The sequence below is a fragment of the Streptomyces sp. NPDC000404 genome, assembly GCF_040300365.1.
Taxonomy (GTDB): domain Bacteria; phylum Actinomycetota; class Actinomycetes; order Streptomycetales; family Streptomycetaceae; genus Streptomyces; species Streptomyces ramulosus.
The window spans coordinates 110665-220434 of the sequence record NZ_JBEPDN010000006.1 but is presented as its reverse complement, the minus strand read 5'-3'; the positions used below and the strand labels follow the sequence as shown (position 1 = coordinate 220434).

Sequence of the window (109770 nt, the reverse complement as noted above, 5' to 3'; positions counted from 1 at the left end):
CACGGCCGCCGAGGCCGCCGAGGCCCTTGGGTGCGATGTGGGCGCGATTGCCAACAGCCTGGTGTTCCTCTCCGACGACGAGCCCGTTCTCGTCCTGACCAGTGGTCGGCACAAGGTGGACACCACAGCGCTCGCCGCCCGTTGGGGACGCGGCAAGCTCCGGCGTGCCACCCCGGAACAGGTGCGTCAGGCCACTGGGCAGGCGATCGGCGGCGTGGCTCCGGTCGGTCACCCCCAGGCGCTTCCCACCGTGGTCGATGCGGCCCTGAGCGACTACCCCCAACTCTGGGCCGCCGCCGGGACGCCACGCACGGTTTTCCCGACCACTGCCGGTGAACTCCTCCGGCTCACGGCCGGGCTTCTGCTCCCCGTCGGCCCGTGACCAGGGGTTCCCTCGGCCAGGGATCGATCTGACCGGGCAGGTGGCACTCGTCACCGGGGGCTCGGCCGGCACTCCGGGCCTCCGGACGGTCAGTGATCAACACGACTGCCGAAGGCTCCGTCTTCACCGAAGCCCGGGTCAAAGCGGTCCCGGACGCGCGAAGCGCTTAGCGCCGGCTTTCGTTCCGATGCTCCTCAACCCCCGGGCGACGCACGGGGGCGGCGCCGGGCTTCGGTGCTCCCTGGTGCGCGGCAACCGGCGTGTTCTGTGCCATCCGGATGCGCCACTGTCCGGCGGCGTCCCGCATCAATGTCATGGTCAAGACGGCCTCCATGGGATCGCTGCCGCTCCCCGTCGGCCCGTCGGCCCCGGCACTCCTCTGACGTGCATGGACGACGGCGACCTCGGGCGTGAGGAAGGCGGTGTTCTCGATGGTGTACCGCACCGTGATGCCGGCCAGCGGGCCGCCCTCGGCGAAGACGAAGGACTGCGCCCGGTGCAGGCGGTCGGCGCCGGACACCAGGGTGCCGCTGAAGTTGACGAAGACCGTGTCCGGCGCGAAGAGGGCGTTCATGGCCCCGGCGTCGTTCCGGTTGAACGCGGCCTCGTAGCGCGCCACGACCTCGGCGACCTCTTCCTCGCGGCTCGCGGACTCCTCGATTCCTCGCACGGTCGTCATGGGGGTCCCTTCAACGGCTGACACGGCTTCGAAGGCGAGCCTCACGTCTCAACCGCACTTGAGGTCAAGGGCGTTCGGCAGGCCTCTCGCCCCGCGGACAACGCTTCCGCCGGTGGGACCGGATACCCGGCGAGCCGGCGGAGCTCCGGGCCGGAGGCACCACCCGCTGGCGACGCATCGGCGCGGCGCCCGGATTCGGTGTCTACGCGGGGCGGGCGGCGGCCGTTTCGTGCTCCTCGTGGCGGGCGGCGCGTGCGGGCAGCAGCGCGGCGGGCAGCAGGCCGAGTGCGGCGAGCGCGGCCAGGACCGGCAGCGCCGGGCTCATCGTGGCCGCGGCGGGTCCGGTGACGCCGGCCGCGACGGCGATGCCGAGGGTCGGCCCGATGTTCACGGCGGTCTGCTTGAGGCCGCCGACGACCCCGGCGTACCCCGGTGGCGCGTCGCCGACGACGGTCCCGGTGGCGGTGACCATCACCGCGGCGAACCCGGCGCCGAGGGCCGCGAAGGCGGCCGTCATGACCGCCCACGGGCTGTCCGGACCGACCCGGCCCAGCGCCGCGATGCCCGCCGTGACGAGGACCGTACCGGCGAGCGCGGTGCGGCGGGCGCCGTAGCGGCGCAGTGCGGCGCCCGCCGCCGGTGCGCCGAGGACCATGAGCGCGGTCATCGGCAGGACGCGCAGCCCGCTGGCGAGCGGATCGAGGCGGAGCGTGTCCTGGAGGTGGAAGGTGGCCCGGAACAGCGCGCCGAACAGCCCGGCGGAGATGACCAGCAGCAGCGCCATCGACGCCGTCACCGGTACGGACCGCGCCACCGCCGGCGGCACGATCGGGTGCGCGGTGCGGCGTTCGTGCCGGACGAGCACGGCGGCGACGCCGGCGGCGGCGAGGAGTTCGCCCAGCGTCGCCGCGGCCGCCCAGCCCCGGTCGGGGACGCCGGACAGGGCGTGCACCAGGACGGCGAGCACGAGCGCGAGCAGGCCCGCACCGGTCAGGTCGATCCGCGAGGAGTCGGTGCGGGGCGGCGCCGGCATCCGCAGGGCCAGGGCGAGCGCGGCGATGACGCAGGTCAAAGGCACATTGATCCAGAACACCGCGCGCCAGCCCAGCTGTGCGACGAGCAGTCCGCCCAGGATCGGGCCGGCCCCCGCCGCCACCGCGATCGCACCGGTACGGATCGCGACGGGGGTGGCGAGCCGGTCCGCGGGATACGCCAGCCGCAGCAGCGCGAGCGTCGCCGGTTGCAGCAGTGCGCCGAAGGCGCCCTGCACCGCGCGCAGGGCGATCACCCAGCCGACGGTGGGCGCGAGCGCGATCCCCGCCGAGGCGGCACCGAACCCGAGGACGCCGACGAGCAGCAGGCGCGGATGCCCGTACCGGTCCCCGAGGCGCCCGGCGACGACGAGCAGCGCGGCCACCGCGACGAGATAGCCGGTGCTGGTCCACTGGATCTGCGCCAGGCCCGCGCCGAGGTCACGCTTCAGGCCGGGCTGCGCCACGAGCAGGACGGTGCCGTCCAGCGCGACGACCGCCGCCCCGGCGACGCCGACCGGCAGCGCGAGCCGCCGCTGCACGGCCGCGGTCATGCGGGCACCGGGCCGAGATGGGCGTCCAGCACCGCCGCGAGGAGCGCGTCGCGGGGGTCGTCTCCGGGGGCGCCGCCCGGCGGCGTCTCCCCGAGGGCGAGCGGCAGGCTGCCCCAGGCCCACAGCTGGGCGAGACCGTGCAGGTTGGCCCAGAGGGCGGCGGCGGTCACGGCGGGCGGCGCCGCGTCCGGCCCGTCGGCGCGGTGCCCGGCCGCCCGCTCCGGCCGGCACCGGGCGACGAGTTCGGTGAGCTGCCCGAAGAGCGGGAGGGTCGCCTCGCGCAGCCGCGGCCGGTCCGCCGACCGCGCCGCGCCGTCGAGCAGGTCGTGCCGGAACATCAGCTCGAACATGCCGCGGCGCTCCTGCGCGTACGTCACATAGGCGCGCGCGAGGGCCGTCACCCGGCCGCGCGGGGTGCCCGCGCCGGCGGCCGCGGCCTCGAACCGGGCGCCGAGATCCTCGAAGCCGCGCCGGGCGACCGCCGAGAGCAGCGCCTGATGGGTGGGGAAGTGCCGCCGCGGCGCCCCGTGCGAGACCCCGGCCCGGCGGGCGATCTCCCGTAGCCCCACGGACCCGGAGCCCTCCGCGAGTACGAGCTCCACCCCGGCATCGACCAACCGCTCCCGTAGGGAGCCCTCTTCCGTCATGGCCTCTGTCTATCGCACCCACGTAGACAGTGTCTACTCCACTGCCGGCGCCGACTCCGCCCCGAAGCACTCCTGCGCCCGCTCCGTCAGCAGCGCGACGAAGTCCGCGACCGCCCGCGTCGGCGTGCGGGCCGTGACGCGGGTCAGGCCGACGGTGCGGTGGGCCGCGGGTTCGTCCATCGGCAGATCGACGAGGCCGGGCACGGCCACCGGGGACGGCGGCAGGACCGCGACGCCCAGGCCCGCCGCGACGAAGCCGCGGATGGTGGCGATCTCGGCGCCCTCGAACGCCACCCGGGGCGTGAAACCGGCTTCCGTACAGAGGCCGTTGACCAGGCGGCGCAGGCCGTAGCCCGAGGTGGCCATGACGAAGTCCTCGTCGGCGGCGTCGACGAGGCGCACCCGGTCGCGTCCGGCGAGCCGGTGGCCGGCGGGGACGACGAGGCGGAGCGGTTCGCGGGCGACCGGGACGGTGGTGATGCCCGCCTCGTCGGGCAGCGGCGACGTCAGGCAGAGGTCGACCTCCCCGGCGCGCAGCCGCGCGAGCAGCCCCTCGGCGTTGTCCTGCACCAGCTGGAACCGGGCCTGCGGATGGCGCTCGCGGAACCAGCTGACCAGCAGCGGCACGGGCGCGGTGCCGAGCGCGGGCAGGAAGCCGAGGGCGACGGTGCCGGGCACGTCGGTGGCGAGGCGCAGCTCCTCGCAGCCGGTGGCGATCTCCGCCAGGCCCCGCTGGACGCGGGCGAGGAACGCCCGGCCGTGCCGGGTCAGCCGCAGCCCGCGGCCCTCGCGGTCGAAGAGCGGGGTGCCGACCGCCGCCTCCAGCCGGGCGATACCGCGGCTGACCGTCGACTGCGGTGCGTCCAACTCGTCGGCGGCGGCCGAGAGATGCTCCAGCCGGGCGACGGCCGCGAACCGCACGAGGTCCGGGCAGACCGCCGCCAGCGGCCCGGGCAGGCCCCGCGACTCCCGTGCGCCACCGGCCGCCGGCCCGCCCCGCGGCTCCCGCAGGCCCCCGGCGGCCGGCGCGGACCGCGGGCCCGCCGAAGCCCCGTTACCCCGATGACCCAGCTCGCTCATCTGTTCCATATCCGGAACATACTCCGCCGATCCATGCATTGGACGCATCATTTGCCCCATGCCTACCGTCGCCGGGTGACCGACGCCGCCGCGATACCCGCCGCACACCTCCGGGGCACCCCCGGCTTCCGGCGCGCCACCGGTGCGCTCTTCGCGGCCGGGCTGACCACGTTCATGACGCTCTACTGCGTCCAGGCGCTGCTGCCCGCGCTCTCCTTCGACCTGCATCTGACGCCCGCCGCGTCCTCGCTGACCGTCTCCGTCTCGACCGCGTCGATGGCGCTCGCCGTGGTGCCGCTGACCGCCGTCTCCGACGCCTGGAGCCGGACGGGCATGATGACGCTCGCGCTGAGCTGCGCCGCCCTCCTCGGCATCGCCGCCGCCTTCGCCCCGAACTTCCCGGCGCTGCTGGTGATCCGCGTCCTCCAGGGCCTCTCGCTGGCCGGCCTCCAGGCCACCGCGATGTCGTACCTCGCCGAGGAGGTGGACCGCGCGTCGCTGGGCCAGGCGATGGGCCTGTACGTCGCGGGCAACGGCATCGGCGGCATGGCCGGGCGGCTGGTCGCCGACGGGGTGCTGGAGGTGACCGGCAGCTGGCGGTGGGCGATCGGCGCGGTCGGGGCGGCCGCGGCGGTCTGCGCGGTCCTCTTCCGGCTGACCATCCCGGCATCGGTCCGCTTCGTCCGCCGTGACCCGCGCCCGCGCGCGCTGGCCGCCGGGATCGGCCGGGCGCTGCCGGACAGCGGGCTGCTGCGGCTCTACCTCATCGGCTTCGTCGCGATGGCAGCGTTCGTCACCGTCTACAACTACCTGGGCTTCCGCCTGATCGCGGCGCCGTTCCACCTCTCCCAGACCGCCGCCGGACTGCTCTTCGTGGCGTACGCGGCCGGGTCGTTCTCGTCGGCGGCGGCCGGCCGTCTCGTGGACCGGTTCGGCCGCCCGCGGGTGCTGATCCCGGCGCTGCTGACCACCGTCGCGGGGCTGGTGGTGATGCTCGTCCCGCATCTGGGCGCGGTCGTGCCGGGGCTGGTGGTCTTCACCGTCGGGTTCTTCGCCGCGCACGCGGTGGCCAGCGGCTGGGTCGGCGGCCGGGCCACCGCCCTGGGCGCCCAGGGCGCCGCCGTCTACCTCTTCTTCTATTACATGGGCAGCGCCGTCGGCGGCACGGTCGGCGGCGTCGCCTACGCGGCCGACGCCTGGCCTGGTGTCACGCTCTACTGCCTCGGGCTGATCGCCCTGGCCCTGATCAGCGCCGTCACGCTGCGGCGGCTGCGCCCGGCCACCGGGCAGGTCGCCGCCGCGGCGGCCCCGGGGACGGCCGCGGCGGCGGAGCCGGAGGCGGAGCGGGGCGCCTGAGCGGCCGCCCGGCTCAACTCCGGCTCGCCGGGTGGACGGTGCCCGTCGCGTCGCACCGCACGGTCCACACCGTCTCGTACCCCTCCTCGTGCACCCGGACGTCCACGTCGGGGGCGTGTCCGGCGCCCGGGATGGAGGCGTTCGCGACGGTGCAGACGATCTGCTGGAGGCCGAGGCCGCCGCCGGTGATGCTCGACACCGGCAGCGGGATGTAGAGGTCCACGCCGCCGCGGGCGACCCGGGCGGTGGTGCGGCGCAGGTCCGGCGGCACCTCGGTGGTCAGCCCGCGGTTCTGCTCGGCCACGTCGGGGCCCTTGAGGAGCAGGTCGAGGGCCTGCTGCGGGGTGGCGGGCGCGGGCACCTCGCGGACCGTGGCGCGGAGCCCGTAGGGGCTGGCGAAGTAGAGGCGGGCGTGGCGGGCGGGCGCGGCCGCCGGCAGGCCGGAGGCCGGGGCGCCGACCGGGTCCGGACCGGCCGAATCGACCCCGCACCCCACCGCGCAGACCGCCAACAGCACGGCGCCGCACACGCCCCGGCGCATCACAGCGCCCCCTCCGGATCCCGCCGGACGGGCAGCACCACCGTGAACACCGCACCGCCACCGGGGAGGTTGGCGGCGGTGAGGGTCCCGTCGTGCAGACGGACGTTCTCCGCGGCGATGGCGAGCCCGAGCCCGCTGCCCTCGGAGCGGCTGCGCGCCGCGTCCGCCTTGTAGAAGCGGTCGAAGACATGCGGCAGCACGTCCTCGGGGATGCCCGGGCCGCGGTCGGCGACCTCGATCACCACCTCGTCGGCGGCGCAGACCGCCCGGACGGTGACGGGCGGCGCGCCGTGCCGCAGCGCGTTGCCGATGAGGTTGGCGAGGACGACGTCGAGGCGGCGCGGGTCGGCCCGCAGCCGCGGATCGCCCTCGGGCAGCTCGGTGACCACCTCCTCCGGCTCCCGCCAGCCGCGCAGTTGGAGGGTCTTGTGGATGACGGTGCGCAGGCTCACGTCGTCCGGGTGCAGCACGGCCGAGCCCGCGTCGAAGCGGGAGATCTCCATCAGGTCCTCCACCATGACGGCGAGTTTGCGGGTTTCGTCGCTGACGAGCAGGACCGCGTCGGCGGTGTCCGCGGGGAGCGCGCCGGAGTGGGCGTCCTCGTCGAGGGCGTCGGTGACGGCGGCCATCGCGGCGAGCGGGGTGCGCAGTTCGTGCGAGACGTCGGCGGCGAACCGGCCGGCCCTGGCCTCCATCCGCCGCAGCTCGGCGTCGTCCCGCTCCAAGGTGGCCGCCATCGTGTTGAACGTGCCGGTCAGTGCGGCGAGTTCGTCCTTGCCGACGACCTTCAGCCGGGTGTCGAGCGCGCCCGAGGTGATCCGCTCCGCCGCGGACCGCAGCCGCCGCACCGGGCGCAGCACGCCGCGCGCCGCGAACAGCGCGGGGACGACGGCGAGGGCGAGCGCGGGGACGGCGCCGGCCCAGGCGGCGGTGATCAGCGTGGCGATGTCGGCCCGTTCGCCGTCGAGCGGCAGCGCCGCGTAGACGACGAGTCCGGACGGCTTGCCCGCGTCCGCGCCCTGGTCCTCGTACCGCACCGGCATGCCGATCAGCAGCCGCGGCGTCCCGGTGGACGCGACCCGTTCGGCGAAGGCGGTGTCGCCGCCCCGGGTGGCGGCGCGCAGGGCGGTGCCGATGCCCTGCGCGGTGCCGAGGAGCGGGCCGCCGTCGCGGGAGACGGCGGTGCGGCGGCCGTCGCCCGCGGCGTGGTCGAGCTGGCTCGCGAAGATCCGCAGATCGCCGTCGGTGGGGTCGGGCGGCAGATTGGGCGCGAGCGCGTCGACCTGGCGCCGCAGTTCCTCGACGGCGGTGTCGCGGGTGCGGTCCAGGATCGCGCTGCGGGCCTGCCGGAAGGTGAGCGCGGCGGTCAGCAGCGCGCTGAGCGCGGCGACGAGGACGAACGCGACGACCAGCCGCGGGCGCAGGCCACGGGGGAGGGCGGCGCTCATGCGGGCAGCGGCCCGAAGCGGTAGCCGAAGCCACGGACGGTCTGGACGTACACCGGGTGGCGCGGGTCCTCCTCGATCTTGGCGCGCAGCCGCATCACACAGGCGTCGACGAGCCGGGCGTCCCCGTAGAAGCTGTGCTCCCAGACGTCTTCCAGCAGTTGCTGGCGGCCGAAGGTCTGCCCCGGGGAGGCGCTGAGGAAGAGCAGCAGCTTCAGCTCGGACGGGGCGAGCGGCAGCTCGGCGCCGTTCTTGCGGGCGATGATCGCCCCGCGGTCGATCTCCAGATCGCCGAAGGTGGCGAGCCGCCGGGCCGGGTCGGCGTCCGGGGCGGGCTCGATGCGGCGCAGCACCGCCCGCATCCGGGCCTCGATGACGGCGGCGCTCGCGGGTTTGACGACGTAGTCGTCGGCGCCCGCCTCCAGCCCGACGACCACGTCGATGTCGTCGCCGCGCGCGGAGAGGATCACGATCGGCACCCGGCTGACCTCACGGATCCGGCCGCACACCGCCAGACCGCTCATCCCGGGCAGCATCAGGTCGAGCAGCACCAGCTCGGGCCGGAAGGCGGCCAGCGCCTCCAGCCCGTCCTCCCCGGTGCCGACCGCCTCGGTCTCGTGCCCGTTGCGGGTCAGCCCCAGCACGACACCACGGCGCACGGCCCGGTCGTCCTCGATCAGCAGGACTCGGGTCATGAGCAGGCTCCTTTCAGGGGGCGGACGGTGCACGGGGCGCCCCGGCGCTCACAGCCGGGCGCCAGGGCAGTATCGGACAACCGCGGGGCGGCGGCCGGGTGAGCCGCGCCGTTCACCGCAGCTGCCCGATGTCGACGGTGCCCGCGCCGGACACGGGCACCGGCAGCGCCGCCCACAGGGCGGCCCCGGCGAGCGCCAGCGCCGCCACCACGAGCGGACCGCGCCGGCCGCGCGCCCAGCCGGCGCCGAACCGCACCGGGTCCTCGACCAGCCGCCGCGTCACCACGGCGGCGCCCGCCGACACCCCGATGGCCACCGCGACCGCGACCGGCCGCCCGAGCCCGTCCAGCCGCGGCAACAGCAGCAGGTACACCGGCCAGTGCCACAGATAGAGGCCGTACGAGATCTCGCCCAGACGGCGCGGCAGGGCGCCGCCCGCGATCCGCGCCGCCCGGGTGCCCGGCACCCGCGCCAGCAGCACGATCAGCGCCGCGGCGGCCAGCGAGTGCACGAAGAGCCCGCCCCGGAAGAGCAGCGGCTCCTTCTCCCCCTGGGTCACCACCCACGCGGCGGCCAGCCCGCCCGCCAGGACCAGGCACACCGGGTCGGCCACCCGGCGCGGCACCCGCCGGACGAGCGCACGCACCGGGGCGGTGGCGGCGAGCGCCCCGAGGAGCAGGGCGGCGGCGCGGGTGTCGGTGCCCTCGTAGGCGCGGGTGGTGTCCACCGCGGCGCCCAGCGGGACGGTCACGGCGAGGGAGGCCAGCGCCCCCGCCCCGGCGACCGCCGCCACGATCCGCTCGGCGTGCCGGCCCCGGGCCGCGCACCCCACCACCAGCGGCCAGAGCAGGTAGAACTGCCACTCCACGCCGATGCTCCACAGGTGGGCGAAGACCCGGGTGTCGGCGCCGTTCCAGTAGCCGATCCGCTCGGCGATGTAGTGCCAGTTGACGGCCTGGGCGCCGGCCCACGGCGCGTCGTCCAGCGCGAACCGCAGCTGGGCGGGGGTGCCCCAGGCCCAGGTCGCCGCCAAGACCGCCACCGTCACGCAGACCAGCGCGGGCAGCAGCCGGCGGGCGCGGCGGCCCCAGAACGCGACCGGCCCGATCCGCCCGCCGCGCGCCACCTGCCCGAGCAGCAGCCCGGTGATCAGGAAGCCGGACAGCACGAAGAACAGGTCGACCCCGAGGAACCCGCCGCTCAGCAGCCCGCCGTGGAAGAGCAGCACGGCCACGACCGCGAATCCCCGCAGCCCGTCGAGGGAGGCGAGATGCGGGCGGCGTTCGGCCGGGGCTTCCGTCGATGTCTCCGCCGACGTCTCCGCCGATGCGGGCGCGATCGCCGACGGCGGTCCTTCCGCCGTCGCCGGCAGCAGGCCTTCCCCGGTCGTCAGCGGCCGCCCTTCCCCAGTCACCGGCAACCCTCGCGCAGTCATCGCCGTCGCCCTCAGCGGTCGCACTTGAGGGTGGCGTACCGGTCGTTGCCGGTCCACGAGCCGCGCGCCCAGTCGTCCACCGGCGCGGGCGTGAAGCCCTCCGACTCGCCCAGCTCGGTGGCGAACCAGTCGGCGAACGCGGCGGCGCCCTGCTGGCAGTTGTGGATCCCGTCGGCCGCGCGCTGCGCCTTCTTCGCCGCGGGGTCGGTGCCCCACAGCCGCGACGCGTCGAGGTACAGCGCCGCGCCGCCGCTCTTGCGGGCGACCTCCTGCGCAACCGACGCGGCGGTGCGCATCTGCGGCGCGTGCTCCTGGTAGAAGTCGTCGATCTTTATCGGCGGCGTCGGCACGAACACCGTCCGCGCCCCCGCGTCCCTGGCCTTCGCCACGAGCTTCTCGTAGGCGGCGCGCTGCTCCTTGCGAGTGCCCCAGTCGTACGTGGTGAGCTGGTAGGCGACGACGGTGGGACGGAAGGACGCGAGGTTCCCGTCCAGCGCCTTCCAGGTGTCGGCGGAGATCATGTTGGTGATCCGGTCGCCGCCCGCGACCACCGTCCCGCCGCCGTCGGACGACGCGTCCTTGAAGTCCACGCCGCCGGCGGCCAGCGCCGCGCCCAGGGCCGGACTCTCGGCGGCGGCGATGGAATCACCCATCCACAGCACCTTCTTGCCGGTCTTCTCCGGCGCCGCCGCCGTCGTCGTCTTCTGCCCGGCGGGTCGGACCCCGGCGTCCGGCCCGGCTCCGCAGGCGGCCAGCCCGAGCCCGAGCGCCGCGAGCGCGCCCGCGGCCACGGCACGGCATACGGGCCGCCGGAACACGTTCCTGTGGTCACTGTTCATACGCCCCAGCACAACAGCCCGAAAGCGACATTCCGCCCGCCGTCATCGTTTGCTCATATGGCGAGCAAGGAACGGTCACGGGGGCGGACGAGGGCGCCGGGAGGCCGCGGTTTCACGGCTGGAGCGGACGAGGCGGCCCCACGGGAGGGCCCCTACCCCCGGCCCGCCCGCGCTTCCGCCGCCCTTCGCGCCGCCAGCCCCGCCAACGCCTCCGGGGCGCCCGCCTGGCCGCGGACGCCGGGGAAGGCGTTGATGTCGACGATGACCGGGGCGCCGCCGCCCGCGTCCAGCAGGTCGACGCCGTAGACGTCGAGGGCGAAGACCTCACCGACCCGGCGCACCAACTCCGCCCAGCCGTCCGGCAGTTGATCCAGTCCGACGGTGGTGGTGGCGCCGCGGCCGCCGGGGGCCAGTTCGGAGCGGCGGACGGCGGCGAAGAGCTGTCCGTCGATCGCCCACAGCTTGTGGTCCCAGCCGCCGTTCGGGGTGAACTCCTGGACGACGACCGGCTCATCGGGCCAGGCGGCGGCGAGCCGGCGCAGGTCGGCGGCGGTGTCGACGCGGGCGACGAGGTCACCGCGGCGGCTGCGGCGGCTCTTGACGACCAGCGGCACGGACGGCTCCCCGGCCGCCGCCAGCGGCCCGAGCCGCTCCAGCGTCCGGGTCGCCGCGAACGGCAGGCCCGCCGACCGCGCCAGCGCCGCCATCTCCGTGCGGTCCTGGCACAGCGCGGTCGCCGCCGCGGAGTTGACCACCGCGGCGCCCGTCTCCTCCAGCCGCGCGGCCAGCGCCAGCGCACGGGGCGTGTGCGCCTTGAGGAGATAGACATCGGCGACGGGAACGCCCTGCTCATCCAGGCCCTGCACCTCCAGGCCCGCCGCCTCCAGGCCCTGCGCCCCGCCGCTCCCCCGCAACGCCGCGGGCAGAGCGGCGCCTCCGCCCGGAACGCCTGCGGATACGCGTACGGGTGCGGCCTCCGCATCCGGCACGGCGACGGGCCCGGGCGCACCCACCGCCCCCCGCACGGGCACGGCCACCTCCGCCACGGCGACGGACACAGCCACATCCGCCACCTCCGGCACGGCCACGGACGCAGGCACGTCCGCCACCTCCGGCACGGCCACAGGCACGGCCGCCCGCCCCGCATCCGGGTCGTACGCCACCACCGTGCCCCGCTCGGCCAGCAGCGCCGATGCCGCCGCCAGCAGCGGATGGCCGGGCTTGTCCGTCAGCAGACAGACCCTCACCGCACCCCTCCCGCCTCTCATCCCGCCGGACCCCCGCGCCTACCGCGCCCCGGGCCCGACTCCTCGTCCGCACGCGTCCGCGCCGTATCCGCACGGCGCACGCGCCACTTCCACGACGACCGACACCACCCCGCAGTTCCCTGCCCAAAGCCCCCGCCCCCTGGATACCGTGCCCCCACCTCACCCACCGGGAGCCCCCATGGCCAGCAAGTCCCCCAGGAACGGCACGCCCCACCACACCCCCGCACGCTCCACCGCGACCGGCACCGCCGGCACCGGAAAGCCCCGCCCCGGCGCCTCCCGCACCGCCTCCTTCGACGAGCTGGACCGGAAGATCGTCGCGGCGCTCATCGACAACGCCCGGACCAGCTTCGCGGAGATCGGTACGGCCATCGGGCTCTCCGCCACCGCGGTCAAGCGCCGCGTCGACCGGCTGCGGGACGCCGAGGTGATCACCGGGTTCACCGCGACCGTGCGGCCCTCGGCGCTGGGCTGGCTGACCGAGGCGTACGTCGAGGTGTACTGCGACAGCGCCGCGCCGCCCCGGCGGCTGGCCGAGGTGGTCCGCAACCACCCGGAGATCGCCGCCGCGATGACCGTCACCGGCTCCGCCGACGCGCTGCTGCACGTCCGGGCCACCGACGTCGCGCATTTCGAGGAGGTGCTGGAGCGGATCCGCGACGAACCCTTCATCCGGAAGACGATCAGCTACCTCGTGCTGTCCCATCTGCTGCCGGACTCCGCGGAGGCGGGCGCCCGGCGGGCGGCGCCCGAGGACCCGTCGGCCGACGCAACGATCCTCCACCGAGGCGACTGATCACGCAGCGATGCTGCGTCCGCACGCAGCATGTTCGGCTTGTCCCGCGCATCGGCCGCTCTCTACCGTGGAGACATATCCGGCAGTCCCGCGGCCGTCCCGCCGCGGGCCGACCGGTCGTGCCCCGTAAGAAGCGGAGGTTCTGCCGTGCCGACGAGTCATGCGCCCGCCCCCAAGAGCCACGAGCCCGCACCGCCTGCCCCCGCCGCCGCAACGGCCGTGGCGACCCACCCCGGTGACCCCACCGGCACCACCGGCCCCCTCAGCCCGGCCGGCACCACCGGCCCCCTCGACGCCACCCACCTCGCCCCCACCGGCGACACCCCGCTGCGCGCCACCGTCGACGCGCTCCCCGCGCCCCGCCGCACCGCCCGGCCGCGCCGCTTCCTGATGTGCCCGCCGGAGCACTTCGACGTCCGCTACGCCATCAACCCCTGGATGAGCGGCGACACCCCCGTCGACACCGCGCGCGCCGCCCGGCAGTGGGAGGCGCTGGCCGCCGCCTACCGGGCGCACGGCCACACCGTCGACACCGTGGCGCCCGAACCGGACCTGCCCGACATGGTCTTCGCCGCCAACGCCGCGCTCTGCCTGCACGGCAAGGTCTTCGGCTCGTCCTTCCACGCCCCCGAGCGCCGCCCGGAGTCCGCCGCGTACGAGAAGTGGTTCGCGGCGGACGGCCACCCGGTGCGCCGCCCGGAGTCCTCGTGCGAGGGCGAGGGCGATCTGGTGCCGGTCGGCGGGCTGATCCTGGCCGGTACGGGCTTTCGTACCAGCCGGGCGGCGCACGCCGAGATCCAGGAGTTCTTCGGCGTCCCGACGGTCGCCCTCCAGCTGACCGACCCGTACTTCTACCACCTCGACACCGCGCTGTTCGCCCTCGACGACGAGAACGTCGCCTACCTCCCGGAGGCGTTCTCGGCGGGCAGCCGGCAGGTGCTGGAGCGGCTGTTCCCGCGGGCGGTGCGCGCCACCCGTGACGACGCGATGGCGTTCGGCCTGAACTCCGTCTCCGACGGCCGTCATGTCTTCGTCGCCCCGCAGGCCACCGGGCTCATCGACCGGCTGGCCCAGGAGGGCTATGTCCCCGTCCCCGTCGACCTTTCGGAGTTCCACAAGGCCGGCGGCGGCATCAAGTGCTGCACCCAGGAGATCCGCTGATGACCGCTCTCGCACAGACCGGCCCCGCGTCCGGTGCCGCCGCCTCGTCCGCGTCCGTGATCGCCGCCGAGACGCCCGTCCTCGCGCACAACTACCACCCGCTGCCGGTGGTCGTGGCGCGTGCGGAGGACGTCTGGGTCGAGGACGTCGAGGGCCGCCGCTACCTCGACATGCTGGCCGGCTACTCCGCCCTCAACTTCGGCCACCGCCACCCGGCGCTGACCGCCGCCGCCCACCGCCAGCTCGACGCGCTGACGCTGACCTCGCGCGCCTTCCACCACGACAAGCTCGCCGCCTTCGCCGCGGGCCTGGCGTCGCTGACCGGCCTGGACATGGTCCTGCCGATGAACACCGGCGCCGAGGCGGTGGAGAGCGGCATCAAGCTGGCCCGGAAGTGGGCGTACGAGGTCAAGGGCGTCCCGGCCGATCAGGCGACGATCGTGGTGGCCGCGGACAACTTCCACGGCCGCACCACCACCCTCGTCAGCTTCTCCACCGACCCGGTCGCCCGCGACGGCTTCGGCCCGTTCACCCCCGGCTTCCGCATCGTCCCGTACAACGACCTGCCCGCCCTCGAAGCGGCGATCGACGAGACCACCGCCGCGGTGCTGATCGAGCCGATCCAGGGCGAGGCGGGCGTGATGATCCCCGACGACGGCTATCTCACCGGCGTCCGCGAGGCGACCCGCCGTGCCGGGTGCCTCTTCATCGCCGACGAGATCCAGTCCGGTCTGGGCCGCACCGGCCGCACCCTCGCCGTCGACCACGAGAACGTCGTCCCGGACGTCCTGCTGCTGGGCAAGGCGCTCGGCGGCGGCATCGTCCCGGTCTCCGCCGTCGTCGCCCGGCGCGACGTGATGGAGGTGCTGCGCCCCGGCGAGCACGGCTCGACGTTCGGCGGCAACCCGCTGGCCGCCGCGGTCGGTTCGGCCGTCGTCGACCTGCTGGCCACCGGCGAGTTCCAGCGCCGCGCCGCGGAGCTGGGCGAGGTGCTGCGCGAGGGCCTTACCGCCCTGGTCGGCCGCGGCGTCGTCGCGTTCCGCTCCCGCGGCCTGTGGGCGGGCATCGACGTCGACCCGGCCCTCGGCACCGGCCGCCACATCAGCGAACTCCTCATGGCCGAAGGCATCCTCGTCAAGGACACCCACGGCTCCACCATCCGCCTCGCCCCGCCCCTGACGATCACCCGCGAGGACCTGGAGTCGGCCCTCGGCTCCCTGGCGAAGGTCCTCGGCTAGCCCCGACCTCGCACGAACGCCCGCTTCGCGCGGACGGACGCGGCCCGACGGGTAATCCCCGCCGGGCCGCGGCGCTGTGCGGCGCGGGCGGCCAGGCGATCAGGTGATCAGGCCGCGTGGGCGGTGAAGACCACGGTCGAGTTACCGCTGTCGAGCGCGATGTTGAGCGACGCGTCCAGGGCCTCGGCGAGCCGCGCCAGGAGCGGAAGGGTGGGGACCGTGCCCCCGAGTTCGAGCTTCGAGATCTGCGGCTGGGTCATCCTCGCCCGTTCGGCGAGTTCGCTCTGCGAGATCCCCAGCTCCGTCCGGCGGTCGTACACGGCCTGTCCCAGGTCGAAGGCGAGGCGGATCTCACTGCGCATCGCCTCGGCCTCGGGCGCATCGGCGCCGCCCTCGGACATCCTCCGCTCACGCGCGAGCTTCCATCGGGCGTGGTTCATCGTCCTTCTCCCCTCGACATCTCACGGGTGAACTCGTCATGAGCGGTGTGCCCCTCTGCCGCACAGCGCTCCCTCGCCTGCTGGGCCCGCTTCACCCAGACATCAGCCATGCGGCGAAACGTATACCGATCGACCGTGGCCGAGCAGCGAGGGAATTCCGGCACCGCACCGCTCCCCCCCCCCGCCCCTCCCGCGTCAAAGTCAGGTAATGCCCTTCTCCGGGGAGGCTCCGTCGCGGGTAAAGGGCCTGGCCGGGGGCTAAGGTCGGCAGCAGGACCAGCAAGGCGAGGGGGAAGCCGTCGATGGCGCGGGACGAGGCCGTGATCGGCTGCATCGGGGTGCTGCTCATCGGCACCCGGGGCGAGGCCGGGCCCGGTGAGGTCCAGGTGCGGGTCAGGGGCGGGTCCGAGACGTTTCTGGCCTGGTCGGCGCAGCCGCTGGCGACCGGCACGGAGGTGCTGGTGATCGCCTCGCGCGGCACCCGGCAGGTGGATGTCCTCGCCTGGTCCGATCCGTTGGACGCGCTGAACGGTTAGGGAGCCGCCGTTCGCGTGCGCCCCGCGCCGCGGACCGCCCCCGGGCCGGCGGCGCCGGTTGAGGAGACGAGAGATGTTCGGTTACCGCGTACCGGCCCCGGATGAGGCCATGTTGATCTCGGGCGGCCGCCGGGGGCACGGCGACGCCCCGTTCCGCGTGGTGATCGGCCACGGCAAGTTCGTGCTGCCGGTCTTCCGCAAGACCCGGTTCCTGACGCTGTCGATGTGTGAGTCGGAGGTCGCCGAGACCTGTGTGACGCGGCAGGGCATCGCGCTGACCGTGCGTGCCGTGATCGCGTTCAAGGTCGGCAACGACACCGAGTCGATCGTCAACGCCGGGCAGCGCTTCCTGTCCGATCAGGACCAGATGTCCGTGCTGACCGGCCGGATCTTCGCCGGCCATCTGCGGTCCATCATCGGCTCGATGACCGTCGAGGAGATCGTCACCGAGCGGCAGAAACTCGCCACCGAGGTGCTGGAGACCTCCAAGACGGAGATGGCCAAGATCGGCCTGATCGTCGACTCGCTGCAGATCCAGTCGATCGACGACGGCGACACCGGCTACATCGAGGCGATGTCCGCACCGCACAAGGCCGCCATCCAGCGGCAGGCGCAGATCGCGCAGGCCAAGGCCACCCAGGCATCGGCCGAGGCGCAGCAGGAGGCGGCGCGGAACCAGGCCGAGTACTCGCGGCAGACCGCGGTGGTCCAGGCGCAGTACAACGCCGAGGTCGACCGCGCCCAGGCGCAGGCCGCGCAGGCGGGCCCGCTGGCCGAGGCGCACGCCCAGCAGGAGGTGCTGGCCGCCCGTACGGAGCTGGCCGAGCGGGCCGCGTCGCTGCGCCAGCAGGAGCTGGTGGCGGAGGTCGTCAAGCCCGCCGAGGCGGAGGCCGAGCGCATCCGGCTGCTGGCGCTGGCCGATGCGGAGCGGATGAAGATCCAGGCGGAGGCGGCGGCGTCGTACGACCGGGTGGCGCTGGACCGGATGCTGATCGACCAGCTGCCGCAGATCGTCAAGGAGGCGTCGGCGGGCCTGTCGGGCGCCAACGTCAACGTCCTGAACGGCGCGGACGGCCTCGGCGAGATCGCCGCCGGTCTGGTCGGCCAGGGCCTGACCATCCTCGACTCGGTCCGCCGCAACCTGGGCGCGCCCGAGACGACCGGAGAACCGTCCGGGGACGCCGCGCCCCGCACGGGCGCCTCGGCCGACTCCCGCCGCCCCGAGGACGACGGCCGGATCGGGATCGAGTAGCCGGGAGGGCGAGTAGCCGAGTAGCCGAGAGGCGAGAGGCAAGAGGGCGAGAAGTCGCTGACCAGCCTCTTCGGTCCCGTACGGCGCTTCCCGTACGGGACCGGGCCCGGTGCGGACCCGAGCCCTCTACGAACCCGTACGGGACCGGGTCCCGCACGCCGCCGGCCCCCTACGGACCGCGCCCGCCCCGGACCTCTCCCCCACGGACGAGCCCCGCCGCCCCCGCCCGGTCGCCCTCACTCCGCCCCCGCCTCCCGCTCCCGTACATGTTCCGTGAGCCGGTTCAGCACCTCCGCCGTGATCGCCACGTCGCGGGGGTCGAAGCCGTGGAGGGCCTGGTGGAGGGAGTGCTGGCGGGCGCCCTGGAGGCGGCCCAGGACCGTGCGGCCGTGCTGGGTGATGGCGACCAGGCGGGCCCGCCGGTCGCACGGGTCCGGGGTGCGTTCGACGAGCTTCTCCGCCGCCAACCGGGCGATCTGGCGGGTGACATGGGACGGCTCGACCATCAGGTGATCGGCCAGGTCGCCGACGCGGCTGGTGCCGCCGACGCCCTCCAGGGCCATCAGCAGCCACAGGTCCGACCGCCGGGCCGAGACCCCGGCCCGCTCGGCGAGGCGTTCGTGCGCCTGTGAGCGGGTGAGCAGGTAGGACAGCATGACCAGCGCCCGTTGCAGCGCGACGACGGGGTCCTGGTCCGGCGCGGGATCCGACATGCAGGAACCCTAACCGTCCCCCGCCAACTCCCCCTCGCCACGCGGGAATCGGCCACCCTCGAACCCGGCCGGAATGCGCCCTTACACCTCTGGCGCGGGCGCGTTAGCGTGACCTCGATAGTTGCTTTAGTCAGGTAACAGTCGGCGCGGGCCCCACCGCGACCGGCCCGGGCGCACCCCGTGCCGGCCGCACGCCGCCCGCGCGCCGACGGCGTCACCCGCACCGTTCACCGCGGCGCCCCGTGCCCGAACGTGGAAGGACCCGCCATGACGACCGCACCGCACACCGACCCCGCAACCACCTCGGTCCCCTTCGCCGTCCCCGCCACCCGCGCCCCCGGCTGCCCCTTCGACCCGCCGCCCGCCGTCGACCGCGCCCGCCAGGAGGCGCCGGCCGTCCGGGCCACGCTGTGGGACGGCTCGCCCGTCTGGCTGGTCACCCGCCACCAGGACGTCCGCGACGTCCTGGGCGACCCGCGGTTCAGCGCCGACGCCAAGAGCCCCGGTTTCCCCTTCCTCACCGCCGGCACCCGGGTGCTCGCCGAGGACAGTTCGTTCAGCTTCATCCGCAAGGACGACCCCGAGCACGCCCGGCTGCGCCGGATGCTGACCGCCGACTTCATGATCAAGAAGGTGGAGGCGATGCGGCCGCAGGTGCAGGAGATCACCGACGGGCTGCTGGACCGGATGACCGACGGCCGCGACCGCGCCGACCTCGTCACCGAATTCGCCCTGCCGCTGCCGTCCCTGGTGATCTGCCTGCTGCTCGGCGTCCCGTACGAGGACCACGCCTTCTTCCAGGACCGCAGCCGCGTCCTGCTCACCCTCCGCTCCACCCCCGACGAGGTCCGCGCCTCGCAGAACGAACTCCTGCGGTACCTGACGGACCTGGCGGCGAAGAAGCGCCGTGAGCCGGACGACGGCATCATCAGCCGGCTCGTCGCGCGCGGCGAACTCTCCGACGAGGCCATCGCCGGGATGGGCCGGCTGCTGCTCATCGCCGGTCACGAGACCACCGCGAACATGACCTCGCTCGGCACCCTCGCGCTGCTGCGCAACCCGGCCCAGCTGGCGCGGCTGCGCGCCGAACCCTCCCTGATCAAGGGCGCGGTGGAAGAGTTGCTGCGCTATCTGTCGATCGTCCACAACGGCGTGCCGCGCACCGCCACCGAGGACGTCACCGTCGGCGGGGTCACCATCCGGGCGGGCGAGGGCGTGCTCTGCACCCTGAACGCCGCCAACCGCGACGAGGACGTCTTCCCCGGCGCCGACCGCCTCGACGTGACCCGCGACGCCCGCCGCCATGTCGCGTTCGGCTTCGGCATCCACCAGTGTCTGGGCCAGCCGCTGGCCCGGATCGAGATGCAGATCGCCTTCGAGACGCTGCTGCGCCGACTGCCGGACCTGCACCTCGCGATCCCCTTCGAGGAGGTCCCGTTCCGCCACGACATGGGCATCTACGGGGTGCACTCCCTGCCGGTCGGCTGGTGACCGGCAGCCTCCCGGCCCGGCCCCGCGCCCCGTCAACTCCCCTCCCACATAAGGCACTTAGACTCCCGCGCCACCGATCCGCGCGTACACCCACCGGGCGGCCCGCCGCCCGGCCCCACCCGAGGAGCAACGTCATGCGAGTCACCGTCGACCAGGACAAGTGCTGCGGCGCCGGCAGCTGCGTGCTGTCCGCACCGGACGTCTTCGACCAGCGCGACGAGGACGGCATCGTGGTCCTCCTCGACGCCCGGCCACCCGCCGAGCTGCACGAGGCGGTCCGCGAGGCCGCCGCCGTCTGCCCCGCGGCGGCCATCGCCCTGGAGGAGGCCACCGAACGCGTCTGATCCGGCGGGGCGGGCCGCACTCGCCGGCCCGCCCCGCCGCGTCCGAGAGGAGTCGCGATGACCCTGCGGCACGCCGTGCTCGCCGCCCTGCTGGACGGCGAGTGCAGCGGCTACGAGCTGGCCAAGGAGTTCGACACCCGCGTCGCCAACTTCTGGTACGCCCGCCCGCAGCAGCTCTACACCGAACTGTCCGGACTGGAGCGGGACGGCCTGGTCGCCGGCCGTCAGGTGGTGCAGGAGATGCGCCCGAACAAGCGGCTGTTCACGGTCACCGAGGCGGGCATCGGCGAACTGCACCGCTTCGCCGCCGCCACCGTCCGGCCGTCCTTCCTCCGCGACGACCTGATGGTCAAGGTGCAGGCCGTGGACCGCCTGCCGGCCGCCCCGGTGATCGCCCAGCTCACCGAGCGGGCCCGGATCGCCGCCGGGCGCACCGAGATCTTCGACCGGGTCCTGGAACGGCTCCGCGGCGACCTCGACGAGACCACCTTCCTCCTCCGCGGCGCCCGCATCGGCCCGTACCTGACCTGTCTGCGCGGCCTCACCTTCGAACGCGAGACCCGCGCCTGGTGCGAACGGATCGCGGCGATCCTGCGCAGCCGCGAGACGGCGGCGCACACGGCGACGTGACGACGCAACGGGCGCGCCCCACCACCCAGTTGGGGCACCGCCACCGGGCGCGCCGGGCCCCGCCACCGCACGGCCTTCCGCACCCGGCACTCCTTCGTGTGACCGGGCGCGCGGACGCGTCACGCCTTACGGGGCCGGACAGTTGCTCCCGGCACGCGCCCCGCCGCGGGGCGCGTCCGTCCCCGGAAGGAAACGCCCATGCGCCTTCGCCACACCGTGGCCGCCGCCCTCGGCGCCCTCGCGCTCGCCGTCGCCCTGCCCGCCTCCGCCGCCGAGGCGGCGACCGGCTCGTTCACGTACCTCATCGACGCCCAGGACGGCGCCGTGCACGAAGGGACCCTGGCGGATCCGCCGAGCGGGGTCTGCCTGACGCTGCCCGAGGCCGCACAGGACTGGGTGGCGCCCGCGCACACCCCGCGCAACGACACCGACGACTTCGTGACGGTCTTCTCCGGCGCGGGCTGCGACGGCGACTCCTTCACCCTCCGCCCGAACGGCGGCCACGCCACCGACCGGCTCAAGATCCGCTCGGTGCTCTTCCACCGCCGCTAGAAACCGCCCGCCAGGCAGCGCCCGCCACGAAGCGCCCGCCAGGGATTACGCGACAGCCCTCAGGCCGACCCCGACGGCCGCGCCTCCGCATCGTCCCCGGTCCGCGCCCCGTCCCCCTCCCCGTCCGGGCGGGGGCGGGCCGGCTCCAGCGTCCAGGAGGCGAGCAGGCGCAGGGACTGCGCGGACGGGGAGCCGGGCTCCGCGTGGTAGGTGATCAGCTGCTGGTCGGGGTCGGCGGGCAGGCTCAGCGTCTCGTACGCGAGGGTCAGCCGGCCGACCAGCGGATGCCGCAGCACCTTCGTGCCGAACCCCTTGTCCTGGACGTCGTGCGCGGCCCACAGCCGCCGGAAGTCGTCGCTCTTGAGGGACAGCTCACCGATCAGCGAGGCGAGCGCCGGATCGTCCGGGTTGCGCCCGGCGTCCCGCCGCAGATAACCGACGACATCGGACGCCTTGGCCTCCCAGTCCTCGTACAGTTCGCGGGCCGCCGGGTCCAGGAAGATCTGCCAGGTGAGGTTGCGCTCCTTGTGCGACAGCGCGGGGAAGTCGCCGAGCAGCGCGCAGGCCAGCCGGTTCCAGGCGATTATGTCGAGCCGCCGCCCGATGACGTACGCGGGCACCGCCTCCATCGTGTCCAGCAGCTGCTGGAGGGCGGGCCGCACCCGCTGCGGGCGGACGGTCCGGCGGCCCCGGCGCGGCACCGGTCGGGCCAGGTGGGCGAGGTGGTCGCGCTCCGCGCCGGTCAGCCGCAGCGCGTCGCCGATCGCATCCAGCACCGCGGCGGAGACGTTGCCGACCCGGCCCTGCTCCAGCCGGATGTAGTACGCGACGCTGACCCTGGCCAGTTGCGCCAGCTCCTCGCGCCGCAGTCCGGGCACCCGCCGTCTGCCGTACGCGGGCAGCCCGACGTCCTCCGGCCGCAGCCGGGCCCGCCGCGAGCGCAGGAACTCGCTCAATTCGGTGCGCTGGTCCATACCCGAAGTATGCGCACCCGGTACGGGCCCCGGGAAAGCGTCCGGGGTCCGCTGGGTGTCCCTCCCAGTAGTAGGAACGCCGGTCATACGTTGCGGGGGGCACTGGCTACGGTCCGGTCGCCCTTGCATCCTCGGGAGCATGACCCACACCTCTGTCGCCGCGTACGCCGCACCCGCACCGAAGGCACCGCTGGAGCGGACCACCATCCCGCGCCGCGAACCGGGTGCCCACGACATCCTGATCGAGATCAAGTTCGCCGGTATCTGCCACTCCGACATCCACACCGCCCGCGCCGAATGGGGCGAGGGCGGCCACTTCCCGATCGTCCCGGGCCACGAGATCGCCGGCGTCGTCGCCGCGACCGGCTCCGCCGTCACCCGCTACGCGGTCGGCGACCGCGTCGGCGTCGGCTGCTTCGTCGACTCCTGCCGCGAGTGTGAGAACTGCCGCGCCGGCAACGAGCAGTACTGCACCGGTGAGCTGGGCTGGGTCGACACCTACAACGCCGTCGGGCGGGACGGCGAGCCCACCCAGGGCGGCTACTCCACCCACATCGTGGTGGACGAGAACTACGTCCTGCGCATCCCGGACAGCCTCCCGCTGGACGCCGCGGCGCCGCTGCTGTGCGCCGGGATCACGCTCTACTCGCCGCTGGCCCACTGGAAGGCGGGCCCCGGCAAGCGGGTCGCCGTGATCGGTCTCGGCGGTCTCGGCCACATGGGCGTCAAGATCGCGCACGCGATGGGCGCCGAGGTGACGGTGCTCAGCCAGTCGCTGCGCAAGAAGGACGACGGTCTGCGGTTCGGCGCCGACCACTACCACGCGACGTCGGACCCGGCGACGTTCGAGGCGCTGGCCGGCACCTTCGACCTGATCATCAACACGGTCTCCGCCAACATCGACCTCAACGCCTACCTGGACCTGCTGCGCACCGACGGCACCCTCGTCCAGCTGGGCGTGCCGGAGAAGCCGCTGCCCATCGCGCCGTTCGCGCTGCTCGGCGGGCGCCGGTCGTTCGCCGGTTCGCTGATCGGCGGCATCCGCGAGACGCAGGAGATGCTCGACTTCTGCGGTGAGCACTCCCTCGGCGCCGACATCGAGGTGATCTCCGCCGACCGCATCAACGAGGCGTACGACCGCGTCGTCGCCAGCGATGTGCGCTACCGCTTCGTGATCGACGCGTCGACGATCTGACGAGCCGACGCGTCGGGGCGTATGGGGTGGGCGGCGGGCCGGAGGCCGCGCCGCCCCCGTACGCCCCCGCGCGGCCTCAGGGCAAGACTTTATATTTCAGTCCGTACAACGCCCCACCGCCCTCGAATCTCTTCGACAATTCCCCCACATTTGCTTCGTCACGCCGGAGGAATATCGACCCCAGGGAAATGGGGTGCCCCGGCTGATTCACCGCCTTCAGAGTCAGTTCCACGTCGCCGTCGCCGAACGGCACGAAGACGTCCTCGCTCTCCAGGTCCAGCTCATCGCCTTGACGCACGGTGATGAGGCCGGCAGAGGGGAAGAACTGGAAGTCGCCATCCCTGGTCAGGACCACCTTGTCCTGACCGCCAGGGGATTGGGTCTTGTTTACGTCGAGCTCCAGAAGCTTGCCGAGGGGAAAGCTCATGAGATGCTCCCGCTGCTCTCGAACGGGTCTCGCGTTGGCGTAATCGCCGCCCGCATCATACGAATCTGCCGCTCCCCACGTTACGCTTCGTGAGCAAGCGCAGCAATCGCAGAATTCCCTCCGGAAAAGCCCCGCCCGGCCTTCAATTCAGAAGACCGAACGGGGCTTTCGCCGTACGCGGGCGGGCTCGCTCAGGCGCGGAACGCGTCCGCCTTCACGCCCGCGACGAAGGACGCGAAGGCGGCGGCGCCCACGCTCAGCCGCGGACCGTCCGGATTCTTGGAGTCCCGAACGGGGACGACACCGTGCGAGGCGACGAGGACCGCGGTCACCTCGATGCAGGTGCCGCCGTTGTTGCTGTGCGTGGACTTGAACCAACGGTCGGCGGCGATCTCAACGCAGTTGCCGCCGTTCTCGCTGTACGAGGACTTGATCCAGCGGAGGGGTTCGTTCGGCACGGCATTCCCTTTCGCAGCTTGTCAGCACGCTCGGGTTCCGTTCGAGAGTAGGAGCCCGGAGCCGGTGCCGCGCAAGGGGTAAAAAAGCCTCGCCCGGCCTCCAACTCGGGAGGCCGGGCGAGGCTTTCGTCGTACGCGGACCGGCTCAGGCGCCGAACGCGTCCGCCTTGACGCCCGCCACGAAGGACGCGAAGGCGGCAGCGTCGACGCTCAGCGCCGGGCCCTGCGGGTCCTTGGAGTCACGGACGGGCACGATGCCGCGCGAGGCGACAAGGTTGGCGGCGACCTCAACGCAATCGCCGCCGTTGTCGCTGTACGAGGACTTGTACCAGCGGGGGGATTCGGTCGTCACGGGGTGCCCTTTCTCAACTGGCTGATCATGGCTACGGACTCCGCCTGGGAGAGCGCCTCGGCCTGTAGCTGATGGTAGGCCGTTAGGACCGGCATAACGTAAGTCTGTTCGCGGTCGAAGTTCCCTTGCGCCTGGGACTCCGCGTAGCACATGACGGACCTGTCGGCCATGGTCAGCAGGTTCACTGGCAGGTTGAATGTGCGGCGCTCTCCTATCGTGAACGGAGCTACCTGGAGAACGGTGTTGGGCCTGTCGGCGAACTCGATCAGCCGATCCAGTTGCCCCTCCATGACCTCGTCGCCGCCGACCCATCGCCGGATGCAGCTCTCGTCCATCACCACCATCACCATGGGCGGACGGGAACGCTCCAGCGCAGCCTGGCGCTCCGCGAGGAAGTCGACTCGTTCGAGCGCCTGCTCGGGCGAGATGGCGCCCCGACGCACGGCACTCTCTGCCAACACCCGCGCGTACTCCGGTGTCTGCATCAGTCCGGGAATGATCCCGATCTGATACAGCCGCAGCTCCACCGCCCGCCCCTCGTACCCCACGTACTCCGGGAAGCCCTCCAGCAGGGAGCCCTGCCGGAGTTCGCGCCACTGGCGGTCGAAGGTGTCAGCGCCCTGCAGGCCGAATGCCCTGTCCGCGCTACGCGAAAAGCGCAGAGTAGGAGGCTTACGCGCAGTTTCCACGGCCGAGATGTGCACGCTGGAATAGCCCATCAGCTCGGCCAGATGATCCTGCGTCCAGCTGCGCGCCTCCCGCATGCTGCGCAGTCGGGCGCCGTAAGCCGCTCTGAGCGATGCGTCCGGATGCAACTCCTTGATGTTCAAGGGCTTTCACTGACCTTCCGTCCTCTTCCGACAGGTTGAACGCCCTTCCGACGCTAGGCCACGCTGCACCCCCTCAGTAGTGGAATGACTACAGGAAGGAACTTTCGTGTCTGTCGAACGGGAGTCCGGGAAGCGCGAGCAGGCCGCATACCGGCCGGTGCGCGGTGAACTCGTCGCGGACGCCGAGCGGCGCTGCCTCGGCATCGCCAAAGGGGAATTGGCCGGGGCGTGGACCCTGCGGGCGCTGACCGGCGGCGAGGAGTGGGTGGTCGACGCCGCGCACATTCGGCGTCCGTGCCGCGCCGAGCGGTTGATCGCGGGGATCACGCTGGTCAACGCGCGCAGTCGGGGCGAGATCCTGTGAGCGGGTATCTCGCCGAAGTACGCCTGGAGAAGCGGGCGTCGACGCCCGGGGCCACATACCCGGTCTGCGGGCTGTGGACCGTCTCCCCCGTCCTGGCCGTGCGATGGCTGCGCGGGCAGGCGTTGCGGCTGGCGGAACGGATCGAGCCGGAGCCGGTGCGGTCGCCGTGGGCCTGGCTCACGCGTCCGGCGGTGGACGCCCACGTCGCCGATCATGCGGCGAAGGTACGGGCATGGGCCTGGGACTCGGGTGAGGAGCGGGCCGCACGTGAGCACATCAAGCGCGGGCACGCCCTGTTCGTCACCCTCCCGGAAGCCGACCGCACCCACACCCTGAGCATCTGGCCAGGTCAACCGCCCGGAAACGCCGGCCGGACGCGACCGGAACCGTTCCGGCACCGCGTCGGCGGCCTCACCCACCCGCTCTACGTCCTCGCCGAAGCCCCCTGGAGGCAACCATGACCGACCCCCGTACGTCCGAGACCGCGCCCCGCTGCGGCACCGTCGGCGACGACGTCCTACGCGTCCACGAACTCATCGGCACCGACGCCCCCCGCCCCAAATGCGGCGCCGGACACGGCGAACCCGTCGACGAATGGCTGCGGGCGGTCAACTGCCCGGACTGCCGCTGACGGACGGACGGCGCGAGCGATGCGCGGCCCGGCGCCCGACGATTCGGCGCACGCCCCCGGCGGCGCGGCGGCTCCCGGCCCCGGCTCCCCCACGACGCGCACCCCGCCCGCGCCCCGCCCGCGGCCCGCTCCCGGGGCTCCCGCTCCCGGATCTCCCGCTCCCGAAAAAAATTTCTCCGCATCGGCAACCCCCACCCCCGCCGCACGTCGTGAGGGGTGAGGGCGCCACCGGGCGCCGCCCGTCGACCGTGGAGCAGTACCCGTGAACCTCTTCCGCACCGCCCCCACGCAGTCCGCCCCCACCGCGCGCCGGATACGCGGCGCCGCCAGCGCCGGGCTGCTGGCCGCCTGCGCGCTCACCACCCTCGCCGCGGCCGGTCCCGCCTTCGCCGACGACTCCGCCCCGGCCTCCACCCGCCCCTCGCCCAGCGTCAGCGTGCCGTCCGACCAGCGCCCGACCGCCGTGCCCTCCTCCCCGGGGCACGACCGGACGCGGCCGTCCGCCGAGCCCACCCTGCCTCCCGGCGGTGAGCGCGGCTCCGACACGCCGCGCCCCGTCCCGAGCGTGAGCCGCCCCGGCGAGGCGAGCCGCGGCGACGGGGCGACCCCCGCGCCCGCCACCGGCCGGGACGCGTCCGGCAAGGACGAACTGGCCCACACCGGAGCCTCCGAGACCACCACCCTGATCATGGGCGCGGGCGCCGCCGCCCTGCTCGTCGCCGGTGGTGGCACCCTGTACGCGGTCCGCCGCAACCGGGCCTGACGCCCCCGTCCCGGCACCAGGAACCGATGGAAAACCTCGTACTCCCGCTCGCCCCGGCCGGGTTCGCCCTGCCGGGGCCGCGGCGTGTCCGGTGGCAGTGGCTGCGCCGCGCCGCCCGTACGGCGACCCGCGCCGCCCGGCCCGCACACACCGCGGAGCCCACCGCCCACACCCTCCCGGGGCCCGCCACCCCGTCCGCGTACGGCACGGGCATGCCGGAGCGGCCGTCGATCGGCGAGCTGTACCACGCGCACCGGCTGTCGATGGTGCGCCTCGCGGTGCTGCTGGTCGACGACCGCGCGACCGCCGAGGACGTCGTCCAGGACGCGTTCACCGCGCTCTGCCGCCGCCACGGCGAACGCCTCGAAGAGGTCGACAACGCCCTCGCCTACCTGCGCACCTCCGTCGTCAACGCCGCCCGCTCCACCCTGCGGCGCCGGCGCAGCGCCCGTAACTACACGCCGCCGCACGAGGCCGACGCGCCGTCCGCCGAGGAGCGGATCGTCCTCGACGAGGAGCACCGCGAGGTCCTGGCGGCGCTCGGCAAGCTCACCGCCCGCCGCCGCGAGGTCCTCGTCCTGCGGTACTGGGGCGAGCTGTCCGAGGCGGAGATCGCCCGCACCCTCGGCATCAGCCGGGGCGCGGTGAAGTCCCTCGCCAGCCGCGCCCTGAAGGCGCTGGAGAAAATCCTGGAGGAGCGGTCATGAGCACCGGCGACGACCACCGCACCGCCCGCCCCTCCCCCGGCGGCCCCCAACGCCCCGTCGAGGAGCGGCTGCGCGCCGCCCTCGCCGCCCGCGCCGCCACCGTCGAACCCCGCGATCTGCGCCCGGCGGCCGTGCCCCGGGCGGCCGGCCGCACGTCGTGGCTGCGCGGCGCCCCCTGGAGACGGTTCGCGCTGCCGCTCGCCGCCGCCGCGGCCGCCGCGGCCATCGGCTACGCGGTGTTCGCGCCGGACCCCACGCCGCCGCGCCCCATGCCCGCCACCACGCCCGACCCGCTGCCGAGCCGCACCCACGACAGCCGCCCGACGCCGTCCCCGACGGCCCCCGGCAGCGACGAGCCCGGCCCGACCCGTACGCACACGCCGTCCGGCCGCACCGTGTCGCCCAGCGACCTCCCGCCGGAGCGCGTGCGGGGGACCCCGAGCGTCGACGGCCGGGCCCCGCACACCCGCGGCGACCCGCCCGGAACGCCGCCGTCCCGCCCCTCGGAATCACCGGTGCCGGGACAGACGCCGTAGGCCCGTGGGGGCGGGCCCCGGCGAACGTCCAGGTGGCGACGGCCCCGGGCGGCTCGGCACGGCAGGCGTACCAGGACGGCCCGGCTGCGGGCACCGCCTCCCGGAACGCCCCGTCCGTACCCCGGCGCACGCCCGGCGCGCGGGTTCCCGGGGCCCTGCACCGGGCCCGGAGTGGCCGATACCCGTGGCACGGCTGGGCCCGCGGCCGCTCGCCCGGTAGGCTTTCCGTGTGATCTTCAAGCGCATCGGAAATGGGCGTCCGTACCCCGACCACGGCCGGGAGAGCACCCGCCAGTGGGCGGATGTCGCCCCGCGCCCGGTACGCCTCGACCAGTTGGTGACGACCAAACAGCAGCTGGACCTGGAAACCCTCCTCGCCGAGGACTCCACGTTCTACGGCGACCTCTTCGCGCACGTCGTGAAGTGGCAGGGCGATCTCTACCTGGAGGACGGGCTGCACCGCGCCGTCCGCGCCGCGCTCCAGCAGCGCCAGGTGCTCCACGCCCGCGTCCTCGAACTCGACTGACGCCCGCCGCCCGGTCCGTTCGGCCGTAAGAACGGACCGATTGCCCCTTTCGGGTCGGCTCACCCGGCATCCATTGATCATCTAGTAGGCACGCGTGTCGGGCGGCACTACGCTCGACTCATGAGCATGCTGACGCCACCGGGCATGGGCGGTAAGAAGTACCGCGTGACGGGCGACAGGTATCCACGGATGCGCCGCCCCCGCCACCGCCGCCGGATCGTCCTGACCGCCGCCGCGGGCGTCTGCGCCCTCGGCCTGGCGGGCTGGGGCACCCTCCAGCTCATCGACGTCTTCGGCGGCAGCTCGGGCAGGGCCCAGGCGGCCGAGAAGAGCACGGACGCCAAGCAGAAGTGCAAGGCCACCGCGCCCGCCCGGCCCGCCGCGGCGAAGCCGCCCGCGCCGTCCGCCATCACCGTCAACGTCCTCAACGCCACCCCGCGCGGCGGCCTCGCCAAGCAGACCGCCGACGAGCTGAAGAAGCGCGGCTTCGACATCGGCGAGGTGGGCAACGCCCCCGCCGCCTACGACAAGAAGGTCAAGAACAACGGCGTGCTGCTCGGCCCGTCCGGCGCCGACGGCGCACTGAAGGTCCTCGCCACCCAGCTCGCCGGGACACGCCAGGAGACCGACAACCGCAAGGGCCACTCCGTCGACCTGATCATCGGCGACACGTTCAAGGACCTGACGAAGGCGAAGGACGCCGAGAAGGCCCTGCACGCCCTCGCCCACCCGCCGCGCCCCGAGCCCGCCGGCTGCTGAACTGGCGGCTGGTCGGCGGTCCGGCTCTCCGGCTTCCGGCTTTCCGGCGGTCCGGCTTTCCGAGGCCCCGGGCCCGGCTGCTCAGCCGCCCGGCCATCCGGCCATCCGGCCGCGGACATGCCACGGGCCCCCGCCGGAAATCGGCAGGGGCCCGGAGTGTTTCCGTGGGCGCCGCGGGGCGCCCGATGTCGTCTCAGCCGGCGGTGCCGTACATCCGGTCGCCCGCGTCGCCCAGACCCGGCACGATGTACCGGTCGTCGTTGAGCCGCTCGTCGACGGCGGCGGTGACCACCGTCACCGGCGCGCCGGCCAGCTCCCGCTCCATGACCTCGACGCCCTCCGGCGCGGCCAGCAGGCAGATCGCGGTGACGTCGTCCGCACCGCGGTTGATCAGCTCACGGATCGCCGCGACCAGCGTGCCGCCGGTGGCGAGCATCGGGTCGACGACGTAGACCTGCCGGCCCGAGAGGTCGTCCGGCATCCGCGTGGCGTAGGTGTGGGCCTCGTAGGTCTCCTCGTTACGGACCATGCCCATGAAGCCGACCTCGGCGGTGGGCAGCAGCCGCACCATGCCGTCCAGCATGCCGAGACCGGCGCGCAGGATCGGGACGACCATCGGCCGCGGGTGCGACAGCCGGACGCCGGTGGTCGTCGTCACCGGGGTCTCGATGTCGACCTGCTCGGTCCGGACATCGCGGGTCGCCTCGTACGCGAGCAGGGTGACCAGCTCGTCGGCGAGCCGCCGGAACGTGGGGGAATCGGTGCGCTTGTCGCGCAGTGTGGTGAGTTTGTGCGCCACCAGCGGGTGGTCGACGACGTGGATCCGCATCCCTCGACAGTAACCGAGAGTGCGGACAAAGGTGTCAGCCCGGCCCCCCGACGCCGGCCCGGACGCCCCCGGCGCACCGGCACGACCGCCCCGGAGCGCGGCAGAGCGGGCCACGGATACCCATCCGTCCGGCCCGCCCGGGCCGGCCCCGCCCGAGGGGGTGTGCCGCGTGCCCGACTCCCCGCGCCCCGACGGGCCCGGCGCCGCGCCCGGACCGGAAAGCGCCGCGGCGCGCCGCCGGCGACGCGACCGGTTCCTGCGCGAACTCCACGAGGCCGAGGCGCTGCGCGAGCGGGTCCGGCCGCGCCGCGCCCGGACGGCCCGGCTGCGCCAGGCGCTACGGATGCGCTCATTCCGCTGGTAGACGGCGCGGAAGCGGCCCGGGCCCGGCGCCCGGCGCGGAGCGCCCGGCCCGCCGCCGCCCGCGCCCGGAACGTCCCGCTTTCCGGCACCGCCGCTCCGGCACGCGGGCGACTTCTCCGGCAACCTCCACACGACGCAGCGCCGAAGACCCCCCGCGGACGCGTTGTTTCTGCCACGATTCCGACGGGGGCGGGACCAGTGGCGCATCCGCGTCGCCCCGCCCGGCCCGGCAGCCCAAGACAGTGGGAGAGTCACGGTGTACTTCGCCGCACTGCTCGCGCGCACCGAAGACGGGTGGGAAGCGAGCGATACGGAGCTCGACAATGTGGAGACCCTGACCGATCTGGCCGATCTGGCCCGAGAGGCAGCGGTGGACGACGACACGGTGGTCGCATACATCGAGCAGGAGGGCGCCTGGTTCGGCGTCATCCGCGTGGACGGCGAGGACGACCCGCGCGTCTTCGTCTCGCACGCCGCCGCCGCCGCGCGCAGCTCGTACGGCGCCCTGCTCACCGACGAACTGCTCGGTTCCGACGACGACGGCGCCTCCGACCTCGACAGCCTCGACCTCGACGGCACGGAGGACGGCGAGCCCGAAACCGAACCGGACGACAACGACCTGAACCCGACCGACGACGACGCCCCGCCACCCGGCCCGCTCGGCGACGTCGAACTCCTGACGGACCTGGGCGTCCCCCCCGAGGACCTCCTCGTCCTCGACACCGACGCCCTGTCCCAGATCGCCGACGCGCTGGGCTGCACGGATGTCCTGGAGGCGGTGCGCTGAGGACGGTGCGCCGGGGGGCCGGGGGCGGTGCGCCGAGGGGCGCCGGGGACGTGCCCGGTTGTGGCTTGGCGTTGCGGTTCGGCGAGGGCCATCCCCCTCAGCGGAACCCGTGAGACCAGGCCCCGCCCCGCCCCGCGGTCACGTCCCCGACACTGGGGACATGACCGCGTCACCTCCCGCTCCCCCGCCCGCCGCCGCGCCCGATCCGCTGCGGGATCCCTGGACCGCGCCGATGCGGCGGGCGCTGGCGGAAGCCGCGCTCGCCCCGGCGACCGGCGACGTCCCCGTCGGCGCCGTCGTCCTCGCCGCCGACGGCACGGTCCTGGGTGCCGGCCACAACGCCCGCGAGGCCACCGGCGACCCGACGGCGCACGCCGAGGTCCTCGCCCTCCGCGCCGCCGCCGAGGCGCTGGCCGCGGGCGCCGGCCCCGCCGACCGCCGCCCCGGCGACTGGCGCCTGACCGGCTGCACCCTCGTCGTCACGCTGGAACCCTGCACGATGTGCGCCGGCGCGATCGTCCTCTCCCGCGTCGACCGCGTCGTCTACGGCGCGTACGACGCGAAGGCGGGCGCCGTCGGCTCCCTCTGGGACGTGGTCCGCGACCGCCGGATCAACCACCGCCCCGAGGTCATCACCGGCGTCCTGGAGCCCGACTGCGCCGCCGCCCTCACCGCCTTCTTCCGCTCCCGCTGACCCGCCCCGCTATCCGATTTCGGATCCGGAGCCCCCTTGGGCTAAGCTCTCTCTCGGTAGCGTGTCCGAGCGGCCGAAGGAGCGCGCCTCGAAAGCGCGTGAGGGGGCAACTCCTCCGTGGGTTCAAATCCCACCGCTACCGCTCGAAAGAAACCGCCCCTGACCTGCGAAAACAGGTCAGGGGCGGTTTTCTGTTGCCGGTCTTTGCAGCGAGTTTGCAGCGAACCGGTCTCCTACGCTGGTTCGCATGGCTTACATACGAGCCCGCCGGAACGCCAGCGGGCAGGAGACATTTCGGGTCATCTGGCGCTCCAACGGGAACGGCCAACAGGAGGGCGAAGACTTCGATGACAAGCCGTCGGCTACGAAGTTCCGCGACCTGGTCAACGGTCACGGACAGCAATGGCCGCCAGGGTGGGTCAGGGGAGTTGGGTTCGCCACCCCCGAGCAGGAGAACATCCCCGAAGAGGAGATGTTCGGCCCGTTCGCGCATCGCTACATCGACCTGCTCACGGACGTGTCGGAGCAGACCCGGGGCAACTACCGGAAGTTCGTCAACAACCACATGCTGCCGTGGTTCCAAGAGCTGACGGTCCGTGGTGACCGCGAGACGACCCTCGGCCGTGATCACATCAGCCGCTGGATCAACGACCTGGCCGCCGGTCGCCGCGGGCCCCACCATGCGCCAGGGGTGAAACGACGCAAGTACGCGCCCAAGACGATCAGGAACTATCACGGGCTCCTCTTCGGGGTTCTACAAGCCGCCGCGGATGCGGAGCCGCCGCTACGGACGTCGAACCCGTGCGCTCATACGCAGCTCCCCGGAAACAACCACATCGCCGACGAGGCAACGTTCTTGGAGCGGGAGGAGTACGCGATTCTCCGCGCGCACCTCGCGTCGGATGTGGTGGACCTGGTCGACGCGCTGGTGAGCACGGGACTGCGCTGGGGCGAGATGACGGGGCTCCAGGTTCGCGATCTCACTCTTCACGGCGACCGCCCCAAGCTGCGGGTGCAGCGAGCCTGGAAGCGCGGCGAGCACGGCAAGTACCTCGGGCCGCCGAAGACGGTGAAGTCGCGCCGTACGATCGTCCTCTCCCCCTCCCAAGTTGCCCTGTTCAGCCGGAACTGCCGGGGGAAACGCCCGACCGACTTCGTCTTTACCGCACCGGAGGGCAACGCCTGGGATTCCGGCGGCTTCTACAGCGCGCGCTGGAAGCCGGCAATCTCGTCGGCGATGCTCGTCGACTGTCTGACGAAGAAGCCTCGACTACACGATTTGCGCCATACACACGCTTCTTGGCTCATTGCGAAGAAGGTGCCGCTACCTGCGATTCAAGCGCGCCTCGGCCACGAGAGCATCACCACGACGGTCGACCGGTACGGGCACCTCCTCGCGATGATGGATGAAGAGGTCATCGCAGCGGTGGAGTGGAGCATGGCAGGCATGGACTTGGCTGCCTGAGCGCCGCCTTCGGCAAGGGCTCGTCGGCCTGCCGAGTCGGAAGGGGAGGCGGGCGCTGGGATTGCCCGCCTCCCACGCCGTTCAGCGTGACACACCCCAGGCGTGCCACACCGGTCGCGTTTCACAATCGCTCTTGGCTGGACGATGATCAGGGCCTGGACGATCTGGTACTCCGATCGCGGTTACGAGGGCCCGGCGGTCCTAGCCTGGGCGAAGCGGCTGACGGTTCCGGACTCCGAAACCCCGGCCCGCTCGAAGATGGCCGGGCGATCAGCTGATCGCCCGGCGCGAGGTCCGCCTGCACGAGAAGACCCTGTGGCGGATGCTCTATTCTCTGAACTTCGTCATCGCGGCGTAGGACAGGCGATGTTGGCCCCGGTGTCCTAGCTCAGGCACCAGCCGCAAAGCAGCCGGGTGATCACGTGCTCACTGCGTGGCGGCCTGCTCGTCGTGCTCGCGCAGCATCCGCATCACGGTCGCCGGTGACGGATGCTGGCCCTTCTTCGTGCCGGTGGTTATGACGAGGCGCTTGGCGATCTCGCGCAGGCTCATCTCCTGGGCGCGCAGGTGGAGGGCCATGGACAGCATGTCGTCGTCGGTGACGCCCGCGCCGCCGATGGTCTTGCCGCGCTTGCGGGCGGATTCGTGCCCTTCGAGGGTGCGGTCGCGGATGTACTCGCGCTCCATCCCGGACATGGCCGCAAGGACCGTGAACACGATGCCGGGGGGGTCGTGGGAGCCCTTGAGTTCGCCGGTTAGGAACTCCAGGCCGATGTCGCTCGCCTTCAATTCCTCGGCGAGCATGGCGCGCTCGATTCCGCGGCCGAGTCGCTTGTGCTCGTGGACGACGAGGGTGACGGCGATGCCGGAGGAGCGGATCTCCCCGGCGAGCTTCACGGCGGCCTCCAGCTCGGGGCGCCGGGCGGCGCGGGTGGAGATCTTCTCCGAGAAGGGGCGTGACCCAGATATGCCAGAAAACGGGTGTGAGTAGTTGGGTACAGGAAATCCTGGTGAGATTGATCATGATCCGGGCAGTATGAACGTGGTGACGTGGCTCTCGTACTCGCGGCGAGCCTTGTGCTGAGCCGGGCTCACCGGGGCGCCCTAGCCGCCGTCGAGCGGTTGGCAGCGGGCGAGGAGCCGGCGGTGCGCGGCCGGGACGGCGGTGGCGCGCAGGGTTTCCCCCTGGCCGCGCCGGACGACCACCCGCTGGTTGAGCCCGCTCGGTGGGCTCCAGTTCGGTGGTGCGGAGGAGGTCGGCAACCTTGCCCGGGATGTTGAGGGTGACCGATGACGGACCAGAGCCCACTGGCAGCATGCGCGTCAGGGAGAAGACGGCCAGTCGTCCGGGCTGCCGCCGCGCCACTCGATGAGACGCGGATCATCCAGGGCAATGTCCTCGGAGGGTTCAGCAAGCCCTGCGCGGCGCATGAACTTAACGACATCGCCGATACCGTGGGCAAGGCCGACGATTTGGCCGTCGACAGTCACCCGACGCCCCCCAGAGGGAGTCGGCGGATGGACAATCATGTGCGGGTGCTGATTCATGCCTTCAGCATTGGGCAGGGAGGGGTCAACCGCATGGTGAGTTGCGCCGCCCGGTGCGACGGTTGGGCCGGTGCGTCCAGACCCTTGCCCACTCCCGGCCTCGGGGAACATCGATGCAGCGGCTATCGGTGAGAACGATCATCGTCCGGGCGGCGCGAGTGCGCTGACCCGGCTCCCGTACTCGGGGTCCGAGTAGTACCGGCCGAAAAAACAACGGAGTAGCCCCTGACCTGGGGTTACTCTCCGTTCTCCCGTCAGAAGCCGTCGCCGAGGGTGTTGACGCGGTTCGCGTACTCGCGGCGGGCTTTGCGCTGTGCGGGGATCGCCGCGGTGCTGTCGAGGGTCTGGCAGCGGTCAAGAAGCTGGCGGTGTACGGCGGCGACGGCGTTGACGCGCAGGGTGTAGCCCTGACCGCGCCGTACGGTCACGCCCTGGTCGAGCGCGGCCCGCTCGGCGGGCTCCGAGTCGGCCGCGTAGCGACCCACCGCCGGGCCCGGCGTCACGGCGGCAAGCAGGCCCCGGCATCGCCGTCACCGTCGCCGCCCCGTTCCTGACCTGTGCCACCAGTGCCGGCGCGGCCGCCGGCACACTCACCCTCGACAGCACGACGGTGACGCCGTACCACCACTGCAGCTGCCGTGTCAGTGCCTGACATGGTCGACTTTGTCGTCGTAGACGCCGACGAAATACCAGCCTTCCTTTTCGGGGGAAGGCGTCGAAAAGATATAGTGTGGTTCGCAATCTCCCTTGCTGACCGGATGCCGAAGAGTAACGGACTTGTACGGTCCGGTATAGGTTTCCTTGAGGAGCTCGTCCGCCCTGGTGATATCCATGGCGAGAGGCCGGGGGATGACGTAATCAGCGTACGCTTCCCCGAGTTCCGGCTGGGTCAGGTCACCCCAAGGCTTGACAGTCTTGACGGAGGCAGTCATTTCCCCTTCGATGGAGTTTACCCGGAAAATGAATTTCCACGTGCCGATGTCATGCCAGTTCTCCGTCGGATTCCCGCTGTCGCTGGTCCCTTCGGCCTCATACAGTTCTGCTTCCGGGTACGGCACGCGAACGATTCGCAAAGCCCTTTCGAGAAGTTCCAGAAATTCATGCCTGGTGTTGGGCATTTCCATGCTCCTTTACGCAGGGATGCGGATTGGGATTCCGCCTGGTCGGCGCCGGGTGTGACCTCGGGACAGCGGCATGCGGTGGCCCGAGGGCCGCCGTGCCGCCCGCTAATCAGCTGTTTCGGATTGGAAGGCGAGGTACAGGGAACTCCCTGACTTGCCAAAGTCCAGCAGCACTTGCCAGGGCGCCGAGGGTTCAGTTGCCACCACATCAAGTTCGGTGATGATCTTCTTGTCGCCCTCCGCAGCCTGCGTCGTGTACTGCCGAGGAACGTACGTCTCCCAAAAGCGGGCGCCAACCTGAATCCTCTTTATGACAACAGATACTCCGACCGCGTCGCCCGTTTGCGTACTCCAATCGGGCGACGCGGCCAGGGAGGGCCTTGGGCCGGACACCGACGCGCCTTCGCCCTGCCTGTGGCGGAGGCACTACGCGTGATACGTCAATGAGATCGGCGAATTCCCTCACCGCATCTCTGTGCCCGATCGGTTGGCGGCGTCCGCCGAGGTTCGGGGGCGGGGTACGACGGCGGCCGGCGCGAGGTCGAGCCGCTTGTTCATGTCCAGGCGGAAAGCGATCTCCGCGACGGTCAGGCCGCGCTCGGCTGATCGCCCGGCGCACCCGCGGCCCGCTGTTCCTCACCGACCACAAGGCCCCGGCCGGAACGCCGACGCTCGACGTCTGCCCCGAGACCGGCCGGGCCTGGCTCTCCTACCGGCGGGCCGAGGAGATCTTCGAGGAGAACACCCGGCTGCTGGCTAACCCGCTCGCCTCACCCGAGGACATCGAGGGCCTGGACGGCTGGACACTCCACCGGCTCCGCCACAGCGCCCTGACGCACGACGCCGAGGACGCCACCTCCACCCCGATGCTGCTGGCCCGATCCCGCCACGCCTCTCGGCCGTGTACCGAGACCGCGGGCTCGTTGCTCCTGCATCTCCCATCGAGCCGCTCGGCCCGGTGGCTCGCCTCGCCGAGACCCAGCGTCACGCCACCTGAGTCAGGTTCTGAGGGATCAGCGTGATGAAGCGCTGAGTCATGTCCCCCATCGGGGCCATCGCCTTGATCTTCACGGGAATGCTCTCGGACGCGCCGAGCAGCCGGATGGCCCGCACATGGTTGTCCGGGTGGCCGAGGGTCTCGTTCTCCGCCCAGAGTTCACGCGCCGCTCGGTTGCCTTTGAGCAGATCGTCCTTGAGCACCTGAAGCCCCTCGTGGTCAGGGTGCATGGCGAGAGCAACACGCACCTGAGCGAGGAAGGGGCGGGCCCAGCCTTCCTTCCAGGGGACCAGCTGCTCCTGGGCTTCCGGGTACAAGAACGCCAACCTCATCATGTTGCGCTCGTACGGCAGCCAGGGGAACCATTCGTCGAGCACCGAGTTATGGCCAATAATGTCCCAGCAAATATTGGACAGATAGGCGGGAAACGGCTCCATCTGATCCAGTAGGAGCTGCATATCCGGATCGACCGCATCAGCTTCGGCGAGCTTCGGGCGCTGGGGCGGCGACTGCCCCTTGGCTAGCTGAAACAGGACCGCCTGTTCGGTTTCCGACAGCCGCAACGTCATGGCGAGACGCTGGAGGAAATCAACCGAGAAGTCGTGTCGGGTACCTCGCTCCAGAGCCCTGTACCAGGTGAGGCCGACGCCCGTCAGGTGAGCCACCTCCGCTTGCGTCAGCCCTGGCTTCAGGCGTCGACGCCGCGTATCCACACCGGCGATCCGCCTTGGATCGAGGCGCTCTCGCCAGAACGCCAGCAGCCGCCCAAGTTCGTCCGGCCCTTCGGGGATGGGACCTTGCTCACACTCTTGCACTGCGAATCCTCAGTTTCCGTCAGCTGCCGAGCCGCCGCGAGGGCCCCGAACCCTCACGACCGACAGCTGACGCCAGGTAGCACCCCTGGCAATTGCCCTGTACACGTGCAGTAACAGACCCGAGAGTCGGTTACCTGGAGACCTGCGCCCCGAGCATCACCACTCAGAGCCGTTCGATGTTCAACAATCGTCACTCCGACTGCCATCACTTCGAGTGACGACAGTAGGTGTACATGATGAGTGGAGTCGAACTGAGAGCCATGCTCGGCTCCATGACTTTTCCCACCATCCACGGAGGTTGATCATCTATGTCCCGATCCGTGCTCGTGACCGGAGGCAATCGCGGCATTGGCCTCGCCATCGCCCACGCCTTCGCCGAGGCCGGCGACAAGGTCGCCATCACCTACCGATCGGGCGAGCCCCCCGAGGGGTTCCTCGCCGTGAAGTGCGACATCACGGACACCGAACAGGTGGACCAGGCGTACAAGGAGATCGAGGAGAAGCACGGCCCGGTCGAGGTGCTGGTGGCCAACGCCGGCATCACCCGCGACCAGCTGCTGATGCGGATGTCCGAGGAGGACTTCACCTCCGTCCTCGACACCAACCTCACCGGCGCCTTCCGCGTCGCCAAGCGCGCCAACCGCGGCATGCTGCGGGCCCGTAGAGGCCGCCTCATCTTTGTGGCCAGTGCGGCGGGAATGGTCGGTCAGGCAGGACAGGCGAACTACGCCGCGTCCAAGGCCGGCCTCATCGGCTTCGCCCGCTCGCTCGCCCGGGAGCTCGGAAGCCGCGGAATCACGAGCAACGTGATCGCCCCCGGCACGACCGCGACCGACATGGTCAGCGCCCTCACCGACGAGCAGGTAGAGGCAATGGTGCAGCACGCTCCGCTCAAGCGAATGGGGCGGCCGGAGGAGATCGCGGCAGCCGTAAAGTTCATCGCTTCAGACGAGGCGGCGTACATCACCGGGGCCGTCATCCCCGTTGACGGCGGCGTCGGCATGGGGCACTGATCTACCGCTTACGCCGCGCGTCGAACCTCGCGCGCCAGGCGGCCTCCGTAGCCGCGCGGGCCCTCGCCAGTTGCTCAGGAGTCACGTCGTAGATCTCGGAGAGGGCAACGCCCCACTCGTCGCGCATCCCCCCGGTACCTTGCTCCATCTCCGAGACGTCCGACGCCTGGATCCCCAGAGCCTCGGCCACGTCTTCCTGCCGGAGCCCTGCCCTCGTTCGAAGGACAGCCAGGTCGGCATCAGCGGCGAGCGGAACCAGAAGAGCTGACTTCGGGACGCCCAGCGCATCCGTCAGGGCGGCGAACAGCCGGGGGCTCGGGGCGCCCTTCCCGCTCTCCCAGCGCCCAACGGTGCCCTGCGTGGAGCCGATGGCCGCGCCAATGTCGGCCAGCGACAAGCCGGCGGCGCGCCGGACCTCCTTGAGGGCGGCAGGGTCGAAGTCCTCAACGCTCTTCACCATCACAGTATCCCCCTCGATTCGAGCACATCAGGGGATGGAAATGATGGGTCGGAAATAATGGTATAGTGATGTTGTCGGGTTGACGGGTAGCCGTCGACTCGACGGTTGACCTCGGCGACGCCGAGAAGCAGTCCGGCCCGTGACGCGAAGCGGGAACTTCGAGCCACGGGCCGGACATGGGGAGGGAAACCTCCCACGTAAGCAGTGCGACCGCAGCGGGCGTAGGAAACCTCGCGGACGCACCTGGTTGGTGACGGCGGAGCTTCGCTTCGTCGCCACCTGATCAGCGGCCGGACATCAGTCCGCTCGCTCAAGGAGCAATTGTCTCATGGCACACCCTGAAGGTGCGGCCGAACCCAATGACCTTGATCTTCACAGGCTCGTTGAGGCTCTTCGCCTGATCACCGACAGCGCCGACGGCGCCCACCTCCGCAAGGTAGACCCCACTCTGCACGTGGGGTACGAGGAAGCGGCCCACCGTCTCCAGATACCGGAATCCTGGCTTCGTAAGCGGATAAACGAACTCCCTCATCGAAAGATGGGGAAGACCGTCCTCTTTTCGCACGAGGACCTCCGAGACATCTCTGCAATGCATGCCGTGCGGCCCGACGAAGGTAAATCCCTCCCCTCTGGGGTTGATGCACATCTAGCGGCACTGACGCCCTCGCGGCGATCCAGGGCGCGTTCGCGCATCTGAATCCGCTCTCCCCTTCGGGATACCCTGACTTCCTTCGGAGCAATTGCAATGTCTCGTGTCATATTTGAAGAGCTTCCTCCTTTCTCTCGCTCGACAGCATCTGCGACGATTCGCCATACCGGAGTCGCAGAGGCGCTCAGAGCCAACCCGACCAGGTGGGCGCGAATACAAGAGCGTGAAAAGCCTGGAGATGCAGCTGGCTTCGCTTACCAGATACGAAAAGGAATCCTTGCCGCGTTCCGGCCAACTGGTCATTTCGAGGCGAAGTCAAGGACTGTAGGCAAGGTTTATCACGTCTACGCACGCTACGTCGGCCCTGCGGCTGAATCTACCGAGATAGACAACGCAGGTACCCGTTGATTCGGCCTGCCCTAAACAGGGTCGTAGATTCCGCCCTCTTCGGGGACTGGGAGCCGCTCCTCAATGCAGCAGAGGGCACGCCACGAGAAAAATGGGGCGAGCGTGCGCAATGTTCCGCGTCAGAACCCGATCAATTTTTCCTTGATTCTGACACGCCGTGGGTTTCACCCGTGGAGGTCAGGATCAAAGAGAAATTCGCTCTCTCTGCCCCGATGCGCGTGTGCAGAGAATGTCCGTTCTCCGTTTCGGCACGCTGCCTCGTAGAGGCGCTACGCCAGGGCGACGCCTTCGGAATCCGTGGCGGCCTGCTGGCCTCGGAGCGTTCCTCGCTTCAACGTATGTGGAAGCTGGAGCGTCCGACCGAGCCCGCGCAAATGCAAGCGGCCTAGCTCCCCTGAAACACCTATCTCTCACCAGAGAACCATCAGCGCGAGGGTTCCTTGCGCTACCCGGAGTTTCCCATGCCAGACGACAAGCCGACCGCTGCATCCACTGTGCCTCTCTCCGGAGTGGTACTAGATCTGGTGCCGGAAAGTGCACTGGTTCGCATTTTTCCGCGCGCCAGAGCCGTTACCCACTTCTACGACTCCAAATTCCTCTTGGTCAGGACTCATCGCGGCATCGAACGGAAGATCACCCGACTCATTCGGCAGAGCTTCTCCAGTTGCGCTGACTGGCGCCGAGTCCATGACTTCCACGTCGCCAGCGGGTGCCTTTACCTTGCTCCTGAAATATATCAACGAGGATACGTCCCGGAAGACGACAAGACTTTCGGATTGACCTCCAGCAGGCTAATCGCCACCTCTGCCGGGGGTGCCCTGTGAGCGCAATCGTGACGAACGCGGTTTGGTCCTCCACTAAATCCCAGAAGTCAGACCTTCTCGTGATCCTGGCGCTCGCGAAAGTCGCCGACGATGAAGGGAATGCATCATTGCCCATGGAAGACATCGCTGGACTTACCGGCCTTTCCACTCGGGCTGTGAAGAATTGCCTCGACAAACTGTACGACCTCAACGAGCTCGCGCACACGCCTGGAGGAGGCCGCGGGAGACCGAATCGGTACCAGATACTCCTCACGCACGGCTCTAATGAGGGAAGCAGTTTCCAGGAAACCGCACCTCAAACAGGGAACCACGTTCCGGGAATGGAAGAGCGTTCTCCCGCGCACGCGGGTGCTAATACTCCCGTAGGGAGTATTAGCACCTCAACCAAGCAAGCAAGCTTGCCTGACTCCGGCGGCGCCGTAGCTGATTCTGTTGACGTGCCGGAGGGGGCTCAGGACCTCGTCACGGCCATGACTACGGCAGGGATGCTCGTGGGATGGCGGCTGAACGCGGAAGAGTGGCGCCGGGTAACAGCTCTGTCGGCCCGTTGGGGCACCGATCGCCTGGTCGACGTCATCGCGCGACGCTGGGACCCGGCCCGGCCACCGAAGACAGCCCGATACCTGCTCCGCATCTGGTCTGATCTGCCTTCCGCCGCACCCGCCGATATCGCGACGAGCAATGTCGTACCGCTCCGTCCCGATACCGCTTGGCGTCCGTCCCGCACTCCGATGAGCGCTTACGAGAACGGATTTTGATATGCCTGATCCAAAAACTGCGGGAAATTCCGGTGCTGTGCGGGCGCTGCAACGCATCATCGACGGCCGGGGAATTCGGCTGTCGATAGCCGAACTTTCCGATGAGGTCGCGCCGGGCGACCCGACATGGCACCGGGATGCACGGGCTGCCGCAGCGCTGTCCCGCTGGGAGGCCGCGACCCCGCCCCGATTCCGAGATGCAGAGGCGACCATTCCGGACGTCATCGCCTGGGCCGACGCCGCGCTCTCCGACCCTTCGTCTGCTGGTGCGCTGTTGCTGACGGGCCCGACGGGGACCGGTAAGACCTATCAGGGGTATGGAGCACTGCGCCGCGTCGCGGCCGGTGGCCCGGCGCAGTACGAAGTGGTGGCGCTGAACAGCGCGGACATGTACGGGGGTCTTCGACCGACACGTGAGGTCGGAGCGTCAGAGCGTGAGCTTCGTCGGCTGTCCCAGGTGCCGTTCCTGTTCCTCGATGACCTCGGTACATCGAAGGTCTCGGAATGGACGGAGGAAGTCACGTATCGGTTGATCAACTACCGCTACAACCACGTCCTCCCGACCGTCATCACGTCGAACCTCCCTGCCCGCGACGACACCGGTCCGGACCTCAGCGATTTCGTGGGGGCTCGTGTGGCCAGCAGGTTGGCGGAGATGGTGACGACGCTGGTCCCGGTGATCGGTGCGGACCGGCGGCGGGGGGCGGCATGACTCCGCGCCGACTCCAGGTATCCGCCCACCAGCCGGGCGCCGTCTTCACAGGCCCTGGCAGTCGTTACGCGAACCCATTTCGCGCTGGAGATCCCAGCCCGGACCTTCCGGACCGGCCGATGACAACGCACGAAGTCGTGGACCTCTTCGCGTCCATGCTTCGAGGTCCCGTGGGCCGCTTCTACGCCGCCCAATTCGCCGCCGAACTGCGGGGCCGAGATCTCGCCTGCACCTGCTCCGTGGACTCCCCATGTCACTCCGACGTACTTCTCGCCCTCGCCAACGGGCTCGATCACCACGCCGGCCGGTCCACCCGTTTGAAAGGAACCCGTCGATGACCCACCCGCTCATGCTCGCGGCTGCTGCCGAACTCGCGGCCGCCGAGGATCGCCGGATCGCCGAGCGCGAGCGCCGGTTCAGGACCTGGGGGCCGAGGTCGGTGAGCGCCGCGGCCACGTACGCCGGTCGGGTGCTGGGTGAGGGAGCTGCGGCGTTGGAGTGGGAGGTGCTGGGGCTCTTGCCGGTCGAGGAACACCTCCAGGCGACCGCGCCCTTGGGTTCGGTTGGTGGTCAGCAACTGGACCTCTACTACAGCGGTGACGGCGAGGTGGAGCGGATCGCGCTTCGTGCTTCGTGTGGGTCCTGCCCGAGCCAGATGGTGCACGACGTGGCCTCGCTGGAACAGCTTGGCCGACTGCTCTCGCAGACACCCGCTTGGCAGCTCATCAACCCGCTCAACGGGGAGGGCGCCTGATGCCCGGCGCGCGAATATCCGGCAGGCAGATGACGGTGTTGGACTACGGAGCCGTCGGCGCGCTGGCGACGGTGGGCTTCACGCTCTCCTACGACGCGCTGCGTCAGGTCGCTGTCGCCATCCACATCAGACCCACGTTGACGTACCTCTTCCCTGTCGTGGTCGATGGCTTCATCGCATACGGGGTGCGGGCGCTCGTACTCCTACGGAACGGGTCCTTCGGCGCTCGTCTGTACGCCTGGGGGCTCTTCTTCCTCGCCACTGGGGCAAGTCTGTGGGCGAATGCTCTGAACGCGATCACCCTCAACCGTGGTCAGCCGTCCGGCCCTTCCGGACCGTCCGGACTGTACCTGGCGGACAGCGTGGTCGGGGCGTTGTCGATGGTCGCGCCGCTCGCCCTGGCGGGCTCCGTCCACCTGTGGATCATCATGGCGCGAGCCGCGGAATCGTCCGTCCCGGACCAGGCACTGAGCAGTGCCGTGCCACCCCGGGACGGCACTTCTCCCCGCCCGGCACGCTTCGGACTGGGCAGGAAGATCCTCCGGACGGTCCGGAAAATGGGCTCGCTCGTAGCTCCGCGCCGGTCGTCAAACCGCCGTGGTGCGCTTCCTCAGGGCCAAGGCGAACCCGTCCCGGAGAAGGCGCTCCCGTCCGAACCGTCCGTACAAGAAGACGCGCAAGCCATGCCGACCGACGCCCCGTCCGTGGCGGGCGGACAGGGGGGACCGGGCCGTCGGACCGCGGTGGACGAACAGGCGGCCCCCGGCTCGTCCACCGTCAGTGACTCGGTGCCGCAGCCCGACGACGAGGTCGCGGACGAAGCGGGGATGCCCGTCCCGGACCGGGACGGGGACCAGCAGGACAGGGAACTCCTCGACGAGTGGATGGTGGAAGTGCTGCCCATCGCCCGCGACGCTTCACGCGCGGCCGGTCGGATCAGCCGATCCGCTGTCCAGGAAGCAGTCCGCGCCAAGTACGCCATCAGCAACTCCAGGTTGGGGGACCTGGTGGCTCAGCTCAAGGAGGAGGAGAAGGCGAAGAAGAAGGGGGGACAACGGGTACCCGCGCGCCACGCGGACGAACTTTGGTAATCGCGTCTCATGACGAACACCCCGGGGTACGGCGGCTTGTGTCCGCCGCGCCCCGGGCCGTGGAACGGAGGATTCGTGCACGACCGTCATGAGGCTGAACTCGCGGCGACACGACTCGACCATCATCTCCAGGCCGGCGAGAGTCTGACCCCGGTCCCCGCACCCGGACTTGATCTGAACGCCGGAGAAACGGCGTACGCGGACGCAGTGTGCGGCACCGCCCGCTTCCACGCAACGGACGTGGACGCCCCGCCGCGCAGACGCCTTGACGACGCCAAGCGTAGGAACTCGCGTCATTCATTGCCGATGGCGTCCAGCTCGCGCTCGATAGCGGCGCACCCAGGGGGAAGGATGGGCTCGACCTCGCCATCCTTGTAGATTTCAGTCCACGGGAGCCGGTCCACGTGGTAATTCGGGTTCGGTGACGGGGGGATCTTCATGACGACGATCTTGACTGCGTTTCCGTACTTCTCTTCAGTCACAATCTCGTTGAGCCAAGAATTGATCCGGAGGGACGGAACGTACCAGTCGGCGTAGTAGTTCACCAGGACTGGCCTTTCGCTGCCGCGGACAACTTCTTCGAGCTCGCCGTCGTCGGTTACTTTCTCGACGATAAATTCAGCATACATTGGATTTCCTCCTTGCGTTTGCCGGGTAGCCCCAAAAGAAGAGATGCAGTCAGCGGAGATTTTCCTTCAGTGGTGTTCATGGAAGCGATCGCCCGCCATTGAGCCTCCTTCACACTCTTCGCGTGCGACCTCGCATGGCGACTCCGGCCTGCAGTAATACATCTCCCCTTTGATCCTCGGCCCTCAGAATCAAAGAGGTTCATTGAATTGCAGGGCGGGCGATGGGGGGTAAATACCCAGACCCAAGCGAGCTTCGTAGTTTTGTCTGGACATCTTCGTTTTAAGCGTAAGCGATGCAGTGGCCCTGCGCCTGACGTCGTACAGGCCAGCATCAAGGCGCAAGCGTTCTCGTGATCTGGTCGCGACGAGGTCGACCCCGTGATCAGGATGGGACCGGCCGTAGTCGGTGGCGGCCATGTTCTCCCAGCCCGTCGAGCGAGCCAGGGCGATTGCAGGGCTCCAGAAAGAGGCCATCGCAGGGTGTGGTCCCGGTGCGGATGCAGCAGACATCCTTGGCGAACGTGACGTCGGGTGGCGATAGTGGGCCTCGATTCCTCAGCGCCAACGCCTGATCTGCGGGACCACCCAGGCGATCCACGCTCAACCCGAACGAGCACTCACCATTCTGGGCGTCACCAACAACCCGGACACCTACGGACCTTGATCAAGCCCTGGAGTGCCGTGGCTCTCCGACCCCTCTCTCCGGCAACGCCGTTCCGAGCGGCGGACTGATTAGAGAAAGCCTGAAGAAAATTCCCTGAATTAAATTCCGGAATGCCGGATGGGACTTTTTCGGAGCCCCCTGCAATTATTTACGCGCGGCCAACGCCTATGCGTTGTTGACCGCCCGCCAGACTCCGGCCGACGCCGGATCTAGCCCGCAGGAGCAGCCCCCCCCCCCGGCTCACTCCTGCGAAGGGGTGTTGCGGCCCCTCGCCCCCCAGGGGGTCGCAACACCCGCCCAGTTGATCCACAGCGCAAGGTCGTAGCCCCCGCATGTTCCGATCCACCCGGTTCATCCACATATCCACCGCTATAGCTTCTGCGGCGTCGCTGGCCGCTCTGACGACCGGCTGTTCCACTTCGGCGCCATCAGCCCCGGACTCGTCAGTCTCGGGCTCCTCCCTACCGGCTGTCACACCGGCCCAACCGTCCAATACCCCTGCGCCCGCCGGCCCGACCGCAGTTCCCGCAGCGGTGGAGAGGACGGCGCGCGCCTTCACCACCGCCTACGCCGGCCATGACGCCCGCGACGGAGGCGATCGGACGTATGCCGACGCCGGAGTCCGTGCGGCGAAACACGCCGCTGGCGAACTGGCGGAGGTTCTGCGGCAGCAGAGGCCAGGGCAGGACGGTGCCTGGGCAGAGCTTCGGTCCGAGAAGGCAGTCCGGACCGCGCAAATCAAGACCGTGGTCACCCCTGACGGCGCCCCTGCGGCGGACGAGTCGTCCGCGGTCGTCCGAGTCGGCTACACCCTCACCACGACGCCGGCGTCCGGAGCCACTCGGACGAGCAGCGAACAGATCGCGCTTCGCATGGAGCACACCGCTTCCGGGTGGCGCGTCGTCGCTCTGCCCTGGTCCTGACCCGAGGCCGTGATGAAGAAGCTTTTCAAAGTCGGTCTCGGCCTGGTGGCGGCAGTGCTGGGTCTGGGGGCTGCCGTGCTGATGCTGCTCGGCGGCGGGGGCAGGGCTTCTGCTGAAGAAGCGGGCCCCGGTGGCGGCCTCACTTCAGACGCTCCCGTGCCTGGCTGGGCCCGTGCGCTGATCGAAAAGAACGCCGGGAAATGCCCTCAGGTCACCGCCTCGCTCCTCGCTGCGCAACTCCACGCCGAGTCGAATTTCAACGCGAAGGCCAAAAGCCCCGTCGGCGCCCTGGGCATTGCCCAGTTCATGCCGGGGACTTGGTCGGTCTACGGGCAGGACGGCGACGGCGACGGGAAGAAGGACATCTTCAACCCTGCCGACGCCATCGCAGCACAGGCGCACTACGACTGCGTACTGGCCGACGAGGTCAAGCGCGTCCCCGGCGACAGCACGGAGAACATGCTCGCCGCGTACAACGCGGGCGGCGGAGCGGTGATCCGGTACGGCGGGGTTCCGCCGTACCCGGAGACCCGGGCCTATGTGAAGAAGATCCGGGACCTGGCCTCGAAGTGGGCCGAGGCGGCCGTCACGCCGGCGGTGCCTACGGGCAAGGGGGCGGCGCGTGCCATCGCTGCCGCGAAGACCGCGCTCAACACCTGGTACCGGTGGGGCGGCGAATGCACCCCGCCCTTCACGGGCCAAGGCGGGTGTGACTGCTCCTCCCTGACCCGGATGGCGTGGTCCGCGGCCGGCGTGAACCTGCCGCGCGTCACATACGACCAGGTGCGCTCGGGAACCGCCGTGAAAAGCGTGGCCCAACTCCGTGCCGGCGACCTTGTGTTCAGCGTCCCCGGCGCTTCAGGTCCGGAGCACGTCGGGATGTACATCGGCGGCGGCCAGGTCATCGACGCACCTCACACCCGGGCTCTGGTGCGCATCAAACCCCTCAGCTATTGGACGCCGCAAATCATTGCCATGCGGCATGTCGGATAGCCAACCTCAATATCACCAAGGAATTCCGTGAGCCACATTATTTCTTCCGCGTCCGATCCGTCCCTGCACTCAACACTCGCTGCCGGAGTCGACGTCATCACCGGAGTCAAGCCGGATTGGGGGCCTTTCGCGAAGCTGGGGAAGACCTCGAAGATCCTCCTGGGCGTAGCCGCGGCCGTTGTAGCCGTCGTCGGGCTGGGCGCGTTCCTCGTCGGCCTCGGAAAGAGCAAGGGATGGATGGGTGAGGGCCATTCCACGATGCAGAGTTCGCAGGGCAAGGGAATGATGGCCGGTGGTCTGGTCGTCATATTCGTCCTCGCCTCTCTCGGCACCATCGTCGGCATCACGTACAACATGGGTGTGTGACCCATGTCTCGAATCCGTCATAGGAACGGCGGCTCCGCCGAGCGTGCGACGGGGCGGTCGGGGGCAACTCGATGGAGCCTCGCTGCCGGGTGCGCCGCGGTCGTCACCGCCGCCGCGGTGGCCGTGAACGTATCGACCGCCACATCCGATTCGTCCCCCACCACGTCCCTCTCGAACGACGCTCCGCTTCGGAGCGCCGAGCCGCGCACCAAGGTCATCAGCAGCGTGCCCGTCGGCTACCCGCGGACCGCAGCCGGGGCGAAGGCGGCTGCGTCGAACTTCACCGTGGTCATGGGAAGTTGGCCTTTCCTGACAGAGGCAGGGGCCCGACGCAGCGCCTTGTCCGTGATGACCGCGAACAGTGCTCCGAAAGCGGTTGCCGAGAAGGCCGACCGCACTGCCCGGCAGGCAGCGCGCGGCCTGCAGAACGGCAACCACAAGCTCGACCGGAATCGGGGCATCGCGCGGACCGGCGTCCTCTCCGCCCGTACCCTCGGCTTCGATATCCACAGGGCGACGGTCAGGTTGTGGACAACCGCGGTGCGAGGAAGCGCTGTTGGCCACCGTGCACCAGCGACCAGCTACCGGTCCGTCACGGTCAGCCTCGTCTGGGAGAACAACGACTGGAAGCTCTACGGCGGTTCGGAGCAGAAGGGTCTCGTCGCCCCGATCGACTTCCGGCAGTCGACGAATTCCGCCAGCAGCTTTGCCGACTACGTTCCGGGGAACGCTGCCGACCCGGTGCTGAGCGGCTCCGTGGGACAGGACGGATTCCCGGCCCGATACCGGCATACGGAGCAGGGGGCCCGCGGTGCCGCGACGAGCGCTGTCGCCCTCTGGGGAGACCCGCGGTTCTTCACCTCTTCGGAGTGGCGGCACCACATGCTCGCGGCCACGGCGGCGCCGTCCTCGCTCCGTACGCTCACGTCCGATACCGACGCCACGGCGGCGCTTGTCCGTGAGAACCGGGCGCTGGGCGAGGACGGCACAACCGCGGACGGCGGGCTCCTGGTCACCAGGACCGCTGCCCTCGCGACCCGGGCCGTGTCCTACTCGGACCGGGCAGCGAGCATCGAGGTGTGGACCGCGTCCGTGGGCGGGGTCGCAGGGCCGGACGAGACTCAGACTCCGCAGTGCGCCTTCCTGCGTATGACGGTCGACCTCACGTGGAGCGGCGGCACCTGGACGACGACGGCCGTCACGCCGTCGGAACCCCTCGTGCCGGCGCCTCCTGCTGATCCGGCTTCGCACAGCAGCAGCTTCGCAGGCGTAGGGGGTGTTGCTGATGCGCCTCCGACTGCGTGACGACGCTCCGGGTCTGCTGACCGTCGACCGGTCGCCGAGCGGCGGATGGAGGCGCCGGCTTCAGACCATCGCCGTGATCAACGTCCTCATCGCGTTCCTCGGTGTCCCGGCAGCGGTGGCCAACCCGTTCTGCTACATCCCGATGGTCTGTGAGGCGAAGGCGGCGATCGACTTCGCCACGGACCCCATCGGCGCGATTGCCCAGAAGCTGGCGGAAGCCAACATCTGGTTCTTGCGGAAGATGTTGGAGCTGCTCCAGGGCAGCACGAAGATCGACCTCACCTCGGCGAGCTTCCTGAAGCAGTACGCCATCATTTTCGCGGCATCGTCCCTGCTCACGATGGCCTTGTGGTTGGCGGCCATCGCCAAGCGGGCGGTCCGCGGAGTGTCGGTGACGACAGCAGTAGGTGAGGCAGTCGGCCTGCTGATGCTCCAGTTCTTCGTCAACGCCCTGACACCGGCCGCGATCGGCCTGCTGATGAAGGCGTTCGATGAGGTAACAGCGGTGTTTGAGCCGTACGCCACGAGCAACTTCAAACCCTTCCTGGCCAACCTGCTCAAGATCCTGGCTGCGAACCCTCGTGACGGCCTCGGGCAGCTCATCACGGTCAACCTGGTCATGCTGTTCGGCGCGCTGCTGATGTGGGTCGAGCTGCTGATCCGCAGCTCGGCCGTCTACGTCGCGGTGGCCCTCGGCCCGGTCGTCAACGCCGGTCTGGTCGATCGGGACCTGTGGAGGAAAAGCAAGAAGTGGGTCGGCGCCCTCTTCGCCATCGGGTTGTCGAAGCCCGTCCTGCTCGCCCTGCTCGGATTGGGCGGCGCGGTCCTCAGCGACTCGTCCAGCAACGTGTCCGACTCGGTCTCCAAGATCCTCGTCGGCGCGCTGATTCTTCTCCTCGCGGTCTTCGCGAGCGGCACCGTGTACCGGTGGGTGCCCGCGTTCGGCGACGAGATGTCGCAGCTGCACCACGCCCGGATGACCGCGCAGTCCTCCGGTCCGGCGTCCGTGGTGGATGGTCCGGCCCAGCAGACGAACCGGGTCATCAACACCCGCATCCATGACTCCTTGGTCGGCGGGCGGCCCAGCAGCGGCAAGGCCGCGGGGTCGGCAGCGGGCGGCAAGGCCGGCACAGCGAGCGCCAAGGCCACGACCGGCGGCGCCAAGTCCGGTGCTGGTACCGCGAGTGCCGCGGGGCCCGTGGGTGCCGCGGTGGCGGTGGCGAAGGCCGGTGTCGACCTGGCGAAGAACCGGGCCACGTCATCACCGGGCGCGCAGGGAACGGACGCCGCGAACGGTGGTGGGGCCCAGGTCCCGGCCGAACGCGGGCCGTCGGCCGCAGGCTCTGGCGCTCCGGCCTCCGCACGCGCCCGCGGGACGACCTCTCCGGTGGTCAGTCCACCTCCCGCCGGGAAGGCGGCCCCTACGGCGGTGATGCCTCCGGCGCCTCCACGGCCGGTGCCTGCCCGCCCGGCTCCCCCGGCGCCCCCGACGCCTCCGGTTGTGGGGCGCGCCCCCGCCGGGCCCGCCCCTTCCACCATTCCTCAGCCCGCGAAGCCCACCAGCAAGGACGCCTGATTCATGGCTACTCGTACCTACCAATTCGGAAAGCACCGGCCGACCGGGCTCTTCGGTCGCCGCGACCTCGGCGAGCAAGCTGTCCTCGGGAGCGGAGCGGCAGTTGGCGTTCTGGGCGGCTTTCTCTTCAACGGTGTGCCCCTCGTGGCCGGGCTTCTCCTGCTCGTCCCCGTGACGCTCGCTGCCGCAGTCGTCTACGTGCCGTACCGCCCGCGCGGCACCGCACAGCGTCGCACCCTCTACCGCTGGTGGCGGATCACCCGCTACCGGAAGTCGGCGCTCGCCCGGACCGGCGGGGTCTGGGTCTCCCCTGCGGTGGAGGCCGGCGTACAGCGTGACGGCACCCCGCCGGATGCCGCGTTGACCGCTCCGGAAGGCGTCGCGGGAATGACCTGGGTGCCGGTGACCGTCCGGGGCCAGAAGGCGGTGGTGGTCCTCCAGCCCGAGGCCGGATGCGTCACCGGGACATTGGAGGTCGCGTCCCCGGGGCTGGGCGGCAAGGAGGTCGGCGAACAGGTCGTCGCGCTCGAACGCTGGGGTGAAGTGCTCGATGCGTTCGGGAACACCGAGGAGCACCCGGTCAAGCGGCTCCAGGTGCTCGCGCGGCAGATGAAGAGCGACCCCCACGCCCACCGGCGCTACGTCGCACAGCGCGACGGATCACCCGCGACCGCCGGCGTGCCGCAGTGGCTCGCGGACTCGTACGACGTGCTGGCCGACGCCGTGTCGACCTCCGCGGAGGAGCACCGGTACTACGTCACCGCCCACGCCCGCTTCACCCGCGACTTCGCCGCCGACGGTGCCGCGCGGGGCGACGGAGACGAGGGTGTAGCGGCCGCGATGGCCGCGTGCCTGGAGGAGCTGTGGTCGCGGTGTGAGGATGCCGGACTTCAGGTCGTGGCGCCCCTCTGTGAGAAGGGGCTGACCGCGCTGGTCCGCAACTCCTACGACCCCGACCACCCGATCTGGGACACCGAGCTGCCCCGCCAGCACGCCTTTCCGCGCAACGTGGACGTGCGCGACGGCACGTTCATGGCCACCCGCGCCGCGGGTTCCACGGGCAGCTGGTACCACGCGACGGCCGCCGTGGTGAGCTGGCCGACGACTCCGGTCGGACCCGACTTCCTGTCCCCGCTCCTGATCGGGATGCCGGACGTCATCCGCACCATGGCGATCACCCAGGACCTCGAACCGAACGACAAGGCCGTGGAGCGGATGCTCTCGGAGGACACGAACAACCAAGGCGAGATGCTGCGCGACCAGAAGCGGGGGAAGAACATCGACCCGCGCGACATCATCGCGGCGAACGCCACCGGATCTCGGGGCATGGCCCTGGCGGAGTCGGGTGCGGCCGGCTCCGCGGTGGTCGGCTACCTCACCGTCTCGGCGCGCAGTGCCGCTGAGCTGGAGAAGACCAAGCGGACCACGGCCTCGCGCGCCCGGAACGCGCAGCTTCGCATCGAGTGGCTGGACCTCGAACACGCCCGCGCCTTCACCACCACGCTGCCGTTCGCCGGAGGGATCAAGTGACCGGCCTGGGCGGCCTTCTGCCGCTGACGCCGATGCACGAGACCGTCCGGCGCCCGCTCCACACCGCGACCACCACGAGTCAGGCTCTCTACCTGCCGATCGCACCGCCCACTCTGGGCACCGCGGGAGCGATCATCGGGCGCGAGCTGTACAGCGGGAAAGCCTTTGTGTACGACCCGTTCAGCGCGTTCGGCGACGGTCTACCGGGCGGGAACATGCTCGTGATGGGCGACACGGGCCGAGGGAAGAGTGCCCTCACGAAGACGTACGCCTCCCGCCAGGTGCGCCTTGGCCGGAAGGTGGTCGTCCTCGACACGAAGGAGCAGAAGGAGCGGGAGGAGGGCGAGTGGGCGGCCCTGGGCCGGTCCCTGACTGGTAAGGCGCCGGTGCGGTTCACGCCCGGCGGCGGTCCGGCTTCGTCCTGCATCAACCCCTTGGACCCGGCGATCACCGGTAAGCGGCAGGTCGAGCTGATCCGCACGATCGTGGAACTCGGGCTCGGTCGGCCGCTGGACGAATTCGCGGGCAGCGCCTTGCGGCTCGCCATTCGCCGTGCACATGACCGCGCCGGCGCCGAAGACCGCACGCCCGTGCTGGCCGACGTCGCCGCAGCCCTGCGTGAGCCGGAGGAGACGGACGCCACCGCCAAGAAGCGGACGCGGGACGAACTCCTCACCGATGGTCTTGAAACCTCGTACGTCCTGGACCGGCTGTGCGGTAGCGACCAGGACGCCGGTGATCTCGTCGGGATGCTCGACGGCCCCACCTCGCTGTCGGTGGACCTGGACGCCGACATGGTCGTCTTCGACCTGACCCGGGTGCCCTCCGGCGGCATCGCCATGACGATCCTCGTCGCGGTCATCGCCGTCTTCCTGGAGGAGGTCTGGCTGAGGCCGGTGTGCGAGTGCGGCACCGAGCCGGGTGAGCACGAGCGGACGGTCGTGGACACGGCCTCCGGTGCGTGGGAGCTGGGTGCCAACCTCGCCGCCGGGTGCCGACGCTACGTCCAGCGGAAGCGCATCCTGGTGTGCGAGGAGTCGTGGCACATCCTCGGGACACCACAGCTCGCCGCGCTGCTGGAGAAGTTCCTGAAGTTCGCCCGAGGCTACGGGCTCTCCTGCATCTTCATCGTTCATCACCTGTCGGACATCGACGACTCCGCAGAGACGCAGGCCGCGCTGAAGATGGCGGACACGGTGGTCGTCTACTCGATGAAGAAGGCCGAAGCCGAGGACACCGTGAAACGCCTCGGGCTACCCGAATGGACGGCCGAGCACATCATGCGTCTCCGCAGGGGCATCGCGCTCTGGAAGGTGGGCGAGGTCATCTACCCCGGCGTCCAGCACCTCCTGACCCAAGCGGAACAGCACCTCTGCTTCTCCAGCGGCTCCATGACGGACCTGGCGACCACGTCCCCCGATCCCGCATAGCCACTGGCGTTCGCCCCTCTTCTCGCTCCCCCCGAAAGGCGATCAACAACTATGTCTACTTCTCTCGCTGTCGCCCCTCCGACGGCCCGGCACACCGTGCGGACGGATATCGACCGACTGCACGCTGACTACCTCGCCCTCGCCCGGAGAACGGCCCAGCTGGCCGCCGACCTGGACCGCGGCGACTACGCGGCTGCTGGCGGACGCGTGCGCACCGCTGTGGGCACGCTCTGGCGAGCATCTGAGGAACTGCACACGGCCTTCCACCAGGCCCCGCCCCGGTGCGCTGGTCCACACGCCTCGGTCGCCCGCTTGTGCGGCCGGCGGATGCGCTACCTCGCCGCTCGCGTTGCCAAGAGGGCGTGATGGACCTCCTCTCCGGAAACCTGTCCTTCCTCCTGTACGCGGTCGTCGCCGTCTGCGCGCTCGCCATGCTCATGCTGCGCGTCGCCTCTCAGCGCCAACGACGCAATGCCGGGTTCGCCCCGAAGGCCCAGCTGCGCAAGCAACTCACGGCGAAGTCGGTCCTGCGTGCCACGGAGATCCGCCCGTCACTGACGGATGACAACGCCCCCGGCCACTCTTCGATCAGCCTCACCAAGCAGTAATTCGCCCCTCGCTCTCACGGAATACCTCATGCATCACCACTCGTCCGACCCCTTCAACTTCGGTTACCCACTGGGGGTTTCACGCCGCCCGAAAGGCGTGCCGCTCTGGTCGCGGGCCGACAAGGCGTGCAGGGTCATCGGCCCTATGGGAAGCGGCAAAACGCTGAGGTTCTTCGCCCCCTTGATAAGGGAGTGGCGGGGCCCGGTCCTGGCCACCTCGACCAAACCGGACCTGGTCGAACTGACGCTGGACGCCCGACGGAGCGACGACCGTCCGATCAGGGTCTTCGACCCGCAGGGCATCGCGCCTTCCATCCCCCGGCTGCGCTGGGTGCCGACGACGGGCGCGGAGGATACGGAGACCGCGATGCTGCGGGCGAAGGCCCTGGTCGCCGGAGCCCGGACGCCGGGCTCCGCGGCCCAGTCCGAGGGAAGCGCCTTCTACAAGGGGCAGGCGGCGAAGGTGCTCGCCGCGCTGCTGCATGCGGCTGCGCTCGACGGGGCCAGCCTCGCGCACTTTCTCCGGTGGGCCCGGAAGATCAGCGATCCGGCCCCGCTCGGCATCCTCGACTCGCACCCGGGCGCCGGCCCGGGGTGGGCAGACATGCTCCGCACGTCCACCACGGGCGACAGCCGGACCGTGGGCAACACCGCCGTGACGGTGGAGGCGGCCTTGGAACCGCTCATGCACGAGTCGGTGGTGGAAGCGCTCCAGGGCAACGGCGAGCCGCCCACCGACTTCCGCGAGATTCTCGACGCGGGCGGCACCGTGTATCTGCTCGGGAAGGACAGCGAGGCGAACTCGGTGGCTCCGCTGACCACGGCGGTGACCGAAGACCTGCTCGATGTCGCCGAGGGCCATGCCCTGCGGTCGCCGGCCGGACGACTCGACCCGCCGCTCCTCGGGGCGCTGGACGAGGCGCCGAACATCGCGCCGATCCCGAGCCTGCGCCAGCGTGTCGCTGACGGCCGCGGACGCGGCATCACGATGGTCTACGGCCTCCAGGCGTGGCCGAGCGCAACATCTCGCTTCGGAGCGGACACAGCCGCCGAACTGGCCGCGTTCACGAACAACGTGATCGTGTTCGGTGGCGCGAAGGACCCGGCTTTCCTCAGTGACATGTCCGCTCTCTGCGGCCAGGTGGAACGCCTCCAGACGACCCGAACCACCAGCAGCGGCGGGGCCGGGGAGACGACGTCGACTCACGTTGCGCTGGAGGCGGTTCTGCGCGCCGACGAGATCAAGGGGCTCCCCGACGGAGACGCACTCGTCCTCGCGGACAACCTGCCTCCGGTGATCACCCGGTTCGACGGCATGTGGACCTGGAAGTCGTGGGACACGATCCAGGGACACGTGGGCGACCTGCGGCGGGCCAACGAAGCTGAACGTCTGCGCGCCGCGTCGGCCAAGCGGCGCCGCTCCGAAGCGCACGCTGCTGCCTGGCGAGCACGGGAGGCGGCGTGAACACCGACCTCGATCCGTTCCGTCCCTTCCCCGAGCTGCCGAGCGCGCTCGCCGAGTACGTTGCAGCGCGGGCCGCGGAGGAAGTGCCGACGGGGCCGTCGCCGTGGGACATCGGCGCGCTGCCTGAAGATCTTCGGGGCTCGCTGGATGACTGGCTCGGCGCCGTCTGCCGGTGGCTGAACCGCACGTACGCCTGGCAGCCGCATCAGGTGATCCCGCCGTGCTGGTCGGAACACGAGGGGCTGGCCTACGAGGTCGCGAGCCTCGCGTTCGCCCGCTCCGACGCCTTCTCCGAGGCTGTTTCATCGGTGGTGTGGCACGAGCAGTGCGACAGGTTCATCGCGCGGATGAACGCCGCTCTCGGCCGGGCGGGAGATGCCTGCCGATCAGGACGACACGACGATCGCCCGGCTCGCTTCCAGCTGGCGGCATGGCCGCGCCGGGCCATGTCAGACCCCCTCGCCGCCCAGGAAGGCGCCGAGGGCGAGCACGAGCGCGAAGAGCATGGCGAATCAGGTCCGGTCGGGTTCTGCCGTTAAGCGGGCGTTGAGGTGGCGCGGCGCCCGGGGGAGTTCCTAGTGTGCGCCCGCGATGAGTGGTCACCGGTGACTGCTCTGCGGCGAAGGGAGAGCCGTGAACGGCTACAGCACGGCCGGCAAGTTGGTACGGGACCGCATCCCGCAGATCATCCGGGAGGACGGAGCCGAGCCGATCGTCCGGACCGCGGGCCCGGAGGAGTACCGCAGGCGTCTGCGGGACAAGCTCGGCGAGGAGGTCGCCGAGTTCCTCGCGGCGGACGAGACCGGGGCGTTGGAGGAGCTGGCGGACGTGCTAGAGGTGGTGCGCGCGCTCGCCGTCGATCTGGGCGTCGGCTCGGGTCAGCTGGAGAAGGCCCGCGAGGCCAAGGCGCGCGAGCGGGGCGGGTTCGCAGGCAGGATCGTGTGGATGGGCAACCGCCAGCCCCGCGTTGCGCGGGATATCGCGGATTGAAGAACTGCCTCGCGGCAGTGGGTGGGCTCAGGCCGGCATGGTCCGTGCAGCAGAGGCCCTGTCCGGCGGCTCCGCCCGGCCGCCGGCGATCGGGGGCGAGGCTGCGTACGTCAGCCCAGTCGCTACAGCGAACTGGAGTGCCCGCCCCCAACGGGCAAAAGACTGCATACGAATCTCGTCCGGGTGAACCGCCGGGCGCGTCGTGAGGGTTCCTCCTCGCCCCGGGTACTTGGCCTGCGGGAGCGGCAAGGCGCCAGAGCAGTCCGGAGCCTCGGGGCTCCCATGACGTACCCCTCTTGTGAACCTCAGTACGGAGCCCTCATGCGTATGCGCTTCAGTCGGCGCGCGGCCCTCGTGGCCACCGCCGGCGCCCTCGCCCTGTCCTGCGTCAATCTCACGACTGCCTCGGCCGCGCCCGGCGTCGTGATCCAGGAGAACGGCAGCCAGTTCAAGCAGACCCGGGACCCGCAGCCCGGCCAGTGCTACCCCGGCCTCGGCGACGACACCGCGATCGCCAACCGGACCAGCGGCACAATCCTGCTCTTCCCTGACGGCAACTGCTCGACGAAGGTCCTCAACCCCCTGGGGCCGGGCGAGTTCCGGCCCGACGAGAACGTCGGCAGCTTCCTCGCCCTCGACTGACCCCACACACACTCCCGTCCGCCCTCCGGCCGAACACCGGAGGGCGGACGATGCACAAGCGCAAGCCATCAGACGAGTCATGGCCTGGCCCGGAGGCCCCGACCTCGCCCCGCGAAGACACCGAACAACCCTCCCTAGCCGCTGTGGCAGCGTGTCTCACCCCGGCGACAGCCATCACCTGACGGTGAGACTTTCCGCGGCGAGATGACTACCCGTCAGGCCGGTGTGCTCGTCCTCGGGAATCTGCGAGCCGAGGGCAGCCGAGCTGACGACGCGCGGGGGTATCCGAGGCGGAGGCATCTGGTCAGTTGATCGCCTGCGACGCGTGTTGGGGCTCGGGCCTGCCCGAGATGCGCGGGGAGGGGCAATGCATGGAACGTGGAGGCCAGGACACTCAGCTTGTCACCCATTTGGCCCAGTGTCGTTGGTTGTGATGGTGGCCTTGTCCGGTCCGGGGGCTTGGATCTTCGACCACTCGCACTGCGGGTATGTGGTCCAGGCGGTGGCTACGCCAATCGTCTGAGCCTGTTCCTCTCACCGGGGCATAACGAGACGGAATGAGTGACATGGTAAATCTGCCGACATGTGCGCTTTCCGTCATAGTGAGGGTGGGTGGCTGGGAGTTCCAGTCCCTGATGAGCGTCGAGTGGAAGGAGCTGTCTCATGGCAGACACGTACACCCTCACGTTGCACAACGCGTCGTCGCAGCCGGGGTTGACCTTCGCTGTCTACACAGTCGCCCCGGTGGGCAACACGGCCGGGCAGTTTCCGGTGGCTTGGCTTACCAAGCCCCTCAACGAGGGCAACCAGGTCACCTTCGCCTGGACACTCGACTACGCGGTCATGTTCGCGACCCAGGGGGGCCAGGCGGGCACGGTGTGGAAGGAGAGCAGCACGGTGGACGTCAAAGACACCGACGCTCAGCTGAACAGCGCGCTTCTCGACTACCAGAACAACGACTACGTGTTCCAGCACAATGCCGGAGCGCACCCGGTCAAGCCTGGAGAGGTCTACATCAACACCTCAGCCACTGTTCCGCCGTGGACCCTGGACGCCGGCCCCTCTGTGGGCCTGGCCATCTCCGGCGGCGAGAGCGGCCAAACGCCCACCATGGCACCCGCGATCGTGGGCAACAGCGGACCCAACCTGGTGCACACCTTCGATCTGCACCCCACCTACTACATCGATGCCGGAAACATCGTGCAGGGCGCCATGGCCGACCTCGACACGGTGACCCAGTACCAGCAAGTGACCTACGGGTCCGGAGTTTTCGCGGCGGAATGGACTCTGGACAAGAGCAACAACTGGGTAGAGGGTCCGCCGCCCAGGAACAGCTGAGCTGCCAGACCTGGTGCGACACGCCTGGCGGCATCGGCAGTCGTCGGGCGTGTCCCCTCACGGCAGTGGGGCCTCGTCGGTCACGACGCTGGTGCCGGCCGGTGCGGCGCTGGCTGCTCACAGCAGGGGCGAGGGGCTGCAAACGCTGCTGCGGGGCGGGCGCCCCATGAATGACGCCTACAGCCTCACCCTTTACAACCGCTCCTCGCAGCCCGCCTTCACGTTCGCCGTCTACGTCGTGGTGACGGTGAGGAGTGGCCAGAGAGACCCATCGAACGTCTATCCATTGGTCTGGCTCGCGAAGCCGCTCGACGACGGTGGGCAGGTCACGTTCCAGTGGACTCTTGATTTCTCCCTCGTCTATGCCGACCTGGGCTGCCAGGAGAACAATCCATGGTGCAGCAGCAGCGAGGCCGAACCTGTGCAGTACGACGACACTGCTCGAAACAGCATGCTTCTCGATTATCCGAACAGTGCCTACACGTTCACGCGCAATCCTGCGGTGCACCCGGTCAAGCCACCGGAGGTATACATCGACACGACCGGGACGGTTCCGGCGTGGACATTGCCGAACGGCCCCTCCGTGGGCCTTGCCGTCTGCGGTGGCGAAGAGGACAAGCCGCTCGCGCCAATCCCAGCGATCGTGACCGACAGCGGACCTAACCTCTGCCACACCTTCGACCTGTCCCCTGCGTATTTCATCCATGCGGGGCAGGACGATGCCAATACCATGATCAGGTTAGACACCGTGAAACGGCATCAGCAGGTGAATTACGACCCCGGGGTGTACTTCGCTCAGTGGACGCTGGACAAGGCCAACGAATGGATCTGCGGCCCTCCATGACCACGGGCCCCGAAGTTCTCTCGTCGAACGGCGTTCCTCGACCGAGACGCCGCCCATGGCCGTGTCCTCTCGCGGCCGGAACGCGGACGGCAACGACAGGTCCTGGCCCGTCCGCGACCACCGCCTCGGTGAACCGAAAGGACAGCACGATGGTTCCCCTGACAACCCTTGATCTGAGGAACACGGAACCCCAACACTTCGCCGCCGTCATCAACGCAATCCGAACGCGGGTCTGCGACCAGAGTCCAGAGGCTGTCGTTGAAGTTCAAAATGCTCAGGGCGTTACCCGCCGGCTCTATCCCATGAGTCATACCCATCAGATCAATCAGGCTGAGAGCATGTTCTCGGTCCGCATCGTGATCGAGGACGGCCGCTACCTCGACTGGTATATCCAGGACACCGACCTGTACGGCTGGGGCTACACCCTCGACGGCAACAACACCTTCTATCACCTCCGAATCCCGGAGGGACGTACGGGCATCCTGGCCATGGCTCAGCAGGAGGGGCTGGCCCCGCAGGACACCGGACTCGAGGAGCGCTACGCCACCCTGGTTCCCGACCGTGCGGCAGTACTTCCCGTGGGGCGGTCATACCTGAACCACGCCGTCGAGCAGCTCTTGGACAACCCAGGCTCCGACCAGTACCGGCGGCAGGTGATCGTCCTGCTGGCCGAAATGCTGTGCGAGGCCGCGCGCTTCGCCAGGATCGCAGTCGACATCGCCAACATCTGGGCAACCGGCGAAAACCTACGACAGGATCGGCGCGATCGAATGGCCTTGGCTGAGATCAGCTGGCACGCGCTCTCGACCAACCTGATCCAGGCCCGTGAGAGCGAGACCCCCCTCGCAGAAACTGTTCTCACTCGGGTGTTCGGCAGCACCGCGGCCGCGCTCTGTATGGTGCTGGCGATCCTGCACCTCAAACAGCACGGCTCCGGCGGTCCGTCCCGGAATCGGCGGGCGGAATACTTCACAACGGGCGGTGTGACGGCCCCCCGCGCCCTGTATCCGGTGCTCAACGCCTCCGGAAACATGCCGGACGCGAACAAGGCATGGCTCTTCCGGCTCGACACCTGCCTGACCTACGACATTCCCACCGACAGCGTCACCGCCGGCCCGCAGTCGATCGAAACGGTCTGGCCCGCCCTCAAAGGCACCGTCTTCGCGAACTCGGTGGACACCGCCGTCGTCGTCCCCGGCAGCAGCAGCATGGTCTGGCTCTTCTGCGACAGCCAATACGTCCGCTACGACCTGTCCACCCATACGCTCGCCGTGAACCCCAAGGAAATCTACGACGGATGGCCCGGCCTGCAGGGCACCACCTTCGACAACTGCATCGACGCCGCAGTCCAGGACCCCACCGGCGGCAACGCACTGTTCTTCTTCCTCGGTGAGGAAGTCCTTTACTACTACGTCGACAACGACAAGGTCGTCGGGCCCAATCTCATCGGCGAATACTGGCCCGGCCTCGCCGGCACTCCCTTCGCCCGCGGCGTCAGCGGTGCCTTGACCGTCAAGGGCCAGCCCGACTCCCTGTGGTTGTTCCGGGGCGACGACTACGTCCGCTACGACCTGAAGGACCAGAAGATCCTCGCAGGCCCCAAGCCCATCCATGCGGGCTGGCCGCCTCTGGCAAAGAAGGCGTTCATCGACGGGGTCAGCGCCGCCCTGCCGAGCCGCGGCGAGAACCCCGACGACGTCTGGCTCTTCCACGACGACATCTACCTGAGGTACGACACCGTCAACGACAAGATCACCCATCCTGCGACCGCGGTGGCCGACGGGTGGCACCACCTCGACACCCAACATTTCTCCGACCGCATCGACGCCGCCCTGACCGTCCCGGGCGAGAGCGCGCAGGCGTGGTTCTTCCACGACGACCTCTACCTGCGCTACAACATCACCGACGACACCGTCATCAACGGGCCTTCCACCCTCCACGACGGCTGGCCCGGACTGCGCGGCACAGGATTCGAGGACGCCGGCATCACCGCCGCCGTCCTACGGCCCGGCCACCCCGACGAGGCATGGTTCTTCGCCGGCAGCCAGTACCTCCGCTACAAGATCTCGGACGACACCCTGCTCCAGCCCCCCAAATCCATCGCCGAAGGCTGGCCTCCCCTGAAGGGCACCGCCTTCGCCAACGGCATCGACGCCGCGTGCACCCGGCCAGGCGGCGACGACATCTGGTTCTTCACCGGCAGCATCTACTGCCGCTACAACCCCGAGACGGACGAGATCACCGTCGGCCCCAAACAGATCAGCGACGGCTGGACACTCGGGTTCCCCGTCAGCTGACCACCACCAAACGCAAAGCCCCTGCCGCGCAGCACGAAGAACGCCACCGACAGGCAATCCGGGCACCGCTCTGGTAGCCGCCGCAGCCCTCACCATCCGGCTCCGAACGTGATCGGCCGGACAAGTCCCCGCTCCCGTTGCCGCTTGAAGTCAGATTCTCCGGCGTTAGGCCATCAACCGCACCGGATGCGGGTTACCGAGGTAGGGGAGCTACCGCAGCAGGTCGGTGTGTGGGCCGCTCCCCTTCTGCTCGTCGCCGTGCAGGATTGCCGCCCTGGCTGCCCAGGCCAGGATGCTCTGCCCTCGCATGGACAGTCCGAGCCGGTTCCAGTGGAAGATCACGTGGTAGCTGAGCACCTGCCGCAGCCCGCGGTCGAGGGTTCCGTCTTGGACGGCGCGGTGGAGAGCCTGGCCTGTGTCGTGGAAGGCGGCGGCCCACCTGGCGACGGGTTCCAGCGAGCCCTCGGAACGCAGCAGGGCGTCGGTGTCGGCGAGGAGCAGGGGACGGATCTCCTGGGCTCGGGCGTTGAGTCGTTCCGCCGGGACATCGCTGATGGCCGAGCGGTGTTCCTTCGTGATGACGCGGTGCCAGACATCGCCCTGCTCGTACCACTCCAGTCCGGCGGAGCGCATCATGATCGTGCACAGGAGGACGGACAGTTCCCGGGGCCCCACAGCGAGGTCCGCTCGCTGCCGCAGCTGCTGGGTCTCCCGGCTGTCGGTGACGAACAGGGTGTGCGCGGCCGTCATGCTGGCTTTCCCGCCGAACGCCGCAGTCTCCGGCTCGTAGATGCCGGGCCACCAGCGTTGAAGGTGGCCTTCGGCGGCGAGGCGGTCGAAGGCGCCGCCGATGCTCGCCTTGGTGTCGGCCGCGGGCTGAAGGCGGAGGCGCAGGCGCCAGCAGGGGTGCTTTCTGGTGTACCACCAGCCGTCGATCGCGCCGGTTGTCTCCGCGTTCCGCAGCACGGGCAGGACGTGCGTGGTGAAGGTGGTGTCGGCGGTCGCCCAGTCGGTGAAGTGGAGGTATATCTGCCACCAGCCGGTGGTGACGGCGTGGCGGTCCAGGGCTTCCCGGCCGGCTTGGTCGTAGACCGCGACTGCTTCCGAGAGAACCACGGGGTCCATTTGGTACTGGTCCGCGGCGTCGACGATCGACATGCCGGTCAGTACGGCGAGGACAGCACGCTGGGTCGGGCTCGGCTCGGCTTCCCGAGTCAGTTGATCAAGAAACATGAGTCCCATCCGGTGATCGGCGTCTGCTGCGAGACGACGGTGGTGAGGGCGAGCGCGGTGCCGGCGGCGCCGTTGAGCAATCCGGGCGGCGGCGGGTCACCGGGCTCAGCGTGCGTGGTGAGGGCGTCACCGAGACGTTCCGGGAGGGTGCGAAGCCGCGGGTCGAGTGCGTCTGCGGCGGCGCGGTGCGCGGTTTGGTAGATGCCCGCCCATCCGTGGCAGAGGCCGCTGTCGGTGACCTGGGCGAGCTGCGCGGGATCGGTCAAGGCCCGGTACAGGGCGTCCTCGTAGAACTTCTGGAGCGAGGAGGAGCGCAGGGCGATCCCGGCGAGTTGACCGGCGCGTGCGATGCCTGTCGTGCCGTAGCACCAGCTCGGCCGCATCGGGGCGTCGTGGTGGGGGCGCCCGCGGTCGAGGTCGTGGTGCGCGATGTGCTCGGGCCACCAAGGGCCGGAGTCGCTGTGCTGGCACCAGGCGTCGAGGTGGGCGCAGATGGTGAACATGGCGTCTCGGTGGCCGCTGACGGTGATGCCTCGGCGCAGGGCCTGGGCCAGGAGGAGCAGCGGGCCGGTGATGCCGTGGGCCGCGCCGAAGTTGGCGTGACCGCCGGGGAAGTAGGGGGATTCGCTGCGGGTGGGGTCGTGGCGGACCCACCAGCCGGGAAGTCCGCGGCCTGCGGGAGCGAGGGGGCGGGTCAGGGTGACGAGGTAGTGCAGGACCCGTTCCAGGGCGGGGCCTTCGGGGTCGGTGCGCAGGAGGTAGGCGCCGATTCCCGTGAGTCCGTAGAAGAGGTCGTACTCCGAGAAGGTGGGCAGGTCGCGCCTGTCGATGCGGGCGAGCGCGGCGTCCACACGGCGGGTCGCGAGGTCGGTGATGTGCTGGTGCAGGGTCGCGCGCGCCGAGGCGTACAGGTGCTGGTAGGCCGGGGGGATGGTGGTGAGGAGGAAGCCGACGGCCGGGGCTCCGAGAAACAGGCCCGTCTCATCGGCGGCGCTGACGGTTCCGGAGGCCGCGGCCGTGATCCATCGGTGGGCGGCACGCCAGGAGCCGCCGTACCGGCTGGCGATCTCGGTGTGCAGCAGAGCGATCCCGGCGGCGCCCTCGGCGAGGGATTGCGCCGCCCAGGGCGTGTTCTCCGACGCCGGGGCGGGCTCCGCCAGGTGCGCGGCGTGCTGGTCGAGGAGGGCCGATGCCGTGGCGGGCGAGGCAGTCATCGGCCGGCCTTCTGGTGCTGGAGGGCCGCGGTGCGCACGAGCCGCAGCGTGGTGTCCTCGGCGGTCGGGCTGACGCCCAGGGCCCGGACGTGGTGCTGGTGGAGCAGCGAGCGGGCGGCCCGCATCGGGTCGGCGTCGGCCCGGCGGAGCCGGTAGGCGTCGAGGGCGGCGGTGCGGGCCTGCCACGCCCGGGTGACGGCGTCGCCCCCGGGAAGCGCGCCCAAGGCGTCCCGGCCGCCCGGGGAGATGAGTTCGAGCATCTGGTCGCGCAGGCGGGGGTCGAGGCGGCCGGTGGTCTGCGGCAGCCGCCGGACCATCCAGTCCGTGGCCTGGGCGGCGGAGGGGGCGAGGTGCTGGACGAGGTCGTAGGCGCTGGCTGCGGCGAGGGCCCGCGGGGCGACGGCGTCGGTCTGGTGGGTGAACCTGATCTGCGCGAGGGCGGCGGCGGAGTCGGCGGCGAACACGCGGTGCGCGGCGGCCATCGCATCACCCTGCCCGAACCGGCCGGTCTGCGGCCGGTAGTCGCTCAGGGTCAGGCCGGCCGCCAGACCGACGCGGTGAAGGGCTTCCGCCCAGTCGTGCACGTTCTCGGCTGCCGCGGCGTAGGCGCCGGGGGCGAGGTGAAGGACGAGGTCGAGGTATTGGTCGGCGTCGGGGCGAGCCGTCTGGCGGTGCCGGGTGAACCACCACACGGTCAGGCGGTCGCCCAACTCGGCGAGCAGGGGATCGAGGTGCTGGGTCAGGATTTCGTCGTACCGGCCGGGGTGGGCGTGCAGCCGCGCGTACAGCACGTCGCCGGTGCCCGGCAGGTGGAGCGGCGCCGGTCCGGTGGCGGCCGGGATGGTGCTGCTGTTCTCGGGGTGCTGCGGCGGCGCGGTGTTGCGGAGGGAGACCCACACCTCGTGGGCGCGGCCGATCCAGCCGTGCGCGTCGGCCGGCGGCGCCTCGCGTAGTTCCAGGCGCTTGTTCTGGTCGAGCTGGGACCGGAGCAGACGGCGGTGTACGGGGTGGGTCAGGTCCAGCGGAAGGCGTTGGTCGTACTCGACCATGCTGATCTTGTCCGGCATGCGCAGCCGGGTACGCCAGGCATCGAACGCTTCGTCCCAGCAGCCCTGTTGGGCGGTGCGGCGGGGTAGCTCGTCGGCGGTGAGCAGCCAGCGGGCGGGGGCCAGGATGGTGCGGCGGTAGCGCACGCGGGGCAGGTACGGCAGGCGGGCCGCGGCTCCGAAGTCGAACGGCTTGTACGCGGCGTACCGGGCACCGGCGACCTCGGCGAGGAGCCGGGCCAGCGCCGGGGTCTGGACGCCGGCTTCGAGGGCGTGGAGGACCCGCACGTCCAGGGGGTGGCCGGTGGAGTGCTGGACCAGGTGGAAGTGGCGGGCGTCGGCGGTGACGGCGATGTCGTCCAGGCTGATCGTCCCGCCGCTGGTGACCGGGTTCTCGCCCACGGCGATGACGTGATCCAGCAGCCGCGGTGTGCGGATGACGTTCTCGTTGCGGCGTTTGCGGGGCGGGAAGCTGAGCTGCGCGGTGAGCGCGTTGGGGTCGGTCCGGTAGCCAGCGGCCAGGTCCTCTTGCTGCTCGGGGTCCAGCAGGTGGGCGAACCGGCCGGCCATGCTGCTGCCGGGCCGTGGGACGGCGGTCAGCGCGATCTCGAAGGCGCCGCGCGCGAGGTCCGCCGGGAACGGCGCGCGGATCTCGAAGGCGGTCTCCACTCGCGGGACGAAGTGCGGTTCGGTGCCCGCGGCGGCCGCCAGGGCGCTGATCGTCTTGTCGGTGAGGACGAGTTCGCCGCCCTCCATCAGCACCGGTTGCAGCAGCGCGAGCAGCGCCTCATCCCGATCGGTGAGCAGCTTCGGCGGTCGGTCGCGTTCCGATCCGAGGTAGCCCGCGGGCAGCCCGAGCCCGCTGTCGGAGACCAGCTCCAGGACGGAGACCCGGGCGCCGGCGCCGTAGCGGGCGCGGAAGCGGCGGTGGTAGTCGCGCCAGTGCTGATAGCCGTAGGGCTGGGAAGTGGTGCGGTACAGCGCGGTGACCGCGGCCTGTACTTCCTCCAGGACCGCGGCGGGTATCTGCACGTCGCAGTCAAGGGCGGTGTCGATGACCAGCGGGGTGGGGGTGGCCCCGGACAGTGCGCGCATCCTCGCCGTCAGGCGGCCGGGCGCCGAGATGGTGGTGGGCTGGGTGGCGGCGATCTCGTCGCGTAACTCGTACAGCTCGGTGACCAGCTCGTAGAGGTCGGGGATCGAATCGGCGGACACCCGCTCCAGCTCGGTGCACAGGTGGCCGAAGGCGTCCATGGTGGTCATCGGCGCCCACAGGCTGGTCAGCAGGATCTGCTGGGTGATCAGGTCGCCCAGCAGCCGGTCGATCAGGTCGGGCCCGGCCTGCGGGAAGAGTGTGCGCAGCCGTACGTGCAGGTCGTCGTAGACGATCGGCCGGCGTGTGGCCTCGACCGCGGCGGCGACCGGGCGGGCGTGGCGTACGGATACCTCGACCGGCGCCATGAGCTGGGCGTACGCGTCGGCGGGCGGTCCGACGGTGACCAGTCGGTTGCCGCGTTGCCGGGCGGTGTTGTTGGCCACCAGCGGCAGCCGCTTCAGCAGCTCCGGGTTCGCTTGGAGGCGGAGGATGAGGTCGGTGACCCATTCGGCGTCCGCGCGCAGCAGCGCCCGGTGCTTCTCGCGCCACTGGACGTGCGCCGTCTCTGCGACGGTCACGGCGGCGGTGCCGGCGAACAGGCCGTGCGGGGTGGGGCGGTTCTGCCACCGCAGCAGGTAGGAGATCGTGGACAGCGCGATCCGCCGGATCTGGCGGGGCTCGGTCCGGCGCCCGTCCACGGCAGCTTGGACCGCTTCGGTGAGCACAGGGGTGGCCGCGGACAAGGCGGCCTGGAATGCCGGGTGCTGCCAGGTCCGGTGCAGCCACGCGAGGGTGGCGGCCGCGTCGTCCAGGTCGAGCGTGTCGGGCAGTTCCACGGGGGCCTGGCTGGTGGTGGCCCGCAACAGTGCGGGGCCCTGCCAGCGGTAGCTGACGGCCGAGGGGGTGGCCATGGGGCGTTCCCTTCCGGTACAGGCGCATCGATGGCCGGTGGGCCGAGCGGGACGTACATCACGCCCGGCCCACCGGTGGAGGGGCCTGAAGGATCAGGCAGGGTCCTCGATGAAGGAGCTGCACGCGGAGGCGCCGTTGGCGCAGGTGCTGCCGCAGCCATCGTTGGTGCCGCACATCAGCTTGCCGTGCGGGTGGGAGGCGACGACGACTTTCACGTCGAGCGGCGCGAAGTCGTCCTCCACGGTCGCCAGCGCGGCCGTCGGGGCCGGAGTGGTGATGCTCATGGTGGTGCCCTTCCTTCCGATATGGATGGTGCGGGAACCCTGGCCTGCGGCTACTGCTTGGCGGGCCAGGAGAGCGAGATCCGGCTGTGGACCTTGTCGATGACCCGGTCACCGGGGACCTGGTCATCGGGGGTGCCGGCCGGATAGACCCGGATGACCGGGCTGGGGCCGCCGCGGTGTTCGCCGGCCCAGTCGCGCAGGTGACCGGTGATGGTCTCGGCGAACGTGGCGGCGTCGGGGCCGAGGGCGTGCACGCCGAACTCGACGTGCTTGTTGTCCTCGGTGCGGCGGGTGGTGAGGTAGGCGAAGGTGCGGCCCTCGCTGTCCACGGCGGCCAGGGTGAAGCCCTTGTGGTTCGGGGCCACGATGCCGGAGTCCAGCTCCGGGTCCACGGCCATGATGCAGAAGCCCGGCAGCCGGATGGCCAGGTGCATCTGGAGGGTGTCCAGCAGCTCGCTGACTCCGATGGTCACGCCGGTCCACGTCTCGAACCGCGGGAAGGTGACGGCGTTGTCGAGCAGGCTCGGGTCGGAGGGCAGACCGTCATCGAACCGCAGCCCGATCTCCGGGGTGCCGTTGACCAGCAGCAGATCCTCGTCGTGCGCGCTGGAGCCCTGCATGGGGACGAACCCGCAGATTTTCGCGGACTCGCTCTCCAGGTGGTCACCGACACGGGTGAACGCAACGGAGCGGGTCAGGCCGCGCATCCGCAGCGGCACCACCAGGCGCCCGCCGTCCTTGAGCTGGCTGATCCAGGCCGGCGGGATGTCCCAGGCGCCGACGGTCACGAGCACGACATCGACCTTCCCCAGCCCGGGGATCGGCTCGGCGGCGTCGCCCGTGCAGACGGTGACCCGGCTGTAGCCGTGCTGCTCCAGCAGCCGACTGGCCCGGTCGGTGACGACGGGGTCGATGTCCACCGTGGTGACCTCGCCGTCGGAGCCGACGAGTTCGGCGAGGTAGGCCGCGTTCAGCCCGCCCGACCCGATCTCCAGCACGCGCATCCCCGGGCGGACCTGGGCCTGCTCCAGCATGAGGGCCTGAATCTGCGGCGCCGATACGGAGCTGAGCTGCACCCCGTACTCATCGGTCTTGGTGATCACCGCCGCGTATGGCTCGTACGCCTTCTCCAGGCTCGCTTCGGGGGCGAACCCGTGGCGCGGCACCTTGCGCATGACGGCCTCGATCTCGGGGGAAGAGATCGTGCCGTCCGCGCGCAGCTCGTCCACCACCTTGTTGCGCAGGCGGGTTGCCTCGTCGGGCTCGACGGTCGTGTTCGGCATGAAGTTCCTTCGGTCATACGTGGTCGGGGGGATGCCGGCAACAGAGTGCCGGAGGCTATCGGGGACGTACTCCGTTCACGCCAGCTCAGGTGGCCGACGGTGTCGTACCCGGCCGTCATGCGGCGGTGTTGCGTAGAGCGAGGCGTACGGGGGTGATGCCGTGGAGGGATATGAGTGCCTGGTGGGCGACGACCCACGGGGCCCGGGGGCTGCGGTAGCGGACGGCGCTGAGGCCGCCGTCCGTGGCGGGGTGGGGGCGGAGGGTCGTGGGGTCGTAGAGGAGGCCGGCGACGCCCCAGGGGCGGACTCCGTCGACGAGGACGGCGGTGTAGCTGCGCTTTCGGCTGCCGCGGGCGCGCGCCACGCGCGGCGCGCAGCGGTGGCACAAAGGCGGCGTGGCCGTCACGTGTCCCTCGCGCACCTCTGCGCTGAGAAGGAACAGCCACCTGTTCGCGGGGTGTTCGCCGGGAGGCGGGTCGTCGCGCAGCGCGTGACCGCCGAGGGTGGGGGCGGCGTCGAAGTGGCACAGCAGATCAGTCATCGCGGTGCGCTGCCGGTGGGAGTGGACACGCCCCTGAAGAGGGCGCCCACGTCCCGGAGCGATGATCTGGCGGCGCCACAGAACGCCGTGATGGTCGCGGTCATGCCGCATCTCGCCCCGGAACGCGAGGGCCGGGTAGCCGCTCCGGCTGACGCGAACGGTGACGGCCGGCGTGGCGTCGGCCTCCTGGGGCCACGCCGCTACGTACGGGGGTTCGGGGGCCGTCATGGGAGGAGTCCCAGGTCGAGGGTCGCGATGCCGGGGAGGTGGTCGCTCGACGTGCGGGCGGCCGGATTGTCGATGACGGTCCAGTCGGTCAGGGCAGGGGTGAGGGCTTCGGAGAGGAGCACGTAGTCGCTCCGACGCGCCCATGCCTCGGCGCCCGGCCAGTACCCGGTGGTTGGCACGGCGGCCACCCCAAGGTGGTCGGGCGGATCGATGAACCCCGCTACCGAGAGGGTGCGGATCGCCCGGCGGTCCGCACCGCCGTACACCCCATCGGGCAGAACCAGCCGGTGTCGGGAGTACAGATGCCAGGGGACGCAGGACCAGTCGTCCGGTTCGGGGTCGCTCACCCCGATGGTGTTGAGATCGCCCAGGAGCAGGGTGCGGCGGCCCTCTTCCGCGTACTCCGTCAGCCAGCCGGCCTCGGCCAGCCTCATGTCGGGGCTGACCGGATTGAGGTGGGTGTGCAGGACGGTGATGCGGTACCGGTCGTCGACCTCGATCAGTGTGCGGCTGGCGGCGTGGTGGAAAGTTCCGGCGGCGAGGTTGGGGGTGTGCTCGACAATCCGCACGCGAGGCGCCCGGACGAGGAGCAGCAGATGGCAGCCGTGATTCGCCGAGGGGGTGAGCAGGGGCTGCATTCCCAGGGCTCGGGCAGCGTCGTGCAGTCGACGTTCGCGGTCACGGTCCCAGTGCTTCGCCTCCTGGAGGCCCAGGATGTCGAGCCCGGCGACGAGGTCGAGCTGGCGGGCGAAATCCTGGGCATCCGATGCGCCGCCGTCGCGGATGTTGTAGGTACCCACGCGCAGGTTGGTGGTCATGTGCTGCTCCGTGCGGAATGGCTGGGAAGAGGTAGTCATCGGAGTACGTCCGGTGCTGACGTGACGGGGAGAGAGCCGAGTCCCCGGGCTGCGATGGCCCAGAGCGCCGGAGACGGGGCGCCGTTGGGGACATAGCGGCAGAAGCGGCAGAGGGAGACCGTGCGCACCGGGCCGGAGGCGGAGTCGAGGTAGAAGTCCTCGACGGCCGGTTCTCCACAGGCGCATCGGGGCTCGCTGGTCTGGGTCATCGGCAGTCACCGTCGTGCCCGCCGAAGAGATCGCACTCGTCGCGAGGGCAATCGGGCAAGCCGTTCACGAAGGAGGTCATGTGGTGGGTCACCGGGCCTCGGGTTGCGGTCCAGCTGTGGAGCCCGGCGTGGTCGAGATACAGCACGCACGGCTCGCCGTCCGGTCCCGCGTCGGGGCAGTTGCGGCGGACCTCGAACCAGCAGTGCCGCCACCGTCCGTCCTCGTGATCGGTCCAGCGGACCCAGAGGGCGTAGCCGTCGGTCAGCTCGGTCAGGCACAGGGCATGGGCGCATTCGGACGGGTCCTCGTGGTCCGCGACGAGGATGCAGAAGGCTCGGCGTAAGACAGCTGCGGCCAGGGGCGCGAGTTCGGGCCGGCTGGTGCGGAGCTGGTCTTCCAGGGCCTCGCGGGGCGGTGCGAGGACGTAACAGAACTCTGGAGTCACCGTGCCTCCGTGAGGTCGGCGCGGTCGTTCAGGTCGACGACGGCGTACTTCGTCAGCTCACGGACAAGCAGTTGCGCGATGGTCCAGCGCGCCTCGTAGGTGCCGTAGGGCACGGGTACGTCGGTCGGCTGGTCCTGTTGGACGCGGTGGCCGGCCCAGCGGTACGGGGTGCCGATGACGCCGTGGAGGCGGTGGCGGGTGACCAGAAGCGCGGTGTAGCCGTGCTGTAGGGCGGCTGCCTCCCGGACGGCGACGGGGGCGTGGGCCAGGCACACCGGCGGCAGCACCGTCCGCACCGGCTGCGAAGTGTCCACGCCGTCGGGGACGAGGAACAGCGTCCCGGTCCCGAGCCGGGGGCGGCGGAGGCTGCGGACGGGCCGGACAGGCATCTCGCACAGCGCGCACGTCAGGTAGAGCATGGGCTGACGCTGTCCGTCCGGGGCTGTGCGGTCCCACAGGACATCGCGAAGATCCCGGTCACCGGGGTGCTCGGTGACGTAGCTGAGGCGGAAGTGCCCGGCGGGGCCTCGGCGGACGCACAGCGGCGGTCCGTCGTGCTCCCCGGCCGTCGGAGCGAGAAGAAGTTCTGCGGTGGCGGTCATGCGGCGACCGCCAGGCGGGTCTGCGGGCGGCGCGGCCCGATGACCTCGCCGTCCGGGGTCAGCTCGCCAGTGTCATCGAACAAAAGTACGCCATTGCATAGCAGGCTCCAGCCCTGATCAGGGTGGCCGGCCACGGTGTGCGCGGCGTCGCGGTCGGCGGCATCGGCGGAGGGGCACGGCGGGGTGTGAACGCACATGGCAGGGGCGGATTCCTTCCAGAGGGCGAGAGGGTCAGAGCGCGACGGGGCGGCGGGAAGGGTGAACCGGGCGGGAGGTGCGGCGGCGGTAGGGGATGCCGAGCTGGCGGGCGCGGGTGATCAGGTGCGCGTCCGTCGCGGCGCCGGTGACCTCGCACAGTGCGCGGATATCGCGCTCGACCGCGGGCAAGGACTTGGTGGTGCGGCCGGAGATGGCCCCTGCGGTCATGCCCTGGGACAGCAGCCGTATGAGGGAGACCTGCCCCGGGGAGAGCCGCACGGCGACCTGGCAACGGGGCGCCTCCGGCGGCGGGGCGGGCAACGCACCGGCGAGGTAGGCGCGCTCGACGGCCGCGGCGTCGCTCATGTCACGGTGGCCCAGCCGGTCCTTGGCGCTGGGCAGCAGCCGGTCTCGGACCGTCTTCACCCGCATGGAGGTCTGCGCCGAGATCTCCTCCACGGAAAGTCCGTGCGCGATGCCCAGCAGGGCCGTTACCTCGGGGCCCGACAGCTCGACCTTCAACATCGAAAACTCCGTGTAGGTGAGGCGGTCAGGGACGGGTGCTGTCCTGCTTGGTGCTGCGGCTCAAGGCGCCCTTGGCGAAGAGCAGGGACGCGTAGTCGTGGTCGAGCACGGTGAAAGTCCTTTCGAGCTGGGCGAGTTGGTTACGGGTGAGAGGAGAGGGGGAGGGCTGCGCCGCTTCGGTGCCGCCGAGGCGCAGTGGCAGGCGGCGGCGCGGGGGCAGAGCACCGGCAGGTCAGCGGCAGGGGAATTCCGACGGGAGCGGCTCTCCAGGACCAGCACCCCGACGGCGTCGTCACGGTGAAGTCCACGGGACTCCCCTGCCGGAGGCCGGCCGTGGCCCGGTCGGCGGCGCGGTGATCACCCAGCCACGCCCACGCGGCCCCGAAGCCGGCGTGGTCGAGGTCGAGCAGGGCGGCGCGGACCGATTCGCGCAGCCACTCCATGGCCAGGTCGGGGCTCGCCGCGACGAAGCTGTGCGGCGCCGGCCGACCGTCGACCTCGAAGCCGACCGGCAGCCCGTCCTCGTCGGTGCGGTCCAGGTACGCCCAGTACGCGGGCGGCGGGGTTACGCACACCGCAGCTCCCGGACCCGGGGGCGAGGTTCGAACGTCGGCAACGGCTCGGCGGCGTCGCCCGGATCGAGCCTGTCGATCAGCTCCTGGGCGGCCATCGCCATCCGACGCACCTGCGCTGCATCAGCGCTGGCGGCTGCGGCCGGACCGGTGCGGAGCTTGTCGGCGCGGTCGATCGCCGCGGCGAACTCCGTCGACGGGCAGCGGGCACGGGCGACACGGCCCATGTTCACGAGCTGCCCCAGCAGCCGCCCCAACCGCTCAGCAAGCACTTGGAGTTCGGCGTGATCAACCAAGTCCTGTGCGGGAGGCTCCCCGGGACGGCCGCGCATCAGCCCCGGCGCCCGGCGGCTCCCGGCGACGCCTTCCGGTCCAGCCGGCGCACCGAGGACCCGATCGAGGTCGTCGTCGTACTCGGCCAGATACTCGTCGTGCAGCCTGCCGATGAGCCGCAGGAAGAGGTCCGTCCTGCTGGCGTGCTCGGGATGAGACACCCCTCCTGGAGGGTTCGGGCTCTCCGCCGACGGCCCCTGCCTCATCGAGTGGGCAGTTGCCGCGACGTCGACTCCCCCTGTGAGACGGTCGTTTGGGGCCGCGCGGAGCTTGGTCATGACCTCATCGCACCGCGTCTTCCTGGCGCCTACCAGGGGAATCCAGAGGGGGAAAATCTTGTCAAGGGGGAAATAAGAGGGGGGAACTGAGGCCATGATTAGCTCCCGCACACCGACAGAGGTCACACTCATGGCAGAGGCAGATCCGTTCGCCGAGCTACTCCTCCAGCTTCGGAAGAACGCTGGTCGCACGCAGGAGGAACAGGCAGACGCAATCAACATCGTGTCTGGCCGAGAGACCCTGACACGCAGGGAGATCAACCGGTATGAGCACGGCGAGAACATCCCGACCAACCACACCCTGACTCACATCGCGGTGGCGTGTGGCATTGCTCCGGAACAGCTGCTGAAGGCAGCTTCGGCAGCCCGGGCCAGGAGGAGAAGGCGTCACCGTCGCGAAGAGGAGGAGGACGACATGAAGCGCCGGACCCTTTTTCTCGGTGGCGCCATGGCTGGCGTCGCCGCCGCCGCCGAGCCATGGGGGCGGTTGGCCCACGCCCTCGAAACGGACACGAGGATCGACCTCACCGCGGCCAGCACCCTCATTGAGCGTGCAGCATCTCTGCACGTCAGCGAACGCCAGCTCACCGCACGCGGGCTCCAGGGCATGGTCGAATCTCATCTCGACGCGATCACTGCCGTCCTTCCGCGGGCTGGTCAGCACGAGCGGGCACTCGTGATCGCGGCGGGAGAGACTGCTGCCCTGGCGGGGTGGGTTGCTTGGGACCTCGGGGACTTCGATCGGGCCCGTGCCTACTACAAGGTCACGGCCGACTGCGCCAAGGCGTCTGGGCACCCACCACTCCGCGCACTGGCCCTGACCTACGCGAGCTACGGGACGTGTACGCCTGAGAAGGCGATGCACTTGTTGTCGCAGGCATCAGAGGACGTACGAGGCCAGGGCAACGCGATCGCAGCTGCGTGGGTCCACGGGCGGCATGCGGAAGAAGCCGCCCGCCTTGACGACGGGACGACCGCGCTGAGGGCACTCGACCGTGCGCGTGCGGTGTACGACGTCGGGGACCACACCAAGGAACACGCATGGGTGGCCTTCATGACCCCCTATCGTCTCGATTCGCTGGCACTGTCGGTCTACGGACAGCTCGGTCGTCAGGAGCTGACCGCAACCGCCGACACCGCGCTGTCCCGTCTCGGGCGGAATCTTCCCGACTCCGGAGTCGTGGTGCTGGGGGACCTGGCCGCCGCCCTGCTCCTGGGGGGAGACATCGAACACGGCGTTCATGTATCCCGGCAGTTTGCTGCGGCGGCGGACGCGCGTCCGAACACCATGGGGCGGGATCGAGCGCGTTCCGTCGCCGCTCGGCTGCCGGCACAGGAGCGAGAACTCGCTGAGCACCTGGCACAGTTCGCGTCCTGAACATCCCTGCCCGTGGCGTGAGGCGGTCGGGTTCTTCGGACGCCGGGCGGGGCTAGGAACTGGCCGTCTCGTCAGCCACCCAGGACAGATAGGCCGAGGACCCACCGGTGACCGGCAGCGTGATCCATTCGGGCACGTCGTAGCTGTGCTTCTGGGCTACCCATTCGGCGAGATCCGGCAGACGCTCCGAGGTCGTCTTGTAGGAGATGCGCCATTCCTGATCGTTCTGGATGGCGCCGTCCCAGCGGTAGAACGCCGTAATCGGAGCGTCGATGTGAGCACAGGCGGCCAGCCGGTTTTCTACCGCCCCGCTCGCCAGGGCCTTGGCCTGACCTTCGTCATCGATGGTCGTCTGCGCAATCACGATCTCGGTAGCCATAACTGCCTCTCGCGTCGGTGTGTCACGAGCCTACCGAGGGCGCACGGACAACGGCTGGGGCCTGCGACTCTCGCTGCAACTCTGCCGACGCCCGATCCTCTGCTACGGGTACAGGGCGGAAGGCGGCTCTTCTGGGCTCTCCTGATGGACGGCTTCGGCCGCGAGGTTCGGAGAGTCATAGGGGGCACCGCGCGGTGGTCCAGAGGCATCGGCGGCTTCCGGATGCCCTGATTCCATCCGTTGCCGCAGTTCGGCTCGCAGCTCAACGTCACGGTGGGCCGCGCCTTCTGCCCGTGTGCGGGCCCGTACCGCAGCAGCGCGCAACTCCGCTGCCCGCCCGGCGTCCTGCTGCTGGGCCTGACGGAGGAGCGCGGGCCGGTTCTGGCGCTGTGTGTCCGCTTCGCTGAGCACCGCGTCGTGTTGTTCGCTCGGGCCGGCGACGGCGTCCAGTTCCGTTCGGCGTCCGGTTAGGCCGTTCATCTCGCGGTCGGTCTGCACCCGCTGGTCGCGCAGGCGGTCTCGCTCGGCTTCGGCTCGTGCGCGGTCGTCGCCGCGCAACACGGGACGCCGCCCGAAGCGTGTGGTGGCGCTGAGCTGCTGTTCGAGCTGGCGCAGCTGCTCATCCACCCCGTCCCGGCCCTGGGTGTGCCGAGCTACCGTCTCGGCGAGGGCACGGAGGTCTCGGATCGCGCCGGCACGAGCGTCGATGTCGTGCTGACGGCGGTTGAGCGCGAGTACGTTCGTGCCGACCCCGGCGGCAGCTTGTTGTTCTGCTCGGTCGGCCGTGGTTTCGGCCTTCGTGGCGGCCGCGGCCGTGGAACGTCGTGCGGCGGATGCCTTGGTGATCGCGTTCTTCAGGGCCCCGGTGCTGAGATGCGAGTACGGGCGGTCGCGATCCGTACGGGGCCCGGCCGACGACGCCGCGACCCGGTTGTCGGTGACGTCGTGACCGGGCTCGGTGCCCTCGGGGACATCGTCGTATTCCATGTCGGCGCCGGGCGAGCGGGGAACCGGCAGGTCTCCGACAAGCGTGCGCACCTGGGCTGGCACCGCGTGCTTCGGCAGCTCGGTGAGGATCATGCGCTCCTCGGTACCCGTCTCGATCTCGCGGACGAGGCCGGCGACGGCGCGGTCAAGGGCGTCCTGGTCCGTCTCGGCCTCGCCTGCCCGTGCCCGGTCGACGTCGGTCTCGTAGACGGACAGCGGAAGGAAGAGGTGGGATTCCTTCTTGTCCCTCGACATCATCGTGTAGAGCGCGTTCGCCTGCGCGCCAGGGCCGTAGACGAGCGCTTCCCGGGCGGTGAGTCCCTGGCTCTTGTGGCCGGTGATCGCGTAGCCGAGGCTGAGACCGCCGTGGGCGATGTAGTCGGCATCGACCCATTCCGCTCGGTCCTCGTGACCGTCGGGGGTCTTCTCCCGCCATTCGACCAGCACGCGACGCTCTCCGTCCACGGCACGCACAAGGCCCCGGTACCCGTTGAGCACGTCGTCCTGCTCTCCGCCACTGCGCTTGGACCGGTAGTCGTTGGTACGGAGCAGCACCTGATCGCCGAGGGAAATCGTCAGCTCCCGTCCTCCGGCGAGCGCGTACGTGTGCTCCGGGCCGGCCAGGTCACCGTTCGCCTTGCGCAGCGCCCGAGCGCCCAGGTTGAGTTCGTCCACGATCTCGTTCGTCGCGGCGAGCATGAGGAGCTGCTGCACCGCGGTGTGGTCGTCGTCGACGTAGGCGGCACGCTTGTCGATCCACATGGTGAGCATGGCGGCGAGCGTTTCGTCCTTGTCGGCGAGCGCGTGAACGCGGCCGGTGCCGGCGAAGGTCCGGAGCGAGTCCACCCGTCGGTCATCGCGCCAGAGCTGGAGAGCACGGCGTTCGACGGCGTCCTGCTGCCGGAAGTTCTCCGTGAGCGCGAGTCCGCCCACCAAGTGGTGCACGGCGCTGAAGTGCCCGCCGACCCCGGGGCTGTGCAGCTGCTTCGGGTCCCCGATGCCGACGACCTTCGTTCCGGTCTCCGCAGCGTGGGCGAGCAGCTTCGCGACATCGCGGTCGTCGCACATCGCGGCTTCGTCCACGACCACCACGTCTACGCCGTTCAGGCCCTTGCCACCGGTCTCGATGCTGGTCAGCCATGAGGCGACGGTGCGCGAAGTGATCCCTGCTTCGGCCTTCAGGTTGGCCGCGGCGACGGCAGCGGTCGACGCACCGGCGACCACGAGTCCTTGGGCCTCCCACGCCTGCCGGGCGGCGTTCATGATCGTGGTCTTCCCGGCGCCCGCGACGCCGATCACGGCGTCCACGCCGTGCCCGGCGGTGAGCAGCCGGTCGAGGACGGCGCGCTGTTCCTCGGAGAACTCGAATCCCTGCGCCACCTCGGCGGCGGACAAGGACATCGTCACGGTGTCGCCGTCGACAACGGCGGCATCTTCGCTGAGGCGCCGTGTGGTCTCGGAGACGATCAGGGTCTCAGCAGCGACGATGTCGGCGGTGGTGTACCGATCGGCATGGGTGTAGTGCTGTGCGCCTCGGGGGTTCAGCTTGACCGCGTACCCCGCGTGCTGGAGGACGGAGTTGGTGAGCGCCTCCGCTTCGTCGGCGTCGGCTATGCCGTACGGCAAGGCGTCCAGCACGGCCGCGATGGCGGCAGCGTGTGTGAAGTCCTTTGCGTGGCTGGTCAGTCCCGTCTCCGGGTCGAAGACCGTGGCGCACAGCTCGTCAACGCCGGGATTCGGTTCCGGGACATCGTCCTGGAGAGCACCGGCGACGATGGCCTCGGGGTCGTCGCCGTGGGCGCGTCCCTCGGCCTGCCAGTACGCGCGCAGTACGTCGTCCGCGACGCCTGCGGCTTCACCGTTCTTGGCGGCCTTGGACATGGCGGACGCGGCGGTGCGCTCGCGAACCGAGGCGGCGTCGTAGCCGATACCGAGCTGGTCCAGCAGCTTGCGGACCTGGCCGCCGCGCTTGCTGAACAGCCGGATCGTGGACTCCGGAATGGCCGCGATCTCCCACGCGCCGGTGCGTTCTGCACGGCGGAAGCGGATGCCGTAGCGGTCCGCGAGTTCGCGGCGGATGCGCGCGTTCATCACGGCCTGCGTCGCGCGGGCGTGCCGGTGGAGGTCACGACCGCCCGCGGCGACCGTCGACCATGCCCCGTCATCGCCCTTGACCATGTTGGCCAGGGTGAAGTGGAGGTGGAAGTGCGGGTCGCCGTACGGGGCGCCGCCCACCGGTCGGGCCGCGCGGTGGATCATCATCCACCCGGAGAAGCCGCTCGTGTCGACCGTTCGTGCCTCGGCGCCGTCGCCGTGCCGGCCGCGCATCGCGTACGACGTCCAGTGTTCCAAGGCGTCGATGGACTCGCGGCCGGACGCGGTGTAGATGGCCTCGATCTCGCGGGCCAGCTCCGGCGGCGCGTACGCGAGGAAGGCGCTCTTGGACTTGCCCAGGTCCAGCGTTGCGTCAGCGCCTCGGTTGCCCACCTCAACGCGTCCTTCGCGCATCTCGGCCTTGATCTCTTCCGCGTCCCAGACCTCGTCCGGCGCGAGCCCTGCGGCCTTGGCCAGGGCAACGGCCTCCCGGACGGCCATCGGCAAGTCGCTCAGTCGCCGCTCGGCCTCGCCCTCGGTCTGGAGGTAGCGCCGCTTCGCGGACGCGGAGTCGAACAGGTCCGCGGGCTGCTGTGCTGTGTCACGGGCCTTGGCCTTCACCGCTCGGAGGAGGGGGCGGGCATCGAGGTGGCCCCCTGCTTCGGCGGTAAGCGCCTTCTCCAGGGCCTGTTCGCCGTACAGTTCGGCAGCCTCGATGCCGACGCCGCGAGAGAGCTTGAGCAGGGTGGAGACCGGGACCTTGTGCGCTTCGCCGTACCGGACGAGTTGCCGCTCCATCGTGCCGAAGGCATCCCGCTTGCGCTTCGAATCAAGCAGTTGCGCCGGCTTCACGCCGCGCTCGGCGGCGGCCCTGCGGATGGCCCGCACCAACGGCGCGGCGGGCAGCTTCGCAGCGGGGGCGATGGCGAGCTTCGGCTCCACCAGGGTCTTGCCGGTGCGCGGGTCTTCGCCGCGCATGAGGCGCCGGGCGGCCTGGAAGTGGTCGGGGGCAAGCACCGAGCCAGGGGTGATGCCGAACTCGGTGAGGCCCTTGCCGATCCACACCAGCGGGCGTTCGCTGGCGTCAAGGTGGTAGTCGACCTGGCCATCGGCGGCCGGGGCGGGAAGGACGTCCGCGCCGTACAGGTCGCGGGCCTCGATGCCCGCTGCCGCAGCAACTTCTACGGCGTCGAAGCCGGTGAAACGGGCTGTCTCCGCGTTCCGAATCCTGCTGCGGGCCCGATAGAACGCCTTCTTCGCCTCGGTAGAACCGAGCAAGGCACCGATGGTCGTGCCCTCTTCGGCGGCCTTGGCCTCGACGGCGGCGACGAGAGGGGCGGCGTCGACGGAGACGGCGACCCCGCAGCCGTGGCCGCCGGAGAGGCGGTACTCAACCTGCTCGTCGGACGGGCCGATCATGGTCACCCACCCCACCGGCCCGCCACCTCCCCGTCAGCATCACCAAAATTCGGTCATCTTGGCTGATTGTATCGTCACGGAGTGACGATACCTTGGTCCTTTCCATTCAAGATTGGGTAGCACGGCAGGGCTCCGACGTCGGAGATTGGGCAGGACGGGCCTTCGGTTTCGCTGTTACCGGGCGGCTCTGGATCGGGTTGTCGGTGGCGGGTGCTTTCCTGCGTCGGCAGGGCGTCGGCGAGGAAGCGGGCGTCCACCGACGTGAGGAGTTCGCCGTGACAGCCGAACCGGCACCCACCCGAAGCGAGGTTCGCCCCTCCCCCTGGCGGCTGTGGGCTGCCGCATCCGGCATCGCCGGGGCCGTGGCCCTCACGGTCGTGGCGGTCGGCAGCACTTCAGCCGTACTGTTCCGCGGCTCGGCCGCCCTCACAGCCCTTCTCTTGCTCGCCGCGTACCACGTTGTGAAGCCGTGGGCCGTGTCCCGCTCCGAGAGCTGGCACCGGGCAATCACGTTCGTACCGCGGACGGCGTACATCTGGGCTGTTGGCTTGGTCGTCGTGGCGGCGTTCAGCTTCCTACCGGACCACCCGATGGAAGCGGGCTTCGCGCTGCTGTTGGTCTGGTGCTTCCACCTCGGCGGAGGAGTATCAGAGCCGACGTCCTTCGCCTTCGAACGCCTGCGGGGCCGCCTTACCTGGGCGGCTGGCCTCCAAGTTGCCGCGATGGTCTGCGGAACCCTGGGGGCCGTCTGCCTCGTCCGCGGTTTGCCGGTTCCGGAGCGCTACGCGACCCCGGTCTTCGCCGCGTGCCTGACCGTGATGCTCGGCGTCGTGGGGACGACGTCGGTGAAGGTGTTCGTACGCGGGCGGAAGCTCGCCACGGAGTTGGACGAGCGCGCGCAGAAGTTGGTGCGGTGTATGGAGAGGCTGTCGCGCTGTCCGGTCACGGAACGCGGCCAGCGTCGGAACGCGGCCGAGGATGCCTGGGACAGCCTGAACCGAACGCTCCGCAACAAGGTGGAGACCGGGGTCCACCTCTACGGAACGTTCGTCATCCCGACCGAAACGCGGGAGAAGCTGAAGTCGTTGGTCGAGCAGGCAATCACCAACCCTGGTGCGGCGGCGCACCAGGAGGCCGTCGCCCTCCTGGGCAAGCTGTGCGAGGCGTGCAGCGCCAAGATTGACACCATGGCGTGAACCATCGGCGTATTCGGGCGTAGATCCAGTTCATGGGCGTACCCTGCCGACATGACCGCCCCGTCCCGACGTCACCTCATGGACAGGTCGACGCATGCGCGGACGGCCCGGGACGCCGAAGCGGCCATGCGCCTCTGCCTCTCCCACCTCGGCAAGGCGAGGGCTCCCTTCCAGCGGGATCTAGTCATCAGGATCGCAAGGGACCACTACGCGGTCGAGGTGAAGAACTACTCAGCCGTCGGCGCAGCCTGGACCGCGTGGAATCACCTATCGGCATGGACCGTGCGCACCAGTGCACGACGAGCCCTCTCCACCGTCGCTGACCAGGACCTGACGGGCACGCTCCTCCGCACGGCCGAGGACGTCACCGGAACTCGCGGCATTACGTCCGGTCTGGCATACGGGCTCGAAGCTGTACCCCGCCCGTTCCCGCTTCCCGCGGACCGGATGCTTATCGACGGACAGCACCGAGTCTCAGCAGTCCTCGAAGTCCTCACCGGCATGGGGAAGACCGAGGCTTTTCTTCGAACAGCTCTCCAACTGCACGACCGTATGAGCCAGGTCGGGCCGTACTCAACGGCAGACCTTGACGCTCTCGTTCAGGACGCGGAGAAACTTGCGGAGTCTCTGCGGCAGTTCGCGCAAACTTCGGTCTCGTACTCCGCGTGGCACATCAAGTTCCTCGTCGGCGTGCTTCCTCATGCTTCTTCGCCGTGTGGCGTTCTGCGGCTGGCGACACCGATCGTCCCCGGTGCACCGGGACAGGGGCTGGTCACCGTCCCTGCTGATCTCGCCCTCGCTGCATAGCTGCACGCGGGGGTGTCACTCCCCGCGTGAGGTATTTCGTGATCATCAAGTTGGACCCCTGGCTGCTCGCCTATCTGCTGCTTTCCTTGCCGGTGGTGGCCCACTGGTACGCCGTAGAAGTTCGGCGCCTGTCGCGGCGGGCGAGGGCGCGGGTTCTGACCGCGCTGGGGCGACGGCTGAGGACGCTGCTGTCCGAGCAGTCCGACAACGACGGCGACGACCCGCCGGTCTCGCTGCGACCGCTCCCGTAAAGAGGGAGGCCGTGGCCCACACGGGCCACGGCCTCCCCAGCACAGCTACTTCACCGGCCACTCCCCCGGAGGCACCGGTGGCTGACCGGCGGCGTCCCGCACGGCTTCGTCGGTACCGCACGGTGAGCAGATCCGTACGACACGGTCGACCGTGAGGCGGGAGCGGGCGGGCCGTTCGCCGAGTGGGCCTTCGCAGCGGGGGCATCGGTGTTCGGTCACTGCTCGTCGTCCTCGGGGTGTTCGCGGGCGGACTTGAGGATGAGGTTCCAGGTCGGGCGGGAGTAGGTCTTTTCCGTCTGTCCCTGGAGTTGGGGGATCAGTTCGGCGTTCTTCGCGCCGGGGTTCGCCGCGATGGCCTGCCGGGCGAGGGTCAGCCGCTCGTCTCCCTGGTAGGGGTAGGCCAGTCCGCGGCGGCCTGCGGGTCGTCCGCCGGCGTGACCGCGGCCCTTGCGCTCCGCGACGTACTGCCAGAGGCGCCAGCGCTTCCACTTCGGGCGGCGTCGGGTCGGAAGCTCGTCCCAGTCGTCTGGTGCCGGCCATCCCTCGGGCGGATTCTTGACGTAGTGCGAGACGGTGGCGGAGTCGGCGAAGCCACAGACCTTCGCGGCTTCGGCCGGGCCCACCATCTCTTCAGGGTCACCGTCGAGCTTCGGCGGGTTGGTGGTGTTCGCGGCGGCACGCTGCCGTTGAAGCTCGTGGTGCCACGCCGCCCATACGTCGCCGTCCCAGTGCATGACGCCGTCGATGGTCTCCGCGGCCGGGTGCCCGTTGTTCTCCCGGTCGGTCCACAGGTTCTGAAGGGTGGGCTCGCTGATGCCGTGGAGTTCGCGCAGCTCTGCGCGTGAGTAGAGCGTGCGGCCGGCGGTCTTGCGGGGCACGGTCGCCTCCTGTTCGTAGTCGTGGTCGTGGCCGCTCGGCGCGGTCACTGGATGTCGTCCGGGTCCGGGGCCGGCGTCCATGTACGGCTGCCAGCCGGTTCGAGCCGGGTGAGGGTGGCTATGTCGGCCAGGGGGACGGCGGCGGCCCAGTCGGCACGGTCGGGATGGTCGACGGGGAGGTTGAGCACGAGGTGCCGTCCGGTCGGGGGGAAGTCCTCGACGATGACGAAGGCATCGGCGGGGTCGGCGCCGATGCTGTTACCCCTCGTGAGCTGGGCGATATCGCCGGGCTGGGGGCAGTCGGGGTGTCGGTCGCTTAGCATGGTGTGGTCTTTCTGGTGAGAGAGACACCGACGGCCAGCGCCTTGTTGCCCTTGTGCGCTGGCCGTCATCTGTTGTCTGGGGTGTGTCGCGCCCCGTGGGACGCACGGCCGGTCGGAGGTTGCCCGCTCCGCCGACGGCGGGGTAATTAAACCACCTTTGGGTTCAGAGGGTGGGGCCCTGATCCGGAGGACGGCGGTCATCGGAAGAGGGCTCCTTGCTCTGCGGGGTGGCGGCCCCGGTCGCGCGGTGGCCGGGCGATGTGGAGTTCGTAGCGGGGGCGCCCCGCGTGCGGCAGAGCGTGGGCTTCGCGGCGGTACCGGCGCCAGGCCACGACGGGGGCGCCCCGGTCCACCCACCGCACCGGGTACTGGGCGGTGAGCTGAGCCCAGCGGCTCCGGCTCTGCGGGGCGGCCCACCGGTCCTCGACCGTGGTGATCGGCGGCAGCGTCCGCCAGCCGGGGAACGCGTGGTCGTGGGCGTCCTCCACGGCCTCGTTGTCTCCGTCTCCGAACCCGTCGCCGGAGTGCACGGGGCCTTCCCACTCGCACGTGAGGCACCCGCCGCGGAACTCCTGCTCGTCTCTCCGGCGGCCGGTCGGCCGACTGCGGGAGAGCAGGGTCGGGGTGTGGTGTGCGGGCGGGTCCAGCTCGTGGTCGAGGTCGCTGTACGTGCCGCCGGGGTGTCCGGGCTGGATGTGCCACTGCTGCCCGGCGTACTCGGGGCGGTGGCGCGTCCGCGCGTTGCGCACTCGCCAGTAGTAGGTCTGCCGTGCCCGCGCTCCGGTCGGCGCAGTGGCGGACGTCGTCATGGTTTCCCGCTTCTGGCGGCGAGCACTTCATGGAGAGGATCAGCGAGTACGGCTTGTTCATCGGGGGCGTCGAGGAATCGTGGCCCGTACGCGCGTCGTACGGCGCGGCGGGCATCCTGGTGGTGGTCGAGCTCCGGGTAGTACGGCGATCGGTCGAGCACCGCGTAGCCGTGCTGGGTGAGCACGTCGGCGATGAGCGACCGGATCTGTACGGGCTCAAGGGCGGTGAAGGCGGTCTCGACCGGGGCGGCGAGGAGTACGCGGATCAGCTCGGTCGCGCTGAGCCGGGGGTGGAGGGGGATGCCGAGACGGTGGATGCCGTCCCGGCTGGGGGTGGCGGCTCCTCGGCGGCTCGGCGTCCTGGTGGTGCTGCGGTTCATGTCGCGGGTTGGCACGGTGCTGTCCTTCGGGAAGGGAGGGGCGGCGGCGCGCGGCCGCCGCCCCTCGGTCGAGCTGCTACTTGTAGGCGGGGATCAACCGGCGGACCTTGTCCTCTCCGATGCACCCGCCCTTGTGACGGCGCGCGCTCGGCGGCTCTCCGTTGCGCCCGCGCAGGTGCGACCAGAACTTCGGGCCCTCCCACGGGCACAGCTCGCAGCTGAGGTACCAGTGGTTGTCGCTGCCGGGGAACCCGGTGAGGACTGCTCGCCAGTTGTGGGCCGCGAGTCCCGCGAACGCGATCTGCGCGCTCTCGATGTTGCGTTCGTTGGCGGGCATCCGGGGGTGTAGGAGGGGCACGGGCCCGCACAGCGGGGTGGGGGCCTCGGCGAGCACCTGGTCCAGGGGGACGGCGCCGATCAGACCGGCGGCGTACTGCTCCGCGAGATGGGCGGCGGCCATGTCGGTGCCGGGGGTGCCCTTCGGCGGGCGCCGGAGGTTGCGTTCGCCCGCGGTGGTGAGGACGAACCAGTCCCGGTGCCACCTGTAGGCACGGCCGATGACCTGGTCTTCGCCAACGATCACGGGGTATCGGCACTGGATGTCCGGGGAACCGACGCGGTACGTCAGAACGGTGGTGGTCTCGGTCGCGGGGACGATGAGCCTGCCCGCTCCGGTGTCGGGGGCGGTGGCGGCCTGTTGTGGGACTGCGGACGAGTTCTCGGGCATGGGGGTGTTCCTCGGGTCTTTCGGTGGTGTGGTCGGCGGTGCGTCGTTCCGACGTCGGGGAAGTGCCGCCTGTGGTCGCGCGGAGCGCGATGGACAGTGCTGCCGTGCCCGCAGGGCACGCCCTCGGGCCGGCGTCCGGTCGGGGCGGGAGGGCCGCCTGCGGCCCGGACGTTCCGGCCGGCCGCGAGCCGGGCCAGGCTGGGCCGTCCCGGAGGGACGCCCTTCGTACGGGGCCGGTGTCCGGGGCCGGCCGCCGACGCGGGCGGCCCCGGACGGCAGTGGGCGGAGCGTGGGGTGGGCGGCTCGATGCCGCCCACCCCACGGCCCGGCGGCCGGGGCCCGGCCGGGCGGCGGCTCCTGCCCGGCCTGGTGCTGCTCCTACGCGGCGACCGGTTCGCGTGCGGCGACGCGGCACCGGGTGAGCACGGTCTGTGCGGTCTCACCGTAGGTGGAGTGGTCCTTGACCGTGCCGGTCAACTCGACCTCGTCGCCCTGGTCGGGGACGTCGGCGGCGGAGCTGAACCAGACGAAGACGTTGCCGTCGCCGTCCTGGAACTTCACCAGTCGGCGGCGCTGGGTGTGGTAGCCGTACGTCCGGCCTTCCAGCTCGATCACGGTGGTGACGGTGGCGGTGGTGGTGATGCGCTCGCCCACGGTGCCCTGCGGCCGGGAGTTCCGGGCGGCTCGCTCGGTGGCCTCCTTTTCCTGGTCGCGGTACCAGCCCGCGATGGCGGACACGAGCGTCGACAGGTGGCGCGGGTCAACCGTTTCCGCCTTGGCGAGCTGGCCGACCTTGTGGCGGTAGTCGGAGAGGCTGCCGTATCCCTGGACGGCCCACGCCCGGACGGCGGCGGCGGTGCTCGGCGCATCGGCGTCGGCGTCGATGCCGTCTCGCCATGCCTGCGGGGCTTTGCGGTCGAAGAAGTACGCCTCGACGGTGTCGGCGGTCGGCTGGATGTTCGCCCACTGCTCGGACCGGCTGTAGAACCGGCCGTCGGTAGCCACGATGGCGGCGGTGACCCGCAGGACCTCGATCACCGGGACACGGAGATCGGCCGGGATGCCGCCCCCCTCGGGGTCCCAATCGGAGTCCTTCAGTGTGCCGAACCGCCACAGCGCCTCAAGGCCCTTGATCGGCAGGCCGGTGTACGGCTCCACGCACGTCGTGCCCAACTGCCGTATCTCGCCGTTCTCGTGGCGCGCTAGGTAGGTGGCGGTGCGGTGGCGGGCAACGGCGCACCCGTGGCAGAAGTTCTCGATGGCGCGGTACTGGCGTGCGGCCTCGGCGTCCCGTTCGGGCAGTCCGGGAAACGCGCTGGTGATCGTCTCGCCCGCCTCGTCATGGTCCAGGCGGGCGATGACGGCCCAGCCGTCGTGACGGGGGACGTCACCGGAGATCGTCACGGTGATGGTGGGACGCTGACCGATCAGGCGGCCGTCGATGTCGTGGTAGTCGGCGAGGAACGGCTTGGAGATGTCGAGCGTGTACGCGCTGAGGTGGTGGACGGCGGCGCGGGCGTTGGTGGCCTCGACAAGCTGACGGACACGGGATTGGGCCGTGGCGGGGATGGAAAACCGCATGGCTGCGCTGGTCATCGTGGGTGCTCCTGCTGGTGAGAGAGGAATCGCGGGCCCGGCCGGGCGGGTTGCCCTCCGCGTACGGCCGGGGTCGGACCGGATGGCGGCCCGTGTGTCAGAGGGGGTTGCCCTCCCTGACGCCATTAATTAAACCATGTTCTTGGGGGTGAGGCAAGCATCCCGGCCGGGGATGTCGAGTGCGGCACGGTCGCGCAGGAAGGCGGCGAACAAGGCGGCGGTGTAGCTGTCGGTGGTGCCGTACGTGCGGCGGCAGTCCAGCGCGCCGACGCGTTCGCCCCGGTGGCGGACGGGGAACGGCTGGCCGGGGGCCGGGATGACGAGTGCGTACAGGCCGCGTGGGGTGTCCACGCGTAGGACGACGGCGGCGGCCTGGCGGTCGTAGGCGGCGGACCAGCGGGCGGGACCGATGCCGAACTCCGCGAGTCCGGACGCAATGGCGCGGGCCTGCATGATGTCGGCGGTGGCACCGGGGTCGGGCTCGGCGGGGGCGGGGACGCATCCGCACCCGTGGTCGTCGGCGTGGGTCTCGAACAGAGCGGTACGGGGCATTGTGGGGGCTCCTGGGGTTGCCGGGGGCGGGAGGGGTTCCCGCCCCCGGCGTCGGGCGGCTGAGGCGGTTAGGCGGCGGCTTCGTCGTCGCTTGCCGGGTCGTCGGCTTCCTCGGCCTTCAGCTCGCCCGCCTCCTCGTCGGCGCCAGGCTCCTGCTCGCTGCCGGACGTGATCGCTCGGGGCTTCTTCCTCGACGGGTCGTAGGGCTCCTCGTCCACAACCGACTGCTCGATGGGCGTGAGCGGGTATCCGAGGGACGCGAGGACCTGGAACCAGCGGCCGGTGGGCTTCCGCATCCACGGGGCGTACTGGCTGTCCGTCCGCCACGCTGACCGGTTCGCACACTTCTCCCGGACGGCGGCGATGGCGGCGAACTGGAGCTGAGGTGCCCGGCGAGGGTCCTTGGCGACGCATCCGGCGAAAGCCCCCCGATCCTTGGCCTGCTCGGCGTTCAGCCCCAGGAAACCGGCCAGAACCTTAGTGGTCCCCTCTTTGTTCAGATCGTCAGAGATTCCCCAACTACCGTTCAGCAGAGCATTGTTGACGTGGCCGATCAGCGTATTGGCGGTGCTCTTCGGGAGATTACGGCGCTTGATCAGGTCGGTAATCCACTTCCGGCGCAGGGCCTCGGCGGCGTCCCAGTCGAGGTTCCCCTTCTTGACGGCGGCGCGGGCGGCGCGCTCGGCTTCCTTCTCGGCGGCGGTCTTCGTGCCGGTGCCGTTGGCGCCCTCGGGCACGGCGTGCCCGTACAGGCCGGGAGCGGAGCAGTAGGGCGCGTAGCGGTCACCCCGGCGCTCGTCGAACACCCACACCGACCCCTTGCAGGCGGCGTGCTCCTCGGCACTGACACCGCCCAGCCTCCATACGGGCATCGCCCGCTCGGACAGCTCCTCGACATCCCTGATCTTCCGCCCGGCCGCCTCCAGCTCCGCGCGGTGGGCCTCAGCCTTGATCCGCTTGTCTCGCTTGGTCCGCTCGATCGCGATGATCCAGTCAACATCTCGGGACCCGGCGCCGCCCTCGGCCGCAGCCTCGGTGATCGCGGCAAGCGCTTCGGCGTCGTCGGCGAACTCGTTGAGCGCGGCCAGGTGCTCGAACGTCCACTCGTAGCTGCTCGCGCCGGTGACGGCGGCGCTCAGCTTCTCGTCGGACCGGACCTTGACCAGGGTCTTGACGTCCTTCTGCCGCACACCGGCAGCCTTGGCGATACGGCCGACCTGTGCGCCCGCCTCGGCGGCGCTGAACATGGCCTGGTTCCTCTCGGACGGGCTCAAGCTCTTACGGTGCTGGGCCGTGGTGATCATGTCGAGGAACTGGCCCGCCTCATCACGGTCTTCGTCCTCCCACTCGTACGGCAGGTGGGTAAGGCCCGCGTCCTTGGCTGCGTGGTAGCGGCGGTTTCCGTCGTTGACCTGGAGGACTCCGCTGTCGAGCCGCTGGATCTTGACAGGGATGCGGCACCCCTCAGTGCGGAGCGATTCCACGAACGGCGCGTTGATGTCGAGGTCTTCACGAGCGTTCTTCGGGTGCGGGGTGAGTACGTCAATCCGGATGACCGGGCGGGGCGCGTACGGAACGCTCTCCAGCCCTGCGGCGACGGCGGCGGCCAGCCGCTGGAACCCGTCGATGATCTGCGGCACGTCGCCGTAGGTGCGCACGACGTACAGCGGCTCCACGACGCCATCGGCCTTGACCCCTGCCAGCAGATCGGCCGGGACCTCGACCTCGCGGACGTTGCCGGGATGCGCGGCGAGTTCGGCGACGGTGAGGGTCGGCCACGGGGCCGGGGCAGTCTGGATGCCGACCTGGGGCTTGGTGTTCGTCATCGATCCTGTCTCTTCCTGGTGAGAGGTTCCGCCGGGGCCGGTCGGCCCCGGCGGGGGTGCCGGTCGGGGGGTTGCCCTCCCCCTTGCGGCACCATTAGTTAAACCATGTTCTCGTGCGCGGTCAGGCTGTGAGCGTTCCCGCCGCCCGGACGCCGATACGGCGGGTACCTCCGATATCGGCGCGGTCACCTGCGGCGGCGCCGTCGCCGTACCCGCTGCCGCTGTACGAGCCGCGCGACTTGCACGCGTTCGGGTGCTCCTGGCGATAGGCGGCCTGGACCACGGCGTCACGGTCGGCCAGCACCAGTTCGCCACTGCGGCCGGTGGCCGACGTGTCCCCACCGGCGGCGGCGCGGGCAGCTTCCTCGATCGCCTCAAGCCGTTCGATGACACGCTCGATGAAGCCGATCGTCCAAGAGTTCCGCCACGCTCGGGCACTGCGGACGCCGAACGGGACGATCTGCTTGTTGAGCCCGCCGAGCATCTGGAGAACGAGGGAGACATAAAGGATCTCGGCGCGCTGAACATCGGACTCGTATCCGATGACGTGGACACGGCGCCTGCCACCCGCACCATGAACGCCCAGGTGGACCGCCCTGCATCCGACGGCCCCGGCGATGAAGCACATGAGGCGGACGCGGGACATGGACCACGGGTTGGGCAGGTCGATATACCGGTCGGTGATCGCGTCGCGCGACGGCTGACCATCACTCAGCAGCGCTTCGTCCACGCCGTACTTCGCCATCATCTCCATCGCCCGCGTACGGGCGAGTTCGGCTTCCGCCTCGGGAGTCGCGGGGTCCTCGGCCCTGGCCAGCAGCGCCTGGATGGTGGCCAGCTTGGGGTTCACGTCAGCCTGGGAAGTTCCCATGATTCTGCTCCTAGTGAGAGAGATTGCCGGTGGCCGGTCGGCCCACCGGTGCCGGTCGGGGGTTGCCCTCCCCTTCCGACATCATTAATTAAACCATATTTTAGAGGTTGGAGCAACCCTGCCATACCCTCTGACCTGCCCTTTTCCGGCAACCGACCCGCACCCGCCCGGCCGGGCCCGGCCACAACGAGCCTGGGCGGGGCTCCCTCCTCGGTCGGACAGCTCCGCCGGACCAGGGTTCCGGGCGCGGCGTCCGGGCTCGCGTAGCGACCGCGCAGCGGCTCGGCCTGGGCGCCGTGTCCGGGTTCCTGGTACGCCCCCTGGGTGTCCGACCGAGGAGGGAACCCCGCCCCCACCCGCACCACGACGCTCCCGCACCCGAACGACCAGCCCCTCCCCCTCCGAGGGAGGACCCGCCGGAGGCGCTTTTCTCTGACAGCACCTCACGCAGGCGACTTAATTCATGAAGCTAATTCCTAGAAACTAATTCCAGGAATATCCAGGTGGGACTTTTCCAGTCGCTTTCCTTACCGTGTGCCCATGAGTGCGACTCCGGATAACAGAATGACCGCGGCAGAGATACGTCGGCGGGTCCGTGCGAATCAGGCGCTGCACGCCAAGACGCAAGAGCTGGCGGCTTCTGAGGTTTTGTCGAAACGCCGGGCGGCCCAAGAGGCTGCGGCGGCGAAGGAGGTGGCGGAGCTGGCGGCTCGGGAGGCGGTGGCGGCCGTACTCCGGCTGTTCGACAACGACGTCACGGTCATCGCGGGGCTGCTGGACGTGCCCGCCGATGAGCTGGAGCGGGAGGCGAAGCCGGTGACCGCTGCCAGGGCGAAGGAGGTGGTGGCGGAGCTTCGCGATCGGGCGGAGCGTCCCCGCGCACGCCGTTCCCCGGCACCTCGGCCATCGTCGGCGCCGGCCCCTGAACCGGTGCCCGGTGAGGCATCTGCGTCACCGGCCGATGGTCTCACCGGTGCCGCGTGACGACGGCGGACGATGCCTTCGGGCCAGGGCTGTTCCCGGCGAGCGGCACCCGGCCGGCACCGGCTGAGCAGCTTGCGCTGATTGGGGAGCCGTCGCCGGTGCGCATTCCTGCGGACGAGTGGGCCGCGTGGCTGTCCGACGAATCCGTTCGGGTCCGGTACTGGGCGAAGGTGTACCGGGTTTCCTCGGAGTCGCGCTGCTGGTTCTGGTTCGCAGGTGTCTCGGGCACCGGGCATGCCAGCTTTCGGGCGGCGTCGCTGCCCGGCCGGACTCGTCGCGGGACGGTGCCGGGGCACCTGTACGGCTACCAGCTGGCGCACGGCGTCATCCCGCGCCTGGGCTGGGGCAACGACAACCCGACCGTGTGCCACACCTGCGACAACCACTCCTGCCAGCAGCCCGCCCACCTCCGGCTCGGTACGCCGGCGGAAAACCGGGCGGAGTGGCTGGCTCGGCGCCGCGACCCCCACGGTCCGCTCGCCGACCTCCGCGGCCCGGCCGGTCGTGCGCGGGCCATCGGCGCGGCCATCCGGGCCGGCCGGGCGAACGGCGAGTCCGACGCCGAGATCACGCGGCGCATAGCGACCGCGGCAGCGGCCGGGCGCCCGCTGAGCCTGTGGTGAGCGACGCGGCAGACATGAGGGTCCCGGTTGTCGAAGCCGCGGACACGATTTCAAGAAACACCAGATCGCAGTCTCAAGTGAGAGCCGTTCCATCGGCCCGTGTGAGGACGATGTCGATCGCCGCCCACCCACGCCGCACACGGCTCGCCACCGGAGTGCGCCCGGCAGTTTCCACTCCGAGCCGCCCGGCCAGCGGAGATCGCTCCGGCGCCGCCTCATCGCCTACGCGGCTGTGGTGGTGTGGCGGCGTTGAAGAAGTCGGCGAGGCGCCGGGCGATGCCGGTTCGGTCGGTGAGTGCGGATCGCGGGGCCACGGTGTGCAGTTCGGCGGTGGGGATGGCTGTGCTCAGCTGCGTGGCGACCTTCAGGCTGTGGTAGGGGTCGTCCGCGTGCCCGATCACCAGCACGCGTGCGGCCAGGGCCGACAGCGCTGTGCGGTCAGGCACCGGGGCGAAGGTGGTGATCGTGCTCAGCAGCTCGAAGGTTCCCGCCCGCATCGCCTCTTGCGCGATGTCGTGGGCGATGGCGTCGAAGCGGGGCCCGGGCGGAAGACTCGGGCGGACCAGATCCACCGCCCCGCGCAGGTTCGCGTTCATGCCGTGGCTGATCGCCCGGTCGTAGCGCTGTTGGACGGCGGGTGGCACCGGCCTGTCGAACGCGAACGGCAGGATGAGCGCGACGTGGCGGAACAGTCCGGGGTCCCAGGCCATCGCCCGCAGCACGGCGCACGCCCCGAGGGAGACGCCAACCGCTCGGCCGGCGCCGGTCCGGCGGGCGACGGCCAGCACGCTGTCGGCGACCACATCGATGCTCAGGGCGCCCCCGGGATGGGTGGACGCCCCGTAGCCGGGAAAGTGGAACGCGACCTTCGTCCCGCGGATGCCGGCACTGTAGCGCCAGGACTCCTTGAGGGACCCCATGGCACTGTGCGCCACCAGCGTCACGGGAGAGCCCGCCCCCTGATGAGAGACTTCCAGGCTCTGGCCCTGCGCGTTGCGCACCCACCTGTCCGCCGTGGACGGACCCATGGTCTTACTGGCCTGCATCGCGCTTCCCCTCACGCCCGGCCGGGTCATATGGCCGCCTCGCTGAAGCCGACGTATGTCCGCGCCACCGAGGCTTCCTTCCGGGAGCGGCGAGTGCTCAGCGTCATCGTGGCTTGGACCTACCAGCCCCGGATCCATACTGCGCAGGCGACTTGCCGCGGATGAAGCATCAGGTGGGCCGGCCGTCCGAACGGGTGAGGTGCAGGCTGCCTCGCCTCCGCATGTTCCCGCGACGGCGTGAGCGTTCATGCGGTGAACGAGCCCCGCGTACTTGCCGGACTCGTTCGCGCTGCAGTAGTGGCGGCGCCCGAGGACGCGGAGGTGAGCAGCGCTAACCGATTATCGCCTATGCGCTGTTTGCACCTAGTGCGCCGTTGCTTGCCCTTCTTTCTTTTCAGGAGCCTTGGAGGAATTCGCGCAGCAACCAAACCCTCGTGCGCGAACCTCACACCTTCCGGAAGGACGCCGTGATCACTCGCTTCCCGAAATCCGCCGCCGTGGCAGCCCTCGCCGCCTGCACACTCACACTGTCCGCCGGTACCTCCACCGCCCAGCCCGGCGCGATGGTCTACCTGACAGGGCCCCATGGCACCTACCACGTCGCGGAGAAGGCGGGCTGTATCCCTCTGAGGGACCCGCACCTGACCGATTCGGTACTCAACACCACCGACGACAACGTCGAGATCTACGAGTACGACCCGTACGCGCAAGACCCCTGCGACCTGGACCAGCGCATCGCTGTCGTCAACGCGGAACAAAGGGACCGGTTCGATCACGTGTACCAGGTCGGAGCTGTCCGCTTCCTCATGCAGTAGCCCCGCACCGTGTAGGTAGCTGCAACCTTCCGTGACGGTCCGCCAACGGAGTCGGCGGACCGTCACGCGTTCCGTTCCTGGTAGCGGGCAGGCTTCCGCCCTTCCGCCCGGTCGTTGCATCGGGTTCCGCTGCTCCGGGTCGGATGATGCCGACGCCAGGGAGCAGAGGTCGGCGAGCAGGACGGCGCAGGTGCAGGTGCAGGTGCCGGTGGTGCACAGGCTGGGCCCGGCCGATGCCGAGTGCGGGCGCACATTGCCGCCCCAAGATCGACGGCGTCCACCGGGCCGAGCAGTGTCGCTCCGATGCATCACCTCTTCAGCCAGGGGCTTCGGCAGCCACATTCGCGCGACGCATTCGGTGCCCCTGGGCGGTGGTTCACCAGCCCGCGATGGCCAGCAGCGGGTAGGGGAGGGCCAGGAGTAGCAGGCCCAGGGAGGCGGCGGAGAAGACGACGATGCGGCGGGGGCCGATGGCGGTGAAGGCGAGGTGGGTGGGGACGGCCATCAGGAGGGTGGCGGTGGGAGGGAACAGGCCGATGGCTCCCAGGCCGAGGGTGATTTCGATGGTGGCGGTGGCGAGGGCGGCGGTGCGGCAGACGGTGTGGAATGCCGGGGTGCCGAGGAGTGTGGCCAGTTGGGGCAGGCGGGGGAGGGGGAGGAATTCGCGGCTGCCGGTGGCGGCCTGCCAGGCGTTGGAGGCGATGTTGTCCATGAGGACCTGGCCGTCCATGAAGCGGGGGGAGCGGATCTTGCGGATGCCTGCCACGAGGTACATCTGCGCGGCGAAGAACGAGGCGGTGGAGCCGACGAGTTGAGGGAATGGGGCGCCCACGATCGCGATGGTGGCGTGGTGGAGGGCGAGGACGGCGAGGAGGACGAGCAGGCAGATGTTGGAGTAGCGGGGGGACTTGTCCCACAGGATGCAGGCGCCGGCCAGGCCGCAGCCCAGCAGCGCGGCGCCGGCCGTCCAGCGGGACGGGGGCAGCAGGAGCGCCGGTAGCAGTGCTGCGGCGGCGATCAGCTTGGCCAGGGCGCGGCGGCGTTCGGCGGCCAGGGTGTCCGGGTCGGTCCAGCCCCGGCCGAGGCGGTAGGCGCAGGCGCGCGGGTAGCTGCGGCGGATGGTCCGGTCGTCGAGCAGGTTCAGTGCGGCTCGCCAGGTGAGGGCGAGGACGAGGCAGGAGAGCGCGGCGGTGACGGCGACCGACGCGGGCAGAGCGTGCGGGAAGGTCATCGCAGTTCCTTGAGGGCTGCGATCAGGCGGGCGTGGCCGGTGCCGGGGGCGAGGCGGGCCGCGTACAGCCGGCTGCCGGGGCCACCGTCGTAGCGGACGCGCCAGTTGCCCGCCGATCCGATGATCAGGCCGTCGAACGGCAGCGGCGGCGTGGTGGCACGGAGCAGGCGGTTGAGTTCCTGGACGGTGAGGAGATTGGTCTCCGGGGCCAGCCCCAGTTCGTGGTGGCGCACCGGCCGCTGTCGGCCGCCCTCGCCGTCGGGCGTCCACAGGTATCCCTTGGAGGAGCCGGAGTACATGCCCCAGGCGAACGGCCGGTGCGGGGCGCGTCGCACGCCCCACAGGACGAACAGGGCGAGCAGCGCCAGTGCGGCGCCCGCCACGGTGATCTGGAGCCACACGGTGGCCGTCCTTCCCCGCGCCCGGTCAGAGCGAGTCGGCGTGCTCGTAGACCGAGACGTGGTACGTGCAGCTGTCGTGGAACGGTTCGCCGGCCCAGCCGCCGTGGCGCCGGCGCAGCCGCAGGCCCGCCAGCCGGGCCATCAGGTCCAGCTCGCCGAACCCGGCGTAGCGGAAGCGGACGTGCACATGGTTCAGCTGCCGGCCGTCGGCGATCAGGTAGTGGGATTCGTAGCGCTGCGCGGCCCGGTCCACCTGCCGGTGCCGTACGACCAGGGAGCCGTCGGCGGTGGGCAGCACCCGGCCGGCGGCCGACTGCGATGCGGACAGCGTCTCCGGCAGCAGGGAGTCGAAGACGAACACACCGCCCGGTTTCAGGTGCCGCGCCGCCGCCTCGAAGCAGCGCAGCTGCGCTTCCTGGGAGGGGATTTCGAAGAACGTCCCGCCCGCGAGATAGATCAGCGAGTAGCTGCCGTCGACCGGTACGTCGGTGAAGTCGCCGATCGTCAGCTTGATGTGCTCGCCGCCCGGCCGGGACCGCAGTTCGGCGGCCATCGCCGGTGAGCTGTCGATGCCGTGGACCTCCAGGCCGGTGGCGGCCAGTGGCAGCGCGATCCGGCCGGTGCCCGGACCGAGCTCCAGCACGGGTCCGGGGGCGCCGAGTTCGGCGAGCAGGGCGACGGTGTCCTGGGCGGGGACCGCGTGGCCGAACCAGTCGTCGTACCGTGCGGCGAACCGGTTGGCGTACGAGCGGTCCGGGTCCTCGGCGGGCGGTGCGGTCGTGGGTTCGGCGTCGACGGACATGCTTCCTCCGTGGTGGTAGTGGTCAGCCCAGGGGGTGGGGGAGGCGGGTGCGGGCGCCGGCGGGCGCGTGCGGGACGCGTTCGTCGGCGGGCAGGCGGCGGGCGCCGGGGGCGACGAGGCGTACGACGGTTGCGGGGCCGTCGGGGTCCTGGGGCGCGGTGGTGTCGACCAGGATCACGTCGTTCCCGGTGAGGTCGGCGAGGGCTTCCGCCGGGTGGTGGAGCTGACCGCCGGCCGGCTCGGGCGGGGGCGCTGACCTGCGGTGGAGCAGGTGGGCGAGGCTGTTTTGCCGGTGGTAGGCGTGCAGGGCGTGTTCCAGCGGCCCGTGGGGCGGATCGCCGTCGGCCGAGCGCATGCGGTGCCAGGCGGCGCGCGCTGCGGTCGTGCCCAGGCTCCAGCGCACCATCAGCGCCTCGTGGCAGGCGGCCGCCGCCGCGGCGCCGTCCCCGCTCGGGTAACAGGCCGCGCGGGCGCCGAAGGTCTGCCCGCTTCCGTCCGGCGCGTGCAGGCACGCCACGACGCAAGCCGTTCCGGCGGGGCCGGGCAGCAGCACGAACGTGGCCGGCGTGCCGAGCGCCGTCAGCGTGTTCCGCAGCGGTGGCGGCAGCGCGAAATCGGCCACCGTACGGGGCCCTTCGGCATACCAGGCGTGCCACAGCAGGTGGCGTTCCAGCACCTCCAGAGCGGCGTGCCGCCCCGCCGCGGAACGCGTGCGGTGGGCGGCCAGACCCGTGGAGCCCGGGCGCAGCGGCGCGGCGCAGCCAGGTGGCGGCCGGTGCGCCAGATACACGGCGCACGCCGGGACGAGGACCTCGCAGCCGCTGCCGAGCGCCTCTCCGGGCACCCACAGCAACTCGGCGGCCCGCACCTCCCGGGCTTCACCGTGCAGTTCGGGCCAGGTCAGCGGGTCGAGGGCGGGGACGCCACGGCGCCGCAGCGCGTCGTAGGAGCCCACCACGGCACCACGCCCGCCGGCCTCGGCCTGCCGGGCGGCCAGGACGTTGCCCACGCGCTCCGCCAGCTCTCCACGGGCGCGTACCGCCACCTCGTCGCGGTCCGTTCCGGCCGCCGAGCCGATCAGTACGGGCGAGCCGTTCGCCGCGTCGTTCGCCGAGAACGTCCGGGAGCGGGCGGCGGTGCGGGCGAAGACCAGCTCGGGGGCGGCGGGGAACGGCACGAAGGTCTGCACCGGCCAGGGCCGGCCGCCGCCCGTGAGCCGGGGCGTCATCGCGCGGCCTTTGCGAGGACCTGGCGGGCTTGCGCGGCCACGTCCCGGCCGTGCTCGGCGAGCGTGTCGCGGTGCCCGTCCAAGGTGGCACATCCGTCAACGCCCTGGGCGGCGAGCAGGTCGCGCCGGGCCTCGACGGCTGCCCGGCCGCCGCCGAAGGTGTCCGCCGGTGCCGCCAGCAGCCGTTCGTACAGCAGCACACTCCTGGCGAGGACGACGACCTGCTGGAAGAGGCCGGCCAGCGGGCGCGGGTCGGCGCGCAGCGGGGTGCGCAGCAGCTCCGCCGGTGTGCCGGTGAGGAAGGGCGCGGTCACCGCCGCAGCGTTGCAGCGGTTATGGGTTCCCTCGTGGACCAGGGCCTCGACCAGGGGCAACGGCGGGGGCAGAGAGCCCGTCTCGTGGTCGGCCGGGACGACCCGCTCGGCGTTGACGAAGATCACGCCGTGCACGGTGAAGTCGGTGAACCCGTCGATGCCCCACCCGTCCAGCAATGCCACCTGCCGGACCACGGATGACACTTCGGCCAGCATCTCCGGCCAGACCAGCCCGAGGACCCGCTCGGCCTCCCCGAACACCTCGCCGTGGCGCGCGCTCCAGGGGGCGACGGTCAGCGCGGCGAGGTCTGCGGCACGCTCGGGCCGTTTCGGGATGGCGGTACGGGCCCGGTCCAGGCTCGCCAGCAGATGCTCCTCCGCCGGCGGCAGATCGACCGGCCACGCGCCCGTCGCGTCGCGCTCGGCGGTGCGTGCCGCGCTGGCCCGGGCCCGGGCGCCGACGGCGCGCACCTCGGCCGCGAAACCGTTCAGCAGCCCACGGGCGGGTTCACGACGGGTGAGGCGCTGAGCCCGGTGGGCTGCGGCGTGATAGCCCGGATAGGTGATCTCGGCATCGGAGGGCAGCTCGCCCTCCGGCAGCACACGACACAGCCCGGCACGCACCAGCCGGGCAACGGCACGCCCGTCCTCCCCGGCGGTCCGCGCATCGGGGGCAACCTGCACGCGCTCCACCTCTCCTCGCGGCGCTACGGCATGTGTGCGGGGCCGGACCACGGCCCGGCCCCGCACAGCGGAGGGGTGCCCTGCGGCACCAAGGTCCGGACTGCCGCCCGGACTCAATCCCGCAGGTCGACCATCAGGGCGAACTCGGGAAGCTCCTCGTCCTCCACAGGCTCCAGGTCTTCGACCTCGGCTTCGTTGGTGTCGCGGATGTCGTCCATGACTCTCCTCCTGGCAATCAGGGTTTGTCCTGGTGACACGGCCGGACGCACCTGCGCACACGAGCGAGGGCGTCCGATACCGCCTTTCCCACGATGAGCAGAGATACCTGCTTGCGCGACCTGAGACCGGGGCGGTCGGTTGATCACCATCGGTCTTCGTCGGCTTGTCCTGAAGAACCAGGCGGGTTTCCTGTGCCCCAGAGGGCCCGCCCAATCGGCTCCATCCGGGTGTGCGGGAATACCCCGGCTCCGTAGGCACCCACGGCCGTGGTCGTGTGCCTTGCCGGACGCGAGGCTGCCGAGCTTCATGCGGGGTTGGCTCGGGCACGCATGTGGTGGCGGTTTTCCCCATGCCTACGGACATGGTCTGCTGAACGTTCCGAGAGACGGGAAGCGCCTCCGAGTCATCGGAAGGCCCCACCGGACCTCGCTGCACATGCAGCGAAACCCGTCATCGAACGGCACGGAACGCCACCCAACGACACCGAAACGCCCCCTCTCACCTGGCCTTTTAGAAAAACCGCAGGTGAGAAGGGTCATGTTGACGGGTTCAAATCCCACCGCTACCGCTCACACCCCCCCGATCTGCGGAAACGCGATCAGGGGGGTGTTTTGCGTGTTGCCTGTGCAGCGAGATTCGCTGCACAGAACTCCCGGCGGTGCCATAGCTTTCGTCAACTCCCCTGCACGCAAGGGAAACTGAAGCACCCCTCGGCGGGACCGCCGCATACGGGTCCCGGCACAGGCATTCGCGAGCGCCACGGACGCCGCGCACGACACGCGAGTTTCCGGACGGCGTTGTTGCCCGGCCGGACTTATCGGAAGCCGCACCGGGGGTACCTGATCGACTACCAGCTGACGCACGGCGCCATCCCGCGCCCGGGCTGGGGCAATGACAACCCGACCGTGCGTCTTCGGTTCGACAATCGGCGGATAACCGGGCGCCCGCTGGGCCTGCGGCGGACGCCGCTGCGACTGTCCGGCAGATCAGCCGCTCCACCGTCGAGTCGGACGCAATGCGGTACCCGCCGCCAGGTCAGCGGCATCGCGCAGCCCCTCGCGGCGCCGGCCGAGCGATTCCGCCAGTACCTCGACCAGCCGCGAGCGGCGATCCGTCGACATGGTGCGGCCCGGCCCGATCAGGGTGGACGACGGCACCGGCCACGGCCACGGCCATCCAAGGATCACCCCCCGGAGCCACCGCCCGCTCCGCCGTCTCCGGGTGATGGCAGCCGCCGGCACTCCACCGAAACCGAACCGGCGCATCGCAGCATGCAGGACCAGTTGAGGCATAGAGAATTCATTATTCAAATCTTTATGAATTCAATATGGAAAATGCCGGTTTCCGAGTCACTTCCGATCACTTTGCCTGCATTTACCTACACTCAACGTGCACGCCAGAGGTAAGAAGTCGAATATTTTCGGAGGATGGAATGAGACGGAAATACACAGCCCTTCTGCGGCGTGCCGCCCTGCCGGTACTGGCCGCGGCACTGCTGACGGGGGCCACAGCGGCGGGCCAGGCAGCGGCGGGTGATGGTGACGGCGACGGCGGGAAGAAGGGCCACTGCCCGCACTCCTGCCCAGAGGGAAAGCCCGGCCCTCCCGGTCCAGCGGGGCCGGAAGGACCAGCAGGACCGGCGGGGCCCGAAGGACCAGCGGGACCGGCAGGACCCGAAGGACCAGCGGGGCCGGCGGGGCCCGAAGGACCGGCGGGACCGGCAGGAACCGAAGGACCAGCAGGCCCCGCAGGACCGGCAGGCCCGGCAGGCCCCACAGGACCCGCAGGCCCCGCAGGCCCCGCAGGACCGACCCTGCCGACCCAGATCGTCCGGGAAACCTACACAGTGGGGAGCCTTGGCAACAGGGGAAGCGCCACTTGTCCCGCGGGAACCGTCGTCACGGGCGGTGGAATGACGATTCCCAGTTCAGGCGGCACCTCTTCAAACGAAGTGGTCCAGTCCTTCCCGTCCTCCCAGACCACGTGGACGGTGCAGTTCAACAACAGGGGGCTCTCCGGCAGTTCCTACTCGGTCTACGCCGTGTGCCTCCCCGTGACCCCAACGGGCTGACACGGCCCGTCGTACCGGCAGGCCGGCGCCCTACGCCGAGAGCGGCGGTCCCCTGATCCGAGCACCCCCCGATCGTCCCGCCCCACCGGATGCACCGGGACGTGCTCGGCTCAACTTGGGGCACCACCGCGACGAAAGACGGCCGTGCGGCGGAAGAAGACGCGCTGCCAGCGCGATGCCACACCCCCGACTCGCCTCAACAATCACTCTCTGCAATCACCCAGAAGGCCGAGAGGGGCCCACGCGCCCATCCGAACCACCTCGCCGAACCACCGAAACCCGCCTCCTCACGCTTCTACGAGAAGCACGCCCGAGACGGCGGACAGCCCCGCCGGAGCTCGCCGCACATGCAGCGAAGCCCGTCATCGAACGACACGGAACACCACCCAACGGCACCGAAATACCCCCTCCCACCTGGCCTTTCAGAAAAACCCCAGGTGAGAAGCCTCATCTTGACGGGTTCAAATCCCACCGCTACCGCTTGTAACACCCCTCTGACCTGCGGAAACGCAGATCAGAGGGGTGTTTTGCGTGGTGCACATACAACACATGCGTCGCACAGAAACTCCGACGAGACCGCTCCATTCGCCAACTCCCCTGCGGGCAAGGGGTTTTGAAGCGTCCCTCGGTGGGACCGCCGCCCACGGGTCCCGGCGAAGGCAAGAACGACGTTCCGGGATGAGGACCTCGTATCCGCGGTTCAAGCGGCTGTTCACCGCGCACGAGCCGCGCTTGTTCTTCTCCCCACGGACTTCGCCGGGGAGGGACGCCGCGGACGCGCCGGGGCTGCGGGACTACAGCCTGGTCACGCGGCTCGTCCTGCTGGTGTGCGTCAGGGACGGCGGATGAGGCCGGTGCGTTTGACGGTGGCCAGGAGCGGGGTGGTGTCGATGGCGGTGATCCGGTCGAGGGGGCCGACGGCGGTGATGAGGAACGTGTAGAGGGCGTCCAAATCCGTTGCGGCGAGGGCGATGAGGAGGTTGGCGGGGCCGGTGGTGGCGGCGGTGAAGCGGACCTGTGGGTGGGCGCTGAGAGTGTGTGCGGTCTCCTCCAGCGCACCGGGCTGCACGGTGATCCACAGCAGGGCTTCGGCGTGCGCGCCGAGCAGGGCGAGGTCTACTTCGGTGGCCAGGCGAAGGACTTGGCCGCGTACGAGTGTGCCGAGGCGTCGGCGGGCGGTGAGTGCGGTGGTGCCGGCGCGGCGGGCGAGGTCGGTGTAGGTGGCTCGGCCGTCCTCGGCCAGGGCGGTGATCAGGGCGGTATCGATGCCGGCAGGGGCGGGCGGCGTGGTCGACGGGGCGGGGGCGAGCTGGGCCGTCTCCTGGGGGGTGAGCAGGCCGGCGGTCCATTGGAAAGCGCTCGGGAAGACGCGCAGCAGGGTGTGGGCGGTCCAGGAGTCGACGGCGTCGGTGGCGGGCAGGTCGCGCAGCAGCAGGGTGTTGCGGGCGTCGGGGCCGTCGAGGAAGAAGATCGCGGAGATCTCGTCGCCGCCGCCGAGGATGTCGACCCAGACGGTGTCGGTGCGGCGGGCCAGCGCGTTCGCCACCTGGCGGATCTTGTGGGGGCGGCAGCGGATGCGCAGGGCGACGGGGATCAGGTGGGGAAAGTGCGCGGGGTTGCGGACGGCGGTGGCGCGCAGGGTGCCGTCGGCGTACAAGGGGGCGGCGCGACGTACGACGGTGCGCTCCGACAGCCCCAGGCAGTGGCCGATCTCGCGCCAGGAGGCGCGGGGCGACGCGAGGAGGACGGCCGCGATTCGGCGGTCCGTCTCGTCGAGTGTCTGTCGCATGATCTGCATATTAGGGCGCATTCCTGACGTGTTTCCTGCGCGAAGTCCCGCTGGGTGTGTGCGAAGCTGCTGAACGCTTCTACAACGGCCTGGTCAGCGGCTGCGAGAGACAACCATGGGCCGATCGCCTGACCTGGCCCGTGTCCCGCCGCGTACGAAAACGTCGAGCTGGTGAGGGAGAAGACCATGGCGGAACACGGTGCCGATCTGCTGATTCGGGCGGCGGCGGTGCACACGCTGGTGCCCGGTCAGGCCCCCCAGCGGGCCTTGGCGGTGCGGGGCGATCGCATCGCCGCGCTCACCCCCGATCCGAACGGTCTCGACCACCTGGTGACGGCGCGCACCACGGTCCACGACCTGCCCGAGTCCGTCGTACTGCCGGCCTTCGACGACACCCACACCCACCTGATCTTCGCCGGACACAGCGTGCACGACGTCCCCGTCCACACCGCCCGCACCATCCCCGAGTTCCTGGATCTGATCCGGCAGCGGGCCGCCATCACGCCCGAGGGCGAGTGGATCGGCACGACCACCAACTGGCAGGAACTCAACCTGGCGGAGCGGCGCATGCCCACCGCGGCCGAACTCGACCAGGCCACCGACCGCCACCCGGTCCTGGTCAAGCGCGGCGGCCACAACGACGTCGTCAACACCTACGCGCTGCGTCTGGCGGGCATCACCGAGGACACCCCCGTCCCGCCCGGGGGCGAGATCGGACGCGACGCCGACGGCCGGCTCAACGGCCGGCTGATCGACAACGCCATGGGCCTGGTGGAACGGTTCGTCCCGGCGGCGGACCGGGCCCAGCGCATCGACGGGCTCCGCCTGGCCAGCGCCCAGTACGCCGCCACCGGGATCGGCACCGTCCGCGACTGCGCCGTCTCCCTTGACGACTACGCCGTCCTGCTGGCCGCCCGGGAGGCAGGCGCGCTCAGCACCCGGGTCCGGGCCCTGATCCTGGCGATGGGCCTGACCAGCGCGGCGCAGGTGGAGGACCTGCTCGACGCCATGGAGGACTGGCGCTACAGCGCCGACCCGTGGCTGCGGGTATGGGGGGTGAAGTTCTTCCTCGACGGTGGGCTGGAGGCCGGGGCCACCGAAGAGCCCTACGTGTGCGACCACGCCTTCTCCGGAACGCTGACCTGGGAGCCCGACGCGCTCGTCGAGGCCGTCGAGGCCGTGGTCCGCCGCGGCTGGAAGGTCGGCACTCACGCATACGGTGACCGCGCGGTGCGCATCCTCCTCGACGTCTACGAACGCGTCCTCCAGCGCAATCCCGGCCTGCCCGCGGGCACCCTCGTCATGGAACACGGCGGCCTGGCCGGCCCCGCCCAGCGCGCCCGCGCCGTCGCCCTGGGCATCCCCGTCACCATCCAGCAGCCGCTGCTGCACGACACCGCCGAGGTCGAGCGGGGATTCTGGGGACCGGAACGTGTCGCCGCGCTCTTCCCCGCCCGCGGCTGGCTCAACCAGGGCGCACTGATCGCCGCCGGATCCGACTTCCCCGTCGGCCAGTTCGGCGCCATGCGCTCCATCTGGGGCATGACCACCCGCCAGACCGTCATCGGCGTCCAAGGACCCCAGCACGCCATCACCTACGACGAGGCCGTCGCACTGCACACCACCAACGCCGCCCGCCTGCTCGGCGAGGACCACCTGCGCGGCACCCTCACCCCCGGCCGCCTCGCCGACCTCACCATCTGGGACCGGAACCCCGCCCACTGCCCCGCCGACACCCTGCGCGACCTCAACCCCACCCACACCCTCCTCGGCGGCCTCCCCGTCCATCACCGGGAACCGGTCGACTGAGGTCCACCAGCTGAAGCAGGTCGCAGGAGGCACCCACGGCGCAGCACGAACCGCCCTTGAGCGGCACCGAACGCCACCCGATGACACCGAAACACCCCACCCCGCAGACGGGCATCTCGCCGTGCTCGCTCGACGCGCAGGCCCTTCCCCTTCCGGGGCCGGTCAGGGGCGCACTCCCGAGCACACTGCCCCGGGCCGCTCTTCCCACCCGACACCACATCAGGTCTCGGGTACGGACCGAACGGCCCTTCGCCGCGCCGGTCTGCCGGGGTCACGTCTCCTGAGTGCGCTCGGCGGCCAGGAGGGTCAGGTGGGGGCGCTTGGCGGTGCGGTTGTCGCCCGAGGAGCGGCCGTGCAGGCGGCGGGCGATCCAAGGTCCGAGGAATTCGGCGGCCCAGCGCAGTTCGGCGGCGCAGGTACGCAGGCCGGAAGGGCGCGGCGTGGCGGGAGCGGACAGGGGGTGGGTCCAGGAGTCGTCGCTGCCGGGCAGGTCGAGGGCGTGGGCGACGGCGGCGGCGATGCGCTGATGCCCCAGGGGGCCGGCGTGCAGGCGGTCCGCGCTCCACAGGCGGGGGTCGGTGACGACGGCGTGGCGGGTGGTCTCGGCGACGGCGACGCCGTGCCGGCGTGCGGACTCGCGGATGCGGTGGTTGAGGGCGGTGACGCGGTGGCCGAGGGGCCGGGCCAGCGGGGTGATGCGGGCGACGTCGGGGAAGGTGAGGGTGGCGACGCGGGTTCCCCGGGCGGTGAGCGCGGCGAACATCGCGTCCAGGTGACCGGCGACCTCGTCGGCGTCGAAGCGGGGCCGCAGCAGGTCGTTGACGCCGGCCACCACCGTTGCCAGGTCCGGCCGCAGGGCGAGGGCGGGGGCGAGTTGCTCGGCGCGGACCTGGCCGGCGAGGCGGCCCCGGACGGCGAGGTTGGCGTAACGCAGGCCGGGGTTGTGGCGGGCCAGGTGCGCGGCGAGGCGGTCGGCCCAGCCGCGCAGCCCCGTCAGGTCGTCGCCGTCGCCGACCCCCTCGGTCTGGCTGTCGCCGAGAGCCACGTACCGCGAGAAAGGGACTTGTACGCCGGGCATGGCAGGGCCTCTGTTCGGTGAGTCGGTGGGACGGCTGCCGTTGGATCACGCCCGCGGCGTGGCGTGTTCCCGGTCGCGGGCCGACGTCGCGCGGTGGGCGAGGATGCGGAGCGCGGTCTCGCCCCACCGGATGTTCTCGTTCTCGAAGGACATGCCGCGCAGCAGCGTCAGGTACGGGCCGATCCGTTCGGCCTGTGCGCAGTACTCGTCCTCCGTGCGCCCCTCCAGGAGGCGTTCCTTGAGGCGTTCGTACCGGGCGAGCTTGGCCGCGGCCCACTCCATGCGTTCGGTGATCGCCGCTCGTACGGCCTCGATGTCACCGGCATCCGCGCACTGCACCTTGACCATCAGCTCGTCGCGGATGGCCGTCGGCTTGCCCGGCGGTTCGGTGACGTAGGCGCGGACGGCGTCCATGCCGGCTTCGGTGAGCGAGAAGAGCCGCTTGTTCGGCCGGCGCTCCTGCTCGACCACCCGCGCGGCGATGAGCCCCTCGCCCTCCATGCGTTCCAGCTCCCGGTAGAGCTGCTGAGGGGTGGTCATCCAGAAGTTCGCGACGGAGGCATCGAACCCTTTGGCCAGGTCGTAGCCGGACGCCTCCCCTTCGAGGAGCGCGGCCATCACCGCGTTGCGCAATGCCATGAGCACAGCGTATCGCTTCGTTGATTAGTCAGGAAAGTGAGTACCTGAGCCCCTTCGCGTCCGTCATCCCGCCACGGAGGGGTGGACAACTCGCACAGCACACCTCTAGCCTCCGATGCACCTATTCAACTAGTTGACTAAAGGTGGCGTCGTGCACCCGTTCCGCAGGGCCGTCGAGAGCCGCGACGAGGCCGCCCTTGAGGCGCTTCTCGCCGAGAATGTCGTCTTCACCAGCCCCGTCGCCTTCAAGCCGTACCCGGGCAAGGCGATCACCGCCGCGATCCTGCGCGGGGTGATGCGGGTCTTCGAGGACTTCGTCTACGTCCGGGAGATCGCCGGCCCCGACGGCCGCGACCACGCGTTCGTCTTCACCGCGACCGTCGGCGGCAAGCAGATCCAGGGCTGCGACTTCCTCCACGTCGACGAGGCGGGAAAGATCGACGACCTCACCGTCATGGTCCGCCCCCTCTCCGCCGCCCATGCGCTCGCCGAGGCCATGGGAGCCCAGTTCGACCGGATCGCTCGCGAAGCCCGGCAGGCAGCCGGAGCGGCTCCTACGACCGACTCGGCCGGGGCACGTCCGGGAGGAGGCGGGACGATCAGCTCGGCGGTGCGTCGAGACAGGCTCGGCGGGGGCTGAATGCGGCGATGGAGTGCCGCTGCCGGGCGACCCGGAGGACGCACTGATCGCCGAAGCCTGCCGGGACCTGCGGCTGCCCGCCTTTGTCATCCGGTGTCATCCGGTGTCATCCGGTCCGCGAAAAGGGTGGTGGCGTCTCGCCATTGCCGTGCTTCTTCCTCCCGGTAGCGAGAAGTCACCGGAAGGAAGAAGCAGGCCTGCGGGCCTTCCTCGACCCCTCTATGTGGTGATCAGGAACAACCGGTACCAGGTACCGATGCAGCCGTCCGGATTGGGTATCGGGCACTGGGGCGTGTTCGGCGGCGCCGAGTATTTCGGCTCGCATGTGTATCCGTATGCGCCCTGATAGTGCGCAACGTACGCCAGGTACTGCCCATCACGGTTGCACTGGTCGAGTTGGACGTTGGGGTCGCCGGCGTAGGTCGTTATGTAGATCTTCCCCTCCTTCGGCGAAGGGGAGTCCGCGCTTGCGACGGGAGCAACGGCCGTGACCGTCAACAAGGCCGAGGTGAGCGCCAGCAGAGTACGTTTGATCATTTCTCCCTACTTTCCGATCGCGCGTCACAAAAGTGAATGCGCACGATCCCCCCTTTAATTGACTGCCCGAGAGTTCATACCCGCGGGATGCGAGTCCATCGTCACCAGCACCACCCGAGGCCGGCTACTCCCGTTCGATGTGGATGCGGTTCGGATTTATATAGAAAAGGGAATGATTGCAGGTGTGTGACGTTCCGCCGCGCTGCGCGCTGCGGGGCAGGCTTCAGTGCCGGCTTTGCAGGATGGTCCGGGCTATCTGCCGGATCTCGCTCACGATGGGACGGTCGCGGTTTGCGGCGAACCAGGTGAGGGCCATGGTGCAGGGCGGCAGATCCACCACGTCGCGATAGACGATGCCCGGACGCGGATAGAAATCGCGGGCGGAGGCGGGCAGGAAGCCGATCGCTTGTCCACGGGCGATGGCATGCAGGACGCCTTCGACGTCGAACGCCAGCGGCCCGAATTTTATGGGCACGTCGTTGGGGCGCGGATTGACGGTCCAGAAATCGCGCCAGATCTGGGGGGATTCCGGCGACATGGTCACCATGGTGCGATCGGAAAGATGCGCAAGCGTGAGAATATCTTCGGCGGCCAGCGGATCACTGGCCGGAAGGCAGACGACCCGAGGCTCCTCCATCAAGTGCAGGGTCTGCATATGAGAAGGCGCGGGCGGACGCAGAAAAGCCACGTCCACGTCACCGCAGGAAAGCGCCTGGTACTGGTTGATGAAATTGAGGCTGCGCGTCTCGATGGCGAGTTCAGGGTGGCGTTTGTGCAGTTCGTCGAGGATGGCGTTCGCGTGAGGCATGGCGGGCTCGGCAGAGACCGTGCCGATGACGACCCGCCCGGCGATCTCGCGGGACCGCGACTGCGCCGCCTGCCGGAGGCCGGCCATGGCCTCCGCCACGGCCCGGGCCTCCGGAAGCAGAGCCCGCCCGGATGGGGTCAGCTCCACGACACGGCTGGTGCGGTCGACCAGCTGAAGACCCAGCCTCTCCTCCAGCGCGCGAATCTGCTTGCTGAAGGCCGGCTGCGTCATGAAAAGCCTGGCGGCGGCGCGCCCGAAGTGCAGTTCCTCTGCCAGCACCATGAACAGGCGGAGTTGATGGACGCTCGGCTCCGAGGCACCTTTCGCCTCGTACCGTAGGGGGAGGTCCCTGTCGTCTGCGGTCATGGAGAAAAACTACTGAACCTCGCAGTAACCGGTATACGAGTCACGGGTGTTCGGCTCTGCGCACGGAGCTGCTCGGCCGCGGCGGGCCTACGGCTCAGCTCTCCGTCGCTGCCGTCCCCCTGGCCGCCGGGGCGAACTTCCGGCGCCAGGCCAGGGCCACGTAGACGAGGCCGATCAGGACCGGTACTTCGATGAGCGGGCCGACGACGCCGGAGAGGGCCTGTCCGGAGGTGACGCCGAAGGTGGCGATGGCGACGGCGATGGCGAGTTCGAAGTTGTTGCCCGCGGCGGTGAAGGCGAGCGTGGCGGTGCGGTCGTAGGCCATGCCCAGGCCCTTGCCGAGGAGGAAGGTGCCGAAGAACATCACGGCGAAGTACGCCAGCAGGGGCAGGGCGATGCGGATGACGTCGACCGGCTGTGAGGTGATCGTCTTTCCCTGGAGGGCGAAGAGGATGACGATCGTGAAGAGGAGGCCGTAGAGGGCCCAGGGGCCGATCTTCGGCAGGAACCGCTGCTCGTAGCCTTCGCGGCCCATCTTCTTCTCGCCGAGGCGGCGGGTGAGGAATCCGGCGAGCAGGGGGACGCCGAGGAAGACGATGACGTTGAGGGCGATGTGCCCTGCGGATACGTCGAGGCCCTGTCCGTCGCCGAGACCGAGCCACCGGGGGAGCAGGTCGAGGTAGAACCAGCCGAGCAGGCCGAACGCGAGGACCTGGAAGACGGAGTTGAGGGCGACGAGGACGGCAGCGGCCTCGCGGTCGCCGCAGGCCAGGTCGTTCCAGATGATGACCATGGCGATGCAGCGGGCCAGGCCGACGATGATCAGGCCGGTGCGGTACTC

At 70.4% G+C, this 109770-nt stretch carries 119 protein-coding genes, 1 tRNA gene and 1 pseudogene (2 of these 121 cut by a window edge); 58 read left to right on the top strand and 63 right to left on the bottom strand.

Translation table 11 applies throughout. The features are described 5' to 3' along the window. On the top strand, positions 1–382 hold the 3' portion of the coding sequence (locus ABT345_RS13460; RefSeq protein WP_345077879.1) for a YbaK/EbsC family protein. The gene continues 110 nt to the left of window position 1, outside the view; 382 of the gene's 492 nt are visible here — the last part of the coding sequence; its start codon lies off the left edge, out of view; it ends in the stop codon at positions 380–382. 166 nt (positions 383–548) lie between these two features. Here ABT345_RS13460 and ABT345_RS13455 read toward each other — a convergent pair whose 3' ends face one another. The 4 genes from ABT345_RS13455 to ABT345_RS13440 form a co-directional block, all read right to left on the bottom strand. Then, on the bottom strand, positions 549–1061 hold the full coding sequence (locus ABT345_RS13455; protein WP_345077884.1) for an SgcJ/EcaC family oxidoreductase: 513 nt from the start codon (positions 1059–1061) through the stop codon (positions 549–551). Between the two features lie 202 nt (positions 1062–1263). Continuing rightward, positions 1264–2646, bottom strand: a complete 1383-nt coding sequence (locus tag ABT345_RS13450) for an MFS transporter (RefSeq protein WP_345077887.1) — start codon at positions 2644–2646, stop codon at positions 1264–1266. Further along, positions 2643–3293 (bottom strand): TetR/AcrR family transcriptional regulator, encoded by a 651-nt coding sequence (locus tag ABT345_RS13445; RefSeq protein ID WP_345077890.1) that lies wholly within the window; start codon positions 3291–3293, stop codon positions 2643–2645. Before ABT345_RS13445 ends, ABT345_RS13450 begins: the two co-directional genes overlap by 4 nt. 33 nt (positions 3294–3326) lie before the next feature. After that, positions 3327–4382 (bottom strand): LysR family transcriptional regulator, encoded by a 1056-nt coding sequence (locus ABT345_RS13440; protein WP_345077893.1) that lies wholly within the window; start codon positions 4380–4382, stop codon positions 3327–3329. Positions 4383–4448: 66 nt separating this feature from the next. Between ABT345_RS13440 and ABT345_RS13435 the strand changes: the two genes are divergently transcribed. After that, a complete protein-coding gene (locus tag ABT345_RS13435; RefSeq protein WP_345077896.1) occupies positions 4449–5729 on the top strand; it encodes an MFS transporter in 1281 nt (426 codons plus the stop codon). 13 nt (positions 5730–5742) lie between these two features. On the opposite strand, the gene ABT345_RS13430 is transcribed toward ABT345_RS13435, so the two are convergent. The 6 genes from ABT345_RS13430 to ABT345_RS13405 form a co-directional block, all read right to left on the bottom strand. Further along, entirely contained in the window at positions 5743–6270 is a 528-nt protein-coding gene (locus tag ABT345_RS13430; protein ID WP_345077899.1) for a GerMN domain-containing protein, read from the bottom strand. Then, a complete protein-coding gene (locus tag ABT345_RS13425) occupies positions 6270–7718 on the bottom strand; it encodes a sensor histidine kinase (protein ID WP_345077901.1) in 1449 nt (482 codons plus the stop codon). The genes ABT345_RS13430 and ABT345_RS13425 overlap by 1 nt, the downstream gene beginning before the upstream one ends. Continuing rightward, complete coding sequence (locus ABT345_RS13420; protein ID WP_345077903.1) at positions 7715–8410, bottom strand: response regulator transcription factor; 696 nt, start codon at positions 8408–8410, stop codon at positions 7715–7717. The genes ABT345_RS13425 and ABT345_RS13420 overlap by 4 nt, the downstream gene beginning before the upstream one ends. A 112-nt stretch (positions 8411–8522) precedes the next feature. After that, a complete protein-coding gene (locus ABT345_RS13415) occupies positions 8523–9824 on the bottom strand; it encodes an acyltransferase family protein (RefSeq protein WP_345077905.1) in 1302 nt (433 codons plus the stop codon). Positions 9825–9856: 32 nt separating this feature from the next. Beyond that, positions 9857–10684 (bottom strand): SGNH/GDSL hydrolase family protein, encoded by an 828-nt coding sequence (locus ABT345_RS13410; protein WP_345077907.1) that lies wholly within the window; start codon positions 10682–10684, stop codon positions 9857–9859. Positions 10685–10836: 152 nt separating this feature from the next. Then, entirely contained in the window at positions 10837–11610 is a 774-nt protein-coding gene (locus ABT345_RS13405; protein WP_417833734.1) for an ATP-grasp domain-containing protein, read from the bottom strand. Positions 11611–12130: 520 nt separating this feature from the next. Here ABT345_RS13405 and ABT345_RS13400 point away from each other — a divergent pair. The 3 genes from ABT345_RS13400 (at position 12131) to rocD (ending at position 15147) form a co-directional block, all read left to right on the top strand. Further along, on the top strand, positions 12131–12748 hold the full coding sequence (locus ABT345_RS13400) for an Lrp/AsnC family transcriptional regulator (RefSeq protein ID WP_345077910.1): 618 nt from the start codon (positions 12131–12133) through the stop codon (positions 12746–12748). Positions 12749–13138: 390 nt separating this feature from the next. Beyond that, on the top strand, positions 13139–13909 hold the full coding sequence (gene ddaH / locus ABT345_RS13395; RefSeq protein WP_345078567.1) for a dimethylargininase: 771 nt from the start codon (positions 13139–13141) through the stop codon (positions 13907–13909). After that, entirely contained in the window at positions 13909–15147 is a 1239-nt protein-coding gene (rocD, locus tag ABT345_RS13390; RefSeq protein WP_345077913.1) for an ornithine--oxo-acid transaminase, read from the top strand. Before ddaH ends, rocD begins: the two co-directional genes overlap by 1 nt. Before the next feature lie 107 nt (positions 15148–15254). Here the strand turns inward: rocD and ABT345_RS13385 are convergent, their stop codons facing one another. After that, on the bottom strand, positions 15255–15587 hold the full coding sequence (locus tag ABT345_RS13385; RefSeq protein ID WP_345077916.1) for a helix-turn-helix domain-containing protein: 333 nt from the start codon (positions 15585–15587) through the stop codon (positions 15255–15257). 302 nt (positions 15588–15889) lie between these two features. Between ABT345_RS13385 and ABT345_RS13380 the strand changes: the two genes are divergently transcribed. Further along, entirely contained in the window at positions 15890–16123 is a 234-nt protein-coding gene (locus ABT345_RS13380) for an NfeD C-terminal domain-containing protein (RefSeq protein ID WP_345077919.1), read from the top strand. A gap of 73 nt (positions 16124–16196) precedes the next feature. Further along, positions 16197–17375: a flotillin family protein gene (locus tag ABT345_RS13375; protein WP_345077922.1), complete on the top strand. Its 1179-nt coding sequence runs from the start codon at positions 16197–16199 to the stop codon at positions 17373–17375. Between the two features lie 236 nt (positions 17376–17611). Here the strand turns inward: ABT345_RS13375 and ABT345_RS13370 are convergent, their stop codons facing one another. After that, positions 17612–18088 (bottom strand): MarR family winged helix-turn-helix transcriptional regulator, encoded by a 477-nt coding sequence (locus tag ABT345_RS13370; RefSeq protein WP_345077925.1) that lies wholly within the window; start codon positions 18086–18088, stop codon positions 17612–17614. A gap of 267 nt (positions 18089–18355) precedes the next feature. On the opposite strand from ABT345_RS13370, the gene ABT345_RS13365 reads away from it, so the two are divergent. The 4 genes from ABT345_RS13365 (at position 18356) to ABT345_RS13350 (ending at position 21105) form a co-directional block, all read left to right on the top strand. Beyond that, on the top strand, positions 18356–19579 hold the full coding sequence (locus ABT345_RS13365) for a cytochrome P450 (RefSeq protein ID WP_345077927.1): 1224 nt from the start codon (positions 18356–18358) through the stop codon (positions 19577–19579). Positions 19580–19713: 134 nt separating this feature from the next. After that, on the top strand, positions 19714–19923 hold the full coding sequence (locus ABT345_RS13360; RefSeq protein ID WP_345077930.1) for a ferredoxin: 210 nt from the start codon (positions 19714–19716) through the stop codon (positions 19921–19923). Positions 19924–19980: 57 nt separating this feature from the next. Next, positions 19981–20553, top strand: a complete 573-nt coding sequence (locus tag ABT345_RS13355; RefSeq protein WP_345077933.1) for a PadR family transcriptional regulator — start codon at positions 19981–19983, stop codon at positions 20551–20553. A gap of 198 nt (positions 20554–20751) precedes the next feature. Next, positions 20752–21105: a hypothetical protein gene (locus ABT345_RS13350; protein ID WP_345077936.1), complete on the top strand. Its 354-nt coding sequence runs from the start codon at positions 20752–20754 to the stop codon at positions 21103–21105. A gap of 59 nt (positions 21106–21164) precedes the next feature. On the opposite strand, the gene ABT345_RS13345 is transcribed toward ABT345_RS13350, so the two are convergent. Beyond that, positions 21165–22079 (bottom strand): helix-turn-helix transcriptional regulator, encoded by a 915-nt coding sequence (locus ABT345_RS13345; protein WP_345077939.1) that lies wholly within the window; start codon positions 22077–22079, stop codon positions 21165–21167. A 139-nt stretch (positions 22080–22218) separates the two neighbouring features. Between ABT345_RS13345 and ABT345_RS13340 the strand changes: the two genes are divergently transcribed. After that, complete coding sequence (locus tag ABT345_RS13340) at positions 22219–23274, top strand: NAD(P)-dependent alcohol dehydrogenase (protein ID WP_345077942.1); 1056 nt, start codon at positions 22219–22221, stop codon at positions 23272–23274. A gap of 76 nt (positions 23275–23350) precedes the next feature. Here ABT345_RS13340 and ABT345_RS13335 read toward each other — a convergent pair whose 3' ends face one another. From ABT345_RS13335 to ABT345_RS13320, 4 genes are all read right to left on the bottom strand, one after another. After that, positions 23351–23701, bottom strand: coding sequence for a hypothetical protein (locus ABT345_RS13335; RefSeq protein ID WP_345077945.1), 351 nt, complete (start codon positions 23699–23701; stop codon positions 23351–23353). A gap of 191 nt (positions 23702–23892) precedes the next feature. After that, positions 23893–24159 (bottom strand): DUF397 domain-containing protein, encoded by a 267-nt coding sequence (locus ABT345_RS13330; RefSeq protein ID WP_345077948.1) that lies wholly within the window; start codon positions 24157–24159, stop codon positions 23893–23895. A gap of 145 nt (positions 24160–24304) precedes the next feature. Next, positions 24305–24511, bottom strand: coding sequence for a DUF397 domain-containing protein (locus ABT345_RS13325; protein WP_345077951.1), 207 nt, complete (start codon positions 24509–24511; stop codon positions 24305–24307). After that, positions 24508–25341 (bottom strand): helix-turn-helix domain-containing protein, encoded by an 834-nt coding sequence (locus ABT345_RS13320; protein ID WP_345077954.1) that lies wholly within the window; start codon positions 25339–25341, stop codon positions 24508–24510. The genes ABT345_RS13325 and ABT345_RS13320 overlap by 4 nt, the downstream gene beginning before the upstream one ends. Before the next feature lie 106 nt (positions 25342–25447). Here ABT345_RS13320 and ABT345_RS13315 point away from each other — a divergent pair, with 106 nt between their 5' ends. The 8 genes from ABT345_RS13315 to ABT345_RS13280 all read left to right on the top strand — a co-directional run bounded on the left by ABT345_RS13315 (position 25448) and on the right by ABT345_RS13280 (position 29627). Next, complete coding sequence (locus ABT345_RS13315; RefSeq protein WP_345077957.1) at positions 25448–25705, top strand: hypothetical protein; 258 nt, start codon at positions 25448–25450, stop codon at positions 25703–25705. Then, entirely contained in the window at positions 25702–26166 is a 465-nt protein-coding gene (locus ABT345_RS13310) for a hypothetical protein (protein ID WP_345077960.1), read from the top strand. Before ABT345_RS13315 ends, ABT345_RS13310 begins: the two co-directional genes overlap by 4 nt. Continuing rightward, a complete protein-coding gene (locus ABT345_RS13305) occupies positions 26163–26336 on the top strand; it encodes a hypothetical protein (protein ID WP_345077963.1) in 174 nt (57 codons plus the stop codon). The genes ABT345_RS13310 and ABT345_RS13305 overlap by 4 nt, the downstream gene beginning before the upstream one ends. A 262-nt stretch (positions 26337–26598) precedes the next feature. Further along, positions 26599–27099 (top strand): LAETG motif-containing sortase-dependent surface protein, encoded by a 501-nt coding sequence (locus ABT345_RS13300; protein ID WP_345077966.1) that lies wholly within the window; start codon positions 26599–26601, stop codon positions 27097–27099. A gap of 26 nt (positions 27100–27125) precedes the next feature. Next, positions 27126–27806, top strand: a complete 681-nt coding sequence (locus ABT345_RS13295) for an RNA polymerase sigma factor (protein ID WP_345077969.1) — start codon at positions 27126–27128, stop codon at positions 27804–27806. Continuing rightward, a complete protein-coding gene (locus ABT345_RS13290; protein WP_345077972.1) occupies positions 27803–28342 on the top strand; it encodes a chromosomal replication initiator protein DnaA in 540 nt (179 codons plus the stop codon). Before ABT345_RS13295 ends, ABT345_RS13290 begins: the two co-directional genes overlap by 4 nt. Positions 28343–28571: 229 nt before the next feature. Beyond that, positions 28572–28868, top strand: coding sequence for a type II toxin-antitoxin system VapB family antitoxin (locus tag ABT345_RS13285; protein ID WP_004943146.1), 297 nt, complete (start codon positions 28572–28574; stop codon positions 28866–28868). Between the two features lie 120 nt (positions 28869–28988). After that, a complete protein-coding gene (locus ABT345_RS13280) occupies positions 28989–29627 on the top strand; it encodes a LytR C-terminal domain-containing protein (RefSeq protein WP_345077975.1) in 639 nt (212 codons plus the stop codon). A gap of 193 nt (positions 29628–29820) precedes the next feature. Here ABT345_RS13280 and upp read toward each other — a convergent pair whose 3' ends face one another. After that, positions 29821–30456 carry a uracil phosphoribosyltransferase gene (upp, locus tag ABT345_RS13275; RefSeq protein ID WP_345077978.1) on the bottom strand — a complete coding sequence of 212 codons (636 nt, stop codon included), beginning with the start codon at positions 30454–30456 and terminating at the stop codon, positions 29821–29823. A 169-nt stretch (positions 30457–30625) separates the two neighbouring features. On the opposite strand from upp, the gene ABT345_RS13270 reads away from it, so the two are divergent. The 6 genes and pseudogenes from ABT345_RS13270 to ABT345_RS13245 all read left to right on the top strand — a co-directional run. Continuing rightward, positions 30626–30820 (top strand): hypothetical protein, encoded by a 195-nt coding sequence (locus tag ABT345_RS13270; RefSeq protein ID WP_345077981.1) that lies wholly within the window; start codon positions 30626–30628, stop codon positions 30818–30820. 255 nt (positions 30821–31075) lie between these two features. Continuing rightward, the gene (locus ABT345_RS13265) at positions 31076–31606 is read left to right on the top strand and encodes a tRNA adenosine deaminase-associated protein (RefSeq protein WP_345077985.1); all 531 of its coding nucleotides are present in this window, start codon (positions 31076–31078) and stop codon (positions 31604–31606) included. Positions 31607–31766: 160 nt separating this feature from the next. Beyond that, positions 31767–32300: a nucleoside deaminase gene (locus ABT345_RS13260; RefSeq protein WP_345077988.1), complete on the top strand. Its 534-nt coding sequence runs from the start codon at positions 31767–31769 to the stop codon at positions 32298–32300. Positions 32301–32355: 55 nt separating this feature from the next. After that, positions 32356–32442 (top strand) — tRNA-Ser (locus tag ABT345_RS13255). A 105-nt stretch (positions 32443–32547) separates the two neighbouring features. Beyond that, positions 32548–33765, top strand: a complete 1218-nt coding sequence (locus tag ABT345_RS13250; RefSeq protein WP_345077991.1) for a tyrosine-type recombinase/integrase — start codon at positions 32548–32550, stop codon at positions 33763–33765. A gap of 180 nt (positions 33766–33945) precedes the next feature. After that, positions 33946–34096, top strand: a pseudogene (locus ABT345_RS13245) (site-specific integrase); the annotation flags it as partial. Between the two features lie 95 nt (positions 34097–34191). On the opposite strand, the gene ABT345_RS13240 reads toward ABT345_RS13245, so the two are convergent. The 5 genes from ABT345_RS13240 to ABT345_RS13220 form a co-directional block, all read right to left on the bottom strand. Then, entirely contained in the window at positions 34192–34704 is a 513-nt protein-coding gene (locus ABT345_RS13240) for a recombinase family protein (protein WP_351322232.1), read from the bottom strand. A gap of 384 nt (positions 34705–35088) precedes the next feature. Beyond that, entirely contained in the window at positions 35089–35313 is a 225-nt protein-coding gene (locus ABT345_RS13235; RefSeq protein WP_345077997.1) for a hypothetical protein, read from the bottom strand. 254 nt (positions 35314–35567) lie between these two features. Then, on the bottom strand, positions 35568–35816 hold the full coding sequence (locus tag ABT345_RS13230; RefSeq protein ID WP_345078000.1) for a hypothetical protein: 249 nt from the start codon (positions 35814–35816) through the stop codon (positions 35568–35570). 138 nt (positions 35817–35954) lie between these two features. Continuing rightward, on the bottom strand, positions 35955–36431 hold the full coding sequence (locus ABT345_RS13225; RefSeq protein WP_345078003.1) for a hypothetical protein: 477 nt from the start codon (positions 36429–36431) through the stop codon (positions 35955–35957). A gap of 987 nt (positions 36432–37418) precedes the next feature. Continuing rightward, positions 37419–38246, bottom strand: coding sequence for an MmyB family transcriptional regulator (locus ABT345_RS13220; protein WP_345078006.1), 828 nt, complete (start codon positions 38244–38246; stop codon positions 37419–37421). Between the two features lie 308 nt (positions 38247–38554). Between ABT345_RS13220 and ABT345_RS13215 the strand changes: the two genes are divergently transcribed. Next, positions 38555–39259: a beta-ketoacyl-ACP reductase gene (locus tag ABT345_RS13215; protein ID WP_345078009.1), complete on the top strand. Its 705-nt coding sequence runs from the start codon at positions 38555–38557 to the stop codon at positions 39257–39259. A 1-nt stretch (position 39260) separates the two neighbouring features. Here ABT345_RS13215 and ABT345_RS13210 read toward each other — a convergent pair whose 3' ends face one another. Both ABT345_RS13210 and ABT345_RS13205 read right to left on the bottom strand, forming a co-directional pair. Further along, a complete protein-coding gene (locus ABT345_RS13210) occupies positions 39261–39719 on the bottom strand; it encodes a helix-turn-helix domain-containing protein (protein WP_345078012.1) in 459 nt (152 codons plus the stop codon). A gap of 310 nt (positions 39720–40029) precedes the next feature. After that, positions 40030–40365 carry a hypothetical protein gene (locus ABT345_RS13205; RefSeq protein WP_345078015.1) on the bottom strand — a complete coding sequence of 112 codons (336 nt, stop codon included), beginning with the start codon at positions 40363–40365 and terminating at the stop codon, positions 40030–40032. Between the two features lie 407 nt (positions 40366–40772). On the opposite strand from ABT345_RS13205, the gene ABT345_RS13200 reads away from it, so the two are divergent. The 6 genes from ABT345_RS13200 (at position 40773) to ABT345_RS13175 (ending at position 44915) form a co-directional block, all read left to right on the top strand. Beyond that, positions 40773–41165 (top strand): WhiB family transcriptional regulator, encoded by a 393-nt coding sequence (locus ABT345_RS13200; protein ID WP_351322044.1) that lies wholly within the window; start codon positions 40773–40775, stop codon positions 41163–41165. Positions 41166–41596: 431 nt separating this feature from the next. Then, a complete protein-coding gene (locus ABT345_RS13195) occupies positions 41597–42358 on the top strand; it encodes a hypothetical protein (RefSeq protein WP_345078018.1) in 762 nt (253 codons plus the stop codon). A 1-nt stretch (position 42359) separates the two neighbouring features. Further along, positions 42360–43070, top strand: coding sequence for an ATP-binding protein (locus ABT345_RS13190; protein WP_345078021.1), 711 nt, complete (start codon positions 42360–42362; stop codon positions 43068–43070). Further along, a complete protein-coding gene (locus tag ABT345_RS13185) occupies positions 43067–43408 on the top strand; it encodes a DUF4326 domain-containing protein (protein WP_345078024.1) in 342 nt (113 codons plus the stop codon). The genes ABT345_RS13190 and ABT345_RS13185 overlap by 4 nt, the downstream gene beginning before the upstream one ends. Then, a complete protein-coding gene (locus tag ABT345_RS13180) occupies positions 43405–43824 on the top strand; it encodes a DUF6195 family protein (protein ID WP_345078027.1) in 420 nt (139 codons plus the stop codon). The genes ABT345_RS13185 and ABT345_RS13180 overlap by 4 nt, the downstream gene beginning before the upstream one ends. Continuing rightward, the gene (locus ABT345_RS13175; RefSeq protein WP_345078030.1) at positions 43824–44915 is read left to right on the top strand and encodes a DUF2637 domain-containing protein; all 1092 of its coding nucleotides are present in this window, start codon (positions 43824–43826) and stop codon (positions 44913–44915) included. The genes ABT345_RS13180 and ABT345_RS13175 overlap by 1 nt, the downstream gene beginning before the upstream one ends. A 293-nt stretch (positions 44916–45208) precedes the next feature. Here the strand turns inward: ABT345_RS13175 and ABT345_RS13170 are convergent, their stop codons facing one another. Beyond that, positions 45209–45544 carry a thioredoxin domain-containing protein gene (locus ABT345_RS13170; RefSeq protein WP_345078033.1) on the bottom strand — a complete coding sequence of 112 codons (336 nt, stop codon included), beginning with the start codon at positions 45542–45544 and terminating at the stop codon, positions 45209–45211. A 1599-nt stretch (positions 45545–47143) separates the two neighbouring features. Here ABT345_RS13170 and ABT345_RS13165 point away from each other — a divergent pair. The 15 genes from ABT345_RS13165 to ABT345_RS13095 all read left to right on the top strand — a co-directional run bounded on the left by ABT345_RS13165 (position 47144) and on the right by ABT345_RS13095 (position 62515). Then, positions 47144–48124, top strand: a complete 981-nt coding sequence (locus ABT345_RS13165) for a C40 family peptidase (RefSeq protein WP_345078036.1) — start codon at positions 47144–47146, stop codon at positions 48122–48124. A gap of 27 nt (positions 48125–48151) precedes the next feature. Continuing rightward, positions 48152–48490, top strand: a complete 339-nt coding sequence (locus tag ABT345_RS13160) for a DUF8827 family protein (protein WP_345078039.1) — start codon at positions 48152–48154, stop codon at positions 48488–48490. Between the two features lie 123 nt (positions 48491–48613). Beyond that, positions 48614–49795, top strand: a complete 1182-nt coding sequence (locus tag ABT345_RS13155) for a hypothetical protein (protein WP_345078042.1) — start codon at positions 48614–48616, stop codon at positions 49793–49795. Next, positions 49776–51371 carry a hypothetical protein gene (locus ABT345_RS13150; protein WP_345078045.1) on the top strand — a complete coding sequence of 532 codons (1596 nt, stop codon included), beginning with the start codon at positions 49776–49778 and terminating at the stop codon, positions 51369–51371. The genes ABT345_RS13155 and ABT345_RS13150 overlap by 20 nt, the downstream gene beginning before the upstream one ends. A 3-nt stretch (positions 51372–51374) precedes the next feature. Beyond that, the gene (locus tag ABT345_RS13145; RefSeq protein ID WP_345078047.1) at positions 51375–52901 is read left to right on the top strand and encodes an SCO6880 family protein; all 1527 of its coding nucleotides are present in this window, start codon (positions 51375–51377) and stop codon (positions 52899–52901) included. Next, a complete protein-coding gene (locus ABT345_RS13140; RefSeq protein ID WP_345078050.1) occupies positions 52898–54331 on the top strand; it encodes a putative type IV secretion/conjugal transfer ATPase in 1434 nt (477 codons plus the stop codon). Before ABT345_RS13145 ends, ABT345_RS13140 begins: the two co-directional genes overlap by 4 nt. 51 nt (positions 54332–54382) lie before the next feature. Next, on the top strand, positions 54383–54697 hold the full coding sequence (locus ABT345_RS13135; protein ID WP_345078053.1) for a DUF6238 family protein: 315 nt from the start codon (positions 54383–54385) through the stop codon (positions 54695–54697). Continuing rightward, positions 54694–54939 carry a hypothetical protein gene (locus ABT345_RS13130; RefSeq protein WP_345078056.1) on the top strand — a complete coding sequence of 82 codons (246 nt, stop codon included), beginning with the start codon at positions 54694–54696 and terminating at the stop codon, positions 54937–54939. The genes ABT345_RS13135 and ABT345_RS13130 overlap by 4 nt, the downstream gene beginning before the upstream one ends. A 28-nt stretch (positions 54940–54967) precedes the next feature. After that, positions 54968–56404 (top strand): type IV secretory system conjugative DNA transfer family protein, encoded by a 1437-nt coding sequence (locus ABT345_RS13125; RefSeq protein ID WP_345078059.1) that lies wholly within the window; start codon positions 54968–54970, stop codon positions 56402–56404. Continuing rightward, on the top strand, positions 56401–56943 hold the full coding sequence (locus ABT345_RS13120) for a hypothetical protein (RefSeq protein WP_345078061.1): 543 nt from the start codon (positions 56401–56403) through the stop codon (positions 56941–56943). Before ABT345_RS13125 ends, ABT345_RS13120 begins: the two co-directional genes overlap by 4 nt. 94 nt (positions 56944–57037) lie before the next feature. Next, complete coding sequence (locus ABT345_RS13115) at positions 57038–57394, top strand: nucleoside triphosphate pyrophosphohydrolase (RefSeq protein WP_345078064.1); 357 nt, start codon at positions 57038–57040, stop codon at positions 57392–57394. 321 nt (positions 57395–57715) lie between these two features. Beyond that, positions 57716–58036 carry a hypothetical protein gene (locus ABT345_RS13110; protein WP_345078067.1) on the top strand — a complete coding sequence of 107 codons (321 nt, stop codon included), beginning with the start codon at positions 57716–57718 and terminating at the stop codon, positions 58034–58036. A 663-nt stretch (positions 58037–58699) separates the two neighbouring features. Further along, positions 58700–59374, top strand: a complete 675-nt coding sequence (locus ABT345_RS13105; protein ID WP_345078070.1) for a RhiA family protein — start codon at positions 58700–58702, stop codon at positions 59372–59374. Between the two features lie 49 nt (positions 59375–59423). After that, on the top strand, positions 59424–60218 hold the full coding sequence (locus tag ABT345_RS13100) for a RhiA family protein (protein ID WP_345078073.1): 795 nt from the start codon (positions 59424–59426) through the stop codon (positions 60216–60218). Next, positions 60197–62515, top strand: a complete 2319-nt coding sequence (locus tag ABT345_RS13095) for a ribosome-inactivating family protein (protein WP_351322026.1) — start codon at positions 60197–60199, stop codon at positions 62513–62515. Before ABT345_RS13100 ends, ABT345_RS13095 begins: the two co-directional genes overlap by 22 nt. Before the next feature lie 210 nt (positions 62516–62725). Here the strand turns inward: ABT345_RS13095 and ABT345_RS13090 are convergent, their stop codons facing one another. The 14 genes from ABT345_RS13090 to ABT345_RS13025 all read right to left on the bottom strand — a co-directional run bounded on the left by ABT345_RS13090 (position 62726) and on the right by ABT345_RS13025 (position 74255). Beyond that, positions 62726–63748 (bottom strand): thiopeptide-type bacteriocin biosynthesis protein, encoded by a 1023-nt coding sequence (locus ABT345_RS13090; protein WP_345078079.1) that lies wholly within the window; start codon positions 63746–63748, stop codon positions 62726–62728. After that, entirely contained in the window at positions 63730–64962 is a 1233-nt protein-coding gene (locus ABT345_RS13085) for a lanthionine synthetase C family protein (RefSeq protein ID WP_345078083.1), read from the bottom strand. The genes ABT345_RS13090 and ABT345_RS13085 overlap by 19 nt, the downstream gene beginning before the upstream one ends. Next, positions 64959–68015 carry a lantibiotic dehydratase gene (locus ABT345_RS13080; protein ID WP_345078086.1) on the bottom strand — a complete coding sequence of 1019 codons (3057 nt, stop codon included), beginning with the start codon at positions 68013–68015 and terminating at the stop codon, positions 64959–64961. The genes ABT345_RS13085 and ABT345_RS13080 overlap by 4 nt, the downstream gene beginning before the upstream one ends. A gap of 93 nt (positions 68016–68108) precedes the next feature. Continuing rightward, positions 68109–68300: an FxLD family lanthipeptide gene (locus tag ABT345_RS13075; RefSeq protein ID WP_345078089.1), complete on the bottom strand. Its 192-nt coding sequence runs from the start codon at positions 68298–68300 to the stop codon at positions 68109–68111. A 50-nt stretch (positions 68301–68350) separates the two neighbouring features. Continuing rightward, positions 68351–69583, bottom strand: coding sequence for a methyltransferase, FxLD system (fxlM, locus tag ABT345_RS13070; RefSeq protein ID WP_345078092.1), 1233 nt, complete (start codon positions 69581–69583; stop codon positions 68351–68353). Positions 69584–69698: 115 nt separating this feature from the next. Further along, positions 69699–70124 carry a hypothetical protein gene (locus ABT345_RS13065; RefSeq protein ID WP_345078095.1) on the bottom strand — a complete coding sequence of 142 codons (426 nt, stop codon included), beginning with the start codon at positions 70122–70124 and terminating at the stop codon, positions 69699–69701. A gap of 224 nt (positions 70125–70348) precedes the next feature. Further along, positions 70349–71170 carry an endonuclease/exonuclease/phosphatase family protein gene (locus ABT345_RS13060; protein ID WP_345078099.1) on the bottom strand — a complete coding sequence of 274 codons (822 nt, stop codon included), beginning with the start codon at positions 71168–71170 and terminating at the stop codon, positions 70349–70351. Positions 71171–71205: 35 nt separating this feature from the next. Beyond that, a complete protein-coding gene (locus ABT345_RS13055; protein WP_345078102.1) occupies positions 71206–71418 on the bottom strand; it encodes a hypothetical protein in 213 nt (70 codons plus the stop codon). Beyond that, entirely contained in the window at positions 71415–71864 is a 450-nt protein-coding gene (locus ABT345_RS13050) for a hypothetical protein (protein WP_345078105.1), read from the bottom strand. The genes ABT345_RS13055 and ABT345_RS13050 overlap by 4 nt, the downstream gene beginning before the upstream one ends. After that, the gene (locus tag ABT345_RS13045; RefSeq protein WP_345078108.1) at positions 71861–72466 is read right to left on the bottom strand and encodes a hypothetical protein; all 606 of its coding nucleotides are present in this window, start codon (positions 72464–72466) and stop codon (positions 71861–71863) included. The genes ABT345_RS13050 and ABT345_RS13045 overlap by 4 nt, the downstream gene beginning before the upstream one ends. Continuing rightward, complete coding sequence (locus ABT345_RS13040) at positions 72463–72663, bottom strand: DUF5999 family protein (protein ID WP_345078111.1); 201 nt, start codon at positions 72661–72663, stop codon at positions 72463–72465. Before ABT345_RS13040 ends, ABT345_RS13045 begins: the two co-directional genes overlap by 4 nt. Positions 72664–72697: 34 nt before the next feature. Continuing rightward, positions 72698–73189 carry a hypothetical protein gene (locus ABT345_RS13035; RefSeq protein ID WP_345078114.1) on the bottom strand — a complete coding sequence of 164 codons (492 nt, stop codon included), beginning with the start codon at positions 73187–73189 and terminating at the stop codon, positions 72698–72700. 140 nt (positions 73190–73329) lie between these two features. Beyond that, positions 73330–73764 (bottom strand): hypothetical protein, encoded by a 435-nt coding sequence (locus ABT345_RS13030; protein ID WP_345078117.1) that lies wholly within the window; start codon positions 73762–73764, stop codon positions 73330–73332. After that, positions 73755–74255, bottom strand: coding sequence for a DUF6415 family natural product biosynthesis protein (locus ABT345_RS13025; RefSeq protein WP_345078120.1), 501 nt, complete (start codon positions 74253–74255; stop codon positions 73755–73757). The genes ABT345_RS13030 and ABT345_RS13025 overlap by 10 nt, the downstream gene beginning before the upstream one ends. A 247-nt stretch (positions 74256–74502) precedes the next feature. Here ABT345_RS13025 and ABT345_RS13020 point away from each other — a divergent pair, with 247 nt between their 5' ends. Next, complete coding sequence (locus tag ABT345_RS13020; protein ID WP_345078123.1) at positions 74503–75750, top strand: helix-turn-helix domain-containing protein; 1248 nt, start codon at positions 74503–74505, stop codon at positions 75748–75750. A 52-nt stretch (positions 75751–75802) separates the two neighbouring features. Here ABT345_RS13020 and cutA read toward each other — a convergent pair whose 3' ends face one another. After that, positions 75803–76129 (bottom strand): divalent-cation tolerance protein CutA, encoded by a 327-nt coding sequence (gene cutA / locus ABT345_RS13015; protein WP_345078126.1) that lies wholly within the window; start codon positions 76127–76129, stop codon positions 75803–75805. Between the two features lie 102 nt (positions 76130–76231). Next, positions 76232–80644 carry an AAA family ATPase gene (locus ABT345_RS13010; RefSeq protein WP_345078129.1) on the bottom strand — a complete coding sequence of 1471 codons (4413 nt, stop codon included), beginning with the start codon at positions 80642–80644 and terminating at the stop codon, positions 76232–76234. Positions 80645–80904: 260 nt separating this feature from the next. Here ABT345_RS13010 and ABT345_RS13005 point away from each other — a divergent pair, with 260 nt between their 5' ends. From ABT345_RS13005 to ABT345_RS12995, 3 genes are read left to right on the top strand one after another with little or no spacing between them, the layout of a single operon-like run. Next, a complete protein-coding gene (locus ABT345_RS13005; protein WP_345078132.1) occupies positions 80905–81825 on the top strand; it encodes a hypothetical protein in 921 nt (306 codons plus the stop codon). Between the two features lie 51 nt (positions 81826–81876). Next, a complete protein-coding gene (locus tag ABT345_RS13000; protein ID WP_345078135.1) occupies positions 81877–82632 on the top strand; it encodes a hypothetical protein in 756 nt (251 codons plus the stop codon). A 38-nt stretch (positions 82633–82670) separates the two neighbouring features. Next, positions 82671–82883, top strand: coding sequence for a hypothetical protein (locus tag ABT345_RS12995; protein WP_345078138.1), 213 nt, complete (start codon positions 82671–82673; stop codon positions 82881–82883). Between the two features lie 215 nt (positions 82884–83098). Here the strand turns inward: ABT345_RS12995 and ABT345_RS12990 are convergent, their stop codons facing one another. The 9 genes from ABT345_RS12990 to ABT345_RS12950 all read right to left on the bottom strand — a co-directional run bounded on the left by ABT345_RS12990 (position 83099) and on the right by ABT345_RS12950 (position 90824). Further along, complete coding sequence (locus tag ABT345_RS12990) at positions 83099–83809, bottom strand: hypothetical protein (protein ID WP_345078141.1); 711 nt, start codon at positions 83807–83809, stop codon at positions 83099–83101. Next, positions 83806–84084 carry a DUF6211 family protein gene (locus tag ABT345_RS12985; RefSeq protein ID WP_345078144.1) on the bottom strand — a complete coding sequence of 93 codons (279 nt, stop codon included), beginning with the start codon at positions 84082–84084 and terminating at the stop codon, positions 83806–83808. The genes ABT345_RS12990 and ABT345_RS12985 overlap by 4 nt, the downstream gene beginning before the upstream one ends. Before the next feature lie 197 nt (positions 84085–84281). Next, positions 84282–84893: a DUF6349 family protein gene (locus tag ABT345_RS12980; RefSeq protein ID WP_345078147.1), complete on the bottom strand. Its 612-nt coding sequence runs from the start codon at positions 84891–84893 to the stop codon at positions 84282–84284. Further along, on the bottom strand, positions 84890–85288 hold the full coding sequence (locus ABT345_RS12975; RefSeq protein ID WP_345078150.1) for a DUF6181 family protein: 399 nt from the start codon (positions 85286–85288) through the stop codon (positions 84890–84892). The genes ABT345_RS12980 and ABT345_RS12975 overlap by 4 nt, the downstream gene beginning before the upstream one ends. A 61-nt stretch (positions 85289–85349) precedes the next feature. Then, a complete protein-coding gene (locus ABT345_RS12970) occupies positions 85350–86000 on the bottom strand; it encodes a hypothetical protein (protein ID WP_345078153.1) in 651 nt (216 codons plus the stop codon). Between the two features lie 378 nt (positions 86001–86378). Next, positions 86379–87596, bottom strand: coding sequence for a single stranded DNA-binding domain-containing protein (locus ABT345_RS12965; RefSeq protein ID WP_345078156.1), 1218 nt, complete (start codon positions 87594–87596; stop codon positions 86379–86381). A gap of 129 nt (positions 87597–87725) precedes the next feature. Continuing rightward, the gene (locus tag ABT345_RS12960) at positions 87726–88148 is read right to left on the bottom strand and encodes a hypothetical protein (RefSeq protein ID WP_345078159.1); all 423 of its coding nucleotides are present in this window, start codon (positions 88146–88148) and stop codon (positions 87726–87728) included. A gap of 68 nt (positions 88149–88216) precedes the next feature. After that, entirely contained in the window at positions 88217–89974 is a 1758-nt protein-coding gene (locus ABT345_RS12955) for a ParB/RepB/Spo0J family partition protein (RefSeq protein WP_345078162.1), read from the bottom strand. Positions 89975–90095: 121 nt separating this feature from the next. Continuing rightward, the gene (locus ABT345_RS12950) at positions 90096–90824 is read right to left on the bottom strand and encodes a DUF2786 domain-containing protein (protein ID WP_345078165.1); all 729 of its coding nucleotides are present in this window, start codon (positions 90822–90824) and stop codon (positions 90096–90098) included. A gap of 561 nt (positions 90825–91385) precedes the next feature. Here ABT345_RS12950 and ABT345_RS12945 point away from each other — a divergent pair. Beyond that, a complete protein-coding gene (locus ABT345_RS12945) occupies positions 91386–91829 on the top strand; it encodes a hypothetical protein (protein ID WP_345078168.1) in 444 nt (147 codons plus the stop codon). Then, entirely contained in the window at positions 91826–92452 is a 627-nt protein-coding gene (locus ABT345_RS12940; protein WP_345078171.1) for an HNH endonuclease family protein, read from the top strand. The genes ABT345_RS12945 and ABT345_RS12940 overlap by 4 nt, the downstream gene beginning before the upstream one ends. Before the next feature lie 215 nt (positions 92453–92667). Here the strand turns inward: ABT345_RS12940 and ABT345_RS12935 are convergent, their stop codons facing one another. Beyond that, complete coding sequence (locus ABT345_RS12935) at positions 92668–93498, bottom strand: alpha/beta fold hydrolase (protein WP_351322005.1); 831 nt, start codon at positions 93496–93498, stop codon at positions 92668–92670. A gap of 467 nt (positions 93499–93965) precedes the next feature. Between ABT345_RS12935 and ABT345_RS12930 the strand changes: the two genes are divergently transcribed. Next, entirely contained in the window at positions 93966–94313 is a 348-nt protein-coding gene (locus ABT345_RS12930) for a hypothetical protein (RefSeq protein ID WP_345078177.1), read from the top strand. Positions 94314–94689: 376 nt separating this feature from the next. On the opposite strand, the gene ABT345_RS12925 is transcribed toward ABT345_RS12930, so the two are convergent. The 5 genes from ABT345_RS12925 to ABT345_RS12905 are packed head-to-tail and all read right to left on the bottom strand — an operon-like array spanning position 94690 to position 98973. Then, positions 94690–95544, bottom strand: coding sequence for a hypothetical protein (locus ABT345_RS12925; protein WP_345078180.1), 855 nt, complete (start codon positions 95542–95544; stop codon positions 94690–94692). Then, positions 95541–95945 carry a hypothetical protein gene (locus ABT345_RS12920; protein ID WP_345078183.1) on the bottom strand — a complete coding sequence of 135 codons (405 nt, stop codon included), beginning with the start codon at positions 95943–95945 and terminating at the stop codon, positions 95541–95543. The genes ABT345_RS12925 and ABT345_RS12920 overlap by 4 nt, the downstream gene beginning before the upstream one ends. Positions 95946–95970: 25 nt before the next feature. Further along, the gene (locus tag ABT345_RS12915; protein WP_345078186.1) at positions 95971–96747 is read right to left on the bottom strand and encodes a class I SAM-dependent DNA methyltransferase; all 777 of its coding nucleotides are present in this window, start codon (positions 96745–96747) and stop codon (positions 95971–95973) included. Positions 96748–96769: 22 nt separating this feature from the next. Next, entirely contained in the window at positions 96770–97975 is a 1206-nt protein-coding gene (locus ABT345_RS12910; RefSeq protein WP_345078189.1) for a YcaO-like family protein, read from the bottom strand. Next, on the bottom strand, positions 97972–98973 hold the full coding sequence (locus ABT345_RS12905) for an aKG-HExxH-type peptide beta-hydroxylase (protein ID WP_345078192.1): 1002 nt from the start codon (positions 98971–98973) through the stop codon (positions 97972–97974). Before ABT345_RS12905 ends, ABT345_RS12910 begins: the two co-directional genes overlap by 4 nt. 2968 nt (positions 98974–101941) lie before the next feature. On the opposite strand from ABT345_RS12905, the gene ABT345_RS12900 reads away from it, so the two are divergent. Then, the gene (locus tag ABT345_RS12900; protein ID WP_345078195.1) at positions 101942–102112 is read left to right on the top strand and encodes a hypothetical protein; all 171 of its coding nucleotides are present in this window, start codon (positions 101942–101944) and stop codon (positions 102110–102112) included. Here the strand turns inward: ABT345_RS12900 and ABT345_RS12895 are convergent. After that, positions 102096–103052, bottom strand: a complete 957-nt coding sequence (locus ABT345_RS12895; protein ID WP_345078198.1) for an Lrp/AsnC family transcriptional regulator — start codon at positions 103050–103052, stop codon at positions 102096–102098. The two genes, ABT345_RS12900 and ABT345_RS12895, sit on opposite strands and share 17 nt — an antisense overlap. 186 nt (positions 103053–103238) lie before the next feature. Here ABT345_RS12895 and ABT345_RS12890 point away from each other — a divergent pair, with 186 nt between their 5' ends. Then, a complete protein-coding gene (locus tag ABT345_RS12890) occupies positions 103239–104861 on the top strand; it encodes an amidohydrolase (protein ID WP_345078201.1) in 1623 nt (540 codons plus the stop codon). Positions 104862–105132: 271 nt separating this feature from the next. On the opposite strand, the gene ABT345_RS12885 is transcribed toward ABT345_RS12890, so the two are convergent. Next, positions 105133–105939 (bottom strand): SGNH/GDSL hydrolase family protein, encoded by an 807-nt coding sequence (locus ABT345_RS12885; RefSeq protein WP_345078204.1) that lies wholly within the window; start codon positions 105937–105939, stop codon positions 105133–105135. Positions 105940–105984: 45 nt separating this feature from the next. Further along, complete coding sequence (locus tag ABT345_RS12880; RefSeq protein WP_345078207.1) at positions 105985–106578, bottom strand: PadR family transcriptional regulator; 594 nt, start codon at positions 106576–106578, stop codon at positions 105985–105987. A 151-nt stretch (positions 106579–106729) separates the two neighbouring features. Here ABT345_RS12880 and ABT345_RS12875 point away from each other — a divergent pair, with 151 nt between their 5' ends. Next, positions 106730–107218 (top strand): nuclear transport factor 2 family protein, encoded by a 489-nt coding sequence (locus tag ABT345_RS12875; RefSeq protein WP_345078210.1) that lies wholly within the window; start codon positions 106730–106732, stop codon positions 107216–107218. A gap of 219 nt (positions 107219–107437) precedes the next feature. Here the strand turns inward: ABT345_RS12875 and ABT345_RS12870 are convergent, their stop codons facing one another. The 3 genes from ABT345_RS12870 to arsB form a co-directional block, all read right to left on the bottom strand. Beyond that, complete coding sequence (locus ABT345_RS12870) at positions 107438–107755, bottom strand: hypothetical protein (RefSeq protein WP_345078213.1); 318 nt, start codon at positions 107753–107755, stop codon at positions 107438–107440. A 223-nt stretch (positions 107756–107978) separates the two neighbouring features. After that, a complete protein-coding gene (locus tag ABT345_RS12865; protein ID WP_345078216.1) occupies positions 107979–108929 on the bottom strand; it encodes a LysR family transcriptional regulator in 951 nt (316 codons plus the stop codon). 94 nt (positions 108930–109023) lie between these two features. Beyond that, positions 109024–109770 carry the 3' portion of an ACR3 family arsenite efflux transporter gene (arsB, locus tag ABT345_RS12860; RefSeq protein ID WP_345078219.1) on the bottom strand. 375 nt of this gene lie beyond the right edge of the window, so 747 of the gene's 1122 nt are visible here — the last part of the coding sequence; its start codon lies off the right edge, out of view; it ends in the stop codon at positions 109024–109026.

Coding starts and splice junctions, on each gene's coding strand:
- ABT345_RS13185 (WP_345078024.1), top strand. CDS start 43,067: ATGACTCCGCGCCGACTCCAGGTATCCGCCCACCAGCCGGGCGCCGTC.
- ABT345_RS13105 (WP_345078070.1), top strand. CDS start 58,700: ATGGCAGACACGTACACCCTCACGTTGCACAACGCGTCGTCGCAGCCG.
- ABT345_RS12925 (WP_345078180.1), bottom strand. CDS start 95,544: ATGACCTTCCCGCACGCTCTGCCCGCGTCGGTCGCCGTCACCGCCGCG.
- ABT345_RS13360 (WP_345077930.1), top strand. CDS start 19,714: ATGCGAGTCACCGTCGACCAGGACAAGTGCTGCGGCGCCGGCAGCTGC.
- ABT345_RS13375 (WP_345077922.1), top strand. CDS start 16,197: ATGTTCGGTTACCGCGTACCGGCCCCGGATGAGGCCATGTTGATCTCG.
- ABT345_RS13425 (WP_345077901.1), bottom strand. CDS start 7,718: ATGAGCGCCGCCCTCCCCCGTGGCCTGCGCCCGCGGCTGGTCGTCGCG.
- ABT345_RS13365 (WP_345077927.1), top strand. CDS start 18,356: ATGACGACCGCACCGCACACCGACCCCGCAACCACCTCGGTCCCCTTC.
- ABT345_RS13150 (WP_345078045.1), top strand. CDS start 49,776: ATGCGCCTCCGACTGCGTGACGACGCTCCGGGTCTGCTGACCGTCGAC.
- ABT345_RS13340 (WP_345077942.1), top strand. CDS start 22,219: ATGACCCACACCTCTGTCGCCGCGTACGCCGCACCCGCACCGAAGGCA.
- ABT345_RS13380 (WP_345077919.1), top strand. CDS start 15,890: ATGGCGCGGGACGAGGCCGTGATCGGCTGCATCGGGGTGCTGCTCATC.
- ABT345_RS12960 (WP_345078159.1), bottom strand. CDS start 88,148: ATGCCCCGTACCGCTCTGTTCGAGACCCACGCCGACGACCACGGGTGC.
- ABT345_RS12890 (WP_345078201.1), top strand. CDS start 103,239: ATGGCGGAACACGGTGCCGATCTGCTGATTCGGGCGGCGGCGGTGCAC.
- ABT345_RS13355 (WP_345077933.1), top strand. CDS start 19,981: ATGACCCTGCGGCACGCCGTGCTCGCCGCCCTGCTGGACGGCGAGTGC.
- ABT345_RS12970 (WP_345078153.1), bottom strand. CDS start 86,000: ATGCCCGAGAACTCGTCCGCAGTCCCACAACAGGCCGCCACCGCCCCC.
- ABT345_RS13260 (WP_345077988.1), top strand. CDS start 31,767: ATGACCGCGTCACCTCCCGCTCCCCCGCCCGCCGCCGCGCCCGATCCG.
- ABT345_RS13410 (WP_345077907.1), bottom strand. CDS start 10,684: ATGAACAGTGACCACAGGAACGTGTTCCGGCGGCCCGTATGCCGTGCC.
- ABT345_RS13020 (WP_345078123.1), top strand. CDS start 74,503: ATGGCAGAGGCAGATCCGTTCGCCGAGCTACTCCTCCAGCTTCGGAAG.
- ABT345_RS13135 (WP_345078053.1), top strand. CDS start 54,383: ATGTCTACTTCTCTCGCTGTCGCCCCTCCGACGGCCCGGCACACCGTG.
- ABT345_RS12895 (WP_345078198.1), bottom strand. CDS start 103,052: ATGCGACAGACACTCGACGAGACGGACCGCCGAATCGCGGCCGTCCTC.
- ABT345_RS13110 (WP_345078067.1), top strand. CDS start 57,716: ATGCGTATGCGCTTCAGTCGGCGCGCGGCCCTCGTGGCCACCGCCGGC.
- ABT345_RS13430 (WP_345077899.1), bottom strand. CDS start 6,270: ATGCGCCGGGGCGTGTGCGGCGCCGTGCTGTTGGCGGTCTGCGCGGTG.
- ABT345_RS13445 (WP_345077890.1), bottom strand. CDS start 3,293: ATGACGGAAGAGGGCTCCCTACGGGAGCGGTTGGTCGATGCCGGGGTG.
- ABT345_RS13075 (WP_345078089.1), bottom strand. CDS start 68,300: ATGAGCATCACCACTCCGGCCCCGACGGCCGCGCTGGCGACCGTGGAG.
- ABT345_RS13090 (WP_345078079.1), bottom strand. CDS start 63,748: ATGTTTCTTGATCAACTGACTCGGGAAGCCGAGCCGAGCCCGACCCAG.
- ABT345_RS13190 (WP_345078021.1), top strand. CDS start 42,360: ATGCCTGATCCAAAAACTGCGGGAAATTCCGGTGCTGTGCGGGCGCTG.
- ABT345_RS13035 (WP_345078114.1), bottom strand. CDS start 73,189: ATGTTGAAGGTCGAGCTGTCGGGCCCCGAGGTAACGGCCCTGCTGGGC.
- fxlM (WP_345078092.1), bottom strand. CDS start 69,583: ATGCCGAACACGACCGTCGAGCCCGACGAGGCAACCCGCCTGCGCAAC.
- ABT345_RS13450 (WP_345077887.1), bottom strand. CDS start 2,646: ATGACCGCGGCCGTGCAGCGGCGGCTCGCGCTGCCGGTCGGCGTCGCC.
- ABT345_RS13080 (WP_345078086.1), bottom strand. CDS start 68,015: ATGGCCACCCCCTCGGCCGTCAGCTACCGCTGGCAGGGCCCCGCACTG.
- ABT345_RS13350 (WP_345077936.1), top strand. CDS start 20,752: ATGCGCCTTCGCCACACCGTGGCCGCCGCCCTCGGCGCCCTCGCGCTC.
- ABT345_RS13060 (WP_345078099.1), bottom strand. CDS start 71,170: ATGACCACCAACCTGCGCGTGGGTACCTACAACATCCGCGACGGCGGC.
- ABT345_RS13280 (WP_345077975.1), top strand. CDS start 28,989: ATGAGCATGCTGACGCCACCGGGCATGGGCGGTAAGAAGTACCGCGTG.
- ABT345_RS13000 (WP_345078135.1), top strand. CDS start 81,877: ATGACCGCCCCGTCCCGACGTCACCTCATGGACAGGTCGACGCATGCG.
- ABT345_RS13040 (WP_345078111.1), bottom strand. CDS start 72,663: ATGTGCGTTCACACCCCGCCGTGCCCCTCCGCCGATGCCGCCGACCGC.
- rocD (WP_345077913.1), top strand. CDS start 13,909: ATGACCGCTCTCGCACAGACCGGCCCCGCGTCCGGTGCCGCCGCCTCG.
- ABT345_RS13345 (WP_345077939.1), bottom strand. CDS start 22,079: ATGGACCAGCGCACCGAATTGAGCGAGTTCCTGCGCTCGCGGCGGGCC.
- ABT345_RS13165 (WP_345078036.1), top strand. CDS start 47,144: ATGAAGAAGCTTTTCAAAGTCGGTCTCGGCCTGGTGGCGGCAGTGCTG.
- ABT345_RS12965 (WP_345078156.1), bottom strand. CDS start 87,596: ATGACCAGCGCAGCCATGCGGTTTTCCATCCCCGCCACGGCCCAATCC.
- ABT345_RS13205 (WP_345078015.1), bottom strand. CDS start 40,365: ATGTGCATCAACCCCAGAGGGGAGGGATTTACCTTCGTCGGGCCGCAC.
- ABT345_RS13305 (WP_345077963.1), top strand. CDS start 26,163: ATGACCGACCCCCGTACGTCCGAGACCGCGCCCCGCTGCGGCACCGTC.
- ABT345_RS12870 (WP_345078213.1), bottom strand. CDS start 107,755: ATGATCAAACGTACTCTGCTGGCGCTCACCTCGGCCTTGTTGACGGTC.
- ABT345_RS13045 (WP_345078108.1), bottom strand. CDS start 72,466: ATGACCGCCACCGCAGAACTTCTTCTCGCTCCGACGGCCGGGGAGCAC.
- cutA (WP_345078126.1), bottom strand. CDS start 76,129: ATGGCTACCGAGATCGTGATTGCGCAGACGACCATCGATGACGAAGGT.
- ddaH (WP_345078567.1), top strand. CDS start 13,139: ATGTGCCCGCCGGAGCACTTCGACGTCCGCTACGCCATCAACCCCTGG.
- ABT345_RS13400 (WP_345077910.1), top strand. CDS start 12,131: ATGGCCAGCAAGTCCCCCAGGAACGGCACGCCCCACCACACCCCCGCA.
- ABT345_RS12945 (WP_345078168.1), top strand. CDS start 91,386: ATGAGTGCGACTCCGGATAACAGAATGACCGCGGCAGAGATACGTCGG.
- ABT345_RS13290 (WP_345077972.1), top strand. CDS start 27,803: ATGAGCACCGGCGACGACCACCGCACCGCCCGCCCCTCCCCCGGCGGC.
- ABT345_RS13170 (WP_345078033.1), bottom strand. CDS start 45,544: ATGTATGCTGAATTTATCGTCGAGAAAGTAACCGACGACGGCGAGCTC.
- ABT345_RS12985 (WP_345078144.1), bottom strand. CDS start 84,084: ATGCTAAGCGACCGACACCCCGACTGCCCCCAGCCCGGCGATATCGCC.
- ABT345_RS13145 (WP_345078047.1), top strand. CDS start 51,375: ATGGCTACTCGTACCTACCAATTCGGAAAGCACCGGCCGACCGGGCTC.
- ABT345_RS13335 (WP_345077945.1), bottom strand. CDS start 23,701: ATGAGCTTTCCCCTCGGCAAGCTTCTGGAGCTCGACGTAAACAAGACC.
- ABT345_RS13055 (WP_345078102.1), bottom strand. CDS start 71,418: ATGACCCAGACCAGCGAGCCCCGATGCGCCTGTGGAGAACCGGCCGTC.
- ABT345_RS12955 (WP_345078162.1), bottom strand. CDS start 89,974: ATGACGAACACCAAGCCCCAGGTCGGCATCCAGACTGCCCCGGCCCCG.
- upp (WP_345077978.1), bottom strand. CDS start 30,456: ATGCGGATCCACGTCGTCGACCACCCGCTGGTGGCGCACAAACTCACC.
- ABT345_RS13235 (WP_345077997.1), bottom strand. CDS start 35,313: ATGAATCAGCACCCGCACATGATTGTCCATCCGCCGACTCCCTCTGGG.
- ABT345_RS13370 (WP_345077925.1), bottom strand. CDS start 18,088: ATGTCGGATCCCGCGCCGGACCAGGACCCCGTCGTCGCGCTGCAACGG.
- ABT345_RS13180 (WP_345078027.1), top strand. CDS start 43,405: ATGACCCACCCGCTCATGCTCGCGGCTGCTGCCGAACTCGCGGCCGCC.
- ABT345_RS13175 (WP_345078030.1), top strand. CDS start 43,824: ATGCCCGGCGCGCGAATATCCGGCAGGCAGATGACGGTGTTGGACTAC.
- ABT345_RS12885 (WP_345078204.1), bottom strand. CDS start 105,939: ATGCCCGGCGTACAAGTCCCTTTCTCGCGGTACGTGGCTCTCGGCGAC.
- ABT345_RS13420 (WP_345077903.1), bottom strand. CDS start 8,410: ATGACCCGAGTCCTGCTGATCGAGGACGACCGGGCCGTGCGCCGTGGT.
- ABT345_RS13225 (WP_345078003.1), bottom strand. CDS start 36,431: ATGCCCAACACCAGGCATGAATTTCTGGAACTTCTCGAAAGGGCTTTG.
- ABT345_RS12980 (WP_345078147.1), bottom strand. CDS start 84,893: ATGACGACGTCCGCCACTGCGCCGACCGGAGCGCGGGCACGGCAGACC.
- ABT345_RS13385 (WP_345077916.1), bottom strand. CDS start 15,587: ATGAACCACGCCCGATGGAAGCTCGCGCGTGAGCGGAGGATGTCCGAG.
- ABT345_RS13065 (WP_345078095.1), bottom strand. CDS start 70,124: ATGACTGATCTGCTGTGCCACTTCGACGCCGCCCCCACCCTCGGCGGT.
- ABT345_RS12910 (WP_345078189.1), bottom strand. CDS start 97,975: ATGACGCCCCGGCTCACGGGCGGCGGCCGGCCCTGGCCGGTGCAGACC.
- ABT345_RS13215 (WP_345078009.1), top strand. CDS start 38,555: ATGTCCCGATCCGTGCTCGTGACCGGAGGCAATCGCGGCATTGGCCTC.
- ABT345_RS13250 (WP_345077991.1), top strand. CDS start 32,548: ATGGCTTACATACGAGCCCGCCGGAACGCCAGCGGGCAGGAGACATTT.
- ABT345_RS13085 (WP_345078083.1), bottom strand. CDS start 64,962: ATGACTGCCTCGCCCGCCACGGCATCGGCCCTCCTCGACCAGCACGCC.
- ABT345_RS13455 (WP_345077884.1), bottom strand. CDS start 1,061: ATGACGACCGTGCGAGGAATCGAGGAGTCCGCGAGCCGCGAGGAAGAG.
- ABT345_RS12900 (WP_345078195.1), top strand. CDS start 101,942: ATGAGGACCTCGTATCCGCGGTTCAAGCGGCTGTTCACCGCGCACGAG.
- ABT345_RS12865 (WP_345078216.1), bottom strand. CDS start 108,929: ATGACCGCAGACGACAGGGACCTCCCCCTACGGTACGAGGCGAAAGGT.
- ABT345_RS13295 (WP_345077969.1), top strand. CDS start 27,126: ATGGAAAACCTCGTACTCCCGCTCGCCCCGGCCGGGTTCGCCCTGCCG.
- ABT345_RS13125 (WP_345078059.1), top strand. CDS start 54,968: ATGCATCACCACTCGTCCGACCCCTTCAACTTCGGTTACCCACTGGGG.
- ABT345_RS13210 (WP_345078012.1), bottom strand. CDS start 39,719: ATGGTGAAGAGCGTTGAGGACTTCGACCCTGCCGCCCTCAAGGAGGTC.
- ABT345_RS12880 (WP_345078207.1), bottom strand. CDS start 106,578: ATGGCATTGCGCAACGCGGTGATGGCCGCGCTCCTCGAAGGGGAGGCG.
- ABT345_RS13095 (WP_351322026.1), top strand. CDS start 60,197: ATGGATCTGCGGCCCTCCATGACCACGGGCCCCGAAGTTCTCTCGTCG.
- ABT345_RS13440 (WP_345077893.1), bottom strand. CDS start 4,382: ATGGAACAGATGAGCGAGCTGGGTCATCGGGGTAACGGGGCTTCGGCG.
- ABT345_RS12915 (WP_345078186.1), bottom strand. CDS start 96,747: ATGTCCGTCGACGCCGAACCCACGACCGCACCGCCCGCCGAGGACCCG.
- ABT345_RS12935 (WP_351322005.1), bottom strand. CDS start 93,498: ATGCAGGCCAGTAAGACCATGGGTCCGTCCACGGCGGACAGGTGGGTG.